Below are 102314 nucleotides of genomic sequence, written 5' to 3' on the forward strand. Positions count from 1 at the left end.
AGATGTGTATAAGAGACAGCCCCTATCCCCTTGCTCCAGCCGTACCTCTACCCGTCCACCTTCCGGCGTAAATTTAACCGCGTTTGAGAGTAAATTCCACACAATTTGCTGTAAGCGTGCGGCATCCCCCAGGGTATTTGGCAAGTTAGGTGGCAGCTTAGTTTGGATCTGAATTCGTTTAGCTTCTGCGGCTAATCGCACTGTTTCTAATGCGGCGGCAATCACTGTCACCAGATCGATCGGGCAGATATTTAATGTCATCTTGCCCCGTAAAATGCGGGACACATCTAACAGGTCATCAACCAATTGAGCTTGCAGTTTGGCATTGCGCTCGATCGTTTGTAAGGCTTGCCGAGTTGCCGGTTGATCAAACTGCCTGGTTTGCAGGAGTCTAGACCAACCCAAAATGGGATTCAGTGGCGATCGCAATTCGTGGGATAGAATGGCGAGAAACTCATCCTTAATCCGATTGGCAGCTTCCGCTTCAGTCCGAGCCGCTTGCTCCGCCGCCAAACTCCGCGCCAGTTCAGTTTGTGCCTGCCGTTGGGCGGTGACATCTCGGACAGTGACGATCGCCAGCATCATTTTGCCTTGCTTATCCCACACTGGGGTAGCACTGTAACTGCCAATAAAGGTTTTGCCGGTATCGCAACGATGAATCTGAACTTCGCAATTCGCTAAAGTCTCACCCTGTAATGCTCTTGCAATCGGCCATTGGTCAAGTGGTATCAGGTTGCCCTGCAAATCATGCGCGACGATTATGTCAGGGAACTCCTGTAAGTGTTTTTGCACCTCTTCAACGCTGTTGTAGCCATGCAACGCCAGAGCGGCGGGATTAAAGGTCAGGATATTGCCCTCGGGATCGGCAATCACCAATCCCTCAGACATATTATTAATCACCGCTTCCAGTTGTCCTAAACTCGTTTCAAGTTGATGCAGGACTTGTTCTCGCTCGGCTTCTATCCGCTTTTGCTCGGTCAGATCCAGAAAGAACGCGATAATTTCTTGCTGTTGGTCATAGGGCTGTTGCAGCAGTGCTGACCCAATCATGATGGGAATCCGACTTCCATCTTTGCGAAGATATTCCTTCTCAAACGGTGTGGCAATTCCCCTGGTTCTCAACTCCTCGATCGCCTGATCATCGAGGGGTAGGAACTCCGAGGGAGTCATATTTGTCCACTGAATTTGCCCGGATTCAAGGTCTGTCCGGCTATAGCCCACCATCCTCAGGAAATAATCATTGGCGTATTGAACTCCGCCCTGAAAATTGCCAAAGGCAACGCCAAACATATTGGATTCCACGAGGCGACGAAACCGCCGTTCGCTCTCTCGCAAATTTTGTTCTGCCCGTTTACGATCGCTGATATCCACCGTACAGCCAACGATGCGGATCACCTGTCCCTGGTCATCTCGAATCAAGCATCCTTGCTCCCAGACATCGACCCAATGCCCCTGTTCATGACGAATGCGGTACTCGGAATCATAAAAGGGATCAGAACTGGCAAATAATTCCACCACACGCGCTTGCAAACGAGCCATATCCTCCGGATGAACCCGTTCCTGCCACCAACTGGCACTTGCCGGTGCATCGTTACGGAATACTCCGATCAGGTCGTATAGCTTGTCTGAGCGATAAACGTCATTAGTCTGTAAATTCCAGTCAAAAATTAGCCCATTCACTGCCTGAGTCACTAACCGAAATCGAGATTCACTTCGCCGCAGTGCCTTTTCCGACTGCTTGCGTTTCGTCATATCTTGAATCACCATCACAAGGCGGCTGACCTCTCCTTCAGCATCATGAATCACATTCCCAGTGACTAGCACCCAAACAACTCTGCCGTCCTTGCGTAAATACCGTTTTTCCGCCTGGTAGATGCTGGTTGTCCCTTGCCGCAAATTCGCGAAATAATCTTGCTCCCGTTCCCGCTCCTCCGGATGGTTAATATCGTCTACGGTCAGCGTCAGCAATTCGGCTTCTGTGTAACCTGTAATTGCGCAAAGTGCTGCATTAACATGCAACCAGCGTCGAGTTTTCACATCGGCTTGTGCCATGCCCACACTCGTCACAGTGAACATGGCACGAAAATCGGCTTCACTTTTCTGCAAGGCAGCGGCTGCCTGATTGCGATCGTGCTCGATCCGCTTGCGATCGCTAATATCGCTGACTAAACTACAATATCCTTCTACCTCGCCGTGGGCGTTGATATGGGGAATGTAGTCTGCTTTGACATAGCGAGTTTCTCCTCCCTGATACGAAATTTGGCTCTCATAGCTGACGGGTTGACCTGACAACACCTGTTCCATATAGGGGAGCACTGCCTCATAGGCACTCTCGCCCAAGACATCTCGAACGTGCTGATGGGTCAATGTGGCGGCAGGCAAGCCAAGCCATGTTTCATAGGTCTGATTATTGAAGCGATAGTAATGCTGCTTGTCTACATAGGCGATCAGAACGGGCAAAGTATCGGTAATCAGCCGCAATCGATTTTTCTCTTCAAGTAGCGTTTTCTCGCCAGGGGAAGTTATTTGAGAACCAACGTTCTGACCAGTTGCAAACACACCACCAACTTGATCGATCCCGTCCCAGACCGGACTATAGTGCCAGGTATAGTAAGAGGTGGCAGGATTGCCCTCTCGATGACCAGGGAACGGTTGATGCTGACGTTGCAACGATCGCTGCGTGGAGAAAACCTGCTCTACGTCTGAAGCTAGTCTGTCCCACTCTGAATCATGATTTGTAGCCAGAGATGTCCCGACTGGCGCAACCATCTGATGTTCCCGTAAAACAGCGGAGTAAGCATCGTTATACATCAGGATGCGATCGTGCCCCCACACCAAGAACATTGGACAACTGGTATTCAACAGAATATTCAGGGCTGTCCTGAAACAGGGTGACCAGGATGCGATCGCACCCAGAGACGTGAGTGACCAATCCTGTGTTTGCATCAGCATCGCCATCTCACTATCGCCAAGAAAACGGTGTTCTGATGCAGGTTGATGCTGGGTCATTTTACTGTTTTTGCTTCCATAATGAAATATTTAGTTAAAAGTGCCTTGCTGCCCTGCTTAAGCTCCTCTGACGAAGCATGATGGAGTTGTTCAAGCAACGATCGCAGTTGCTTTAACGCCAGAGCCGAAGGCTGCATGTGCCCATTCTCCCAACGGTTAATGGTTTCATAGGCAACACCAAGCTCGGCAGCAAATTGTACCTGGGTCAGTTGCATAAGTTGCCGCAGTTCTCGCACCAGACAACTAATGGCAGGTTGCCTCAGGGCAATGGAGGCTTTAGCCGATTTGCCTACAGAAGAGGTCATATAGTTTGGCGACTATGATGTTCGTCATATTGCATCATCTGTCAAACCATAGAGAAACAGAATCTATCTTAGGGGAGAGTAATTTCTAACGAATTGCAACAACCGAATTGCAACAACACAGTTCTGAGTCGCGATCGCAGGTATCTCCCCTACCCTCCGGCGATTGACTCAATCCCCCAACCTGAGTCATTGACATTAAACCAATCGTTCGGTACAGTCAGAACAGATTGAATGCAACTGGTTTCTGGACAGATGAATTATGCTCCAGGGTTGGGGTGACACTAAATAATCCGATATTTCATGACTTATGCCACTAAATATGTTGATATGAATTCGGGCGGTAAATCACTAAATGTATTAACGAAACATTAGGAGTTAGTCACTATGTCTGACGTGGTTAGTCGCCCACCGTTGCCACCTTTTACGCTTGAAACGGCTACGGCAAAAGTCCAAGCGGCAGAAGCTGCCTGGAATACTCGTGATCCCGATCGGGTTGCTTTAGCCTATACCGAAGATTCGGAGTGGCGCAATCGTGCGGAATTTATTCAGGGACGGGCTGCGATCGTTGAATTTCTCCAACGTAAATGGGCAAAGGAACTCGATTACCGCTTAAAGAAAGAACTCTGGTGTTTTATGGATAATCGCATTGCGGTGCGGTTTGAATATGAGTGGCATGATGATTCTGGGTTCTGGTATCGCTCCTATGGCAACGAAAACTGGGAATTTGCCCCCAATGGGCTGATGATGCGCCGCTATGCCAGCATTAATGATTTGCCGATTCAGGAAGCAGACCGCCAGTTTCGTTGGGAACGCCACTCCAGTCATTAACCTCTGGCAAAGTGGAAGCTTGAACATAGGGAGCCCCTCAACCCAAGGGACTGATTGCGTTACGCCCTGAGTTGATGGACTAAAGCAACCCAGTCATCCATGAGATCGCTATCTATGGCTTCAAAGCCAACTTCCGTCAGAGCGTGGTCAATCTCCGGTTCATACTCTGTAGTAAAGCCAGAGGTAATCAGGAAGCCAGGTTGGTCAGTTGGTCGCAGGGCGGCTCGGTAGTCTTGAATGAGCAACAAATGGGCACGTCCTAAGATGTTGGCAACAATTAGATCAAAGCTGGCGGTGGGTTCCACAGTGGTGACTTGGTCAACCGTTGCCAAACCCATCCAGTGCCCCATTGTACTGCCCTGTCCCAAACTACCTTCTGCTACCGTCACCTGAGACTCGACCTGATTGCGGCTGACGGCATCTTGAGTCGCTTGAACCGCGATCGCATCATTATCGAGGGCTAACACCGTCGCGCCTAACTTGGCGATCGCCACACTTAAAATGCCAGAACCACAACCTAAATCGAGCGTATGCATCGTTGGAGCAACATATCGTTCCAATAATTGCAGAGCCAGTCGTGTGGCGGGATGTAGCCCACTACCAAACGACAACGTTGGCTGCAATCTGATCGGAATGTCGGTTGGGGCTGGGGCATACTTCGCATCCGGCGTGAGGATGACAAACGCTTGACCAATCCGATGGGCGCAGGGTTCAGGACGTTCTTCCGTAGGGTGATTTTCGGCAACCTCGATCGCTTGCAATTCGGTGATCATGCCAGTGCGTTGTAAAGGTGACAGCAACTGCTGAATCTCGTCTAGGCGGGATCTGGCTTGGCGATCGTGGGGCAAGTGGAAGCGCAGCGTTAACGGCCAGTCCGATGGTTCAGGATGGGAAGGGGGAGCGTTGTAGGCAGTGACCGTCACCTGACTGGTGTAATCCGTTGAGGAAAGTAATGACCTGACCCAGTCAACCGCTTCGTGGGTGGCATCAACGCTTAATTCTAGCCAGGACATAAGACTTCCTCTGACAACGACTGCGGTAGGGTACTGCTACTTGGTTATACCAAAAGTCGATCGCCAACGAGTGGTTGACGGAAAAATTAGAGATCCCGTTACCATAGAACCTAGATCAGGTTCAGCCACCTAACCATCATGCTTGAGCTTGCAGAATCCCTCACCCATTGTTTTTTGCGGAAATTTGTGCCCGCTCATCGCTTTCTGCGAATTCAGACCCATACGATCGGGCGGCAGCATGTCCATCAAACCCAGTTAGATAGTGTGGCGATTAAAGTTTTGAACTGGAATATTGCTAAGCAAAATCATCATCCCCGGTGGTTACGGGATTTTCATACGATTCTGCATCGCTATCAGCCCGACCTGATCTTTTTGCAAGAGGTGCGTTTAGGGCTAGATGCGGATCATGCGGTGGATCTGGCAGACATGAGTTGGAACTATGCTCCCAACTTTATCGATGCGCACCATCAAGCCTATTCCGGGGTGTTGACGGCAGCTAAAACTAATGCCAGTCACAGTCGGGCGATCGTCACAGAACACTATGAACCGATCGTGCAAACGCCCAAAGTTTCGCTAGTGACGGCATATCCGTTAGCGCATCACTCGGAAACCCTCTTAGCCATCAACAGTCATTTAATTAATTTTGTCAATTTAGCCACCTTTCATACTCAGTTACAGGATTTGGAGTTGACCTTATCTACCCATCAGGGTCCGATCATTTTTGCCGGAGATTTCAATATTTGGAGTGCCGCCCGATCGCAACTCCTTGAGCAAGCTGCCGCCCGACTGGGGCTACGACCTGTCACATTTACACCCGAGGATCATCGGCACATTAAACGGTTCCTCTGTTCACCCCCATTAGATTATATTCTCTATAAAGGATTAGTCGAACACCCTATGCAAGCTCAAGTGCTAGATCAGATAACGTCCTCTGACCACAAGCCTATGTTGGCAGAGTTTGCCGTCGGGAAGCGTCAGGAGCGGGGTAATGAAGCTCCATGACCAGTAATGGATTGGTGGTTATTTCCAGTATTTTAGTCACGGCGGTTCATACCTTAGGAGTGCTAACGGCGGCTCATGCGGTGATGCAAGTCCGATCGTCGCAAGGTGCGATCGCCTGGGGCATGTCGCTGATTACTTTTCCCTGGTTGGCACTCCCGTTATATTGGGTGTTTGGTCGTAATCACTTTCTGGGCTATCAAGAAGCCATGCGCCGGGTCTATATTCAACACCACGAGCGAATTCATGAGATTTACCGCCAGTTAAAGACCCATCAGGTTAGTTTGCCAGAACCGTTGACCTCCCTGGATCAGCTTGCCAGACTGTTTACGCCCCTTACCTTTACGGCTGGCAATACGGTGACCTTACTGATTGATGGACAACAGACCTATGCCGCTATGTTAGGCGCGATCGCGCAGGCGCAGCACTATATTCTGTTGCAATCCTATATTATCAACGACGATGAAACTGGACGTGATTTCCAGCAAGCCTTGATTGCACGAGCACAGCAGGGAGTGCGAATTTGTCTGCTGTATGATGAAATTGGCTCGAAGAATATTTCCCGATCGTATATTCAAGCTCTGCGCCAACAAGGTATTCAGGTTAGTGCCTTCCATACTACTAAAGGTAGGGGAAATCGCTTGCAAATTAATTTCCGCAACCATCGCAAAATTTTGGTTGTGGATGGTGAAACAGCGTTTGTCGGTGGATTAAATATTGGCAATGAATACCTGGGCAAAGACCCTAAACTCAGCCCCTGGCGCGATACCCATATACAGATATCTGGCCCGAGTGTTCAAGCCTTACAAAGCAGTTTTTTAGGCGATTGGTATTGGGCAACGGGTGAACTTCCAGAGGTGTTCTGGCAAGTGCAGCGCGACTTTGGTGGTCATGCCACTGCCCTAATCTTACCGACGGGGCCTGCCGATCCGTTCCCGACCTGTCAGCTATTTTTGATCAATGCGATTAACCTGGCACACTCTCGCCTCTGGATTGCCAGTCCCTACTTTGTTCCCGATGAGCCAGTCTTAGCGGCGTTAAAATTAGCCGTTATGCGCGGTGTGGATGTGCGGATTCTCTTACCTAATCGTCCCGATCATTTGTTTGTCTATCTCTGTTCCTTTGCCTATTACACTGAGTTGCAATCCGTTGGGATTCAGCTCTATCGCTACAAACAGGGGTTTATGCATCAGAAAATCATGTTGATTGATCAGGCGATCGCGGGAGTTGGGACAGTCAATTTAGATAATCGATCGTTTTTCCTCAACTTTGAAGTCATGGGATTTATCACTGAGGCTGACTTGATTCAGTCCATAGAAACGATGCTACAGGCTGATTTAACCGCATCCATCAAAGTGAATCTGGATGAATATTGCCGCCAACCGTTTTGGTTTCGCTTAGTGGTTAAAACCGCTCGCCTGTTGTCACCAATTCTGTAACTAACTGAATGCCGGACAACTCGAAATCACTTCCTGAATCACATCAAGAAAATTGTATAAGGTAGGAGAGCCGCTATCCTGTCGCCAAACCGCCGTGATGTGACGAACTAACGGTTTGCCTTGAATTGGCTTGTAGACTACCCCTTCACGATGAAGTACCTGTACATGATTGGGCAAAATTGCGACACCCACTCCGGCGGTGACTAGGCTAAGTAATGTGACAATTCCAGTGGCGCTAATGGTGTTCACAATTTTTGGGTCAAATCCTGCTTCTCTACATAAGGTAATAATTTGTTGATAGAACGGCAGGATGTCCAGTGGCGGTAAAATAATTGCTTCGTTTTTCAATGCCTGAAGCGGTACTTGGCATTGCTCTGCAAGGACGTGATCTGCGGGTAATACCAGTAAAAACTCTTCCTGAAACATTGGCAGCACATCCAGGTCTGCATCCCCCTCGCAGGGAACTTCCGAACGATGAAATACTATATCAAGTTGATGATTTTTGAGGAGTTGAATTTCCTGTAGCATGGTGACTTCACGTAACTCCAGCACCACATCTGGGAAGCGCTGCTGAAATCTTCTCAGCACTTGAGGGAGGATTGTGTTGGCAACAGAGTTATGAATCCCGACAGTCAAATGACCAGTCTGCCCCTGACTTGCTCGTTGAGCTTGAGCAATAGCCCATTCAAGCTGGGAGATCGCAAGCTGAGCTTCCCTAAAAAAAACCTTACCCGCTTCAGTCAGTTCTACGGGATGCTTGCTGCGATCGAACAACTTCACGTCAGGAGTTGTATGAGTCCTCAATGACCGCTCTAGGGCTTGAATTCTCTGGCTGAAGGGAGGCTGTTTAATCCCGATTTGCTTTGCCGCCTCACTGAAGTTGTTGTTAGTCTGCACCAGCAAGATGAAATAGCAGATTTGTCGCAGCTCAAACTGACTGAGGTACAGAAGATCCATCATTCTCTTTACTATATCTTGAAAAATATTTTACTATACTCTCTAATATTTTTTAAAATATATGCCTAGGAGCAGCTTACTGTTCTTAGAGGATGTTTTAAAAGTATCAAAACGATTGCACTAGCCCCCTAAATCCCCCTTTCTAGAATGCCATCAGGCTATATTCTGGGGGACTTTGAATCCGGTTCCCCCCAGAATTGGGGGGTTAGGGGGGCAGTTCAGGTAACGATTGTGACTTTTCAAACGCTCTCTTAAGTGCGAGAAGGAAGCTACCATACCTCTGATGACACAATCATGTCTAACCAATAGCCCCTTGAGACAAATTTATGAGCATCGTAGATCCTATCGTTTTCACATCTAGCCGCCTTAACCGTCCTGAACTTCCGGCAACCATCAAAACTCAGGAAAATTCGATCACGACTCAAACGATCGCCTATTGTCACACTGCCCTCGATCGCAGCCGCTTTTTTAGTCAACTCAAAGCAGGGCATGTTACTCCATCCCTCATGCAGTATGTCTTTCTGCAATATCATCACTGGCGCGATCGTTTGCATCAGTGGTTTGGTCTGTGCATTGTCAAAGCTGGAAGCTGTAGCGATTCAGATCAAAAAGCGGCTCTGCTATCCTTATCGGATCATATTTTCACCGATCTACAAGATGGGCATACTGAGATGTTTGTAGAGTTTTTGCATGATCTTGATTTAAGCGATGATGACATTGCTGCTGCTCAACGTAGTGGGGCAACCTCAGCTTACGAGCGCTCTTTTTTCGATGACTTTGGCAATGGCATAGATAATTTCTACGAAGCTCTAGCGGCATTGAGTGGACGAGAATTGTGCGTGTCGATCCGTAATGCCATCATTCTTCAGTCTTATTTTGATGTTCGCCACCTGAAGCACCCGACCTGGCTCAGTCTTCATGCCGAGTTAGAACTCAATCATTTCCAGGACTCCATTCGTCCTGTATTGCTTCACCATAACAATGCGCTCCAGATCACTCGGGTGGTTAACGCCATTGAGCAAGGCATCGATCGCCACGTTCAGTATTTTGAGGATCTGTTGCAGGAGTATGAATCTACTGGCAGTTCATCTTAGACTGGTGACCACTGTGAGCAAGTTTTTCAAAATCGTTGATTGATTGCTCCGATGCCATACCGCCCCAATTGTCAGTTCTGGGGATTGGTCTTTGATCGTGCGATAAACCACTCCACGCCGCCGCAGATTTTCCACATTAGCTGGCAGAATGGAAATTCCCACACCCCCAGCCACAAGGCTTAGAGCGGTTGAGATCCAAGCAGTTTCCTGTCTGACGTTTGGCTTAAATCCTGCTGCCATACAAAGCTGGTCAATCAAATCACGTAGACCATACAGTAAGTTGGCAGGTGGCAGAATAAATGATTCATGAGACAGGGCAGCAAGGGAAATGCTACCAGAATGCTTGGCAAACCGATGTTTTTCGGGCAACACCAACACCAATGGCTCTTGCAAAACTGTTTGAGTGGTTAAGACCCGATCCTGATCATTGTCTAGAGCCGACAAATTGTGTAAATGGAAGAAGCCTACATCTAGCTGTTGCTGTTTTAGCTTCTCAATCTGGTCATAGGAGGCCAGTTCTTGCAGCGCCAGTGTCACATCGGGATATTGGGCGTAGAACGATCGCAGAATGTCAGGAAGCTTGCTGTTGGCGATCGAGGTATTAATGCCGATCGTCAAATGTCCCCGTTCCCCGCGCTTGATTTGTTGGGCTGATTCAATGGCTTGTTGAGTATGGGCAAGAATGAAGCGGGCTTCTTTCAAAAACGCCTGTCCAGCCTCAGTTAAGGCAAGAGGACTCCGTTGGGATCGATTAAATAACTCAAATCCTAATTTCTTTTCTAAACGCTGAATTTGTTTACTTAAGAGTCCTTGATCCATGTGCAGATAAACAGCCGCCCGGGTAAAGCTGAGATGCTCAGCGACCGCGATCGCAAATTTCAACTGCCGAAAGTCCAAGTCATCCCATGCTCTCATGATTATTTCGTCATTTTATTTTGCAAAATATGCCGATAATAACATGATTATCTGTGCTTTGATGATCTTCACGGCCAGGAAGTCGCTGAGGCAATATGCAATGATGCCGACAATGAGTACAGTTAACCGGGTGGCAATCGTGGGGGGAACCCATGGCAATGAATTGATTGGCGTACAGTTGATCAAAAAGTTTAACCACCAGCCTGAACTGATTCAACGATCCAGTTTTTCGACTCAAACCCTACTGGGAAACCCTCAAGCGATCGCGGCAAGGGTGCGCTATATCGACCGAGATCTAAATCGCAGTTTTGAACGCGATCGTCTGCAAGACCCCACCTTGACGAGCTATGAGGATCAGCAAGCCAGACAGATTGATCAAAAAATTGGCATCTCTAGCGGTGCGCCTGTAGATGTGGTTGTAGATCTGCACAGCACAACCAGCAATATGGGCTTGACATTAATTATCGATCAGGAGGAAGGGTTCACATTGCAGTTGGCCGCCTATCTCCAGCAGATGAATTCCCTACTTAAGGTTTACAGTACGGCTCGTTCTGGAAGAAGGCAAGATTCGCTGCGATCGCTGGCCAAATTTGGTTTCTGCCTTGAGGTAGGTCCGATTGCCCAAAATGTTCTCAACGCAGAGTTGTTTCAGAAAACAGAAGGGTTAGTTTATACAGTTTTGGATTATTTAGAGCAGTACAACCGCAATCAAGTTTCGCTACTGAATCGCTCACTGACGCTCTATCGCTATCTGGAGGCGATCGACTATCCCAGAGATGCGCATGGAGATATCCAAGCCATGATTCATCCACAGCTTCAGTCTAAAGATTATCAACCGCTTTATCCAGGTGATTCTATGTTCTTAACTTTTGACGGAGAAACAATTGTCTATGAAGGTGCAGAAATTGTGTATCCCATATTTATCAATGAAGCTGCTTATTACGAGAAAGGTATTGCTATGTGCCTGACTCAGAAAGAAAAAATTATTTTGAACTGAATAATTGATCAGATAACTAGTGAATAAAACAAAGGGAGAACGCTCAGTAAATACTCAAAAAATCTTACTCTTATGAGAATCTGAGGATTCATAGAAAAAAATGAAGCATCTCTTTTGTAATGTAGCAATATCGGTCGTATTACTCACTCTGAATCAACCCAGCCTTGCTGCATCAACCGCGAATCAAGTTCAACAACTCTATGCTAACTACTTTGAGGGAACAGAGCGATGGGTATGTTTTCATCATCATGACACAAACCATGTTGTTGCATTTTATCAGTGGTCTAAACCAGAGCAAGGAGACAATAAGTTAACGCTAGTCGTTCATGCACAAGATCACTCGTTATTGGGTAGTTGTACGATTAGTGCGTTTGAACCGTTGCGAAATGCGGCATTTGAACTGGGAATTGTACCACCGCGAATTAAATTGATTCACTATGTCACCAATCGCATTGGTAATGTAGTTTCCGGGAGCCGAACGGTTTATCAGTGTACTGTCCCGGCTCAACAGCGCGATCATCGTACTGATGTCCAATATGATACGGCTTACGACCTTGGCAGCTTTCAGAACCTGTGCCGATAAAGGCTGAGAACTAGCATCATGGCTTGTCTGAAAGTTCATCTATTCGATCGTGGCTCACTCGGCTTGAACCGTCGTTTAGGAGTTAGTGGTGAGATGCAATTACTGATACTCCTTCTAATCTTGAGTTTGGCGATCGGGGGGATAGTTCCCAGCCCAGCCAGCGAATTCCCCCCGATTAGGGGACTTCCCCAGCCGACTGTCACTGACCTGTCACAGTTGCCACTACCGCCGGATACTGGATCGCCGAGTAGACCTGCCAGAGGTGGTGGCACGTACTAGACCTGCTTAATGATCAGCGCTAGTAGCGTGGCAATTAGCCGATCTCGCTCCAGGGGAAACCGTTCTTTGCCATAAAAGATTTCCTGTGCCAACACATACGACACCAGGGAACCAATGAAAATATGGGCAACGGCTTCGGCATCGGTAAAGCCTAACTCTGGGTGTTGCTGAAAAAACTCGGTCATTAACTGTCGTCCTTTTTGAATCACGGTGCGTCCGTACAATTTCGCCAGTTCAGGAAAGCGCACCGACTCCGCAATAATCAACCGCAACAACGCCACATACTCCTCATCCACAATGTGGTTGAGAAATCCTTCAGCGAACTGCCGCAGCAATAGTTTGGGTTCCCCGTGTAATTGATCAATGCTAAGAATTGCCTGAAACCGCCGAATCGTCATGCGCTCCATTAAGGCAGTAAACAACCCTTCTTTATCTTGAAAGTGGCTGTAGATCGTTTGTTTGGACACCCCCGCCTCCGCTGCGACCCGATCCATACTGGTGCCAGCGTAACCGGATTGCAAAAACACCTGGACTGCCCCCCGCAAGATTGCTTCTTGCTTCGGAGTGTATTGGGGAGTCGCACTAAAAGCCGCGATCGCAGATGCAGACGCATTTAATTCAGCCATGAGAGGGAAATCTCGCCGCAGATTCGTTAAATTTTACCAATCTGGTTTAAATCATACTAGACGGTCTAGTATGATTGGCGTAAGTTCATCATTTATGATGTTTCGTCAGAGGTCGGGGTGATGACACCATCAGTTTCTGCTCCAGACGTACCCGCAGCACAGACAAACCGGAAAGTTAATCCCCGGATTTTGTTCGGAGTGGTTGTAATAGCGGCTGTGGGGTATTGGGGGTGGCGGCAGGTCTTCCCACCTCCAGCCTCGACCGTGTTAACCGTCAGTGGTCGGATTGAGGCAGATGAAACTGACATTGGCGCGAAAACGGGGGGACGAATTGCCCAGATTTTAGTACGAGAGGGAGATCCGGTCAAAGCCGGTCAACTGGTGGCGGTGATTGAGGACGAGGAAGTTGACCAGCAATTGCAGGCCGCGATCGCCCATGTTAGTGCGGCTCGCCAGGAGGAAGCTCAGGCTCGGTTAGACATCAGTGTTGCCGAGAGTCGCATTCAAGAAGCGGAGGCGAATTTAGTTCAGTCCCAGGCAGATTCGCAAGGTCGAGTGCAGCAAGCGGAATCGACGGTAGCGGCCAGTCAAGCCCAGGTGGCTCAAGCCCAGGCTCAGGTGGTGCAGGCGGAGGCAGAGGTGAAACGAGCAGCAGCACAATTGAAATTAGCTCAGCTTGATCGCGATCGCTTTGCTGCCCTGGTGGCACAGGGGGCGATTAATCGACAACAGTTTGACCAGGCGCAAACCAATGCCGAAACGGCTGAAGCGAATCTCGATACGGCGCGGGCGACGCTGGCGGCTCAAGTCGCTGCCGTTCAAACTGCCAACCGTCAATTCCAGGCGGCTCAGGGCAGTTTAACCCAAACAGAATCAACCACCCTGAACCCGACCATTCGCAGCAACCAACTCGCTGCCTATCAACAACAAAAAGCCCAGGCGGAGGCTCGGTTAGCGGCGGCCCAGGCGAATGTGAAAGCGGCGATCGCCAATCAACAGCAGTTACAGAAACGGTTAGATTCCTTTCAAGTGACCAGTCCGATTACCGGAGTTGTGCAGGATCGCCCAATGGAGCCGGGAGCCGTGGTCACCAGTGGCAAGACCTTACTGACGATGATTAATCCCCAGGCGATTTACCTGCGGGCGTATATTCCCCAGGGAGATATTGGCAAGATTTATGTGGGTAAGTCGGCGCGGGTGTTTCTCGATGCCAATCCCCAGCAACCGTTACCCGCTAAAGTCAGCGCGATCGATCCGAAAGCGTCGTTTACGCCAGAAAACATTTACTTCCAGAAAGATCGGGTCCGGCAGGTGTTTGGTGTCAAGCTGGCGATCGAGCAAGATCACGCCTACGCCAAACCGGGAATGCCAGCCGATGCCGAAATTGATTTGAAGTAGCGGCTGAGAGCAGCAGGGGGCAGCATGACCACTCATTCCATTGCCGATTCCACTCCGAATAGAATGGCTGCGATCGCCACTGATCCGCCTCTGATTCAGGTGGAGAATTTACACAAACGCTACGGAAATTTGCTGGCAGTGCAAGGGATCGACTTTCAGGTGTATCCCGGTGAAGTGTTTGGGCTGATTGGGCCGGATGGTGCGGGGAAAACGACGACCTTTCATATCCTGGCAGGTATTATGGAAGCCTCCAGTGGGCAGGTAGATGTTTTGGGTAAACAACCCCGCCATGCCCGTCTAGATATTGGCTATTTAACCCAACAGTTTTCGCTCTATCTCGATCTCAGTATCGACGAGAATTTGCGCTACGTTGCCGGATTGCGCCGGGTGTCAGAGGCAGATTTTCAGGTGCGGCGGGACAAATATCTGAAGTTGATGAACTTAGATCAGATTGGCGATCGCTTAGCCGGTCAGCTTTCCGGTGGCATGAAGCAAAAGCTGGCATTGTGTTGTGCCTTGATTCCGCAACCCCAAATTTTATTACTTGATGAACCGACGACGGGAGTTGATCCGGTCTCCCGGCGGGAATTTTGGGATGTGCTGGCAACCTTAGCCAGTGAAGGCATGACGATCGTGGTTGCTACGCCCTATCTGGATGAAGCTGAGCGCTGTCATCGGATTGCCTTAATGTATGCCGGAAAAATTCATGAAATTGGAACCTTAGCTCAATTACGATCGCACCTGGGGCTACAACGATTAGAAGTTCGCACAGCAGACATTCCAGCCACAGAAGCGGCATTACTCCCACTAATTCAACCAGCGTCAACGGGAATTGCGGATGTCCAAACCTTTGGCGATCGCTTAGATGTGTTAGTTGCTCATCCCCAAGCGGCAGAAGAACAGGTGAGAACTGCGATCGCTCAACAATTAATTGATCTTACCAGTCTGCAAACGACGGCGGCAACTCTAGAGAATGTGTTTGTCACACGATTACGTCAACAAGGATCTGATCCGCCCTTTATCCCCTTACCCCGCAGCAAACCATCGTCACCTACCCCGTCTGCCACTGCCTCAAGCATTGCGATCGGAGCAGAGCATCTCCATAAAACCTTTGGCAGTTTTCGGGCGGTGAAAGCAGTCAATTTAGCGATTCACTATGGCGAAATTTATGGCTTGCTCGGAGCTAATGGTGCTGGAAAAACCACTACCATCAAGATGCTCTGTGGGCTGCTGCCTGCCTCTAGTGGCAAGATTTCCCTGGCTGGACAAAGCCATGATTTACGGGATCAGACGTTACGGCAGCGGATTGGCTACATGAGCCAGAAGTTTACCCTGTACGACGATCTAACGGTGGTGGAAAATCTGGAATTCTACTGTGGAGTGTATGATGTTCCCCGGCGCGATCGGCGGCAAAAGATTGACTGGGTATTGGAAACCTGCGGCTTAATCGGACAGGAGCAGATGTTAACGGGACGACTGCCAGGAGGCTGGAAGCAACGAGTCGCGTTTGGGGCATCTGTCATGCATGAACCCGAAATCTTGTTTTTGGATGAACCGACCTCTGGGGTTGATCCCTTAGCGCGGCGGCAGTTTTGGCGGTTAATTAATGATCTGGCTCGACAAGGAACGGCCGTCCTGGTCACCACTCATTACCTGGAGGAAGCGGAACAATGTAATCGGATGGGATTTATGGTGGCGGGAGAGGTCGTAATCCAAGGTTCGCCCAGTGAAATCAAAGCGGCTCAACCGGGACAATTGATTGAACTGCGGGTCGATCGCAATCAAGTAGCTTCTGATATCCTGAAAACTCACCTAGATCGTTGGCGGGTGGCGATTTTCGGCGATCGCTTGCATGTCGTTCTCGATCAACCCGATCAGGATATTCCCAATGTTGCAGCCATTCTGGCAAACGCTGGGATTCACCTGCAATCGCTACGTCCAGTCCCCTTCTCCCTGGAGGATGCCTTTATTAGTGTGGTACAGCGAACGGAGAGCGGCACGACTCATCTCGCGGTGTAAGCCATGAAACGAATTCTTTCGCAAGCAATTAAAGAATTGGCGCAATTTCGGCGCGATCGCCTGACTCTAGCGCTGGCATTAATTTTGCCCATGATGACTTTAATGATTTTTGGCTTTGCGATTCGGTTAGAAGCCAAGGATATTCCCCTCTTCGTGCAGGATTTGGATCAAAGTGCGTTAAGTCGGCAGTATCGCGATCGCCTATTTGCCACCAATCTGTTTACGCCCGTCACCTGGCAGGGCAATCCAGAGGTGGCTTTGGATCGCAGTATTGCCAGAGCCATAGTGGTGATTCCCCCCGACTTTAGCCGCCGGATTACCGCCAACAAACCGAGTGATCTTCAAGTCATTGTCGATGGCACTGATGCCAACAATGCCCGAGTGATTCGGAATAGCATTAAAGCCACGACCCAATTTTTTCTGCAATCTGAACACCTGGTTCCGACAACAGCCTCGATTTCGGCAGCGACCCGACTCTGGTTTAATCCCGGACGGCAGGAATCCCTGTACATTGTGCCAGGGGTCTATGGGGTAGTGTTATGGATTTTCCCCTCGTTACTCTCCGCGATCGCGATGGTACGGGAAAAGGAAAAAGGCACTATTTTGCAGGTTTATGCCTCCGATCTGAGTGCAGGTGAATTAATCTTAGGTAAATCGCTGGCCTATTTAGTGGTTGGCATTGGCATGGCAATCACCGTGATGGGATTAGGCAGTCTAATTTTTCATTTAGGCTTTGTGGGTGATCCCACTCCTCTCTTGCTGGGAACCCTATTGTATTTATGGTCAAGCGTGATGTTTGGCTTGATGCTGGGGGCACGAACGAATAATCAAAATTCAGCTGTTCAGGGAGTTTCGATCGTGGGTTTCCTCACGGCTCTTTTATTAAGTGGATTTATTTATCCTCTCAGTAACATTCCCTTTCCCCTTTCATTAGTTTCAAATATTGTGCCAGCCCGGTATTTTATTGAAATCAGTCGGGATGCCTTTGTCAGAGGCATTGGCTGGTCAGGAGTCTGGTCAAACTTAGTGATTATTCTATTGCTGGGAACGCTGCTATTTACAGTAGCTCGAAAAGCCCTACGTCGAATGCAGCTAGGAGATTAGATATGGTGCGACGATTGTTTGCAGGACGATTCTGGGCATTAGTTCGCAAAGAAATTCGGCAAATCTTTCGGAATAAGCAGTTAATTATCCTCTTGATCTTTCCACCGACGATTCAACTGCTCATCTATGGCTTTGCCCTGAACCCTGATGTTCACCATCTCAAACTTGGGGTTGTGGACTATGCTCAAACATCGGTCAGCCGATCGCTCGTAGCCGCCTTCACCGAAAATCAAATTTTTGATGCCCAGACCATCACCTTTGATGAAAAAATTCTGACCCAGCAAGTAGAAACCGGAAAACTGGCGGCTGGCTTAGTGATTCCTCCCAACTTTAGCCGAGCGATCGCCAATGGCGACTCTACGACCGTCCAGGTCTTCATTGATGGAGTGGATGCCAACACCGCCGGAATTGCCAATGGATATATCAATCAGATTGTGCAGCAATTTAGTCGGCAGCAATTACAACCAGATACCACTCCATTAGTTTCCACTCAAGTCATTTTCTTCTACAACCCTGGATTAACCAGCAGTTGGTTCTTTGTTCCCGGTGTCATGGGATTGGTCGTGACATTGATTGGCTCGATCGTGTCATCCATTACCGTTGTCAAAGAAAAAGATACTGGAACGCTAGAACAACTCCTAATGACTCCCGCCGCTGCCTGGGAAATTTTAGTGGCGAAAGTCGTGCCATTGTTCATTCTACTCATGGGGGATGTGCTACTGGCATTGACGATCGGGCGGGTAATCTTTTCTGTACCCTTTCGCGGCAGCTTTCTCTTATTTATGACATTGTCTGGGTTATATATTTTTGTTGGCATTGGGATTGGCATCTTACTCGCCACCCTATGTCAATCCCAACAGCAAGTTGTTTTAACCACCTTTTTCATCAACCTGCCGATGGTACAACTCTCTGGCGCAATCGCCCCGATCGAAACCATGCCCAAGTTCTTCCAATACCTGGCGATCGTCAACCCCCTGCGTCACTACATTGCCATCATTCGAGGCATCATCCTCAAAGATGTTGGGCTAGCAGCCCTATGGCCAAATGTCTTAGCCTTAGCCTGTTTCGCCATCATTCTACTCACCATTAGCATTAACCGCTTCCGTAGCCAGTTGAGTTAACGATGACTCCTTACGATCGCCTGATCACAGAGACTATCAGGAAAAGCACTGGCATAACCTGAAATCAAATCTGCAATGTCAAAATACTAAAGCGACGTGTGTGATTGAGGTAGGCGAAGCGTGGATGACAGAAACTGCCTTAGTTCTTGATTGGCACTTCAGCCGATTCTATACCAAATCGTTCATATTTAACGGGTTGAAGGAATCGCTGAAGGGTGGCTAGGAGCGAGTGGCTTTGGGGTTCTTGCAACCATAGCAATGGGAGTAGTGCCACAACTCGCAGCCCACTGGAAATGGCGAATAGTTGCATCATGCCATTTGCCCCGGCTAATTCAATCAGCCAACCGCCAAACATTGTTCCGACTGCCCCACAAACTCCCCCGATCGCTGCCGTGACGGCGAAGTATTTCGTCTGGTGCTGCATTGGAGCGATCGCTAATTGCAGGTTATTCATACACAGGTTGATCGCTGCCCATGTACCACCACTGAGCAAATGGAGCAGGGGAAACCAGAGCCAGATTGACATGGCAGTGTTGCCCGTTCCCAGCCAGAATAGCGGAATCAGAGCGACTAATGCGCCAACGAACAGGAGGATCGGACGATTCCCAATGCGATCGGCCAGTTTACCCCAGAGCATCAACATCAGGAGATTGGCTCCAGCATCTAAGCCGTTGTAGAGCGTCACCCAACTTAAGTTCAACGAGAGGTTATCCAGCAAATAGAGATTAAAGAATGGATTACTCAAATTGGCACCAAATGCCCATAACCCGCCGTATAAGAGAAACAATAGGAAATGCTGATTCTTTACAATGCTGGTGTGTGCCCTGTCCATCGCTGGGCTACTGACAGCCGCGATCGCACTGGTTGCTTCGTTGATTAAGGATTCACTAGAGATATTAATCTCAGGGGTGCTTGTAGCTAAAGTCTCGATCTCAACGATGTGGGCAACCTGAGGATTCACATCAACCATACAGGCTTGAAAACCCAGGCTAATGAAGCCAGCCACCACACCCACCAGTACCATGACACCGAAGCCCTGAATGGTTCCGCCTGCCCAGCGAGACACAATCAGCCCGAGTAAGGGAATTGCTACCAAACTGGTGAGACTGAAGGTGCTATTGCGGAAGCCAAAGTAGCGTCCGCGTAACTGGCGGGGAACCAATGCCGCTAACCAGGCAAGCCACGATGCACTGCCGATCGCACCTAAAACATGGGTAACTGATAGCACTGCCAGCGTCGCCATAATCATTTGCTGCGGATACAGAGGATGCCAGCTAAATCCAATAATAGCGATCGCTAAGGGCAACCAGAGAATCCGAGAAATGCCATAGACCCAGGCTCCATACCAACGGCGGCTCGTTGTGCGATCAGACCAATAGGCTCCCAGGGGTTGCAGCAGGTTAGCCATCATAGGAATGGATGCCAACATGCCGATTTGGAACGGAGTCGCATGGAGTTCCACCAGAAAATTACTCAGTAAGACACCGCCAGTAATGTTGGTAAAAATCGTGGCAAAGACACCATCTAAGGTCGAAGCTCGCAAACTCGATCGAATCTCAGCCTTAGCCAACTGAGTAGGTTGCGATCGGGGGATCGACAATTCCCACACCAGCGATGCTTCTGAAATTTCCTGGCTAGGAATAATCATTGTTTCTTCAGTTAAAGAATTTGTCACCCAGTTTTTCCTTAAAAGCCGCTATTTAAATTGGTTTAGGGAATGAAATCAGTCACTGCTAAAACAGTTCTCTGTAAGAGACAAACCACACGATCGGTATGATCACAACTTAGCAATTGAGTCGGGTTGGCTGAAACAATATGCTGTTTAGCATGCCCTAAACCAGGAGCAAAAGAAACATCATGATTTCTCCCTCAGGACATTTAATAAAGTTGTAATCACTAATGGTTTAACCTCTGACAATCTGTAACCCTGACCTGCCAAAAAAGAGCAACTTCTGCGGCTCTATGTTGCTTTGACTGGGTAGTGATTCTGTAGACGAAAAATTGACAACCTGAGGGCAGGCGTAGCGATCAATACAGGCGAGGGTCAATCAAACTTTACCTAATTGATGACGATCTATTCTGGCGAAATGGAGGAGTAACTGGTTACCTGTGCTAGCCACGAAGGTCTATTTTTCCTGGATTGTTTACCCATCGTTGATGATGGTGCTAAATAGGAATCTTGCCATATTTCTTAGCGACCTGGGTGAATGCCTCAACGCAGCGATCGATCTGCGATCGGGTATGGCTGGCGGATAGCTGCACTCGAATCCGCGCCTGTCCCTGGGGCACAACGGGATGGCTAAAGCCCACCACATAAATGCCTTGCTCGAATAAGTCCTGTGCCATGTCCTGGGCGGGTTTGGCATCATAGAGCATGATCGGTGTAATCGGATGGACTCCAGCTTTAATATCAAATCTCTGTTCACTCATACGCTGACGAAAATATTGGGTATTTGCCATTAAGCGATCGCGTAACTCGCTTGATTGCTCGATCATCTCCAGCACAGTGATACTGGTATAGGCAATCATCGGTGCTAAGGTATTGGAGAACAGATAAGGACGCGATCGTTGCCGCAGTAGATCGATAATCGCTTGATGTCCAGAGGTAAACCCACCGGAGGCTCCCCCTAAGGCTTTGCCCAACGTGCTGGTAATCACATCGACCCGCCCCATCACCTGACAATGTTCGATCGAGCCGCGTCCCATCGCTCCTAACACCCCTGTACCATGACTATCATCGACCATGACAAGGGCATCGTAGGTATCTGCTAGATCACAAATCTGTTCCAATTTTGCAATCTCGCCATCCATGCTAAACACGCCATCCGTGGCAATCAACCGGATTTTAGCCGCCTGGGTCGCTTGCAAACAGGCTTCCAACTCCCGCATATCGCTATGGGCATACCGATGCCGTTGGGCTTTACACAGCCGAATTCCATCAATAATGCTGGCATGATTCAGGGCATCACTGATCACCGCACATTCCCCATCCAATAGCGTCTCAAATATCCCCCCATTGGCATCAAAACAGGAGGTGTAGAGAATCGTAGCTTCAGTCCTTAAAAAGGTTGAAATTTTGGCTTCTAAGGCTTGATGAATGGTTTGAGTACCGCAAATAAAGCGTCCCGATGCCAGCCCAAAACCATACTTGGCTAATCCGGTCTGAGCCGCTGCTATCACGTCGGGATGATTGGCAAGTCCGAGGTAATTGTTGGCACAGAAGTTTAAGACCGAGCGATCGCCCTGAATCTGGACTTCTGCCCCCTGGGGTGTGGTCAAGACCCGCTCCGTTTTGATCACACCGGATTGACGAATCTCTTCTAACATTGATTGCACGATCGTTGTCGCTGTTTTATTCATGAACACAACACTCCTGCATCTTGTTTAGTGCCAGACAGTTGCGTCAGCATCTCCTTAACAATTGCCGCTAGATCATACTGATGCTGCCAACTCCAATCGGCTCGGGCTTTGGAATCATCAATCACCGAGGGCCAGGAATCGGCGATCGCCTGCCGAAAATCGGGAATATACTCACAGGTAAACTGCGGTAAATGGGTTTGAATTTCCTGCACCAGTTCCGCCACCGAAAAACTTACGGCTGTCAGGTTGTAGCTAGAGCGAATGGTAATGGCTGACGCATCGGCTTGCATAATGCCCACAATGGCACGAATCGCATCTGCGATATACATCATGGGCAACCGGGTGTCAGGACGGACAAAGCAGGTATACGTCCCTGTTTGCAACGCCGCATAGAACATCTCCACCGCGAAATCCGTAGTTCCACCTCCCGGAGGCGTACTGTAGCTGATGATCCCCGGTAAGCGCAAACTCCGAACATCCACCCCAAACTGGTGGGCATAGTAGTGACAGAGCAGTTCCCCAGTTACTTTGGTAATCCCGTACATGGTGGCTGGATCTTCGATCGTCACCTGGGGAGTATCCAGTTTGGGAGTATGGGGCCCAAACACCGCGATCGAGCTAGGAAAAAACACTTGCAGATCAAAGGATCTTGCCAATTCTAGAATGTTACGCAACCCATTGATATTCACCTCCCAACAACGATCGGGCTGTTGTTCTCCCGTAGCAGATAAGACTCCAGCCAGATGATAAATGGTGTGAATTTGATAATGTTTGATCAGGTGAACTAATTGGGCATGATCGGTGACATCAAGAATTTCATAGGGATACGCATTGTCATGTACTGGAGGGGCACGCCGACCACTGGCAATCACCTGCCTGGCTCCATACTGTTGCCGTAACGCTATCACCAGATCGCTACCTAGTTGTCCTTGCGCCCCAGTCACCAAAATTTGATTCATAGTTATCCCACCTAGCCCTGCTCAGGCGGCTACCGGATGCACCGCTAAATCATATAACGTATGCAGAAGGCGTTGAATTTCCTCGATCGTGTTGTAATGGGTACAGCCGATTCTCAACAGACCGCCACTTGCCTCTACACCGAGCCGTTGGGTCAGGTTCAGGGCATAGAAATTGCCATTCCAGGCAAAAATGCCGCGATCGCTCAATGCCTGGGCAAGGATTGCCGGACTGTAGCCAGCCAACCGCATCCCTACCGTCGGAGTGCGCCAACTGAACTGAGTTCGATCGGCGATGCCATAAAGGGTCAATCCGGGAATTTCCAGCAGATGGGGAATCAGGGCTTCCGACAGCGATCGCTCATAGTCTTGAATTGCTGCCATGACCGTCATGAGAGCCTGTCGCCGGTTGACTACCGTGGGAGCAATGCGCCGACCCAGTTCGGTTAAATAATCAATGCTGGCAATCACCCCAGCTAACCCCTCAAAGTTTTGCGTCCCCGTTTCCCACCGCCAGGGACTCTGATCCGGAGCAGGACGCGGTTTGTAGGGATGTAACCCGGTGAAATGCTCACGTTTCCCGTAAAGGATGCCTACATGCGGCCCAAAGAACTTGTAGGCGGAGCACACTAGAAAATCACAATCCAGCGATCGCACATTCATCAACCCGTGGGGAGCATAATGCACCGCATCCACAAATACCCAGGCTCCAACCGCATGAGCTAGCCGCACTACTTCAGCGACATTGTTAATCGTGCCAACGGCATTCGAGGCATAGCCGATCGCAACGAGCCGAGTTCGAGTGCTAATTAAGTTTGCCAATTCCGCCAGGTCGAGGGTGCAGTCCTCGGGATGAATCCCAACGGTGTGAACCACTACGCCCTGTTCCTGCAACGCTAACCAGGGGGCAACATTGGCATCGTGATCGAGGCTAGTGACAATAATTTCATCTCCTGTCTGTAATTGCCGTCCGATCGCGCGGCTAATCGCAAACGTTAAGGTAGTCATGTTTGCCCCAAATACCACCTCATCAGCATCACAGCCTAAAAAGTCTGCCACCACTGATCGTGCCTGTTCAACTAAGGCATCGGTGCGGGTACTGGTGATAAACGCTCCATGTAAATTGGCGTTAGCCGTAAGCAAATAATCCGCGATCGCATCAACCACCTGCCGAGGCACTTGCGTTCCACCCGGCCCATCCAAAAACACGACAGGTTGCCCATTGATTTTTTGCCGCAATGCCGGAAATTGGGCACGAATCCAACCCAGATCGAGCATAGTCATGGGGATCTCCTGTTAGGCAGTAGGTTCGTCAGGTGGAAACAGACCAGGGCAGGTAAGGACAAACACATCCCGGGTGGCTGGCTCAACCTCGATTGCGTTTACCGGTGAGGTGTAGTGGAAATATTGATCATCCCGAAATACCAGAAATTCACCGGGATGCAGCACCTTACTAAAGGCCGGTTGGGAATTCTCCTTGGTTTTGTAAAGGTGAGTTTCACCCCCCCCAATGCCATGACGATCGACGGAAAAGATGCCAACCACATCAACCCCATCCCGATGAATGCCTTCCGGGGCAGGATTTCCCAACTTTTGAGAGGAAGCTGTGGTGCGAATCTGATGCACACCAATTTCTAACGAAGTAGAACACAGTTGGCAGAACTGGAAAAACTCCCAAATTAAACGCTGAAAGTCTTCTAGCTGAACCAAGGCATCCTCTAGCTCATCATATTCCCGAGTCACATCGCCCAAGAGAGGATTATACTGTTTACTTTGAAACAACCGCCGATGGGGTAATTTGATTAAGCGATCGCCGACTACTTTAAAGTGAGACAATCGCCGAAAGCGGTAGCCCCCGTCCAGATAGGGATCGGCAGGGAGATTGGCAAAGGTAGGTACAAGCTGATTCACCTGAATTGCCGTCAACATTTCTAGAACATAACTGGCTAAACAGTTGGCGGTTGGCTTGATGAATTCCTGTGGTTGGGATAAGTTCAACATTTAATTTGACTTCCTTACTTACTTAAATCAGCAACAGCCGTTATAATTTAACAGGCGACTGATGAGACAGAGTTTAAGCAAAAAACTTGAGGTTAACCAGGGCAACGTAGCTCCTAATCTGAGGGCGAACAACTAGGAGAAGTTACATTATTAGCAGTGATCTACAATATTCCGATTGATAGATTTTCCAGAGTTTTATCAACCAAGTTAATCAACGAAATATCGTTAGATATCACGCTGGGAAAGAGGCTTGATTAGATTGACTCTTCTACTCCCAATTGTAATGACATTTTTTGGGGATTGTCGATCCCCGGATGTTTAAGTTTATGGAATCGTCGATCCCCAATGGGTATGACAGTTTTGTTACAACATGTTGCAGTATAGCGTGGCGATCGGGCGCTAAAAGTTCATCATAAGCAGATAACTAAAAGGACGAGTTTCACCTCAACTCGCCCCAACAGTCACCTGAATCTGCTGGCAAAGCGATTCAAGACTTTGCTATTTTGCGGCAGTAACTTCAATTTCCACTAACCAGCCTGGTCCCACTAATTGAGTCACCTGAGTCCGAGTCCGTACTGGAATGTCGGGCTGTTGGCGAGTGCCAAAAAACTCCCCATAGGCTTCCTGAAATGCACTGAAATCGGCTTTGCCATTTTGGGCAGGATCACCGACCAAATAGCCATGCACCTTAATCACATCTTTCATCGAGTAGCCTCGTTTTTTCAGGATGGCTTGAATGTTGGTCAAAATATTTCTGGTTTGGGTCTTCGTATCGCCATAGGCTGCCGGTGTACTGGGATCGGCATCGGGATTGATCACCGGAGGCACCATCCCACTGAGAAATAAGAATTCCTTGTTACCCGGTACAGCCACCGATTCCAGAAATTGGTTCACGTAAGGCGACTGCGGATCGAGCCGATAGCGCACGATCGAATTAGCCGCCTCAACTCGCCACATCGAAGCAACCAGTAGCGTCATCATGCCTAAAACTAGCAAAATGGGTTTAATTCGATGGATACTCTTCATAAGTATTGATTCCTGATCAGGTAAACGGGTCATCGCTACAGTTTTCCCTGAAACTACCGTCAGATAAATTCGGTGATTCATAGTGTTACAAAAATTCAGAGTTTAGCGCCTGAATTATTTTTCCCTTAGGAAAATATTGTTTTTTCCTCTACGGTTTGAGTGTAGTGGGTAAGCCACTATAATTGTTTTTTCTCCATTAAAAAGAGAATATTGAGTGCCCCTGTGATGTCAGGTTTGTTTCTTATCGGCAAAAATATGGGCATTCTATCAAGTAGCGATCGTTGTGTATCCACCCATTTGCTATGCCTGCTCTACCGCCGATTCAGGAACCAATTAAACAACAGAGCTTGCTCCAACGGTGGCGGCAGGGACTGCCTAAGCCTGATCATACGGTGATACAACCGCGTCAAAATTTAGTTGTGCGCCTGATCATTGCGGCAACGACGTTAACGGTTAGTCTATCGGCTTACTACAGTTATCAAGTCGTTCGGAATTTGTTGCTAGATAGCTTGAAAAAGAATGCTTTTTTAGAAGTGCAGCAAGGGGCAGAACGGATTGATACCTGGATTGCCAAATATAAGGCAGCGTTAGAATCCAGTGCCAACAACCCAACCTTTCGGACAATGAATTGGGCGACGATCGCTCCCTATTTATTAGCAGAACAACAACGGCTACCGGAGTTTACCTACTTTGGCATGATTACGGCGGATGGCTTCCTCTACACCACCCTGAAAGGGCAGCCCCAAGGAACCATTAATCTCCAAGACCGTAAACATTTTCAGGAGGCGATCGCAGGAAAGAGTAGCCTCTCTAACCCCCTGGTCGCTCGGGTTCCCCCGGGGGTGAGAGTCGTTGCCTATGCTGTGCCGGTATGGTCGGGAAAACCAACGCCAGAACAGCCTTTGGGAACCGTGATTGGGGCAATCAATGGGGTGATTAGTATCAACGAGGTGGTCAATGTTATCAGCAGCTTACAGTATGGCGAGGGTAGCTATGCCTTTGCCTTGAACTCTAAGGGAGAAGCGATCGTGCATCCCAACGCCTCTCTGATGTCCACCCTGGAAAAGCCTGCCCCCAGTTTTCTCACCTTCCCAGATAGCGATCTAACCACGATCGCCCAACGGATGGTCAGCGAGGAACAGGGAATCGAGCTAGTTTCTCTGGATGGTGTTCCCCAGTATGTCGCCTTTATTCCATTACGAGAGGCAAATTGGTCAGTGGCTTTAGTGATTCCGCAAGAGAATATTGAAGCCCAACTCCGCCCCTTAAACTTGATGGCATTAGTGGTAGCGGGGTTGACGATTACGATGATTGTTGTGTTGTGGCAGGTGCAAGCGTTCGAGCAGGCGCAACTGAAGAAATCAAAGGCAGCGGCGGATGCGGCCAAAAAGATCGCTGATTCTGCTAATGAGGCAAAGAGTGAGTTTCTTGCCAATATGAGCCACGAACTGCGAACTCCATTAAATGGCATTCTTGGCTATGCCCAAATCCTCAGTCGGGCAGAGACGTGGGGGGAAAAAGAACAGCGTGGTGTCAATATCATTTATCAGTGTGGGTCACACCTGTTAATGCTGATTAACGACATTTTGGATTTGTCAAAGATTGAAGCTCGCAAGATGGAACTTCAACCCAAAGGCTTCCATCTGCCATCTTTTCTTCAGGGCATTATTGAGATTAATCGGATTCGTGCCGAGCAAAAAGGGATTGAGTTCAATTATCAGCCCACAGTTCACTTGCCAGAAGGCATTCAAGCGGATGAAAAACGGTTACGTCAAGTCTTAATTAATTTAATTGGCAATGCGATTAAGTTTACCAAGCAGGGGAGTGTTACATTCCGAGTTGAGCAGGTTGAGCGATCGCTGCCCCCTGACCTGACCACGAATGCGATCGAACCCAGTGCTGGCAATCTCGATCGCGTTACGCATGAACAGTATGTCCGGTTGCGGTTTGAAGTCATCGACACGGGGGTAGGCATTAGTACGGAAGAGATAGATAAAATTTTCCTACCGTTTGAACAGGTTGGTAAGTATAAACATCGGGTAGAGGGCACTGGTTTAGGACTAGCCATTAGCCACAAAATTGTCAATTTGATGGGCAGCCAAATTCAAGTGCACAGCCAAGTTGATGTCGGCAGTACGTTTTTCTTTGAAGTAGATCTGGCGATCGCGGAAGAATGGCGGCAGGATGCAACCACTACCGATGGCAGGCGGATCATTGGCTACCAGGGCACTCGCAAAACGATTTTAGTTGTTGATGACAAGTGGGAAAATCGCTCAGTGCTAGTCAACCTTCTGGAACCTCTGGGATTTAAGCTTGTAGAAGCTGAAAATGGGCAAGAAGCCCTGGAGAAATTAGTTGGTTTAATCCCAGATTTAATCATTTCGGATGTGCTGATGCCAGTGATGAATGGCTATGAACTATTACAGCATTTACGCCAATCAGAAACCCTTAAGACCATTCGAGCGATCATTTCATCGGCATCGGTATCCGAGATGGATCGCCAGAAGAGTTTGGCAGCAGGTGGAGATGATTTTCTGACAAAACCTGTTCAGGCAGATGAATTGTTTCAGATATTAGAACAGCATCTTAATCTGGTTTGGAACTATGAAGTATCGGCAGTTAAAACGATCGCGGCACCGCATCTCAGTTCCCCAATGGCTAATATGACGACTCATGCTTCAGATCTAGTTCTACCACCCATTGAAACATTAGAAGCACTGCTGGTTTTAGCTCAGCAAGGTCGGCTGAAAAAGTTGATTGAGGAAGTCAAAGCGCTGGAGCGATCGCAGGCAGAGTACACCCCACTCATTCAACAGATCACTCAACTGGCTCAAAGTTTTCAAGCAGAGAAAATCGAGGAACTCTTAAAACAATATATTCAAAGCAAACCTGTATGACGGCTGTAATAACAATTTAGCGTGAGATAACTGGCATGATGAAAGATTCCCCGTTAATTCTAGTTGTTGATGATACCTTATCGAACTTGGAGCTGATTTCTGAGGCATTAAGCGATGCTGGATACGAAGTGGCGATCGCGCTGGATGGCGAGCGGGCATTGAAGCAAATTCCATATAGTTTGCCAGATTTGATTTTACTGGATTTAATGATGCCAGGAATTGATGGGTTTGAAACCTGCAAGCGGTTAAAGGAAAACCCTCAAAGTCGTGATATTCCAGTCATTTTCATGACCGCTTCCTCCGATACAGAGAATAAGGTGAAAGGCTTTAGTTTAGGGGCAGTTGATTATATTACTAAACCATTTCAGGAAGCTGAAGTGTTAGCCCGGGTGCAACTGCATTTACAACTCCGCTACCTGAATAAGAATTTGGAAGCAATGGTCGCTGCCAGAACGGCAGAACTCACTCGCGCCTTGACGGACTTACAAGAATCCCAATTACGTTTAGCCCAACAGGAAAAGATGTCTACCTTAGGGCAATTAGTGGCGGGAGTTGCCCATGAAATCAATAATCCAGTTGGGTTTATTAACGGAAACCTCAACCATGCTGAAACCTATGTCAAGGATCTCCTGTACTTGATTGATGTGTATCAGCATCACTGCCCCAATCCAGGCACTGAAGTGGAGACGGCGATCGATACGATTGATCTGGAGTATCTACGTGAGGATTTTCCCAAACTGTTGCTCTCAATGAAAGAAGGGGTGGAACGCATTTGTAAAATCAGTACCAGCTTACGCACCTTCTCTAGAGGGGACAACGATCACCCCATTCTATTTGACATTCATGAAGGAATTGATAGTACCCTGATGATCCTGAAGCATCGCCTTAAGGAAAATGAGCAGCGTCCGGCGATCGAGATCAAAAAAGACTACGGAACCCTACCAGCCATCCCTTGCTTTCCCGGACAACTGAATCAAGTCTTTATGAATTTCCTGGCAAACGCGATCGATGCCTTGGAAGAATCCAATCACGGTCGCAGCTTTGAGGAGATTCGCGCCCACCCTAACCGGATTCTGATTCAGACTAGGCTAACGGAAACCAACGATCAAGTTATCATTCGCATTCATGATAATGGGATTGGTATGTCTGAGGATGTGCAGAAGAAATTGTTTGATCATGTATTTACGACCAAGCCTGTAGGAGTGGGAACGGGGTTAGGACTCTCGATTACCCGCCAAATTGTTGTTGATAAGCATGGTGGTACATTGAAAGTTAACTCAGTCTTGGGGCAGGGATCAGAATTTATCATCAGTCTACCGATTCAAGCCTGTTCCATTCCTGATCGTCCCAAGTATGGTTTAACGACCAGCCAAGCATAGGAGGTGAAGCGCTTAATGGTCATCAAACATCGAACAGCATCAAGTTTAAATCGACTTTGCCATTAGTTTGATAGTCGTCATGGAAGCTTCTCATAAAAATGTAATTTTAATTGTTGATGATAATGCCGCTAATTTAGAAGTCCTCTCTCATTTCTTAGATGAAGCCGGATTTGAAGTAGCGATCGCGTTAGACGGTGAGCGTGCCCTGAAGCAGGTACAGTATTGTCTACCCGATTTAATTTTATTAGATGTGATTATGCCGGGAATTGATGGGTTTGCCACCTGCGAACGACTCAAAGCAAACCTGATTACCAGCGAAATTCCCATTATTTTTATGACAGCCTTATCAGAAACAGTGGATAAGGTACGTGGGCTAAATTTGGGAGCAGTCGATTACATTACTAAACCCTTCCAACAGGATGAAGTATTGGCGAGGGTACGGCTGCATCTAAAGCTACAACATTTAACTAAAACGCTGGAACAACAAAATCACTTTTTAAAACAGCAAACCCAGCAACTAGAACAATCACTTAACTTTGAAGCGTTATTAAAACGGATTACCGATAAAGTCCGAGATAGTTTGGATGAACAACAAATCTTGCAGACGGCGGTTGAAGAGTTGGTGCGGGGTCTGGGCATCTGTGCCTGTGATACAGCGTTGTTTAATTTGGCTCAGGATACCCTGACAGTAACCCATGAGGTGATCAAACATGGTGTGTCTTTACGGAGCGCCGTCACGCAACTGACTGCCTTTTCTGATACATTGCCCCAGCTTCTCCAGGGTCAACCCATCCAGTTTTGTGAGTTAACTCCCAAGTTAGTCAAACCTGACTGGCAACCCAACTCTATTTTAAATTGCCCCATCATTGATGACCAAAGTGTCTTAGGAGATTTGTGGTTAGCCCGATCGCCGGACACCGGATTTAGCGAACCAGAGATTCGTTTAGTCCAACAGGTTGCCAATCAATGTGCGATCGCGATTCGGCAAGCTCGGCTTTACCAGGCCAGTCAAACCCGCCTCGCAGCATTAGAGCATTTGAACCAATTAAAAGATGATTTTCTCAGTACCGTTTCGCATGAGTTGCGATCGCCTGTAACCAACATGAAAATGGCAATCCAAATGCTAGAGTTGGTGTTTAAGCAAATTCAGAATAACCTAGCCCAGGCAGATGAATTGCACCTGATTCCCCCCAAAGCGAACCAACGCATCTCGCAATATTTGCACATTTTGACTAATGAGTGCGATCGTGAGATTAGCCTGGTGAATGACTTACTAGATCTCCAACGGCTGGAGGCAGGTAAACAACCATTAGTGATTGAGCCAATTGATTTAACCTGTTGGCTGCCGAACTTGTTGAGTTCATTTCAGGAACGGGCTCAGGTGCGCCACCAATCCCTGGTTTTAGAAATACCGGATGCTTTGCCACCCATCTTAGCTGACCCTAACGCCTTAAAGCGAATTCTGGCAGAACTCTTACACAATGCCTGCAAATATACGCCACCGGAGGAACGGATTGTCATCCAGGTCAACGCTGAACCGGAGCGAATTCGCTGGCAAATCACGAATTATGGTACAGAAATTCCGGTTGACGAGTTACCCCATATTTTCAAAAAGTTCTATCGTGTGATTGGTACAGATCAATGGCAACAGGGGGGAACGGGTCTAGGGCTGGCGCTGGTGAAGAGACTGGTAGAACACATGGCAGGTAAGATTGAGGCGAGTAGTGGTCAAGGACAAACGACGTTCACACTGACGATTCCATCTGCGGTTCCGGTCTAGAAAGTGATTTTATCAGGGCAACGCCTTTAGATAAAAATTGCTGCCATCCTCGCAGCATCGATCGCCTCAAGGCTTTGCCGTTACAGACCGGGCTGGCAGTTGCTTTATCAGGCTTGTTATCCTACGAATGTGGTTTAAAGGTGGACTGAATGCAGAAAAGAAACGTTTATTCTCTCCTTTGCCTGCTAGGAGCGATCGTGGTCACGTTTGTTGGCAGCTATCCGCTAGCCGCAGATCCATTAACGGAGCCTTTTGTCTATGATCGTCAGCAACCTTTAGATATTCAAATTGCCGCTGTTCGCACAGACCAGAACCTCAAAATTTATGATTTAACCTATGCCAGTCCGGCGGGTGGACGGGTACCTGCCTATTTAGTGGCAAAAGCTGGAACCGGTTCGTTTGCCGGTGTTCTGATGTTGCATGGGGTTGAGGGATCTCGGGATACCAGCCTTAACTCTGCCAAAGAGCTTGCGCGTGCTGGAGCCGTTGTGCTGGCAGTGAGTGCGCCCTTTGCCCGTCCCGGTTATTCTGGCAGACCGGGTTCACCCCTAACCTTTACGGAGCGCGATCGGGAATATCAGATTCAAATCATCCAGGATTTACAACGGGGGGTTGATTTGTTGCTCGATCGGCCAGAGGTCGATCCACAGCGACTTGCCTTTGTAGGATATAGCTATGGTGGCTCAATGGGTGGGCTGTTAGCAGGTATTGAGCGCCGGATTAAAGCCTATGGATTGATGGTTGCCAGTAGTGGTTCCATTGCTTTTTGTACCGTCGGACAACGACGACATTGCAATTTAAATGATATTCCACCCGCCCGCAGGCAACCGTGGTTAAAAGCGATGCAGCCGATCGAACCGATTCGGTACATTGGTCACGCCGCTCCAGCTACCCTGTTATTTCTAAATGGACGGCATGATCAAGTGATTGAGTATGCCGATGCCTCAGCCTTTCAGCAAGCCGCCAGTCAGCCGAAACAAGTCAAGTGGTACGATGCGGGGCATGGTCTGCCTCCAGAAGCCATCCGCGATCTATATGTCTGGTTAGCTGAGCAAATCCAGCTTAATCTCCCCCAGTCCTAATATGAGCCATCTCATAGATGAAAGCTTGTCCAGGGTCTAGAGTGGAACTAGTTTAGCTTCCTGGCGTTATGACATCCCCTCACCTGAGTTCTGCCACCGAACCGACTGCTTCCCCGCGATCGCAGTCCTTGCATTTCCCGGCTTGGTGCCGTCCCACGGTTTCGCCTGAGCATGGAGTTTACATCGTTTTGCTCGTCGCGTTTTTCACAGGGGCAGCCGCCGCCCAACAATGGACTTGGGCAACCACCCTGGCGCTGATTTGTGCCTTCTGCGGATTTCAAGCCGAGCATCCCCTCGTGGTACAAATTCGCCAGCGTAAATCCTGGAAACCACGATTTTTACTGTGGGGTAGCGTCTATGGTGGGATGGCGGCAACGATCGCTCTATATCTCTACTGGCACACTGGCAGATGGTTCTCACCCCTGCTCGGAATTTATGCGAGTGCGATCGTTGCCCTGGGGATGGATAGTGTGTCTGTTTTCCAGCGCGAACAGAAAGCGATTGTCAACGAGTTGATCACATTTGCCGCCGTTTGTTTAGCGGCTCCCTTTGCCTATGTCGTCACAACGAATGATTTAACGCCCACAGCGATCGGCTTGTGGCTGCTCAATACCTTATTTTTCTCCAGTGCAATTTTCACTGTGAAACTGCGAAAACTGAAATCAGAGGAATCTCTAGAAGCCGCGATTCGACGATTAATAGTTTATCACCTGATTGCCAGTGTTCTGGTTGTGGGATTAGCTGGATTTGGTGTGGTATCGCTCTGGACAGCCCTACCCTTTAGCCTGGTGCTGGTCAAAGTTGGTTTAATTCTCTGGCAGCGCCAATGGTACTGCACCACCCGAATTCAATTCGTTGCCATGCTCGAAACCGGTTCGGCTTTAGCGTTTGGCAGCTTGACAGCCCTCTCGGTTCTACCGACTCACCTGGCTAATTACACTATGTAGCTCCGGGTGGCGCAACCACCAGGCAAGGGCTAATTGACTCAGGGCAAAAAATGCCGCTATTTGAACAAAGTGGAAGTAGTGTTCCGTCAGGAAAATTTTGACGGGTCGAAGACCTGCAAAATTCAGCCTCAATCAACAACCTGGGTTTTAGCGACCCGTCAATGATTAATTGACTGACCAGTAGACATCGGAGGAAGAAAGGGCAAGGTTAGGCCTATCTACATTACCACCCATCAGTTTTTGCGACACAACCAAAATTGCCGCTTACCGCGATTTTCACTTGGTTAAACCACACCACTCCCTACTCCCCACTCCCCATCTTCACTGTGGTTTATTCATCTGACAACGGCTGTAATTAAAATCCCCAACTCTCTGAAGAGCGGGGGACTAACATTGGCTGATCTTTAGAAGGTGAGAAAACATTAACTACATCCTGAAACAGATACCCGATAAGAGTTGCCAATGACAGGAACGCCGCCAACTTGCACATTAACCTGATAAGGATTGGCACTTGCCCGAGGGATACCAGCGATCGAAAAGGTTTGCCGTTCGGGTAACCCAGTTACCTGGTTATAGACAGTATCGGCAGTATCATCATTGTATTTCAGATTCATTTGCACGTTATAATCGCCACCATTAAGGGGCAGAATGTTAACAACATAACGGCGGAATGATTGAGTGTTCGGAATCAGGAAATCGGTATGCCAATTATCCCGTGTGATTCCTGTTCCGGGTGGCGAAACGGATTTTTCAACTACTGTTGTGTTTTCACCTACCACACGTAAAGGCGTACAGGTTTGAGCGCTGGCGGATTGAGCCGCTGCTGGTAGACTAGCTAACACAACCGTACCCACGATCGCTGTGCGACCGAACCAAGCCATCATGAGAGATTCCTCCTATTTAACGTTATTTAATCGACTCATCTGCCAATTCCGGCAGAATCATGGGAGTTAACAATGCAATTTATGCCCGCCGCCGAATCATCGATTCCCAAATGAAGATGGCAATCATCGCGCCAATCACTGCCACAATCACTCCAGGGATACTGAGACTGGCCGCCGTAAATTGTAGGGTTCCTGTCTGGATCAGGGTCATCACACTGCCACCAATCACCGCTCCGATAATGCCCAGGATGATGTCACTAATCCAGCCACCGCCCTGCGTACCAGGATAAATCATTTTAGCGATCGCTCCAGCCAGAAAACCTAAGATAATCCAGGCAAGAATATTCATCGTTGTATCCTCAAATGTGATTACAACTGAATCCTATCGCTGTTTTAGTTGTAAATCCTCAATCAAAAGTTGAGCTATGAAATCCAAAAATATCTTTCACTTGATTTTTTCAATGTCACTTTCATGTCACTTTCATCTCCACTGTTCTCAAAAGCTAGCTGACATGATTAATGAATTCTATTGTGTTTTATTACACATAAAACTTGAGTTGGAAGACCTCCCCTGGCTGAAAGATTTTAGCAACGTGACCTATCCTGTCCGCGATCGTGGCGGTTCATGAGCAGGCACAGCTAGTTCCTAGCACTGGTCTATATTTGCCATCCAGGCGGATTGAAGGCTAAATTCTAATGGCGTAGGATGGCTCAAGTACCAGGAAAACATTGTCGCTATTATGGCTCAGCTCTCGAAAGACCTGTATCGCTTTTTAATTGAAGAACCTCCGGCTGACCAAGTGACCCTCGCCGATGTGCTGCAACTGGCAGGGGAACGCACCTTTGGGTTTTTGTTTGTGTTGCTGGCGTTGCCCTCTGCCCTACCGGTTCCCGCCGCCGGATATTCTGTGCCCTTTGGCATTGTGATGTTACTGTTGGCGGTGCAGTTGATGGTAGGGGCAAAAACCCCCTGGTTGCCCGCCCGCATCATGCACCATCCGATCGCTCTAAGTCAGGTACAGGGATTTGTCAAGTCAGGAATTCCCTGGATGCAGCGAATTGAACAGTTGTCAAGACCACGCCTGACGATCGTTTGCACCAGTCGCACCGGACGGGCTGTGATTGGGTTGGCAATTACCCTGATGGCAATCTCCATGATGATTCCGATTCCGGGAACCAATACTCTGCCTGCGATCGGCATTTTCGTCACAGGTTTTGGGCTGTTGGATGATGATGGTGCGATTAGCCTGTCCGGGCTAGTGCTCTGCTTGATGGGAGCCACGCTGACCCTCTCGATTCTGTATGCCCTGGCAATGGGCGGTACTAGCCTGTACGATTGGCTCCAGCATACGGTCAAGGGAATGCTGGGGCGGTAAAGCAAGACTTACTGAATCGTCGGTTCTTCTACGGGACGAATAATGGTGGTGTCTGGGGTAACTTGCGGTCTAAAGATGGCTTGTAGCGCTTCTTCTAATGTAGGCGACATGACAATCCGATTCTCGTAAGCCACGATGACTCGGACTAGCGTTGGCAGGCTGTTTTGCGTCGCTTCCAGATAAAGTGGTTCAACATACAGCAGCGACTGCTCGATCGGGATGATCAGCAAGTTACCCTGAATTGCCCGTGAACCCTGGCGGTTCCAGAGCGAAATTTGTTGAGAAATCACCGGATCTTGATTGATTCGGGCTTCAATTTGCTCAGGCCCATAGACCAGGCGTTCTTTGGGAAAGGTGTAGAGTAACAACCTGCCGTAGTTCTCCCCATCCGATCGCGCGGCTAACCAGGCAATTAAGTTGGTGCGTTGGCGAGGGGTGTAGGGGAGCAGCAGAATAAATTCTTCAAACGGGACGGCAGGCAAACTGGTGATCAGGTAATACGGTTCAACCGGACGGGATTCGTTGCCATAGACTTCATTGGGAATCTGCCACTGGTCTTCCCGGTTATAAAATACCTGTGGGTCGATCATGTGATAGGTCATCAACCGCTCGGATTGTAGCTTGAAGAAATCTACGGGGTAGCGAATATGGCTCCGCAAGGTTACAGGCATGGCGGTTAACGGTTTGAATAAATTGGGAAACACCGTTGACCAGGTGGTAATTATCGGATCACTGGGATCGGCAACATAGAGATCAACCGAGCCGTGATAGGCATCCACCACCACCTTGACCGAATTCCGCATGTAGTTAACCCCTTCACTGCCTAAGTCGGAGTAGGGATAACGATCGCTGGTCGTATAGGCATCAATAATCCAGTACAGATAGTTTTGATCCTGCTGGTCGGCTCTGGGGACATCAGCAGTCACCAAGTAGGGATCGCTGTCGTAGTGGAGAAACGGGGCGATCGCCTGAATCCGATGTTTAATGTTCCGCCGGAATAATACTTTAGTATCGGGGAGAAAATCACGGGTAAATAAGATCTGCCAGTCCCGTAGATACAAGGCAAACAAGCCGCGCCGCCACCAGGAACCAAGATTAATCCCACCCTGCCCATCATAGACGTTGTAGGCATTATCGCTGCCACTGGGAAAATCCAATTCCCGGGTCAGGGTGCGGGTCATGACGTAGGTGTTGGCAATCTCGCCGTAATAGATCCGAGGTAAGCCGATCGGAATGCTGGCGCGAATCTCCGGGCTGGAAGTGGTCAAGGCTCCAGTTTCACCGCCGGTAATATCCTTAACAAAATATTCCGGGAGTCCCCCCGCTCCTACGGTATTCACCGGACTGAGGGTAAAGCCGTAGCCATGGGTATAGATTAAATGGCGGTTTACCCAGGTTTGGGCTTCCTGAGGTACAGCATTGTAATCCAGTTCGCGGGCGGCAATCAGCACCTGTCGTTGTTCTGTAGGAGTAGTGGGAGTAGCGGTGGGTTGATCGGGGGCAGTGGCAGGCTGGCGGGTCGGTACATTGGTTTGCAGTGTGTAGCGATCGATATCCGCATCTGGGAACCGATAGTACGGACGAATTTGCTGGAGTTGGCGATTCGTTTCCAACAGAGGACGCTGATCCCACAGGCGAATATTGCGAATGGTCAGTTCATTCTCGGTTAAGTCGGTTTCGGTCAGTTGCCCTTGAGGATCAAAATTTTGGGCATCGATCGCTTCCAGACCAAAGGCTTGTCGGGTTAAGGCAATCGTGCGTTCGATAAAGGGACGCTCCCGCGCCAGTTCATTCGGCTGCACAATCAAATACTGCACCACCTCAGGGACGATCACCCCAGCCATCACCAGGACACCAAATAACCCCAACCCGAGCCTGACCCAATGGCGATGGGGAGATTTCGCCTGCCAGAAGATCGTGCGCCACAGCAGGTAGCCCGCGATCGCGAACGCCAGGATGCTTAATCCGGTATAGGCTGGGAGTTGTGCCATCACATCGGTATAGCTGGCACCAAAGGCGACTCCTCGCGGGGAATAGAGTAATTCATACCGCCCCAGCCCATAGCTAAAGGCGATCGTTGCCATCAGAGCACTGCCCACCCCATATAAATGCCGTTGCTGGGCAGAGGAAAACCCCGGAAACTGTCCCTGGCTGAGACTATTCCCCGATAACAGATAGGTCAGCATCACCGCCGCAAAGCCGTACAAACTGAGTCCGAATAGCCACAGTTCCAGCAGTTCCCAGAGCGGTAGGGTAAAGATATAGAAGCCAATATCCTGCCCAAATAAGGGATCAGCCGTATTGAATGCCGTGGGATGCAGATATTGCAGGATGACGGCCCATTGTTTGGAGAATAACCACCCCAGCACCGTACTGAACATAATGGCGATCGTCGTCAACCAATATCGGGGATAAATCAACACAACGATCGCCGTTCCGATCCCACCCCCTAACCACCAAAGCTGATAACTTAATTGGCTGCCCAGTTGCCACAAATTCTTCAGGTTAAATCGAGCCACGAAGGGGGTAGAAAGCGTTGGGCCTGCCTGCCAATAATTCACAGCCAGATGACCGTAGTAAACCAACAGCGCTCCGATTAACAAACTCAGGGCGAGGGTAAGGGGTAATAGCGATCGCAACTTGAGTGCCGATGTGACGGCAATCGCCGAGGTAGGGGGTCGGGATAAAGGGACGCGATTGGGCGATCGGCGCTGTCGCTGCCGACTGTCATTCTGGGGTAGCTGCTGCTGATCAGGGGGTGGATCGGCATATTTCAAGCGCTGACTTAATACCAGATTGCCTAATAAGTAGAGTGCGCTTCCCCCAGTGACGAGACCAAATAGGATCAGGCGCACCTGAAATTTCAGCAGGAACACTGCCAGATAGTGAACTTCCTGAAACCAGAGAATTTCTGCTCCTAGTCGGGAGACTAAATCTAGTAATAATCCGATTCCCAGGAGGACAGTCAACAGTTGAAATAGACGGTTCCAGGTCACAGCCATTCCCCAGTAGTCCAGGTTTCCCTGTGAGCGAGATCAATTTGCTCTATCAGGGTTATTTCTATGCTATACGCTACGATCGCGAGTTTGTTATTCTTTCAGCCGACCTCAGGTTCATACCAGCTTTGTGATGTCCTGGATTTTGCCCTCATCCCTAACCCTTCTCCCTGGGGAGCTACCGTGTACACACATCTTTTCAACCACCTCAAGCTCCTGCATTTCGCCCCCCTATCCCCCCAATTTTGGGGGGAATTAAACCTTCAAAGTCCCTCAGAATTGGGGGATTTAGGGGGCTAAAAGGATGTAAACGAAGTCAGACTCGACTTGTGTGTACACCGTAGCCCCAGGGAGAAGGGATCTAGAATTCTTGTTTCTTCGCCCTGGGGGAGAGGGCTAGGGTGAGGGTAGGGCAAGGCACAGAATGGTTGTTAACCCAGATTTAGCAGACAGTGACAGCTTATTCAGTCGGATCAATCCGATTCACAAATGCTACTAATATCAGCATCGGCACGATCGGAATTAAACAAATCAACCATTGATTTAGCGTCAGAGGAGCCGTTCTAAATAGCGTATTCATCACGCTCCATTGACTAAACACCACCTGGAGTACGATCGCGCTCAAAATCCCAACTCCGATCGCGGGAGCCCTAAAAGCACTCTGACGACCCCGTAAGCGTTGGACGATCGCCGTTCCCAAATGACTCACACTCAACAAGTAAATCACTCGTCCGGCGACCAATGCTTGAATTGCCATCGTCCGAGCAACGGCTAAATCCCCCGTGGTGCGGCGTGCCCATTCAAACATGCCAAAGATTAAGATCCAGTTGAACACGGAAACGGCAGCAATCCGTTGAAACAGAGTGCCGGACAGTAACGGTTCGCGCGGATCGCGGGGAGGATGTGCCATAGTCTGTTCGGACTTCGGCTCAAACGCTAGGGGCACAGTCATGGCGACGGAGTTGACCATATTCAGCCACAACACCTGGAGGGATAGGATCGGCAAATCCCGCGCCAGTAGGGCACTGAGTAAAATCGTCATGGACTCGCCGCCATTCACCGGCAGAATAAAGGCGATCGCTTTCCGCAAGTTTTGATAAACGGTACGCCCTTCTTCGACCGCCGCTTCGATCGAGGTAAAATTATCGTCTGTTAACAGCATATCTGCGGCTTCCCGTGCCACGTCGGTACCCGCTTTACCCATCGCAATCCCGATATCCGCCTGTTTTAAGGCAGGGGCATCATTCACCCCATCCCCCGTCATCGCCACAATTTCGCCCTTGGACTGGAGGGCTTCCACTAACCGCAGCTTTTGCGCCGGAGCCACCCTGGCAAACACTGAGCCCGTTTCCACTGCCTGGGCGAGATCCGCATCGTTCATCTCTGCTAACTGCTGTCCAGTAAAGCCAACCACCTGCCCTTGCTGGTTGAGCCCAATCCGCTCCGCGATCGCGGTAGCCGTGGTCAGATGGTCGCCCGTAATCATCTTGACCTGAATGCCCGCCGACTCACAGGCATACACCGCATTGATTACCTCTGATCGGGGTGGATCAATCATGCCCTGCAAGCCTAAAAAGGTTAACTTCTGCTCCAGATCACTGTGATCGATCGCAGTTTGCTGGGTAGACACCGCTTTTTCGGCAAATGCCAGAACCCGTAATCCCTGTTCGGCAAGGTGTTCCGCTTCCCGATCGATCTGATCGCGATCGAGGGGGGTCAATAATCCTGAAGAATCCCGCATCACCTGACACCGCTTCAGCACCGCTTCCAGGGAACCTTTGACATAGATAATATTGTTGTCACTCCTCTGGTGCAGAGTTGCCATGTACTGAAACTGCGACTCAAAGGGAATGACATCTAAGCGGGGAAATCCTTGATGTAATTGAGCCTGGTCTAAGCCAGCTTTTTGTGCCGCAACAATTAAGGCTCCCTCAGTGGGATCACCGATCACTGTCCACTGCCCGTCTCGCCATTCCAGATGGGAATCATTACAGACCACCCCAGCGATTAAGCAATCCTGTAAAACCGATAGTTCTGGTGCATGGGGAGAGGCTGCCTGCCCAATCGCGATCGCATCACCCGAAGCCGATCTCATCTCACCGTCCGGATCATAGCCCACTCCACTGACCTCGTACAGTTGCCCTCCCGCATAAATTGCCTGTACCGTCATTTGGTTTTCGGTCAGCGTACCCGTTTTATCGGAACAAATGACGGTCGCCCCTCCTAAGGTTTCCACGGCTGGGAGTTTGCGGATAATAGCGTGTCGGCGAGCCATGCGATTCACCCCGATCGCTAGAGTGACCGTCACCACGGCTGGCAGTCCCTCCGGAATGGCACTGACCGCCAAGGCAACCGCCGCTTCAAACATTTCTGTCCACGATCGGCCCTGTCCCAACCCCACGAAGAACGTCAATGAAGCCAGGGACAGAATGATATACAGCAACGTCTGACTGAATTTGGCAAATTTGCGCGTCAGCGGTGTACTCAGACTATGGCTTTGATCAAGCGATTGCGAAATTTGTCCAACTTCGGTTTGATTTGCCGTTGCTACAACCACCCCGCTGCCCTGCCCAAAGGTGACAAAGCTCCCGGCATACGCCATATTGCTGCGTTCGGCTAACGGCGTATTAGCGGGTAACGGCTGGAGCGATTTCTCGACCGGAACCGATTCCCCCGTGAGTGCCGACTCATCCACTTGTAAGCCGCGCACCGTCAGCAATCGTAGATCTGCCGGAACCTTATCCCCTGAGGTCAGCAGAACCAGATCTCCCGGTACCAATTGCTGCGACGGAATCTGTTGTTTGCTGCCATCCCGGATCACGGTGGCTTCCGTGGTGACAGCCTTTGCCAGTGCCGCGATCGCCCCTTCTGCCTTTGATTCCTGCACAAACCCAATAATGGCGTTGATTAAAGTCACTCCCCAGATCACCGCCGCATTTGTCCAGGAACCCAGGAGGGCTTTAATCGCTCCAGCCACCAGCAGAATATACAACAATGCCTGGTTAAATTGCAGCAGAAACCGCAACCAAGCGGGCTTTCCAGGTTTAGCCGCTAGTTCATTTAAACCATACTGCTGCTGACGTTGGTTGACTTCTGCCAGGGTCAAGCCACGATCGGGATGACTTTGAATCTGCTCGATAACCTCCTGACCTGAAAGTTTGTAAAACAGTGTCGGTGGAGTGGATTTAGCGATCGTTTGCATAGCCCGAAAATTACTCATACAGCTTAATTGTTCCTCAGAGTATCAAGTCAAGGTCGGGAGGGCAGAAGGAAATCGGGGGGAAATCGGGGGGACAGGATGATCATGAGACTTGCTTGAGCCGATATCCCATGCCATGAACCGTTTCGATCAGGTCATCGGGGGCATGGGCAAGTTTCAACTTTTGGCGCAGGGTACGGATATGGGTTTTTACCGCTTCTTCGGTGGGAGTTTCTTCGGGCAACCAGAGTTTTTCGATAATAATCGGACGGCTCATCACCCGCCGACCACTGGAGATCAGCAATTCTAATAAGGCAAATTCCTTCGGCGTTAAACTGAGGGGCATCTCCTGATAGGTGGCTTCGTAGGTACTGGGATTCAAGCGTAATTCCCCCCAAACCAGCGTGGGATTCGCCGTAGGATTACCGCGACGTAAGAGAGCCCGCAGGCGAGCCATGAGTTCCTCAATATCAAAGGGTTTGACCATGTAATCATCAGCACCAGCATCTAAACCGATGATTTTGTCGGCGATCGTATCCCGAGCGGTCAACATCATGACGGGAATCGTGGCGTTGCGGGCACCCATCCCCCTCGCCCGTAACTGCTGACATAATTTGATGCCATCTACTTTAGGCAGGGTCAAATCCAACACAATCAAGTCATACTCGATCGTGTTGACCAAATTCCAGGCGGTTTCGCCATCCTCAGCCACATCCACGTCATACTGGCGGTTGGTCAATGCTTCCGTCAGCATATCGGCAATCCGCCCATCATCTTCAACAACCAAAACACGCATTGAGATTTTAGACTTCAGGTTTTAGATTGGACTTATCAACGGTACTGTGTCGCGATCGCGCCTGAATTTACTCTAATCCAAAATTCCTATGCTCGGATGGTAATGACTCTCAGCACTCTCAAGTGGTCATTGGAACGCAAATGGGTGACAGCCGTGTTCTGTTTGGCACTGTTGTTAATGATGTTAGTTAATTTTTTCTCTTACCAAAATGCGACTCAACTGATTGCCAGTCAGATCCGGGTGAAGCAAACCCATGCAGTGCTTACGGCATTGACCAATGTTTCAGAAACCCTGACCGATATTGAAACCCGGCGGTGGCGCTATTTTCTTCTGGGTGAACACACTGAACTGGCAAGTTATGATCAGGCAATGCAACGATTGACCACCAAGTTAGAACAGTTGCGCCAGCCGTTAGAGGATACTCCCACCCAGGAACAACGGTTAGATACGCTCGAAACCCTGATTCGTCAACGCCGCGATTTGTTTGAGCAGTTCGCTGAATATCGATCGCCGCTGACGGCAGAGCATCCTCTGGTGATGCAAACTAATCAAAATCAAACCGAAATCCGGCAAATGATTACTGAGTTGCAAACCGCAGAGGAACAGATTTTGCAACATCAGGTAGAACAGGCGCAGGTTAATTCTCAGGTGAGAATGGCGATCGAGAATCTGGGAACGGTATTAGCCTTCGTGGGTCTACTCGCGGTTTATGCTCTATTGTATCGCCAGATGTTTCAACGGCAACAACTGGAGCAGGCACAACAGAAACTCGCCCAAGAAAAGGAACTGGGAGAATTGAAACTTCAGTTTTTCTCGATGGTATCCCACGAATTCCGCACACCATTGAGTGTGATTGCGGGTTCATCGCAATTATTAAAAGAGCAATTGATAAATTTGGTTGAGCCAGCTAAACTGAAAAATTTGGTGCAAATTCAGGCATCGGCTCAATTAATGACTCAGTTACTCAATGATATTTTAACCCTGGCGAGGGCGGATGCTGGCAAGTTAGAGTGCAAACCTGAGTTGTTAGAAATGCAATTCTTCTGCTTAAATCTGATTGAAGATATCCAACTATTTAGCGAACATCCCCGCACCATTCAATTTGACAAGCATGGCTCTCGAACCTATGCCTACCTGGATGAACGATTACTCTACTCGATCCTGAGTAATTTATTGTCTAATGCCATCAAATACTCCCCTCCAGACAGCCCGGTTTACTTTACACTAACCTGTGAACCGGATCGAGTGATGGTCCAGGTCAAGGATCAGGGCATTGGTATTCCGGAGGAGGAGCAAGCCAGAATCTTTGAACCATTCTGCCGAGGGCGCAATGCGGGTCACGTAGCGGGCAGTGGTTTAGGCATGGCAGTGGTAAAAAAGTGTCTAGATTTACACCAGGGAGAACTGAGGGTCGAAAGTCAAGTCGGTGTGGGTACAACCTTTACCATTCAATTACCCCAGCCTCAGACCACTGGATTGTTTACCCATCGTTGATCATGGTGTTAAATTGGAATCTTGCTATATGTCTTAGCGACCTGGGTGAATGCCTCAACGCAGCGATCGATCTGCGATCGGGAGTAGTGTTGTCGATCGTCAATGATCAAGGTCATCTGCAACGCAGTCTCCTATCCTCTGCCGATGGGTAAGTTCTTCCGGGGGCGAATCGAGGACATCATCTAAATAAAGCATTCGCACCATAATAAACACCACAACGGTCAATGGTGTAGCCACCAGAATACCTAACATACCGAAGACAATTCCCATAGCTAATACAGTAAATAACCCCAGGGCAGGCGGCAAAGATACGACCTTCTGTTGCACGATCGGAGTTAATACATTGCCCTCAAGTTGTTGCACGATAAGATAGAACACAGCCACATAAACGGCTTGCATCGGCTCAACCGTAACAGCAATCAAAACCCCTGGAACGGCTGCCAGTAACGGCCCCAGAACGGGAATAAACTCCAATAAGGCTGCAATTACCCCTAACACCAGTGCCAATGGAATATTCAAAAGCCATAGCCCCAGACTGGTGACAATCCCGATAACAAGCATGGAGATAATGCGTCCTAGCAACCAGGCTCGCAAGCCATGCACCACATGATCAACGACTTCCCGTGCCCGCTCTCTGCCATTGCGAGGAATCAGGCTAATAATGCCACGGCGATACAGTTGTGGATCAAAGGCAACGAACAGTCCAATAAACAGCACAAACAGCACATTACCCAAAATCCCCAGGGTTAATGCAAAGGTATTCATGATCCGGGGCAGAAGATTGGCAGGATTGAATCGTTGCCCATTATCTCCCGGCAGAAGATCACCAAGACCATCCTGCCCCCATTGATTTTGCACGATCGTCTCTAGCTGTTCGATCCCGATCCCAATTTGGTCTACTAACTGTTCTGCCTGGGCAATAATTTCTGGTACCAGCAACCAACCGATACCAGCGAAAACAAGTAACAATAAGACGACAACCACTCCTAATGCCCACCGACTGGATAACGGTGTTTTACGGGCGATCGGTTTTGCCAATGTTCGCAACACCACGGCAACTAGCACTCCTAAAAAGGCTAGTAACAAAACATCAATCACTGCCCAGGAGAACAAAGCTACTAAAATAGATAGCCCGACAAGACCAATCACTAGCAGTACACGGCCTAGAAATGTTCGGTGAGTGCGTCGTCTCATCATAGAAGTTTTCCATTATTCCAACCCAAACAACCGTTGTACATGTTCATGACAGACACTTTTATATCCTAGTTTTACATACAAATGTGACTAAAAAGTGACATCTTTTTTGATGGCTATAGTGTTTGAATTATTATCGTTCTATCTACATCAATTGAAAGTTTTAATGGTTAAGTCTCTCGTTGTCTAGATAATTTTTGATCACTCTATTGATAGAGGAGTGAATATATCAACAGTCCGAAGAAGAGTAAAGTTAAATTAACTAATCTAAGGTAGTCAGATACAACACTATCCAATTACATGTTTCAAGGAGAACTCTATGACACTGTTTAATGTATTGACGAAGCATACAAGATTGCTGGGTACGGCTCTCGGTGGACTACTCCTTGGTCTACCCTTAAGCTCCGCTGCGATCGCAGTGCCCGTAGCTCAACTACCAAATCAGCCAATGGCTCCCGGGCAACAAATGGCTCCCGGGCAACAAATGGTTCCTGGACAACAGATGGTTCCCGGACAACAAATGGCTCCTGGACAACAAATGGCTCCTGGACAACAAATGGCTCCCAATCGAACAATTTCGCTTCCTGGCACTGGAGCATCGGTAGACCTTTCACAAATTCGAATCGCCAGTACTCCTCCAGCCCCCCAAAATCCTTGCCCCAACATCTACTATGAAGCTCCTTTCAATCAGTATGTTGTGGTTCCGCAAGTATGCAATCCCAATCTAATCACTCAACAACTAGATCAGATGGGAATGTTACAGGGTATTCGAGCTACAGGTGATGTCAATAGTCCGATCGCTCCCGGTGGCTCTGCCCTACCTTACACCTCTCCCAATCCAGCCTATTAAATCAGTGCTATCTGTCAATCTTGCACAATTAGCAGATTACGGTAAAGGCGTAGCATATCAGAGTAAATTCCTCCAGTTGGTTATCAACGGGTAGAGTTACTGCCTGATGTTACGCCTTAATCCCTTAGCCAATTTGTCTGTGTAATAGTTCTGCCTGTTCAGCTAGTTTTTCACCACCCGCTTCAGCCAACGCTCTCACATATTTCAATTTAAATTTCTCTAGAGCATCCAGCAATCTAGATTGAATTTCCTCGGGTGTATTGTGCTGATTAAACTCTTCTACGATCGCCTCACGTAGATTATGTTGTAAGCGGTGGGTGATCTCTTTACCTTCTGCATCTAATAACGTACCCGCTAGACTGTGATAAAGACCCTGCACTACAGAATTAGATAATTGCTGTACCGCCTGGGTAGAAGCCTGTCCCAGCCCTGGTAAATGATGTAACTGTGCATATCCTGGCATCTGCTCCAGGGTTCTGGCTACACTATGTTGTACCAGTTCTTCGACATCCGGCTGAATTCGTGGCAGAACGCGATGCAGGCTCACATCATAGAGGTGATTCGCGATCGCCATGACATCATCCTGAATCACAAGCTGTGTGGAAGCATCTCGATCGGGTGACGGGGCAACGGCGGACGACAACCAATTAAGTAACTCGCCTTGACGAATTGCATCCTGCATCTGGTTAACCATTTCTATTCCCGCTAGTCCAACTAAGTCAGCCCCAACGGTTACAACAATATCCCGTTGGGCTTCTACTCTCAGTGGTTCCAGATTCAACAAATCCACCTGATACAAACGGAGGGCAACTGGCAGTACCCGTAGCCAGCGCCAAAATGGTAGCAACAAAAACACATCATACCAGCGTCGCCAAGTGGCATCTACCCAGGTTAAATTGGGGCGACGTTGCCGGATCGAAAGGATGCGGATCAAACTATCTGCCAAAAAAATCAGGACAAATGGCAAATCAATTAGCCAAAAATAATCAACTATTACACCGAATTGATTGACTCTACGGTAGTAGTTCGCCTGGAGAAAGGGACGAACTTGGGTATCCCAGAATGCAAGCTCTGATTGCCACCTCTGCTGGTCTAAATAAGCAGCACTCCAAAATTGATCAAATGCATCACGGGCGGAGGGCTGACCTGTTCTGGTGCGTAGACGTTGCTGAATCGTCGCTAGAGCATACTCTCCATGCGGTGACACAAACGCTGGCTCCGTCATCAAGCGTTGGCTCAATCCTCTTAACGTTGCTAATGAACCTGCAATTTCAGGCGATCGCGCTTCATTCTGAGTGAGTTGTTCCTTCAGCCGATCGACCTGTGCCTGGTAATACTCGGTTTCCGGATGGGCAACGATGCCTTTCACTGGATCATAGATTTGCGTTATACCAGGTAGATATTGGCGATAGACCGGACGCAAATTTAAGTAAGTGAGGTTAAACAAGACGAGTCCCAAATTAATCAGGGCAATCAGCGCAATCACTCGTTCGAGGCGAGGATAACGGCGCTCAAAATCAGGTTTAAATTTAACCATGATCCTAATGAAGTAACAGCATGGGAAAGCTTGCCATGAGGGTAAGGTGACTTAATCCGAGCTATCAACATATCCCTCAGATTTTGATCATCAATCCTAACGTAGAATTAAGCATCAACCTCTGGGATTAATTGCGCGATCGTACTTCGTTGACGAATTGCCAGATCATTAACTCCTACATTCAGGTAGTTGAATTCCCTAACTTGCTTATGCTTGAGTGATGAAGCAATTCCTGTCGCTTTAGTTATAACCAGTGGCAGTGAGATACATCGATCAACGAATTAAAAGGCACGTATGCAAATCCTTTTGCAACTAATTGGTACTGGACTCGTTTTGCTTGCTTTAGCAGACATTTTTCTGACCGTCCTACATCCACGGGCTGAAAGTAGTGTCATGAGTATTCCTGTGGCGAGAGCGGTATGGGGCTGTTTTCGATCGCTGGCTTCAGGATTAGGCAAGCAACGCGATAGCTTCCTATCCTATGGCGGCCCAATCATCATCATCACCATTATTAGTGTATGGGTGCTGTTGCTTTTAGTCGGGTTTGCGCTGCTGATTTGGCCAGGGTTAGGTACTGCCATCTACGCTGAACAGGGAAAAACTCCTACAGACTTTATTACGGCTGTCTACTATGCTGGATTTGCTCTGACCACCTTAGGCACAGGAGATCTTACTCCCCAAACCACTAACTATCGATTACTCATCATTCTAAAAAGCATCTTGGGATTTTCAGTATTTACCTTAACACTTTCCTATGTTTTATCAGTTTATAGCAACCTCACCAGCCGCAACACATTTGCCCTGAGTTTGCATCATCGGGCTGCTAATACCGCCGATCCAGTTGAACTCTTAGCACGTTTGGCCGCAAACAACAGTATCAACACTTTAGATCAAGATATTTCAGAAATCGCTCAGAATTTGATTAGCCTCTTAGAGTCCAATAATTCCTATCCAGTCCTGCTGTTTTTTCGGTATCGCCGGACTTACTATGCCTTACCCCGCATTGCTTATCTGGCAATGGATACCGCTACTTTTATCAAAAGTGCGCTTGACCAACAACAATATCGCTCAATCATTAATTCTTCTGGCACAGCCGAACTATGGTGTGGTGGTTTACACTTATTGAAGGAACTATGTCATACGCTCTTACCAAAAGTTCGGACGCAACCCCAGGAAATCTATGAATCGATCTGGCGGGAACACTACTACCAGGCACTAGAGCGGTTAAAGGCAGAAGGCATCACCACGATCGCCGATCCAGAAGCGGGAGCCGATTCCTATATTGCTATGCGCCATGAATGGTCACCCTACCTGGCAAAGCTCATTAAATATATGGGCTATAAACCAGAGCAGATCTTGCAATCCAAACCTGGTTGTTTTTAGTCCAGCCTGATGTGATCGTCAAAGGGAAACAGCCAACGCTTGATGAATCAGCCAAAGCCCGAATAAATGTAACGGGTAAAACAGATAAAACCAGCGAGCTTTTTGCCCCCGGCGATGATTAGCAACCTCTAAGACAAAGGGCACGAAAATGGCAGGCAATTGGGCGATCGCGAAATTGGGATAGATCAACAGCAGTCCCAGGTGTAGTCCGATCCACCCAGCCCACCAGATCACACTCATCCGAAAATTATGAATTAAGGCGATCGCGACAATGCCATAGGCACCATATTCCAAATTCAGCAGTTGGGCGATCGCACTACCGATTAACCAAATGATCAATCGCCATTCGGGAAATATCCTAACCAACCGTAAACCCAATAACCCCAGCAACAACGTAAACAAAATATTCCAATGAGTCGCGAGAAATAACAGCCAAACGATCGGCTGAGATAGGATTCCCAGTATCAGTAGACGCAGGCAATATTGCCCAAAATGATGGGTATGTTTTTCGCCATCAACTAGCAGAAGAATGAAGAGGGGAAAGCTAAAGCGTCCAATAATGCGAAAAATGACAATGCCCGGAAAAAAAACGGCTCCAATATGATCTACGAGCATTAAAATCGCTGCCAACAGTTTAATTTTGTAGTTGTTCAGCATCATATAGGGATTCAAATTAATCAGATTTGACTGGTTAGGCGAAGATTTACAGCCGTTTTCAAATGAATGCACCACACTTGTCAATTCGGTCAGCCCCCTTTTCTGGTATGCCCGTAGGGCTTTAAGCCCCCTTTCTACGATGCCGTCAGGCTATATTCTGGGGGACTTTGGCTCCTGTTCCCCCCAAAATTGGGGGGCTAGGGGGGCGAAAACTGCTGTAAATCGATCAACTTGATAATGTTAATGATTAAACGTTTAAGTAGCAGGTTTAGTTGATCGGGCGCGATCGCTGACGCTGCTTATGACCAAACAAGGTTTCCAAACGGCGAATTAACCAATAGGCTGACCGATTGAAAGTATGTTCAGTTAGGGTGTCTTTTCCTCCCCAAATCGGGATTTTGGTACCTAAGCGAGTCAAGGTATCGTAAACAATGAACCGGGCAACTTTCGCCTGTTTACCTGCCGTTGAATAGATGACCTGACAGGCATAGCCCAGATTCCCAATCAAAGGAATTAGACCGACTAGAAAGGCAACCCAGGGAATTTCACACCCTGCGATCGCGGATTGAATCATGCGATAAATAGTATAGACCGAGCGAAAAATTGGCCCATCAATGAAGAAAAATAGCCCAAATGTCACTTCGTTAATTATTCCTTTTGCTAATAGTAAAGGAAGAACTGAAATTTCAAATAGTAATATAATAACTTTGATTGCCAGGTAAACGCTTAGATCAACCAGATAATGGCTACTACGCTCTTGCTGTAGGCGGTCAATTAAGAAATTTGCTTCTGCATCGGTGAGCTGCTGGCGCTCCTGCCAAACATTAATTCGGTTATGAATTGAATTTCTGACTACAGTTAACCGATATCGTTGAGAGGTTAGGGTTTTCCAGGCATGTTTGAGCAGGTTGAGGTAGGGGATACGGCGTAATCTCTGCCCCAATCTGAGCGGCAGTTTAATCACTAGAAACAGTAGCTTATGGGCTATTTTCTTTACAGCCCGGATTGCTTCTCTGCCATACCATGCCAGTAAATGACGAGTGTACCAATCTGCCTGTTGTTGACTGAGCTTGCCTGTTTTCAGTTGATACTGGATACTTTGCTCAACTCCTCTCATGGTTTTCCAGGCAGTTTGGTGTTGAGCTAAACGATCGGTATAGTTCTCGATCGCGGCATACTGTGGCTGTCCCAACCGTTCAACGATCGTGGCGCGATGCTCAGTAATATATCGTTTCAACTTAATAGTATCTACATCGTCAAATAAAGGATGCCGATGTTGGAAGGCTTTAGGAAGATAAAACGAAAATAAAGTGAGGATATTGAGGGGAAATAATGCTGGCACACCGGATTCTAAATCAATCCAAACAAACTGATATAAATGAATGTCCTGAGTTGCACTCGGTTCAACGTCGGTTAATAGAAAATTGTTGAGGGCAACTGGATTTCCTTTACCGGCCTGCCAGACTAACCCATCAAATCCCGAGGCAATCAAGTGTTGCTGGAGCGGACGCATGATCTGGTGAGTTAAGACTGGAAGTTCTCGCCTCCGGCGCTGGGTAAACGGTTGACAGAGCGCCACACTCCTACCAGAAACGAATTCTGCATCCAACTGATAGGCTTGAAATTTTGCATTCCAGTCAATTGCGATCGCGTCTGCTACTTTCAATTTGTCCCCAAACCAGCATGACACTAACTTTGCCAGAAGTTTACGGCGATAATAGGCACATTGGATCGCATCTTCATTCCAGATATAAGGATTGGGTACACCCCAAAATAGGTAATGTACCAGTTTAGTTAATCCATGACTTTGGAAAATTTTTCGGGCAATTGGCCGATCGGGAGCGGCGACGAAATAAACTTGTCCCGATCGTCCGGCACCGAGCAAGTTTTCTTTGGCAATCGTTTCTGTCTCCACAGTCGTTAGATTCTGGTACTTAATAAGGATATATTCTTACAATGAGTACCAAATGTGACGAAAAAGTGATGGTATTCTTGCCCAAGCTGTTAAGCAGCTACTATCGTTCGGATTGATCCTGTGTCGATCGATCAATTCTGTCAATCCGTTGTCCAATGGGGGTTAATACTCGCAAGGTGAAATAGTTGACGATACTCATTAAAACGGCTACTTCATATTGACCATAGCCAACTGCCGCTCCCAATGCCCCGATCGCCCAAACACTCGCAGCAGTCGCTGTCCCTCGAACATTCACCCCTTCTTTCAGGATCGCACCCCCCCCAATAAAGCCAATTCCCACCATCAGCCCTTGAATAATCCGGGCTTTAGCATTTTCATCGGTTTCCAGAAATCCCAATGCCGTTAACACATAGCCACAACTGGCGACCGCAACCAGGGGAAAGGTACGCAATCCCATACTCCGTGTATGTCGTTCTCGTTCCCAGGCGATCGGCAAGGTCAGCAAAAATGCGATTACGATCTTCAAAGCATTGGTGAGAAATTGATTGAAGTTGAAATTTAACCCTTCCATATAACTCACCGAGCCTTAGCCACTATTCATCGGAATGATCAGGTGATGGTCGATCGGGTTTGCCCATCCGATTTTCGATCGGTGTCAGGAGGCGGAGTGTCAGATAGTTTACTACACTGATCAAGATTGCTACCTCATACTGCGAATAGGCTACGGCGGCTCCCAATGCTCCTGTTGACCAAACACTGGCGGCGGTTGCCGTTCCCCGAACATTCACTCCTTCCTTTAAAATGGCACCCCCCCCAATAAAGCCAATCCCACTCATCAACCCCTGTAAAATGCGGGCTTGAGCATTGCTTTCATCGGGTTCAATAAAACCAAGAGCAATTAATACATAGCCACAACTGGCAATAGCTACTAGAGGAAAGGTTCGGAGTCCCATAATCCGCGTAGATTTTTCCCGTTCCCACGCGATCGGTAGGGTCAGTAAAAATGCCGCCGCAATTTTAAATACCGCAATTAGCAGTTGCCCCAGGCTAAATCGTAACCATTCCATAATTTGATCTCCTGGTGAAGGAGTTGCCTTACTATTGACAACTCCTTACCTGATGTCAATCTTTAGGCAGGAACACGTTCTTTTTGAGTGCGGTTCCAGTGACGATGTTGCGCGATCGCCGCAATAAACTGTTGGCTGACATCCTGAATTGCCCCCTGCCGGGTAGTAACCACACCGTTATCAGCAGAAATGCGCCCATCCTGATCGGCTAAGTCAGCCCCCACAATATCAGAAGCTTGCAGGAGTTCTACCCCTTCCCCGGTTGCCGCGATCGCCTTGCCATGCCGAAAGGCTTCATTGATAAAGTGAATCGCATCCCCCTGCTGCTTCAAGGTTTCCACACTTGGCTGACCACCCGGAACATAGATGGCATCAAACATGACGGACGCACTGGTTAAAAAGGTTTTATCTACCTCCAGTTCTTGACCGTCAGCACTTCGCAGCATCCCGGCAAATTTAGACACGATTTTGGCTCTAGCCCCTTGATTTTGCAAAGCTTGCTGCATCTCCATCACGTGAGCCTGGTTAAACCCATCAGCGACCAGAATCGCAACCTGCCGACTCTGAATCGAGTCCTTACGGGTATTTTCCATACTTAAGGCAGGAGAACTCTGACCGTGGTTCTGTACTGCTGCTGTCGTCGGTTCCGGTACACCAATGCCTTTGGCAACTCGTTTGGCAAATTCATGGTCAACATGATTGAAATGATCGACCATCCGTTGCCGAATCGCTTTGTCATTCACTTTTGCCAATTCAAAGTGAGCCGCCGAGACAATGTGATCCTTTTCGGCATCAGACATACTATTCCAGAATAGAGTTGCCTGACTGTAGTGCTCCTGGAAACTATCACTGCGTTTGCGAATCTTGTGCCCTTCGACCTTCTCGGCATAGTGGGTATAGGCTCGCAGGTTATCGGGATTTGCCATCGGACAACCACCTCCCCGCGAATTCGGCGAATAGTTCACGGCTCCTTTGTCGATCGTTTGCCGCATGTAGCCATCTCGCTGATTATTGTGCGCCGGACACACGGAACGATTAATCGGAATTTCGGCAAAGTTGGGACCGCCCAGACGGATCAGTTGGGTATCTGTGTAGGAGAATAATCGTCCTTGCAACAGCGGATCATTGGTAAAATCGATGCCGGGAACGACATGACCGGGATGGAAGGCAACCTGTTCCGTTTCCGCAAAAAAGTTATCCGGGTTGCGGTTCAGCACCATCTTACCTACGGGTCGCACAGGCACTAATTCTTCGGGAATAATTTTAGTCGGGTCGAGTAAATCGAAATCAAATTGCTGTTCATCTTCTTCTTCAACAATTTGTACCCCTAATTCAAATTCGGGATAATCGCCCATGTCGATCGCTTCCCACAAATCCCGGCGATTGTAGTCCGGATCTTTCCCGGCTAATTTCTGCACCTCATCCCAAACCAGGGCATGCATCCCCAGAATCGGCTTCCAGTGTAGTTTGACAAATCGAGCTTTCCCCTGTTCGTTAATCCACCGGAAGGTATGTACTCCAAAGCCCTCCATCATGCGGTAGCTACGGGGTAAGGCGCGATCGGACAACACCCACAGAATCATGTGCATCGATTCGGGCACAAGGGAAATAAAATCCCAGAAGTTATCATGGGCAGCGGAAGCCTGGGGCATTTCGTGGTGCGGTTCTGGTTTGATTGAATGCACCAGATCAGGAAACTTAATGCCATCTTGAATAAAAAATACGGGCATATTATTGCCGACCAGATCATACACTCCATCTTCGGTATAAAACTTGGTGGCAAACCCGCGCACATCCCGCACCGTATCCGCCGATCCCCGAAAGCCCACTACGGTCGAAAACCGCACAAATACTGGCGTTTTGACGGCGGGATCTTGGAGGAAACGGGCTTTGGTAAATTCCGCCATCGACTCATAAACCTGGAAGTAGCCATGCGCTCCTGATCCTCTAGCATGAACCACGCGCTCTGGAATCCGTTCATGGTCGAAGTGGGTCATCTTCTCCCGAAAATGAAAATCCTCCATCAGGGTTGGACCCCGTTCCCCGGCTTTAAGAGAATTATCGGTATCATCAATCCGAACACCCTGGTTAGTCGTCAAATGTTCACCCGATTCGCGGCGAAAGGTTTCCAATTGCTCGTCTTTGCGGTGTTCATTCATACCATTCTGTCCCGTCATAGTCTCTCATCCTCCGACAGGGTGCGATAGGGATGCATCCTGTGCTATTTCAAGGCTTGATGACAAATGTGACAGGAAAGTGACATGCTTTTTTCAACTAATAAACCAAGCTCAATGTAGCGATCGCTACCTTCATTACCTGATAACTTTAATCGAAAAATCACCCCCAGTGAAGACAGGAAAGGGAGCAGTCCTGTGGTTTAATTCATGCAGTCCTGCGGTCACGATATGCTGCGTCATGCCAAGTCCCGAATGGCGCTTAATGTCTGCTCCATCTGCTCAGGAGTATTGTAGACACCGGGAGTCAGGCGGGCATGGGAGGGGGAATAGGGCGTATCACTGGCGATGATCTGGCGTTGCTCTAACCGGCGTACCACCTCTCGCGGTCGTAGTCCCTGCACATCAAAACAAATAATTCCGGCAGACAGGGTTTGTGCCATTGGGGTATATAGAGTCACATGGGACATTTGTGCCAATCCCTGTTTCAATTGTTGGCTGAGGCTGTAGATACGATCGCGCACCTGAGTTTTGCCCAATTGTTGATGCCAGACAAAGGCCTGCTGCATTGCCCACAAATGTTCAAAGGGTTTGAAGCCACCCGGAGTCATGCGTCCGCCCCAACCGGCTCCCCGCGTAAAGGTGGGAATGGTGGGAGTAACGGCGGCTTGGTTTGCGGCTCTGCCCCAGAGAATGCCTGTACCTCGGGGAGCAAATAGCCATTTATGTGTACCTGCTGCGAAAAAATCACAGCCTAAATCGGCGATCGCGGTCGCTTCTACCCCCAAACCATGCACCCCATCCACAAACAGCAAAGCCCGATCGTCAGGATCTCGGTCTGCATTGATTTCTGCCAAGCGATCGGCAATTTGACGAATGGGCACTTTTAAGCCTGTACTGGAATGAACCCAGGTCGCAGTCACCAATCGGGTTTGAGGTCGGATGGCTTGCAGCAGCCTATCGACCATTTCAGCGTCAGATACCGTCTGAATAGTTTGGTAGAGCGGAATTTTTCGCATGGCTGCCCCCGTTCGTTGGGCTTTGTAGCGCAGAGATTCATGGGTTGAGTAATAGTCAAAATCGGTTGTCAACATTTCCTGGGTGGAGCGAATTTGCAATCCATTGATCACTAACGCTGTCCCCATTGTGGTGCTATCAGTCAATGCCACCTCCTGTGGACGCACCCCCAGATAGGTTGCGGCGGCCTGCCGAACTTCAGATTCCAGGCGGGAATTATTCGTTTCCAAATAAACGGCTGGGTTGTCATTCAGGGCTTGCTGATAACGGACGATCGCGTCCTGTACGGGCTGAGGATGGGAGGCAATCAGTAGTCCGGCTAGATGCACCAGGGCTGGATCAAGTTGAAACTGAGCGCGAACATAGCTCCATTGATCTGACGCATCTTGGGCTGAGGTGGGTCGTGTTTGTGGTTCGCTGGCGATCGCCGTGGAGCGTTCCGAGGTGGGTTCCGGTTCTGCTTCAGCCGCCCGATCGCGATCGCCATGCTCCTGACAGCCTGTAAGATGGGTCATGACTGTTGCCGTTGCCCCTAAGCCGATCGAGGTTAAAACATCTCTCCGTTTCCAGGTCATTTTCTTTCTTCCCACAGGGTCACTTACCCGTTCTGCGGCTACCAGTAGTAGAAACGCGATCGTTGCCAACTGCAAAGATTACATCAAGCGGCGCTATCTCCAAGATTGATGGTAAATGTGACCGGAAAGTGACACGCTGTGTGAGAGACACATTGCCAAGAAAAACTGAACAGAAGCGATCGCTTAAATCCATTACTTTTCTCTTCACTGATTGTTCCAAGTTCCTGGCATCGTTCTTGTACCTAGAGATGGTTATCCTAATAAACGGGAAACATTAGCATAGATTAATTAAGGTAGCGATGCAGATAGGCTCCGCGATCGCTATGCTGTCAATGCAAATAGAATTTCAGTCATCAACGGTTTAGGAGAGAATTAAATGCGTTATATCCTGACATGCGTTATGGTGATTTGCATTTTTCTATCTGGATGTGAATATGTGATTCCCCACACCAGCGATGCCCTTTCTCATAGCAAACAAGTTGAAGAACTGCACAAACAAACTCAACAACTGGAACGCCAAACCGAAGCCCTAGAACGATTATCTACCTCGATCGAACAACTGGCGAATCCTTAGATGGGTAAATATCAAATCGCCCCCAGGTTCCCAGGATGAGGGAATTCCAGGGGCTAATTGTCTTCCAACCAATCTGGTAGTCTGGCAAATCCGTTAAACTGCTGGAGGTTGTGCCTGTTCCTGGGCAACTGAGGGGGGCAACGCGATCGGATCATCATCCAGTGACAGCAAGAAGTTGACTAAATCCGTCTGATCCTGCGGCTGAAATCCGGCTGGCTGATCCACCCAATATTCGTGCCCTTGACCACTGACATTCGATCGCTGCAAATCCGCATTGGCTTGGTTCGCTGCTACCATCGGCTGACGCAGAGAGCGATCGAGCAACATGCGTAAACTCGCGGCGGCATCGGGTTTAATGCCCTGCATCAAGGTTCCCACCATACCAATCTGATCCGGTTTCGCGATCCTGTACCAACCATCCTCCTCTGGTTGCAACGCGGTATCACTGGCAGCAACGCCACCATCATGCAAATAAGGAGCATGTAAGTAAGCGCCAATCAGCTTCATGACTTTATAGCCACCCGCCGGATCACTTTGAGCATAGGCAAGTTTGATATCGGCTTCCGGGGTAATATCGGTTGGAACGGACAACACCTGAGGATCGGATGGTAACGGCACTGGCACATTCGGGGCATAGGTATCGGGTGGGACAAACTCCTCCGCAAACTTTTTGGAAGCAGGGGCACGAACGGGTTGGGTTTTGATCTCCCGTTGGGCAATTACCCGGTGATTGGTGAAATAACGTCCACTATGGCAGGTCGCACAGTTAGCATTATCAAAGATCTTGGCTCCCCGTTGCACAGAGGCAACATCTGTAATCGTGTCATTGGGAGGAGGAGCCAGGGTGTTTTGCCATGCCGACATGCCATTCAATTGTGCCGCCACCGGATGACCGGGAGTTGCTGCCATCAAGCCATTTTGCATAAACAGCGTTCCTTTGGGATACTCCGGCATTTTGATCGTCCAGTTAATGCCTGGAGCATCGGGAGTCGGATCAACTTGCTCAAAAAACTCAGAGGGACGCGCGGCTTCAGGTAGACGGTAGTGGGAACTGGGGGCATTCTGGAACATTGTGCCTAGATACAGGTCTTTATCAATGCCTAGCACCCCTGGAGCTGCATCTGCGGTCGTAGTGGGGTCAGCATTCAAGCCAAATACCGCATTATTGAGGGTGGTTAAGCCGTGAAACCAGCCGATCGAGGCTACCCCACTCCAGGCATAGGGAAACGCCTCATGGGTATAGGAAGAAGGCACTTTTGCCGTATTATTTTTCAAATCCCCATTGGAGACAAAATTGCCGGGAGGCCAGGAGAGCAATGCCTCATCCACCGCATCTTCCATCACCTGGCGATCGGGTAACTGAGCCAGTTCGCCTTCACTATTCCGATAGGTTTGCTCCCCGGATGGCATCTGATTGGGATTCACATCCGTTTGCCGGAATAGTGCCGCCGAATTCGATGCCATCGCCAGCAACATGCCCAGATTAATATCTGTATTAGTTGCCCCTTCCATGATCCGTCCCGTTTGCTCATTCACAGTTGTGTGACAGAGCGCACAGGTAATCCCGACCCGCAGTTTGCCGTGATCCAGGTGATTGACTAGCCCCAAGGGCACTAGGGAATCTTTAGCTACATCCAGACCTGTGTTAATCACCTTTCCGGCAGGAAAGGTACGATCGCCCAGTTTGACGGTTTCATCCAGGGTCACCTGAAGATTGGAGGTGGGTTGTCCTTTCAGTGCCAGGATCGACGTTGACAGTTTGCCTAGCCCTAACGGCCCATCCAGAATACCGATGACATCAGTAAATAAAACATCATTGCCAAACGTCTCTTGATAAAACGTGTTTCGTCCTAAATCAATCAGATCTTCAGTGACTTCAACGGCACCCTGTTCCGGCGACAGGCGTTCCTGTCCCGCTGCGGTCTGAAGTAACTGATTGGCTTCTGCCTGACTCACCACTTGACCGAGCACATCGTAGTCACCCACACTACGCGGGGCAGATTGGGTCAGGGGCGTGTAGGTTGCGCTTAAATCCGGGGGGCTACTCGGTAAGGCAAGTTCCATCTGGTAACCCAGAAATCCCGCCAGAGCAACGAGAGCAACGAGAATCATCGTAATGCGGAGTCGCATAAATGCCTCCTGAAGCAGGGTCTACACACAGAGTTTGATCACACCTGGTTGAATCAGGCATGATCACTCGCCTGAATTGCTCTCAACGCAATCTCAGTTATCTCTAGCTTCGATCGCGAAAGTGACGGGAAAGTGACATGAATTGTTACAATTACATGTAAAATTGCATATAAAAAATAATTAGCAAAGCCCAGTGACGATCGACTAGCGGCATCATGGTACGGGGCAATCATCATAGTTAGAACAATAGTCGGGGCAATATATCGCCTCAAACTTTAAGACTTTAGAAGGATGAACTGCACAGTGTAAATGGGGATTAGAGGAGTAAAAGCGGCAGTGCTTACAACGAACTTTAGTCGGATCCTGAACCTCTGTTTGCACAGTTTTTAGCTCAAGTAATCTTCTGAACAAGGCACTATAAATTAAGACAAATGCACCCAGTACAACCAAACTTAAAGATTCAGTTGAGAGAGTGCCATTGAGAGCCGGAGGGCTGAGTTCAGAAGCTGGGATCTCTGTTCCAGACGTAGTTGTTTCTACGGGGTGAGCCTGGGTCACTACTGTAGAGTGTAATGGTTCGCTGAGGGACTGCCGCATTGCGAGATCCTCCTGATTCGGACGCTCAAACTAGGGAGAAGGTGTTGCCGTTGGTGTCGGTGTTGCTGCTGGATCGGTAGGTTGAGTGGCATCGGGGGTGGGGGATACCGGAGTCGTCGTTGGGCCACAGGCACCGATTAAGAGGGCAACCCCAAGCACTGCGAATAAAGTAACTAAACTACGATTCATGGTTGATACATCCTCCAATGGATAATAATTTACGTGGGACGTTAAAGTCCTTCTGGTAAACGACGGCTCCTCCGTCTGCTGCTGGATTGGGGTCTCCATAACGCAGTGATCCCGCCTAAGAAATATAGGACTTGATCAGCCGCCCGATCGAGCCCTGTTTCAGAGCGACGACTGCGGAGGCTGCGTAAACCATGCAAATCAAGGAAACTAAATCCGACTTTAGAGAAGAAAGGCAAGACACAGAATAGTAGGGTATCGATATCTTGATTAACCCAACCAAAGCCAGACGGTCCAATAATCCAGGAGATCGGATAGCCAATCCAAAGCACAGTAAAGTAAATCGTTAATTTATCGTGCAAGTCGGCAAGTTCTCTCCCCTGGCTCTGGGATTTCGATCGCAGCGGGCCCCAAATGCCCCATAGGACAACCAGAAATGCCACTACGCCGCAGATATACCACAGGTAACGCACCCAATCTCGTTCAGAGAGGTCTGCAATTAACCCAGTGGCAATTACCACAACCTGTGTACTGATTAAAAAGCCAATTAATGTCCAGTCTTTTTTGATGAATTGCATGGCTGTCCAGGACAGTGCCAGCAACAACAGAGGGGTTGTCACAATCCAATCAACATACCGGGCATAATGGGCGATTTGTCCTGCCGCTTCAACTTTACCCTGGTCGATCGCCATTGCCATATAGGCTAAGCCCGACCAGATGGGAATAAATATGGCGACCAAGTACTCGTACTGTGGCACACCTTTGGGATCGCGGCTCAGCACCCAAAAATGCAATGCCCCGATCGCCATTCCTGCCACATATACCCAATGCAGAACCGCCTGCCAATCCATAGCAGACCTCCAACTATTCAGGTTTCTTCTCTACGCTGATGGATAAATGTGACAGGAAAATGACAAGTGTTTGAGTCGTCGTCACCTTTCTGTCACATTTATTGCTAAGGCTAGGAAGTAAGCGAATTGGGTTCATTCACCGTTTTAATATTTATGCTAAAGAACAAAATTCGCCGTAGACTTTGGCAGTGGTTCAGGACATCCTTGCTCACATTTATCGTTATTATTTCAGTCACTCTATTATTAGTTTTGTTTCTGCTGATCTTTCAAGTTCCTTCGTTTGAAATTGGCGGGGCAGGAATCTGGTTGATTCGCTGGTACAATCCTCCCCGTGTGCCGTTTTCAATTGCGTGGAATTTGCTGCCTTTATTGGCGATCGCGGCGATCAGTGGCTTGATTCGGGTTCTGCTCAGCGTTAAGCCGTTCTTGAGTCAAGACAAATCATGAGACTGGGACAGTGGTTAGGATTACTGGCGATCGTGGCAGCCGTTTATGTGATCTGGCAAATTCGGCAACTGATGCTCCTGATCTTTACGGCGATCGTGCTGGCTACGGCGATTAACCAATTAGTGCGGCTGTTGCAAAACACCGGCATGAAGCGAACTCCAGCGGCTCTCCTCAGTGTTGGCATTGTGCTGTCGCTGCTCTTGAGTGTGATTTGGTTGATTGTGCCCCCCTTTATTGCCCAGTTTCAAGATTTGATTGCCCTATTTCCGATCGGCTTAGAACGGATTGAACAGGGGATTAACTGGTTACGGGAGCGATCGGGCGAATGGCTACCGGAATTTCCGGGGATTGATGTGCTACTGCAACAATTACAGGTTCAACGAATGAATCTGTTGCAACGCGCCTTTGCCTTTTTCTCCAATTCCATTAGCGCTGTCTTAGAACTGCTGCTGGTATTGGTTCTAACATTAATGCTACTGATTAATCCCAAACCCTATCGGCAAACCTTTGTCCGCTGCTTTCCGGGCTTCTATCGCCGTCGTGCCAATCAAATTCTATCCCGTTGTGCTGAAGGACTGGGAAATTGGACGATCGGGGCGTTAATTGAAATGGTATTTATTGGTGCTTTGAGCGGCATTGGACTCTGGATCTTACAAGTGCCCCTGGTGCTTGCCCATGCGGTGCTGGCAGGCTTACTCAACTTCATTCCCAATATTGGACCAACCCTGAGTGTGGTCATACCCATGTCGATCGCCCTGTTGGATGCCCCCTGGAAAGCGATCGCGGTATTAATTCTCTACATTGCCATCCAAAATGTTGAAAGTTACTGGTTAACTCCTACCATCATGGCGAAGCAAGTCGCGTTGTTGCCAGCGATTACCCTGGTTTCCCAGATCTTTTTCGCCAGCTTCTTCGGGCCCCTGGGGTTAGTCATGGCAATTCCCTTGACTGTGGTTGTGAAAACCTGGATTACAGAATCAGTGTTCAAAGATATTCTTGACCAGTGGCGACAAACACCGCCTTGGAGAACCAGAAAACCACGTATCATAACCATCAGCAGGTCAAAATAGGCGCTTTTTATGGTGTTGCTCCTTCAGGTGATCATTTGTGTCGGGTTAGTCATCGTCATTGGAGCGCGACTGTCTCAAAGTGCTGATGTCCTGGCAGAAAAGACCGGATTAGGGCGTAACTGGGTCGGAGCGATTTTGTTAGCAGGCGCAACCTCCTTACCCGAATTAGCCACTGGAATCAGTGCCGTTGCCGTGTTTAACGCGCCTGATTTAGCGGTAGGAGGCGTGTTAGGGAGTTGCTTATTTAACCTGTTACTCCTGGCGATTTTAGATATTTTCACTGGCCCAGAACCGCTACTTTACCGAGCGGAGACGAGTCACGGATTGGCGGCAGGGTTAGGCTGTGTCATGCTGGGTGTTGCCGCCAGTGGCATGTTGTTGGCTCAGGCAAATACGCCGTTAACGATCGCCTGGTTTGGCTTACCCAGTCTCGTGCTGTTAGGTCTTTACCTCGTTAGTGCCCGCTTAATCGCCAAATTTGAACTCCGACGGCGACGAGAGGTATTGCAACAGGAAGCCGAAGTGTTTCAATACAACCACATCAAACCGAAACGGGCGTATTTGACCTTTGCTATGTTGTCTGCCGCGATCGTGGGGTTGGGAATCTGGCTGGCATCGTTGGGGGAACAGGTGGCGATCGTCACGGGGTTAGGACAAAGTTTTGTTGGAGCCTTGCTTCTGGCAGCCGCGACCTCATTACCGGAATTAGTTGCCTCTATAGCTGCCATCCGGTTGAATGCTGTGGATTTGGCTGTTTCTAATCTGTTTGGCTCCAATCTATTTAACCTGGCAATTCTCGCCATTTATGATCTGACCTATTTGCAAGGTAATCTACTCAGTCACATCAATCATTCGGTGCATGTGATGACGGCGATCGTTGCCATGATGATGACGGCAATCGCCTTAGTGGGTCTAATCTACCGGGCTGTTCAGCGATCGCGGCTCTATCTCACCTGGGATGGTGTCGGCTTAATTACGCTTTACCTGGGTGGCATGTATATGATTTACCGGGGCTAATCGCTGGGGCTGAGTGACAGTTCTGATCAATCTAGCTTGGTGCGATCGCCCCCCATCCCCAGAGCTACAATCACCATAGGAAATTAACTGCTGCCAGAGTTTAGCCGCTTAAGGGAGTCGCCTGTGCTAAGCAATATTCGGGATCGCTTTAGAGCGTTTAGAAAACAGGGCAAAGATCTGCTTCAGTCCCAGCAACTCCAGGCTGAACTGTTGGCAGAATCAACGGCGGATTCATCTTATTTGATTTTGATTATTAGTTCCTGTGCGATCGCGACCTTCGGGCTATTAGCCAATAGTACCGCCGTGATTATTGGAGCAATGGTGATTGCGCCCTTAATGTTGCCGATTCGCGGACTGGCTTTTGGTGCCCTGGAAGGGAATGTGTTGCTATTTCGCCGTGGTTTAGTGGCTGTCACATTGGGGACTGGGTTGGCAGTGGGGCTTGCCTGGATGCTGGGGACACTGGTCGGCATTACTAGCTTTGGTAGTGAAGTATTGGCACGATCGGAACCCACATTGCTCGATTTAGGTGTTGCTATTGCGGCGGGTGGCATTAGTGGCTATGCCAAAGTCCAACCCAAGATTTCCGGGAGTCTGGCTGGAACGGCGATCGCCGTAGCGCTGATGCCGCCGATTTGCGTGATTGGCTTGGGGTTATCGCAAAGCAATTGGCAACTCAGCCAGGGCGCTACGTTACTGTATCTGACCAATCTGCTGGGCATTACTCTCTCCTGTATGCTGACCTTTTTGATTACAGGGTATGCCTCTTTCCGCCATGCCCGCAAAGTCCTCGCCTGGATTTTCACCTTTACGGCAATTCTCCTGATTCCGTTAGGCATTAGCTTTGCCCGGTTGGTCAGACAGGCGCAACTGGCAACCAACCTGCGGCAAGCCCTGTTAAGCCGCACGATTACGTTCCAACGGTTAGACCTGATCAGTAGTAGCACGAACTGGTTAGCTAATCCCCCAGAGGTACGGTTAAATGTCCGGGCGAAGGAACCGATTACTCCTAAACAAGTGCTGCTGCTAGAACAATTCCTGCAACGGGAAATGGGTCAGCCTTTTACTCTAGTGTTCGTGGTCGGTCAGGTCGAGGAAATTCGGCGGGAAGAGGCTAACCTCGATTGAGGGATCGATCGACACCAGCAACAATCTCCCTTCAACCTATATTGCTACCTGATTGGGGTTAATTCACTGCCCTAAGCCTGATATATGCTGGGTTCGATATGCCCTAAGATAATCTCAATCAAGTCCTGATCCATTGTTTCAATTGCCCTAGCCAGTGAACCGTCCCAGTCCAACGACTCTCGACCCTTCCAGTGCTACGCAGTTCAAGCAGACTGGATGATCAGGTGGGTAAGGAGATCGAATTGACAGCTCACGCATTTTGGTTCTATAGCATCGCTTTATTTGGCATCATCCTGATTCGGTATTTTCTAGTTGCTGGAGGCGTATATTGGTTCTTTTATTCTCCTTTTAATTCAGCCTTAGAGCATCACTCCTTGCCAAATCGCCTACCCTCCTGGCGATCGATCCAGCATGATATTCAACTCTCCATCCTCGCATCGGCAGTATTTGCCCTCGCCGCCGCCTTCATCCTATCGGCATATCGTTTGGGTATCACCCGGCTATATAGCGACTTCCAGCAGTATGGACTGTGGTATTTAGGCGTGAGTTACCTGCTGATCTTAGTGCTTCAGGATGCCTACTTCTATTTCACCCATCGGCTATTTCACCACCCGCTCCTATTTTCCTGGTGGCATCAGGGGCATCATCGATCGCGCTATCCTACTCCGTGGACTTCCTTTGCCTTCGATCCCCTAGAAGCGATCGTGCATTCCCTATTCCTGGTGGGCATTGTGTTCGTTGTCCCCCTGCATTTCATCACCCTGATTGCCGTCATGACCACGATGACCATTTGGGCAGTTTTAAACCATTTGGGAATCGATCGCTTGCCTGCGAGTTTCCCGCACCATTGGTTAGGTCGCTGGTTTATTGGGCCTGCCCATCATTCCGTCCACCACCTCAAGTACACCGTTCACTATGGGTTGTACTTTACCTTCTGGGATAAATGGCTGGGGACGCAAGATGCCAACTATGAACAACGGCTGGCGCAACGGTAAGGCATGGCTGATCTTCAACCATTACATCATCAGCTTAAAGCAGCACACCGCCAATCCCACCATGAGGCAGAGATGGGGCAGGTTACTCAGCCAGGAACGTTGAGTAATCCGCAGTAACGGATAGGGACTAAAGACCAGCGCCGAGAGGAGCGTCACCCCCTGAAGAAATTGCGCCACATCGATACTCCAGGTCAGCGTCGGGATACCGACATCGCTATACCCCACGGTTCGCGCGAACACCACCAACACCTGACCCGCTTCCGTGATCGCCGCCGGAATGTAGTGTGCCAGATTCGCCGCCAGGGTAAACGGCAGATAGGCATAGATCACCGTCAGATAGTCGGGTTGCTCTGGATCAAGCCAACGAGCGATCGCATGAGTCATATAAATGACCCCAGCCGGGAGACTCAGGAGTGCCAGGGCGATCGGGAGGCTGGTCAGTAAATGGTCGGCATCAACGGGAATAGTATCCAACCCCAACCATGCCAGAATCGTGTGGGCATGATGCATAAACACGCCCCCAAACAACAGCAGCAACAGTGCCACTTCTGCCCAGAATCCCTGGTGATGATCCAACAGATCGGAAGCAGGGAAGCGCAAATTTAACTGTGCCGATCGATTAGGGCAGGTTTTCAAACAGGTCATACACAACATACAATCCCGGTTGTCCTGCAACTGCGCCGGATGGACATACAGGGGACAGCCGCCGCTTGCCTGTCCTTCATTCGGCAGGGCATCGGCAAAAGTGACCGGGGTCGCCTCACTGCCTTTGTAACACCCAAACGTCTGACACTGGCTACCACAAACCTGCTGGGTCGATCGCAGTTCCACCATCGCCAGTTTGGCAAACATGCCACTCATACCCCCGATCGGACACAAATAGCGACACCATAACCGCCGCTCATAAATCAGACTAAATATCACTGCGCCCGCCGCGATCGTTACCAGTAACCAGGCTGATAAGTAAGCATGATGCGGCAGATCCCAGAGTTGCTCCCATAGATAAATTGCCACAAAGCCAGCGAACAAAATCCAGGCTCCCCAGCGATTTAACCATTGCGTATTCCAGGTGAGTTGTTGGCGGGGAAACAACCAGAGCGACAGTCGCCGTAGCCATTCCCCAGTAATCATAAATGGACAAACCGCACACCAAAACCGACCGACAAAGGCAAATAGGAAGAGATACCCCGGCCACCACCATGACCAGAATAGATTCAGCGTCACGCTACTCTCCCGCGATTGCGGCCCCACAAACCCCAGGACAGTCACCGGCACAAAGATTGCCATCATCACCATCCAAATGCCACCGGGATACCAGCGACTCAGCAATACCCGCCGCAACCAGGGCACATGGGTCAACAGATCCAACCGAAAGGCATTTTTGGTGGATTGTACCGACCACAAAACTTGTTCTGGGATAATCGTGTGCCCTGGTGGAGTCATGATCACGGCTCGGTGCAAAATTTCTGCCAGTTCCGCCAGGTTGCCGGGATAGTCGTAGCTCAGGAGCCGACGCAGATCGGATTGATCCAATTGCAACACCGGACGATTTTGGGCATGACAAAACTGGGTTAAGAAGTAGTGGGCAAAGTCTGGGATATCCGCCTTGCGTTGGGTGAGGGGAAATAGCTTAATCGTGGTGGCGTTCGTTTCCGGTAGCGTCAATTTATGGGGCGATGCCAGAATCAACCGTACCCAGGATGCGATCGGCTGAGGATGAGCAGTGGCTAGATCCGTGGGGCTGGTCATGCCGTGGTTCGGCAGCATTAATCCCGTTTTCAGGTAGTGCGTTAACCGAGTCAGATCGCTCTGACTCAAAACCTGCACATTATCCAGAAGAAGCGTCCCACGCTCCAAGAGTTCCAAAATTCCCGATCGCTGCCCCACGCGACCAAACAACGCATCGGTATTCAGCCGCCCATCTGGACTGCGGGGGAGATCGGCACAATCCAATTCGGCAAAGGGTTGGGATGCCAGACTCGATCGCGCATGGATCAGTCCGGCTAGAAAGGTTTTACCTGTCCCCGCCTGTGCCTGCAAGACTACCGGATTGAGATCAGCCGCCACCTGCTCAATCTGCTCTGTGAGTTTTTGCGCCGCTTTACTACTGCCCAACACACGGGTGGTGTCAGGGATAGGTTGAATATAGGACTGTAATCCTTGAATCCGCACTTGCTCCCAGGCAATCCGAGCGGCATACTCCTGTAAATCCTCAGACAGAAGCGACTGAATCACCTGTTGAATGGCGGGATAAGTGGCAGTTAAGGCTTGAAACGTCGCCTGTGGCAAAAACCAGATCTCGCCCGGAGTCAATGCGATCGCACTGGTTTGATAGGTGCCTTCAGCCGGATTCGCTACCAACATGTAGCCAAACAGATCTCCCGCATGGCGCACACAAATCAGCATTTGACCAATCCGCGATCGCTGAAAGATCTCGATGGTGCCTGCCGTCAGCAAGTACAGCCCACTGGGAGTTTGTCCTTCCTGGTAAATCGGGGTGTGTGGCTCGACTCGAAATCGATAGAGTGATTCCGCGATCGCGTGCAATGCCTCGCTGGGAAGTTGTCCCCAAACTCGGTGAAACCTTAACCAGGTTCTACACTCATCCACAACGTTATCCGCCCCCAGTCCCGCACTAGCGACATCTGTGATCAGCGGCAATGGCTGGTCTGCAACAGTCGTGGGGGAGTAAGTGGGTAGAGCTGCTGTAGGGGACGTTCCAAAATTCATAGCACCAGTTACCGCTACGGCGTAATGATCGGACGGTTGCCCTAATTATCGCACCCTCCCCTTAGCACTGGCTTTGACTGGGTTGACTGTAGTTAAACTACAACACTTGATGAAAAATAGTTAAATAACTTCTTGGTTATCTAATTATATTTTATAATTTTTCCAGAGCTTATTATTGATAAGCTTGATCACCCTGTTAGCTGTACGGCTGAGCCGCTTGGCATCTCTCTTCCTATCAGCAGTATGGCTAACAGGTGGTACGGGTCGATCGCCGGAATTTTGCGATCGGGCAATCGACCGTTGGTTTGTCAGACCATCATCACCCATCATCGCTTCACCTGACAAACCCTGATTATTCTCCTCATTTAAGGAGGCATTATTATGACCATTGCAATTAAGCAACGTCCATCTCTTGATCTAGGCATCTGGGAACGATTCTGTACCTGGATTAGCAGTACCGAAAATCGCCTGTATATCGGTTGGTTTGGTGTCCTGATGATTCCCACCCTCCTGGTTGCCGCTATCGTCTTCATCCTGGCGTTTATTGCCGCTCCCGCCGTTGATATGGAAGGGATTCGGGAACCTGTATTGGGTTCGCTGTTAGATGGCAATAGCGTCATCACAGCCGCCGTCATTCCCACATCAGCCGCGATCGGGCTACACTTCTATCCCCTATGGGCAGCGGCATCTGTAGATGAGTGGCTCTATAACGGGGGGCCCTACCAACTGATTGTGCTGCACTTTTTGATTGGGATCTTTGCCTACCTGGGGCGACAGTGGGAACTGAGCTATCGCCTGGGCATGCGCCCCTGGATTGCGGTGGCGTTTTCGGCTCCGGTGGCGGCAGCTACAGCCGTGTTGCTAGTCTATCCGATCGGGCAAGGCAGTTTCTCAGAAGGCCTGCCTCTGGGCATTACAGGCACATTTCACTTCATGTTTGCCTTTCAAGCCGATCACAATATCATGATGCATCCGCTCCACATGATCGGAGTGGCAGGGGTATTTGGCGGTGCCTTATTGAGTGCTACCCACGGTTCCCTGGTGACTGCCAGCCTGATTCGGGAAACCTCTGACCTGGAATCCGCCAATGTCGGCTACCAGTTTGGACAGCAGGAAACGACCTATAACCTGATGGCAGGTCATGCAGGCTATTTAGGACGGTTACTGATTCCCTCTCTGGCATTCCGTAACAGCCGCACTGTCCACTTTTTGCTGGTGGCGCTGCCCACGATCGGGATCTGGTCGGCAGCGTTAGGAGTCGGTGTGATGGCATTTAACCTGAATGGGTTTAACTTCAATCAATCGATTCTAGACAGTCAGGGTCAGGTGATTCCTACCAATGCCGATCTCCTGAATCGGGCGACATTAGGCATTCAGGTGATGCATGCTCCCAATACGCACCACTTCCCAGAGGCGTTAGCTAGTGGGGAAGCAATTCCTGTCAGCATTGTAGCTCCAGCGATCGCAGTTGCCAGTTAGACCGATCTGAGGAGTCAGCCAAACTCACGCTTATTTCCTGATAGCCACAACAGACTGGATTTCTGACTGAGAGAAATCTGGTCTGTTAAAGATGTTTACTCGGCGATCGTTCTATGCCAAATTAGCAAGAATAGCAGTAGACATCTATTCCGAGTGCTTACCCTATGGCGATTGAAGAAGAACATCAGGACGTATTGCAAAATCTAGAGTTTGCCATCATCAACCTCTATCGGCAAACCCCTGACCTGATCGATGCCGAAGTGTTGACCGCGATCGAGGCGCTGATTCGTACCTATAGTGCAGAAGCCCAGGGGAAATCTGTGAGCAATCGACCCATTCGCGGACTGAGCCAAACCGTTGCAGAGGCAGTCAAACAGATGTGTGAGTTTCGCTTGGGGCGGTCGCATCCGGTTGACGCAGAAAGTGACTTAGGGGAGCTACCTCCACCCATTTCGGTAGATATCCTGGTCGCCTGCCTCAAACGCATTCAGTCTTCCATCAAGTTTTGGAGTAAACGCGAGGGGCGGCAGGGTTATTTGAACTATGTCCAGCAATTCATTAAATGATGAACAGGTTTAGAAATGCAAATCCATCAGAAAGTCAGGTACTTGCAACACCTGGAAGTAAACTAAAACTACAATCGTAATTGTATAGAGGGTAGAACCACCAAACCCAATCAAAATATCTTGTTTTAGATTTCGCTTTTCTTCAGTGAAGAACATATCCATCGCGCCAAACTGCATCATCAGAATGCCCAGTACATTGGATAGCCAATACCCGACGATCGTTCCTGGCAAAAACCAGTCAGGGTTGATCCAGCCCACTGCATAGCCAAACACCAGGGCGATCGGCAGATTAAAAAAGAGATCATTCCACCAGGACAGCGGCGATAGCATATAGCCAATCCCCACTATTGCCCCACCCCGTAGTTTTTTTAGCCAGTTTACCATCGCGATCGCAGAATAGTTACATTCAGTTAAGTAATTATCATTAAGTATGGCAGATAGCGGGGATAGAGGGATAGAGATGAATAATCGACAGGGGGATCAGGATGTCTGATTGTGGCTGTGAGATCAAAGCCAAGAATGCGGCGGAGCGTAGAACCTTACTCTGGTTGCTGGCGATCAACGGCATCATGTTTGCTGTTGAACTGATCGCGGGATTACTGGCAAACTCGACCGCCCTGCTGGCAGACTCCCTCGATATGCTGGCAGATGCTACAGTCTACGGCATTTCCTTAGCGGCAGTGGGTGGCTCAAAGCAGGGCAAAATTCGGGCCGCACTGATCAGCGGCAGCTTTCAAATCACTCTAGCGGGGTTAGTCCTGGTGGATGGGATCCGGCGATTTATTTTGGGTAGCGAGCCAGAGTCAGGGTGGATGATCGGGATTGGGGCGATCGCGCTCCTGGCAAATGTCGTCTGTCTGTTGCTGATCGCCAAACATCGTCAGGGTGAGGTTCACATGCGGGCAAGCTGGATCTTCTCCAGAAACGATGTGATCGCTAACCTGGGAGTTATTTGTGCCGGGGGCTTGGTGCAGCTATTTAACTCCCGCCTTCCTGACCTAATCATGGGGTTGCTGATTACCGGATTAGTGCTGCGAGGTGGGATTGAAATTATCCGAGATGCCCGGAAGGAGCCACTTGAGTCACATTAGGCGGTTCTGATCGATCGCGATCGGGTTGATGGCGAACTTGATCACCGTAGTACATCAGCGGAATCACCACCAGGGTAAGAATTGAAGAGGTTAACATCCCACCTAACAGCGCCCATGCCAACCCTGACCACACTGGATCATTCAGAATCGACAGCGTCCCTAACATGGTCGTCACACTGGTGAGCAAAATCGGACGAAAGCGCACCGCTCCCGCTTCTAGAATCGAGGCTTTTAAGCCAGCACCTTCCTTCAGTTTATCCCCAACAAATTCCAGTAACACGATCGCGTTACGCACCACAATCCCGGCTAGCGCAATCACCCCAATCATGGCTGTGGCACTGAAGTAGACCCCATTCACCGCAAAGGCAAGCAGAATCCCAATCAATGCCAGGGGAATACTACCCAGAATAATCAACGGTACTTTGAAACTGCGGAACTGCCCCACCAGAATCAGGTAAATCAGCAGCACTGCCACTAACATCGCCAAACCCAGATCCCGGAACACATCCAGGGTTAATTTCCACTCTCCATCCCATTGAATCCAGTACCCCTTAGGCAGAGGATGCTGGAAGAAATAAATCAATTGATCAATCACCGCATACACCGAGGAGCGATCGCCCATTTCTCCCATGACATAGGTGACAGGACGTTGATCTTTATGCAGAATTGGTTGATCAACGGTCGTTGGCTGGAATGTCACTAATTCGGTTAACGGCACCAGGGTTCCTTTTGCCGTCGGCAGTTGAATTCGAGCTAAATCATCAATACTCTGACGGTTGGCATCGGCAAAACGGATTTGAATTGCCACAGGAGCCAGTTCCCCCGGTACTTGTAACGTGGAAACCTGAGCACCCGCGATCGCCATGTTCAACGTCTGGGCAATGTCTTGCGTTGTCAGTCCCGCCTGGTTCACTTTATCGCGATCGACCATCAACCGCATCTGAGGCATTTGGTTTTTCACCGAATCGTCAATATCAACCACTTCGGAGGTATTGCCAAACACCTGCCGTACCTGTTTAGCAATCTGCCGCAACTGGTTGTAATCCGCTCCATACACCTCTGCTAGCATGGTCGAACGTACTGGTGGACCCGGGGGATCTTCTACCAACTTAACGATCGCATTATGTTGCTGGGCAATCTCTGTGAGTTGAGGACGCAACCGAAGAACAATGCCTTCCGACTGCACTGAACGGGCATCTTTGTTGGTTAAATGCACTCGAATATCCGCGAAATGTTCCCCAATTCGATCGGTCGCTCCCCGCAACATGCCATTAAAATCGATCGGGGCACCTAACCCCACATAGGTTTCAAAATTTGTCACCTCTGGATCTTGCCGTAATACCGCTTCCAGATCGCGAATCATGCGATCGGTGGTCGCCAATTCTGTTCCCAGGGGCACATCTAATTGCACCAGGAAAGTATCCTTATTGGCTTTCGGCAACATGCGAAACTTAACAGCTTGGGTCAGGGGCAGCAGGAAGGATGCCAGTAACAATCCCGTGATGCCGAACAACACAAACCGCCGCCGACTGGCAGAATCCAACAGAGGAGCCATGAGGCGATGATACCAGTGATAAATGCGGGTGGTTTCGATCGCGGGTACGCCCGTTTCACCATTAGCAGCATGAGATTTGGGATTAATCTTGATCAATCGCAGGGCTAAAAAAGGAGTAACGGTCAGGGCTAAGGTGGTGCTGACAATCATCGCCACAGGAACATTAAAAGGAATTGGCCCCATATAAGGCCCCATCATACCCGTGACAAACGCCATCGGAATGAACGCCAGAATCACGGTAATGGTAGAAAGAATGACCGGAGTGCCCAGTTCATTCACTGCCGCGATCGCGGCCTGGGTTTTCTCCTGCCAGTTCATTCCCGGCTTTTCCTCAAAGTAACGGTGGATATTTTCGGTGACCGCGATTGCATCATCCACTAAGGTTCCCAGTGCCAGAATCAAGGCAAACAGAGTAATTCGGTTAATCGTCTGTCCAGAAATCCAGCCTACCGCTAATGTCCCTGCCAGAGTCAAAGGAATCACAAACGCCACAATCATAGACTCACGCCAGCCCAAAAAAATCACCAGTAATCCTACAACGGTAGCAATAGCAATGCCTAAACTTTGATACAAATCGCCCACCGCTCTCGCTGCTGTCTGCCCATCATTCCGAGTCACTGCAATCGTTACGCCAGGAGGCAATTGTGGCTTCAGTGCTTCCACCCGCTGAAAAATCTGTTGCGCCACGGTAACGGCATTTGTCCCTTTTTGTTTGGCAATCCCGATCGTAATCGCCGGTTGCTCAACAAAGTCCCCAGTTGGACGGGCTTTCGAGTCGGGATAGGGGTTACTGACATCCCAATCCTGGCGATACTGAATCCGGGAGAGCGTAGTGCGATCGGCGAAATCATCTACCACCGTTGCCACATCCCGCAGATAGATCGGCGAAGTTGAACCCTGCCCAAACCCAACCATAATTTCGCCCACATCGGCGGCGGATTGAAACAGATTCCCCCCCTCAATAAACAGCCGATTTGCTCCCACAGAGACATCTCCGGCTGGCAGACGAACATTTTCCCCCTGAAGCCGTTGGGCAATTTGGGCGGGTGATAATTTGTAACTGGCCAGTTTATCCGGATCGAGATCGACTCGAATCGCCCGAGGTTGTCCGCCCGTGATCGTCAGGTTCGCGGTATTGGGAATGCTGCGTAAGTCTTCCAGTAAGCGTTCTCCTACTCGCCGCAGTTGATTATCACTGTAATTCTTACCTGTTACTGTCAGCGTGACGATCGGCACATCGTCGATAATTACAGGTTTGACCAGATAACGGGCACCCGGCGGTAATAAATCCTGGTAGCTATACAGATGATTTTGTAGTTTGAATAAAGAATCTTCCCAATTCTGCCCCACAAAAAACTGTACTGTAATCTTAGCTGCCGAATCTTGCGATGCCGAATAGATATGTTCCACTCCCGGCAACTCCCGTAGCTTTGCCTCGATCGGAGTCGTTAGAGTTTTCTCCACCACTTCAGCCGGGGCACCGGGATAGGGCAGATAGACCTCGGCGGCGGGGACGACAATCTGGGGATTCTCTTCTTTCGGAGTCAGCATCACTGCCCCCAATCCAAAAATCACCAGTGCCGCAATCACTAGAATAGTAAGTTGGGAGTTGATGAAATAGGCAGTAATCCGCCCGATCAGGCTGTAGTCTTGGGAGGAGTCGGTGGAGGAAGACATGGGGAACGAGAAATAGGATTAATTGATCTGAACTGGGACACCGTCTTTTAGGTCTGGAGAGGGTTTTAGTACCAGATGATCGCCATCCGTGAGTCCTGAAAAGACTTCAACCTTAGTACCGTGGACTTTACCTGTGGTAATGGGTTGGAAGGATGCTTGACCATTTGTAACTTTGTAGGCTCCAGTGATGCCGAATTGCTGCACGATCGCGGATTGTGGAATCATTAGCGTTGTGCGATCGCTTGTTCCCAGAGCGGTTACTGACTTGGCTAATTTCAGTCGTCCGAACATGCCTGGAAGCATGTCCGGGGTGCGATTTAAGCCAATTTTGACCGTGAAGTTGCGGCTAGTAGGATCGGCAGAGGGGATGATTTGACTGACAGTACCAGCGATCTCGCGATTTAAGGCATCCAAATGGATCGAAACCGACTCTCCCTGGCGCATTTGGGTAATCAGCGATTCGGGCACCTGGGTACTGAAGCGGAGGCGATCGCTACTTTCCAGTGTCACCAGGGGTTGTCCGGCTCCTGCCATTGCCCCCACTTCGGTATGTTTGCGAGTCACCACCCCATTTAACGGAGCTACGATCGTCCCATAGTGGAGATTGGCTGATGTTTGCGCCACCTGTGCCTGTGCCTGTTTGACCTGCGCCTGTGCCTGATTCATGGTCGCCTGCGATTGGGCAATGCCAGCCTGAATTTGTTGAATGCGAGCCTGAGTCATTTGCACCCGCATATTGGCTTTATCCAGTAATTGCTGGCTCACGGCCCCTTCTCCTTGCAGCATCAACATCCGCTTTTGTTCTAAGCGCGCATCTGCCAGTTCCGCTGCGGTTTCTAACAAGCGGGCACGGGCTTCCTGCATTCGGGCTTGAGCAGTCTGGTAATTGGACTGTGCCATATTCACCCCTGCTAATGCCTGACTCCCCTGCGCTTGAATATCTGCCACATCAATCACCGCAATCGTATCTCCGGCATTGATCCGATCACCCTCCTGTACCGTCAATTGCCGAATATGTCCCATGACTCGGCTACTCAACGTCACGGTTTCCATCGGCTCCACAGTTCCCGTTAGCACCCGATTCGTAGCAATATTGTGTGGACGGGCGATCGCCGTTTTGACTGGGATTGGTGTCGAGCCGGATGGGGCAGCCGATACCAGCTTAACGGACGATAACGGCTCATTTCTCGTTTGACTGAGCCACCAACCGCCACCCGCCGAAAGGAGCATTAACCCCACCATCAACCCAATCGTCCGAAAGAAGCGAAAGCGGGACGGGGACTCGGCTGAAGGATGGGGTAGCTTGTCCATGATCATGATGCCATCTCCTGTTGGTTAAACTGAATTACCACGTTGCAAGGGATACCCCATCTGTTGCCATGCCATTGTGCCACCCTTCAGGTTATAGACTTGGCGATAGCCCTGCGACACTAGCCACTGAGCCGCGATCGCGCTTCGATGGCCGGATAGACAGGTCAGGACGATCGCTCGATCCTTCGGAATAGCTTGCAGAATGCGATTTTGGCTGAATCGGTGTGCGCCTGGGATATGTCCCATCCAATATTCGATCCAGCCCCGCACATCAATGATCATCAATTGATTTTGTCGTGACTTGAGTTGGCTTGGAGTTAACGACACTGGATTTATTGTTGTTTGCTTCATTGATTTCGATTTTGATTTCATTAAATCTGTCCTGAATCGGAGGGTGTTTAGCCAATCAATCTTGCTAGGGAGAGCAGCGGATCATCATTACCGATTACCGATCTCCTTATCACATCAGACCTTACTCATCACTGAAAATGATTTAATAAATGGTCCTGCCATCCGGGGATCTTTGATCATGGCAGTGTAGTCTCCCACCCGAAATTGCAGCTTCCGGCTGACATAGGCCATGCTCAATCCCATCATGTTCAATCCTTTGGTTTTCCATTGTTGCCAGTGGTCGCGATCGGCGCGTAAGTCCCAATTTAAGGGTTGCCCAGTATACGCACCGGCGGACACCACTCGACCGTCTGCCACCGTTAGCACTCCAGTTGGAGTTGGGTCATTTTCAAACCCATAGCCAATCACAGAATTAAAATGAATTTTGGCAAGGGCATCCGCTAGTTCTGGTTCGGCATTCCATTGCTCACCAAACGCTTGCATCCATTCCGGTGAAAATAACTCTGCCATTGCTGTTCTCCAAATCTGTGAATCAATTAAAGTGTTTAGCCATCAAAACCTTGGGAATACCGTTATTGCCATGAGGAATTGGCGACAGTTAGCCATTCCTCAACCAACAACGGTGAAATAGACAAGCTGATAGTTTCCCCGCTCAGGGTAGGGAACGACAACTTCAGGGGAATTTCTGGTTGTAACTGGGGTAAGAGTGGCTGAAGATCGTATTGCCCGATATGAACCTCGGACTGGGCAGTATCGGCAAAGATTGCCCTGGAAACGTCTGCCGCCGTGAGCCTTGTCCCCAGGGAATTGGTTAAGGTCAACGGTTGAGAGCGATCGAGGGCAGCGACACCCGGAAACCCAACCAGCCTTAACTCAAAACTCGTTTGACCATTGGGACGAATCCGTTTAAATGCCACCGTTTGCCAGGGATTACCATGTTGATCTTTCAGGGTTTGGCGTGACTGATATACAACCTGCCCTGGAGCTTCCTCCAGGTTCCGAATCGCCGCCGTTGCCGGAGAAGGATTCAGGATACCCAACCCGAGCAGAATCGCTAAAACGATCGCGCCTAATAGCAACAACCACGAAAATATCTGGCGAATTTGACATGCTGTGAATCGGTTTCTGCCCATTATCCTTATCCCCTGGCTGGCATCAGATGAGTTCAGCCCTAACAATGCTGTCCTAGTCTAATACTACTATACAGTTATATAGTTGACAAGGTGATATTGCCTAACTCTGATCCCGGCCATTGGGACTCCCAGGAGGCTGGGCGATCGACCTACTCTTTGCGAGTGATTGTTTTAGGCTTGTCACTCCTGGTAAGATGCCTGGATGCTTTTAGAACGTTACTCTTCCACGCAATCAGGATGGTCATTAGACCAGCGAGATCCCCAGGTGATTCGATCGCTCCTGCCGATCTGGCAATGGCTGTATCAGCACTACTTCCGGGTTGAGACCAGTGGTTGGCAGCAGATCCCAGAGCAGGGACAGGTGCTGTTGATCGGCTCCCATAATGGAGGCTTGGCAGCGCCCGACATGTTCATGATGATGTATGACTGGTTTTGCCGCTTTGGTGTAGACCGTCCGGCTTACGGCTTAATGCATCCCCGCGTCTGGCAGGTGAGTCCCTGGCTGGCAGATCTCGCGGTTAAAGCGGGGGCACTTGTCGCTCATCCCAAAATGGCGATCGCGGCATTGCGGCAGGGTGCTAGTTTATTGATTTATCCCGGTGGTGCCGAGGATGCCTTTCGTCCCCACAGCCTCCGGCAGCAAATCCATTTTGCCGGACGAAAAGCATTCATCCGCATTGCCTTGCGCGAACAGGTGACGATCGTGCCCGTCATTTCCTACGGCGCACATGATACCTTGATTGTGCTGGCTGACCTTTACAAGCAGGTGAAACAACTGCATGAACGGGGCATGCCCTGGTTGTTTGGCATTGACCCCGTAGTATTTCCCATTTATTTAGGCTTGCCGTGGGGATTGGCGATCGGGCCGCTGCCGCATATTCCACCCCCCATCAAAATCTATACCCATGTGTGCCGACCGATCGTGTTTGAGCGTTACGGCAATCAAGCCGCGACCGATCGGCGCTATGTCGATGCCTGTTATGACTTAGTGTGTCGCCAGATGCAACAGGAGTTGGATGATTTAATCGATCGCGTTCATCCCGCTTAATCTAGATTCGGAAGGGGTGGGTGTTGTTCAAACTCCCTCGAATTGCATCAGTTGATCGGCTAAACCCACCCGGACAATCTACGGAATTATTCAGAGCGCGATCCCTGGATGGCACGTTCACCCTGCGATCGGTAGGCGAATCAGCAACTCGGTTCCCTGCCCGACTTCAGACTGCACCTCCAGGCTCCCGCCATGTTTTTCCACCACAATCTGGCGGGCGATCGCTAAGCCTAAGCCCGTCCCCTTGCCCACACCTTTGGTAGTAAACAGGTAATCAAACACCCTGGCTTTCACGGTCTCAGGCATTCCTGTCCCGTTATCACCGATGCGAATTTCAACGGCATTTGGGTCAGTCAGGGTGGTGTGAATCGTGATGGTCTGGGGATTGGCTTGCAATTCCGCAAAAGAGGACTGCTGCGCCATTTCATCAAACACATCGATCGCATTTGCCAGAATATTCATGAACACCTGGTTTAACTGTCCGGGAAAACACTGGATTTCCGGCAGATCACCGTAGTTCTGCATTACGGCGATCGCCGGACGATATTCATTCGCTTTAAGCCGATACTTCAAAATCAGCAGTGTGCTATTAATGCCATCATGCAGATTGGCACTGACCTTGTGTTCGGCATCGGCGCGGGAAAACGTCCGCAGGCTGGTGCTGATGGACTGGATGCGATCGGTGGCTCCGGTCATGGAGTCCAGCAATTTGGGCAGATCTGCCGTCAAAAATTCCAGATCAACGTCTTCGGCATGTTCCTGTACGGGAGCCGCTGCCTGGGGGTGATGTTGCTGGTAGAGGGCAAGCTGGTGCAGTAAATCCTCTACATAGTCTTTGGCATTATTGATGCTGCCATTGAGAAAGCCGATCGGGTTATTAATTTCATGGGCAACGCCAGCGACCAGATTCCCCAGGGATGCCATTTTTTCATTCTGCACAATCTGGAGTTGGGATTGTTCCAGTTGTTGGGCGTAGACCTGAGCCTGCTGATACAGACGAGCATTTTCCAGGGAGATCGCGGCCTGGGCACAAAGGAAGTTCAACAGTTCCACCCGATCGCGGGTAAACGCCCCTGCTGTGACCTGGTTCTCCAGGTATAAGATGGCGACCAGTTTGCTTTGATGCAGAATTGGGGTACACAGCATACTCTTGGGTTGCTGCTGCACCACATACGCATCCGTTGCCAGGGTAGGATGGGCAGCGGCTTCCACAATCACAACAGGTTGGAGATTCCGCCGAACGGTGTTGATTAAGCTATGGGGCAGTTCCTGACTCTCCGATAGGGCGACAGAAGTGACCTGAGCAGGGTGATCCAGGGTAGCGATCGCTTCCACAAACCACTGGTTCTGCCGAGGCATGAGTAATCCGCCTTTGTCGGCTCCTGCATTTTCCAATACCGTGTGCAGCAATGTGGCTAATAGTTTATCCAGTTGAATTTCACTGGACAGCGTTTGGGAGGCTTTCAGGACGGTTGCCAGGTCGAGAGTCGCTGAAATGCTGCTGCTACCCGAGGTGGAAGATTGAGTCGCAGGGGGCTGAATAGTCGATGAGGGGTCGGCGGCGAACACGGTTTCCGTTGGCGATAGAGCGATCGGCTGATGCTGCAAAACGGACAGAAGCAGGCTGGGATAACGCCGTTCTAAGTCCTGAACTTTGGCGGTTGCGCCCCAGCGAGCGTAGCCATAGTAGGCGTTGATCAGATAATCCTGAGCAATTTTTTCCTTGCCCCAGTTGAGGTAGAATTTAGCCGCGAGTTCGTTGGCGAGGGCTTCCTCCTGAAGATAGCCATTTGCTTTCGCCGTTGCGATCGCTGAGTCATAGTGTGCGATCGCGGTCGAATAGTCCTGAGTGATCCGAGCGGTTTCTGCCTTGACCAAGCAATACAGGTGCAGAAAATTGTCGGGACAGTTCTGTGCCCAGAGTTCAATCTGGTTTTGATAGGTTGTGATTTTCTGCCAGTAGTCTAACTGCTGCTCTTCGCTTGCCGTGGGATAAAGCGACACCAGAAGCAGAGTATAGATAAACAGGTGGTGGGCATAGGGGAGCAAGCCTTGAGGGGCGACATTAATAATTTCCGCATCTGCCTGTTTGCCATACTCCAGGGCTTCCTCCAGGCGATCGAAATAGAAAAGAACTTGCGTCTTGAGAATATTGAAAATACAAATGACCTGCCAGTTCTTATGGAGTTGACATTGCTCTAAGTACTCATTCTCAGAGTGATAGGGAATGGGTTCGAGCAGATTTTCCTGCTCCGGGTCACCCATGAAATCGGCAACGATCGCCAGTCCCCCAATCATTAAGTCGATCGCCCATTGATTTTTGTGTTTCTGACTGAACTTGAGAGATTCCGTAATCTCATCAAACAGCTGTTCCAGGGGAACGCTCTGATAGAAACGACAATACATGTTATGCCCGAACGCATAGGCGGCATACTGCAAGTTACTGGACTCTAAACCGACGCGATAGGATGCCAGATAATCTTCAGTTGCCACACTGAGGGGATGCGACCAATGCCGAAGCGAGCTGCCAATCATCAAATAAGCAACACTTTCAGCCGATTTGTTATTAAACCCTTGAATCAGTTGGAGGGTAATTTCCAGTAACTTATCTGTCTCCTGGTAATTATTCAAGGCATATCCGCGCAAGCCGCCAAACGCAGGGTAGATATAGCCAATTTCCGAAGTGTTGCCGTATTGCAGACATAAGTTAACGGCTTTGGCGCAGATGACCGACCACAAGCGCTGGTGCGATCGATAGGTTGGCGGCCCCATACTAATTAACAGCTTAATCGCCATTTTTTGTTCGGGTTGCGTCATCATCGGCAACTGGGCCAGCCACTCAAAGGAGCGATCGTGCAAAATTTCAGTAGAGACAGCGAGTTCCGCTTCCAGCGCCGCTTCTAAATTATCTTCGGGCAGATCGATGCCAATCAGGGCAAGCGCCTGACGACCCGCTTGAAGCGCCTCCGGGTATTTAGCCTGTAAGGTATATTGGACGATCGCCATGTTGTAGACATCGGCTTTTTCCAGGGGCGCTTTGGCGTTTTCCAGCGATCGAGCAATCCACCGTTCAGCCGCGTTCAAGTTCCCATTCAGGTATTCAACTTCGGCACGTCCTTTATACAACTCAAAGCTGAGGTGGTAATGGGTTTCAAAGCAGTTCTCAGGTAACAGATCGATCGCCACTTCAATGTAATTCAAAGCAGCGGCATAGGCCGTCGAAGCTTTTGCTTTACAGCCCGCTAAAAAGTTCAGTTGCGCCAGTTCTTCCCGCTTAGATGATTCGGTGATCGAAGTCCTGCCCATGTTGAAATGATTCACGATTTCAAACAGGCGTTCTTCTCGCTCACTGGTTGATAACTTTTCTAGCAGTAATGAGCCAATCCAAAGATGGGTGGCTTGCTTTTGTTCCTCGTCTATTAACGAATAGGCGGCTTGCTGGACGCGATCGTGCAGGAATTTGTAGGGAACGGTCACCCGATCGCCATCAACAACCGCATCGCTACTTTGAAAGAATTTGTAGGTTTCGGTAACTGGCAAAATCAACCCATCCTGCAACGCTTTCCACAGAGCCGTCGCTGTTTCCACCAGTGATTGCTGAGAGACGATCGACAGCGTTGCCAGATCGAACTGATTGCCAATACAGGCGGCTAACTTCAGTACCCGTTGTGTTGCGCTGGGGAGTTTCTGTAATTGCAATGCCATGAACTCCACCACATCATCGGTCAGAGACAGAACATTCACCTGGGCAATGTCACATTCCCAGTAGCCGAGATCATGGTTAAAGCGAATGTAGCCATCTTCATGTAAGGCTTTGAGGAACTGGGTGGTAAAAAAGGGATTCCCCTGGGTTTTGCGATCGACGAATTCCGTCAGAGGTTGGGCCAGTTCCCTGGAACAATTTAATGCATCGGCAATCAGATGATTGGTATCCTCAAACGCCAGGGGTGCCAGGGTCATCGTATTGACGATCGCCTGAACCTGCTTCAGTTCCTCAACCGTGAGGATAAAGGGATGGACGGGAGACACTTCATTGTCCCGGTAGGCTCCCAGCATCAACAGATAACCATTATCCTGCATCAACAGTTTGAGCAACTGGAGCGAGGCGGAGTCTGCCCACTGCAAATCATCCAAAAATAAGACCAATGGATGTTCTGCCGTTGTAAACACTTCAATGAACTTCTGGAACAGCAAGTTAAACCGATTCTGGGCTGCACCGCCAGATAGTTCCTGTGCGGTTGGCTGTTCACCGAGAATCTGCTCCAGTTCTGGAATCACCTCAATCAGAACCTGTCCGTTTTCACCCACGGCAGCTAGAATTTTGGCTTGCCATTGTGCCAATTGAGCATCCGATTCGGCAAGCAATTGCCCCATCAGATCTCGCAATGCCTGCACAAAAGCGGAGAGGGGAATATTGCGATTGAACTGGTCAAACTTGCCCTTAATGAAGTAGCCCCGTTGTCGCACGATCGGCTTATGCACTTCATTAATCACCGCCGTTTTGCCAATTCCAGAAAATCCAGCCACCAGCATCAGCTCTGAACTGCCACTGGCAACCCGGTCAAACGCCTCCAGTAACGCCTGCACCTCCGTTGCCCGACCATACAGCTTTTCGGGAATCAGGAAGCGATCGCTGATGTCGCGCTGTCCCAGTTCAAACGGGATAATCTCGCCCGTTTCTTTCCACTGAATCAAGCACTGATGCAAATCCTGTTTCAGTCCCAGAGCACTCTGATACCGATCTTCAGCATTTTTGGACATCAGTTTTGCCACGATCGCGGCGACTATTGGCGGTACAGCCGGATTCACCTGATCCACTGGGACAGGCATTTTAGCAATATGGCAATGAATCAGTTCTAAGGGATCCTCTGATATAAACGGTAGCGTCCCGCTCAGGAGTTGATACAACGTCACCCCTAACGCATAGAAATCAGTCCGATAATCCACACCCCGGTTCATCCGACCTGTTTGCTCTGGAGCCAGATAAGACAGCGTTCCTTCCAAAATATTAGGACTGTGAATATCCTGAGTTTCCTTCGGTAATAGCGTAGCAATACTAAAGTCGATCAACTTGACCTGTTTCGACTCCGGGTGAATCAGGATGTTGGCGGGTTTCACATCCTTATGCACCACGCGATGCTGACCCAGATCATGCAGAATATCTGCCACCTGAACGGCGATCGCCAGAATATCCGCCAATTCTAAGGGCTGCTGCTGTGTATACTTGCCTAACGCCATGCCACCCCAGTCTTCCATCACTAAGGCATAACCAGTGTCCAGGGGTTCCAGGCTCAGGGGTTGAACAATTCCAGGAATAGGAAGATTGCGAGCGATCGTGTATTGATTGCGAAACTGCACCAATTCTCCGAAGCTGGGATACTCGTGCCGCAATACTTTAATCACCACTGGACGTTGCTGGGCTATTTGTCCTGCTCGATAGACAGCAGTACGAGAACCCAAGTACAATTGCTCAACCAGCGTATAGCCAGGAATGGTAGGGAAGCGGTGAGAGGCAAGACCTTCTGGACGAGTCATAGAGCTGAATGACGGATTTTATGGTGATTCGAGTAAATTGTATTTAGGGTTCCCCAAGTTTTGAGCGATCGCACCATGAACACGTTTGTTCCTACGGATCCTCAGGTAACCATAGCCACACTGTCGTCGGAGGGCTGAATTAAGCAACTCCCCAAACAAGGCAGCAAAATCTAACTGAGAACACACTCTTGCTTCAAAGCATACTGTCCAATTGTGAAAAACTCGGGACAGTACGAAATATGACAGCCTATTCTACCCCTGTGAATTTACAGGGGGGCAAACCACCCGACCAAATTCCTCACTTCACAAAAGGTCAGGGAGAGGTCGTCGCATAGTTGAATTCAGAACCATTGCATCGCTTGATTGCTAAGGCGGAAAGCCTTGATAAATATATGTTTGAAGATAAATGGCTCAAGAAATAATACGCTAAGCTGGAAGGTAATACTGCCGATCGATTTCCAAGAGGTCTCGATATGAGACAACACCTATTAGTTTTAGGATTTAGCCTGCTCTTCATTGGCTCGGCCTCACCCACCTTAGCCCTCCAACCCGCCTCGGTTAGAGCCAACGATGATGTTGCCTGGTCAACCGTGGTGAACAATCCATTTGATGGGCCCATTGTTTACGACAGAAACTACAAAAATGATTTTGTGTTTGTGAGTAGTTGGTCCAGGCAAGGAATCGGTGTCACCTATACACGGGTTAATTCAGTCCTGGTGGGGTACGATTACAGCCCCGGTTTGGGCTATGGCTTTGGCTTCGATTATTTTCCCAGATACCGCCGTGGAGGCTTAGGGTTAGGGCTGCTCTTTGGGCAACGAACCCCTGTTTACCGGCGATATATCACCGACAATGTGCCTGATTCAATTAGTCTGGCAATTAACGGTAAGGTTTACACCTACGAAGAGGGACCTGTCTCTCCTGAACTGGCAGCCGCCCTTGCCAATGCTCCCCCCCAAAATGTCATGGTTCGATTGAGGTGGAAGGATGGCACGATCAGGGATACGGAGATCGGCAAAGATACCGTAAGGGCTTGGAAAACCATTTTTAGTTAACTAAGCCTGGGTCACTGGCTTACCCACCCGGAAAAGATGCCCACCCATTCCCTCAAAGTCGTGGAATAGCCGTTCCATCTTATTTCTTGTATATCTTTTTGGGCAAAGACAACGCATTGCATGACAGTGACCCTATGCTCCCTGCTTCCTCAGGGACACGCTAAAACAGCCACTTGATACGCTGTGTTAGTGCTGCCTGTAACCCGAGCATTAATTTGAAAAGGCTGGTTGCCTGTCGGTGTTCGGAAAGGCTGCTTGTAAAGAAAGAAACGCCTTGCCTGAATGGTGCGTTTCACGACGGTAGACGACGACCCGTTATTATATTTGAGATTGACTTCTGCTGTATAGCGATCGTTATTCTCAGGAATGAGTTTGCCAATGTAACTGCTGAAACTTGTACCGGTTGGTACAGCAAAATCAGTGTTGGCGTTAGAGTTGTTGCGGGCAATCACCTTGCGAATCATGGGACGGTTCGTGGTGACTTCTCTCAGATAGATGCAGTTTTTAGGAGCAGCAGGAAAGGTCTGGGCTTGCATGGGTTGATGCCAGACAACTGTTAAAATAGCAATGGATAGTGCCGTTGCAATTGGCAAAACTTTGTTCATAGATACTAATTTCGTACACAACAAATGCAGCAGTAGTTAGCAGAGCGGGTCATAGGCAATTCCCCTAAACTACAATGACTAGACCTCGGCACCGAAGTCTTCCCGGAGTTTTGTTTCCTGCTCAGTTGAAAGATTAGATTGGATCAACTCACCCCGTTCCTCAGGCGCAAAGGCCGCTTCCACTTTGTCGATCGTGACCTGCCCTGTCAGCAAAAATAAAGCTGAGGTTCCTTCTGTCACCTTGTCTTGCAAATCCTGAATGAATTCGTCATTAATCCCGTAGTCAGTAAACTTACCTGAAAGGGCACCTAAAGCCGCTCCCATTGCCATCCCCAATAGAGGCACAAAAAAGATCAGACCAAATAACATGCCCCAGAATGCCCCTCCTAGAGCACCAGCGCCAGCCGTATTAAATGCCTGATAGGTTTTAGGACGTTTCCGTCCTTGAGGCCAGGATACAACCGCCGCATCCAGGACTTGAACCACCTGTTGCTTTTGCAATTCCTCTAGCTTCGCTAACGCATTCTCCGCCCCATCTGCACTCTTAAATTTCCAAACGGTTAATGTTGACATACTGCCCTCCTAGCCTAATCTTGGTTGCTAGATAGTAATTGCAATGTTGATATTGTTCGCTTCGCTCAATTCATAGAGAGTTAATCCAGTGGAAATTAACTTTCATTAGCCCATCCAAACAACTGAGAAATTTACCTGGGTAAAGTAGAAGGGGTAAAGGACTTGGTCATGGCTCCAGTCCCCCCTCTGATTAAGCTGTCCTCACGTAAACCAATTGCCCCTGTCAGTCATCGGTCAAATTGGCACAGATCCTTCAATTGCTCACTGAGTAGCAGAATGATCTGTCTCACGCTCTAAATCCTCCGCCAAAAGTATAAAGCATTTATCCAAGAATGGGAATTGCATTTAAAAAATCATTTATGCTTCATTGCTAATCTGCTTGGATACAACTCTAGAAGACCGATCGAAAGCCATCAGGAATAGCGAATATTTACAAAGCTTCTTGACATCAACGGATTGATTTTGATAAATCTCATGTCATCTGGCTAAGAAAAACGCTGGTTCATTGTTCACATTCAGCATCCTTGTGTGATTTCTTCGATGCAGCCAGTCAGCCCTTGAACAAGGTGTTGTTACCGCTTCTAACTTAGATATTCTGGGTGGCTGGCTGAAGGGCAGTTTCGCTCATGCTACGTAATGTCTTAATGAGATTTGGGACAGGGTTTCCAGAACTGATGGTAACGGGTTAAGTCCATTTCCAGGAGAAATCATGACAGCAGAGAACAGGCGGCTCCAAGATGAGCGAGAGGGCAATGTTCCCTGGAAAAAATGGGGTCCCTATTTAAGTGAGCGGCAGTGGGGGACGGTACGGGAAGATTACAGTAGCAATGGCGATGCCTGGAACTATTTTCCCCACGACCATGCCCGATCGCGAGCCTATCGCTGGGGCGAAGATGGGTTAGGCGGTATCACCGATGACCACAACCTACTCTGCTTTGCACTGGCGCTATGGAATGGCAATGACCCGATTCTGAAAGAACGGTTGTTTGGACTGACCAATAGCGAAGGGAATCACGGGGAGGATGTCAAAGAGTATTACTTCTATCTGGATAGTACGCCGACGCACTCCTATATGAAGTATCTCTACAAGTATCCGCAGGCCGCGTTTCCCTACGATGATCTGGTCACGACGAATGGCAAGCGTAGCCGCTATGAATTGGAATATGAGTTGCTAGATACGGGTATATTTGATGACGATCGCTACTTTGATGTTCTGGTTGAATATGCTAAAGCTGATGCAGAAGATATTCTGATCCAAATCAGCGTTACCAACCGGGGAGCAGAAGCCGCCCCGATCCATGTATTGCCCACCCTATGGTTTCGCAACACCTGGTCGTGGAATGTCGCGGGTGCTAAACCTGTACTCACAAAGCTAGAGGGGACAGGGAATAGTGTTATTCATGCTCATATCACGGATACCCTGTTCCAAAAGCTGATTCAAGACTATTACTTCTACTGTGACGGGGTAACGCCACTGTTGTTCACAGAGAATGAGACAAATCATCAGCGCATCTTTGGCACACCTAATGCCAGCCCTTATACAAAAGATGGCATCAACAATTTCATTGTGCAGGGTCAGCCAGATGCGGTTAATTCAAGGTATGTCGGTACTAAGGTTTCGCCTCATTATCAGCTGATGGTGGGGGCGGGAGAGACAACAGTGATTCGTCTGCGTCTCACCAACCAAACTTCGGCTCAACTGGGAAACCCGTTTGGCACTGACTTCGACAAAATCTTGGCAATCCGACTCCAGGAAGCCGATGAATTCTATGCAACGGTCATTCCGCCAGCCGTTCTGACGGATAGCGATCGCGCCAATGTGATGCGGCAAGCGTTAGCCGGAATGATGTGGACAAAGCAATACTTCTACTATGACCTGGATCTCTGGCTGCGGGAACGGAATGTGAATCCCTGGACTCCCATAAAGCAGAGAGAACATGTGCGGAACAGTGATTGGTTCCACATGCACAATGACGACATTATTTCCATGCCTGACAAGTGGGAGTATCCCTGGTATGCGGCATGGGATTTAGCATTCCACATGATTCCGATTAGTTTAATTGATCCCGACTTTGCAAAGGATCAATTGATGCTAATGCTGCGGGAGGACTACCTGCACCCTAACGGGCAAATTCCAGCGTATGAATGGAACTTTGGGGATGTCAATCCGCCCGTTCATGCGTTTGCCACCTGGGAAATTTACGTCCGCGATCGCGAGCGCAATCATGGTGTCGGAGATATTAACTTCCTCAAATACGCCTTTTCCAAGCTGCTGATCAACTTTACCTGGTGGGTCAACCGCAAGGATGAAGGCGGCAACAACATCTTTCAGGGCGGCTTTTTGGGATTGGATAACATTGGAGTCTTCGATCGCAGTTCTCCTTTGCCAACGGGGGGGTACATCGATCAAGCCGATGGAACTGCCTGGATGGCGTTTTTCTGCCAGCGCATGTTCCAAATTGCGGTAGAACTGGCACTGCATGATTCACTCTATGAAGACCTGGCAATCAAATTTTTTGAGCATACGATGTGGATTGCCGGAGCCATGGATCGAATTGGCGAACATCAGGACGAACTGTGGGATGAAGCAGATGGCTTTTTCTACGATGTGTTACAGTTTCCCGATGGCGAAGCCACCCGCCTGAAGGTGCGATCGATGGTGGGGTTGTTGCCGCTGATGGCAGTGGCGGTCTTTCCCCGGGAAGCCTTTGACAAACTGACCCGCTTTAAGGCTGAAGCCCAGGAATTTATCATGCGGCATCCTGAACTGACTCATAACGTCCACTTACCCAGTCAGCCTGGAGAACGGGGGCGGTTGATGCTGTCTGTATTGAACGAAGATAAATTACGCCGAATTCTTGCCAGGATGCTGGATGAATCTGAGTTTTTAAGTGATTACGGTATTCGGGCTTTATCACGCTATCACCTGGAACACCCCTATATCTTTCATCACGCCGGACAGGAGTATAAAGTGGGATATGTCCCTGGGGATTCGACTTCAGGGATGTTTGGTGGCAACTCGAATTGGCGTGGTCCGATTTGGTTCCCAGTGAATCTGTTGTTACTGCGATCGATGCTGCAACTTTATACTTATTACGGTGATGCCTTTACCGTTGAATGTCCAACGGGTTCTGGTAACTACATGACATTGTTTGATGCCACCAAAGCAGTCACGGAGCGAATTGTTAGCATTTTCTTAAAGGACAAATCCGGTCGTCGTCCGGTCTATGGTGACACCGAGAAGTTTCAAACCGATCCACACTGGCAGGACTTGATTCTATTCTACGAATATTTTCATGGGGACAACGGCGCTGGCATTGGTGCCAGTCATCAAACCGGCTGGACAGGCTGCGTGGCTCGACTGATTCAGGGTTTGGGCTATTTTACCCCTGAAACCATTATGAATACTCTAACACCTGGAGAACTGGACAAGTACAAGGGATAGCTTTTAGCAGCCAGTCCTATTGCCCTACCCGCCACAATCGCATTAAATATTTTAGTGCAAAAGAAAAAATAGGGCGGTCAGAGCTTATACTAGCAATGCTCTATTCGCACGTTGGTTAACGGTCAACCTACTTCAGTCAACCAAGTCGCTTCAAATTGAATCACGGTTGGGCTGGAATGGTCATGAAATCCTGTTGTTTATAGTCAAGTTGAGTCACCCCTGCTCTTAGTACGACCTATGCATTGCTGTTATCTGACCTGGTTAAGATCAAACTTGCGCCATCACCCTCGATCGATTTACCAATGGTGCTTGGGCAGTTCATTCCCACTGGTGGGATTGCTGCTTGTGACCATGACTCAAGTTTCCTGCCAGAACCAGGATACTCAAGGAACGGCTCCATCAGCGATTCCAGTCAAATTGCAACAGTTGCAATCCGATCGAGTTGCTAATACCTCTGAGTTTGTCGGTATGTTGGAATCAGCCGAAAAGGTGGATTTAAGACCTGAAACTCAGGGGCGGATTACTGAAATGTTGGTACAACCGGGCGATCGCGTCACTCAGGGGGAGCCAATTCTCACTATCCAACTCGGTCAAACACTCCCGCAGCTAGAAGGGGCTCAGGCGGGGGTGGGAGTTGCCCAAGCCAACCAGAGAGCCACTGTCGAGCAGATGCGGGTTGCCGAGAAGAATTTAGAAGTTGCCCAGACTGAATTCGCCAGCGCCCGAGCCAGCCATACCTTGTCTAAAACCAATTTCGATCGAGCTACGTTTCTGCTCAGTCAGGGCGCGATCGGGCAATATGATTACGATCGGGCGAAAACTGAACTGGAGATTGCTGGTAACCGAGTGGATGCCGCTGAAAAAAGAGTTGCCGCCGCCCAGGCATCGGTGAATCAGGCAAAATCCGTTGTCGGGCAGGCGATTGCCAGTATTCAGCAGGCACAGGCACAGGTAGATGCGGCGGCGGTTAGTGTAGGGTTTAAGCAGGTGCTTGCTCCCATATCAGGGACAGTGGGCGAAGTGTTTGTGAAGGTCGGTGATACTGTTTCGACCACCCAAACCATCACAAATATTGTGCAGAATGATGCCCTGGACTTGCGCCTGTCTGTGCCATCCAATCGATTACCTCAACTCCGCCCAGGCTTAACGGTGGAACTGATTAATCCCACTTCCCGTAAACGGATTAGTACCGGTCAGATTAATTTCATTTCACCGTCCGTAGACTCAACGGCTCAGGTTGTGCTGGTGAAAGCCCGTTTTCCCAATCGCAATGGGGTGCTGAGAAATGGGCAGCAGGTGGAAGCTCGAATGATCTGGGAGCGGGGATCGGGAGTGCTGATTCCGACAAACGCGGTTTTGCAGGTAAGTGGCAAAAGCTTTGCCTATGTTGCTGAAACTGATGATTCTCAGGGGCAAGCGCGGCTGGTGGCACGTATGCGTCCCTTAACCCTGGGAGAGATCCAGGCACAGAGTTATGAGGTGATCACGGGCTTAAAACCAGGAGAAAACATCGTTGTTTCAGGGATCTTACGGCTGAGAGATGGTGTGCCAATTCAACCGGAATCTTAGGAGGGTGGAAGCATGATTTTTTCGATCGCCACTCCCTTCATCAAACGTCCGGTGCTTACTACCGTGTGTACGTTAATTATTCTGCTGCTGGGAGCTGTCTGTATCCCACTGTTACCGATTAATTACCTGCCCGATATTGCTCCGATTCAGATCCAGGTTTCTGCCCTTTATAGTGGTGCGGATGTCAACACGGTTGAAGACACAGTAACAAGTGTGTTGGAACGGCAAATTAACGGTGTGGAAGACATGCAATACATGACCTCCAATACCTTTGCTGGCAATAGTCAAATCTCCGTATTCTTTGGCTCCAGTACCGACAAAAATACCAACCAGGTCAATGTGCAAAATCGGGTGGCACAGGCTATCCCTCAACTCCCAACTGCCGTACAACAGTTGGGCATCACCACCCGAGCCGCCTCTAGCAGCATTTTACTGATTTACGGGGTCTATAGCGAAACCGATGACTACGATGATATTTTCATCAGCAATTATGTTGATCAAAATATCGTTGACGTGCTGAGACGGGTACCCGGTGTGGGAGACGTAATGACATTTGGGGATAAGCCCAATGCCATGCGCCTCTGGCTTGACCCTAATGCGCTGGCTAGCCGTAACCTGACCGCCCTTGACGTGGTGAATGCCCTGAGGTCGCAAAACGTTGTCGTGGGTGCTGGAGGAGTTGGACAACAGCCCGCCCCGGCTGATCAAAATTATGAACTCCCACTCCAAGTTCAAGGTCGCTTCCGGGATGCCAGGGAATTTAGTAATCTGGTCATCCAGCGCAGCCGGGATGGCGGTTTAATCCGATTGCGGGATGTGGGACGAGCCGAGTTGGGGGCAGAACGCTATGTTAGTAATGCCAAAGTGGATGGCAAGGTTGGGATCGGAGTAGCGATTTACCAGGCTCCGAATAGCAATGCGCTGGATATTGCCGATCGCATCGCCGAGGAAATGCAGGATATTGAAGCCAGTTTTCCGCCCGGACTAAAAACAAAACTGGTCTTTGATACCACCGAATTCGTGGAAGTTTCGATCCAGGAAGTTGTGATCACCCTATTGCAAGCCTTTTTACTGGTTGTATTGGTGATTTTCGTCTTCCTGCAAGACTGGCGTACCACGGTAATTCCACTCATTGCGATTCCAGTAGCACTGATTGGTGCAATGGCATTTGCGTTTCTATTTGGCTTCTCAATTAATAACCTGACGCTGTTTGGATTAATTTTAGCCACAGGGCTGGTCGTAGATGATGCGATAGTCATTGTCGAGTCCTGTACTGAAAAGATTCAAACTCAGGGAATGACAGCAAGACAGGCTGCTCTTGCCTCAATGGAAGAGTTGAGCGGAGCCACGATCGCCACCTCCTTAGTATTAATGGCTGTGTTTATCCCAGTGGCATTTTTTCCCGGCTCCACCGGTAAGCTTTATCAGCAATTTGCCCTAATTATTGCCTTTTCGATCGCCGTTTCTACCTTTAATGCGCTCACCTTTAGCCCCAGTATGGCGGGGCTGTTATTAGGACCTGCTAGACCTGTCAGGGGCCCCTTAGGCTGGTTCTTTAACCAGTTCAATCAAGGGTTTGCCTGGGTCAGCGATCGCTTTCTGCGACTGGTGGAATTCTTTATTCGGATTCGCTATATCATTCTCGGTTTATTTGTGGCGGGTCTGGTGGCAACTGTATATATGTTTATGGCTGTGCCGACTGCCTTTGTGCCGAATGAAGATCAGGGAGCGTTTCTAGGGATTGTGCAAGGTCCAGATGGTGTTTCGCTCAGTTATACCGATCGGGTGCTGGCTCAAGCAGAACAGCAAATGCGAGAGATTCCTGAAGTTGAATCGACCTTTACGGTCAGTGGGGCCGGATTTGATGGCAACGGGCCTAATCTGGGTTTGTTTTTTGCCAGACTCAAGCCCTGGAACGACCGCCCGAATCCGAATCAAACCGTCGATGGCATTCTCAGCACCTTAAACGGCAAATTTCGCACGATTACCGATGCGATTGTTCTGGCGCTAAATCCCTCTCCGATTCCTGGGTTTAGTGCTACAGGGGGAGTTGAGATGCAGTTGCAGGATCGCAGTGGTGGACAGCTTTCGATCGACGACTTTGCCCAGAATGCGCGTCAGATCATCGCTAAAGCCAATGAAATGCCTGCCACGGCGGGAAGTGTTTCCACCACCTTTACGACAGGAACACCGAGATTACGGCTGGAGATCGATCGCAATCAGGTTGAATCCCTCAACATTGACTTTCAGCAGGCCCTTGCCACGGTGGGAGCGACTCTTGGCTCTCAGTTCGTCAACGATTTCACATTAGGCAATCGCAACTATCGCGTGTTTGTTCAGGCTGATAGCGCTTACCGTAACTCCCCAGAGGACATCGGGAAACTTTATGTCCGCTCCAGGGATGGAGTTCTAGTCCCCCTCTCCCAAATTGCTACCATCAGTCGCACCACTGGGCCCCAGGTAATTGGGCGTTACAACGGCTATCGATCGATCAAACTGAGGGGAGCAGAAGCACCCGGATACAGCAGTGGGCAAGCGATTCAAGCAATGGATACGACATTTGAGGAAACGGCGTTGCCAGGAATCAGACGGGACTGGATTGGCATCGCCCGCGAACAACTGGCGGCTGGGAACTTGGGGGCGTTAATTTTTCTGTTTGGCATCATCATGGTGTTTCTCACCCTGTCTGCCCAGTATGAAAGTTATATCGATCCAATTATTATCCTGCTGACCGTACCGCTGGCCTTACTGGGCGCATTAGGCGCGATCGCTCTGCGTGGTTTGAGCAATGATGTTTATGTCAATGTGGCACTGGTGATGTTGATTGGACTTGCCAGTAAAAACGCTATTTTGATTGTGGAATTTGCCAATCAGGCTCGGGCAGAGGGGCTAAAGCTGACTGAAGCCGCCCTGAAAGCGTCTAAAGAACGATTCCGTCCGATCGTCATGACGGCAGCCTCCTCCCTGGTGGGGTTCTTTCCCCTGGTCATTGCCAGTGGGGCGGGGGCGGCGGCTCGATGGTCGTTGGGGACGGCATTGTTTGGCGGGCTATTGGTGGCGACTATTCTCAGTCTGCTGGTCGTACCTGTCCTTTACATTTTGATTAAGGGGTTAGCCGAACGGTTTCTCGACAAAGACTCCCGCCCTAAACCTCCGCCCACTGAACCGCAACCTGAACCTGAAGTCATTGAAGAAGCTGCCCTGACCAGTAGTGCTACCTTCTCAATGGAAGCGGAGTCGGCTCCTGAGTAAGAGGATGGCGATGAATGACAACGTAATCTGCCCATGCAGTAGAACGTTCAGCACCCAATGTCCGGGAGGCTACATGAATTACAAACGGTTGATTTTTGCCGGAGGAGTGACCATGGCGATCGGGATTGCTTTGGGCGTTATTCTCACCGCTTTGCTGCCAACTCCCTATTCAAGTGCCCTTTACCGCAAGCAGAAAGTTGTTTTTATCACGATGGGAACAGTCCTAGGATTACTCGTTGGCACCAGTCAGGAAGCCATTCGCCAACTGAAACAGAAACAAGACAACAATGAAGGGTGACTGATCAGGGTGATTTGAGCAGCCACGCTTCGGCAGCGGCTCGGGCATGTTGCAGGGATTCTCCAATCACAGGCGTGGCGGGGAAGATGTCGGCGGGTAGAATAGTATCGATCACACCTGTTTTGGTGAGCTGTTTGATCACCGCAGGGGCAACCCCTGTCAGCATCAGTTTACTATTGCGAGTACCCAGTTCACTGGCATAGCGTTTCAGCAGATTGAGAAAGGTGCTGCCCAGTTCATTCCGTCCTCGCAAGCCCATGATCACAACCGATCGCTCTGCTGTGGCGGGGGAGGGCAGGGCAGCTTGCAAAATGTCGGTACTGGCGTAGAAGACACTGCCGTAGATGTGCAAAATGGTGATGGCATGGGAGGGCAGATGAGTGGGAGCAGGCTGTTCCTGGAAGGATTGTCCGGCACTGGTCGGGAGGAGTTGCTTCACCTGCACATCCAGGGAGGAGCGGTAAACATACAGCAGGATCGATAGAACGATGCCCAGCAAGACGGCATGTTGAATTGGTAGTAGGAGAGTCGCGATAAAGGTTGCCAGCATCACCAGCCGGGGCACCCAACCGGTAAGCCAGACATCCTTCCATTTCTCAACTTTGAGCGCCTGAGCCCCGGCAACCACGAGTAATGCCGCGATCGCAGGCAGCGGAAACTGCTCCACAATGCCCCCAAACAGCAGCACCGCCAGGATCACCATTGGGCCCACCAGCACGATCGCCCAGCGGGATACAGCTCCGGCACTAATATTAATCGCAGTACCCGACACACTGCCGCCGAGGGGAATTCCTCGGAACAAGCCAGACCCAATATTGCACACACCCTGAGCCAGAAAATCCTGCCAGGCTTTGCCATACCGTCCATCGGTGTTGGGAATGGTTTTGCCGACCCCAGCTCCCTGAATTAACCCAATCAAAGCGACCGCGATCGCTCCCAGTAGCACCTGGGGAATCAAAGAAAAGTCGGGCAGGATAGGGACTGGCAGCGATCGGGGGACGGGGGCGATGTCTTTTACCAATTGGACAGCGGCGGGCTGCCACAGGGAGGTCAATGCCGTAATCATTAGCAGCGCCAACACCAGGTTAAATTGCCGCAGGGGAGTGCGGTTTAACACCAGGATCAGGACGATCGCGCCTAATCCAATGGCAGTCGTGACCAGATTGACTTGATTCAGGTGCAGTAGCAGATCGAGGGTCTGAGTGATCCGATTGCCAGCGTCGCTGTCGTATCCGGTCAACGTCCCCAGTTGTCCAAGCACGATCGCAACTGCAATCCCATTCATAAACCCAGTCAGGACAGCGTTAGAAACAAAGCGGAGAAAACCATCCGCGCGAAACAGCCCCAACAAGACCTGAAACAGCCCCACCAGTACCGTGAGCATTAACAGGGCAGGAATTTGCTGCTCCGGTCTAAACTCTGCCAGTACACCCGCCGTGACCACCGCCATTGCCCCCGTGGCATTAATAGTCATGAACTCCGACCCACTGAATAAAGCACCCAGAGGCGTTCCCACCATCAAGGCATGTAGCCCATAGACCGGGTTAATCCCCATCAGCAGGGCATTGGCCAGGGCATCGGGGATCATCGTCAACGTATTGGTCAGGGCGGCGCTGCCATCAGATCCCCAATTGGGAGAGGGTCTCAGTTGCTTCGATATTGAACGTGCCATAGGGTTCCCGGTTATGCCAGTTAGCCAGATCATTGTTTCCAGAGGAACAGTACACCCAATATCATCGAGATAGCCTAATTGATTAAATTACTTTCTGATTGATGAATGGGCTAGAGATTCATGGAGCGAAGGCAAGAACGCTCTATAAAGTGACACATTGATTTAGCGGCAGGTGCCTCGCCCCCATTGTTTGTCATAGCCAACAGACACCTGATCTCCGGGCTGGGCGGGGCGACTCGCAAGATGAATTAGGGTAACAGTAGCCGCATTATTTACCGAACCACGCCAGATAGCTTGCCCTTTATTGTTCTGTCGGTCAAAGCTGAGAAAGGTTTCGGCGATCTGCTGGTTGTTTGAGCGACGACGAAATACGATGCGAGAAAATCCGGCTTCGCGGGTAAAAAATGCGGTGTAGTTCATATCATTCGCGGGAATTGAGCCGTTGCAGTTCATCTGTAAACTGTCTTGGTTCGGCTCCTGGGCGACCTGATAAGCTGTTGTTGTTGAGACGAATGAATCAGCGATCGCTGGGTTGCTTTGACTCAGAAATAGCACTCCAAACGTAAATGCAAGGGGAAGGCTAAAAAGAATGCGGTACATAATGATTCTTTGAGTTGAATTAGGTTCAAGGACTTACCCGAGCGATCGCGGCTTCTCAAGTTTGGACTAATCATTGAAATCTATACAAGACGAGAGGGATAATCCACTATCCGATGCCGCACTACTCGATTAGGGCTTAGATCTACTCCAAGGGGCTTTGCGTTCCAGGTATTTCCCCTGATTCTGAATGGCGAGAGGAGATCACGCGAACGTACAAGATTAACGCCAGACCTGTAATGACAGCCGCGATCGCTAATCCCAGATTTAAAATTGCTGCACTGCCGTCCCAATCGACGACAATGCCCGTAAAGTTCACTGCCAAAATGACAATCACGACGCTCATCAAGATAACCTTTAACTCATCAAAGTCTTCGATTTTGAGCCAGCGTGGTAGACGCAAGGACGTATCGATAAATAGATGGTAAAGACCTAGCGCAATAATATACAGAGCCACACCCAAAAACAATAAATCAATGAGCTGAATGAAGCCCAGCGTGATATTCTTGATTGCCACACTCGTAAAGCTACGAGCATTAATTAAATCGATTATGAGATGGATTAATACAATCACACCATAAACCATAATCGAAAACGCTCCAACCAGAGCAGCTATCACTGCCAGATTGATCAGATAACGACTGCTTAAGAGAAGACGATTCATAAACGATTCATTTCAAGGTGAAGACAGTCCCTCCCTTCTTAAAAACTCAAGGAATTCAGGAAAATCGTGGTTTGCCGAGAAGGGCTTCCTCCGCTTTTAGGAGACTTGGCTCCAATCACATAGCCACTCTTGCCTCGCAGAAATGCCCGAAAGACAATCACCTCCGTATCACTCTGGTAGGTTAGCTCTCGACCCGGAACCTCTCCTTGAGTAACAGATTGATTGCGAACGAGTCTAAAGTTGGGCGATGTAACTACTTGATTGGCGATCGCAACCAGCATCAACTGTGGATTTTTGAGTTGCTCAGGCGTAAGTTCTTCGGCATAGCCTACGACATACCGGGAGCTGGCAGAATTGGCAGCTAAGGTTTGAAAGCTGACATTGCCAGATCGTGTGGGTAACACCACGGTTTCCTGGCTCAACGTTCCCGGCGGCAGCCAAAACGAAAAACCACCCGAGCGGAAAAAGATCGGTTGCCAGACCTGAGAATTCTGAGCCACGGGGATAGTGGGATCAGGTGGTTGTCGGCGGAGTTGATTTTCAACCGATAGCCGACCTTCTTCAAAAAAAGTTGTGAAGTTGTTTCGCTGGGCAAGTAGAATGGGCGATCGCACCATCTGTGCCATCTGTGCCTCCGGTTTTGTAGCCGCTGTTTCCACCAGGACAATCGGAACTAGCAAGACACCCAGCAAAATTGACAGTAGGGATTTTGGGGGATATAGCATTGGCATATTTGATACTCCACTCAATTAACCACCTGATGTGTTAGCTGGCTCAGGCTGGGCAAACGCATCTTTCTCTGACGCGATCGTCGCTTTCGCAGGCTGAGTTCCGGGCATGATTTCAAAGTCCGGAGTAAATTCCACCAACAGGCTCCGGAGTTGCTCAAAGGGCTTGGGATCTCCCTCTAGCTTGACTTTCCCTGCGCCAATCAGGGTCGGAAATGTGGTCAATCCTGCCATGACCAATTCCAGATCGCTGCGGTTGATCGTAAGGGTGAGATCGGGATTGTTCGCCTGAAAGCCTTTAATGTTCGTCAGCGTTGAATGACTCATTTCCACCACGAATTGCTCACCATTGTCGGGTGTGACTAAATTGATGGTGAACTGCATCCCGGCAGCTTTCTGGCTATCCAGCCGAATCGCAATGAAGTCGAGCAAGAGTTCCGTAGACATGGCGCGAACCGTGTCCGGAGTCACCGACTGAGCCGTGACACCACTGGGAAAACCATTCCGTAACTCAAAGGCGGCTGCCAGGAGACTATTACGAACACTGGGACTTTCTTTCTGATAGCCAATTTGCTCAAACACGTCTGCCAGCAGGTCTTTTGCGTCCTGATTCTGGGGTTCGGCGTAGACCAGCTTGTTCAGGATCTCCATCGCTTCCCGGTATTTACCCTGGTCATACAACTCCTTACCTTTGGTCAGAATCTTCGCTGCACCGCCCATCATCTCGACATAGAGCGGCGCTGACTCGTGGGGAGATAGTGGAATCAAGGTAGCCGGATTGGCATCCCAGTAACCCAGATAACGGTTAATGACGGCACGACTATTGTGCTCCTCAGAACCGTGGTAGCTGTGGGCAGCCCACTGTTGCTGCAAACTTTCTGGCAGCTTGTAGACATTGTGAATCTCATTGATGGTTACGCCCTGGTTCGCCTGATGCAGCACTTCGTTATGCAGATGAGCGTAAGCATCCCGCTGCACCCGCATCACCTCTTGAATCCGATCGTTGCCCCATCGAGGCCAGCTATGGGAGGCGAACATCACCTCGGCCTCCTGCCCAAACAGGTAGAGAGCTTCACTGATTTTCTTCGACCACTCCAGGGCATCTCGTACCAGCGCCCCTCGCAGTGTGTAAATGTTGTGAATCGTGCCGCAGATATTTTCCGCCGCCCAGAACGCTTTCCAGTCGGGGAAATAGGTGTTCATCTCAGCGGGCGCTTCGGTGCCGGGGGTGTTTTGAAACACCATCCTGACTCCATCGATCGTTAATTCTTCAATATCCTGATTGATGTACCGAGTAGGCTCAATCAGTCCGACTCTACCTGCGGCGGTGTTCTTCCCGATCGACTGATCGATATGACCAAATGGACTACGTGGCAATAACAAACCGTACTGGAAAAAGGCTCGACGAGTCATGGCAGTCCCGGAGTACACGTTCTCGGCGATCGCGTGTTCCATGAAGTCGATCGGAGCGAGGATTTGCACCTTGCCGCTTTTCACATCAGGCTCATCCACGACTCCACGCACCCCACCGAAGTGATCCACATGGGAGTGCGAATATACGACAGCAACGACAGGACGTTGACCGAGCTGTTGATTGACCAGTTCCAGGGCGGCCTTCGCGGTTTCCTTACAGGTCAACACGTCAAACAGAATCCAACCCGTGTCGCCCTTGATAATCGTCATGTTCGCCAGGTCAAATCCCCGCACCTGATAAATTTTGTCGGGCAGGACTTCATACAGCCCATACGCCATGTTGAGAATTGCCTGACGTTGAAGTGAGGGGTGAATGCTATCGAACACACTATCGAAGCCCCGTAACAAAAACTCATAGCTGCCCATATCCCAAGCAACATTACCCGCTTCCGCCATGATTTGTTTATAGGGTGGAGCCGCAATAAAGCCTTGTTTCACTTCGGCAAAATCACGCTCATCCTCAAACGGCAAGCGCTGGCGTAAATCGTTTTGTAGGGCGATCGTAAATGAAGATGGCAGCTTCCCCTTGGGGTCAAAATGCTCATCTATCATTGATTGAAAGTCTGAGGGAGTGGATGCTGAAATACTCATTTTTGAAATCCTCCACGATGATGTGCGGGATCAACTCTGGGAAAAACTATCTGCACCGAAGTTTGAACGAATAATGTAAGAAAGTGATATGAAAAGTCTGCACTAGTCAGTCAGAGCATCACATCATTGGAAGGCAAATATCCGTCGCCAGTCTCGCTGCATATCCACCACAATCCACCCTTCCTTGTCAGCTTCGATCAGTGCCTCCTTGAGGCTACTCATGGGTGACTGATCGTAAGCAAACTCATGATCGCCGTCCGTATGCCGCACGATCATTCCCAGGCTGTTTCCCTGTCTTGCCGTCGTCCATTGCAACATCTGTAAATCACCATCGGAATTACCAAAGGCTGCGATCGGCCGTTTGCCAATGTAGTGCTGAATTGCGGCAGGTTTACCTGCTTTGTCATTGAAAAAATAAAGTTCTGGCAATCGCAGAATTACAGGCTCGCCGTCACGAATTTCATATTGTGTTTTGTTGCTGCTGCCAATCACCTGTTCTGGCGGTACACCATAAATCAGTTCGGCGCAGGCTCGCATGAACTCTACTCCACCTCCCGAAACAATAAAGGTTTTGAAATCATGAGTTCGCAGGTAAGCGAGGAGTTCCACCATCGGCTGGTAGACCAACTCTGTGTAACGCCGTTTCAGGCTGGGATGTTGGGCTGTGGCGAGCCAGTCTTTCGCGATCGCGGCAAACTCATCGGTCGTCATCCCCGTGTGGGTCGCCATCACCAATTGCAGCAGTGCCGACTCACCTCCCGCCATTGCCGATTTCAAGTCCCCTTTCAGTACCGATGCAAATGGCTCCTGAGTCTGCCACTCTGGGTGTTGAGGAGCTAATTGCTGGACGCGATCGAAGACGAAGAATGCCTGCACATACAGCGGTTGCTCTACCCAAAGTGTCCCGTCATTGTCGAACACTGCAATGCGATCGCTGGGAGGCACAAAGGATGAGCAATTTGGTGTGGTCACTTTCGCCACAAAATCGAGGATTGCCTGTTTCGCAACTCCATCATTCCAGGAAGGGAGGGGATCAGTCATAGACAAGGAAGTGGGGAATGGGGAATGGGGAATCTGTCTCTTATACACATCT

Annotated in this window: 79 protein-coding genes; 35 read left to right on the forward strand and 44 right to left on the reverse strand. The window is 49.5% G+C overall.

Going from position 1 to position 102314, the window contains the following annotated elements:
• Together ACN4EK_RS14790 and ACN4EK_RS14795 are read right to left on the reverse strand one after the other, a co-directional pair.
• A partial coding sequence (locus tag ACN4EK_RS14790) for a PAS domain-containing protein (RefSeq protein ID WP_431658736.1) occupies nucleotides 1–3009 on the reverse strand: 3009 nt, incomplete at its 3' end.
• Nucleotides 3006–3314: a helix-turn-helix domain-containing protein gene (locus ACN4EK_RS14795; protein WP_431658737.1), complete on the reverse strand. Its 309-nt coding sequence runs from the start codon at nucleotides 3312–3314 to the stop codon at nucleotides 3006–3008. The genes ACN4EK_RS14795 and ACN4EK_RS14790, both read right to left, overlap by 4 nt.
• Nucleotides 3315–3698: 384 nt before the next feature.
• Here ACN4EK_RS14795 and ACN4EK_RS14800 point away from each other — a divergent pair, with 384 nt between their 5' ends.
• A complete protein-coding gene (locus ACN4EK_RS14800; RefSeq protein WP_431658738.1) occupies nucleotides 3699–4142 on the forward strand; it encodes a nuclear transport factor 2 family protein in 444 nt (147 codons plus the stop codon).
• A 59-nt stretch (nucleotides 4143–4201) separates the two neighbouring features.
• Here ACN4EK_RS14800 and ACN4EK_RS14805 read toward each other — a convergent pair whose 3' ends face one another.
• Nucleotides 4202–5155 carry a 50S ribosomal protein L11 methyltransferase gene (locus tag ACN4EK_RS14805; RefSeq protein WP_431658739.1) on the reverse strand — a complete coding sequence of 318 codons (954 nt, stop codon included), beginning with the start codon at nucleotides 5153–5155 and terminating at the stop codon, nucleotides 4202–4204.
• A gap of 138 nt (nucleotides 5156–5293) precedes the next feature.
• Between ACN4EK_RS14805 and ACN4EK_RS14810 the strand changes: the two genes are divergently transcribed.
• Together ACN4EK_RS14810 and cls are read left to right on the forward strand one after the other, a co-directional pair.
• Entirely contained in the window at nucleotides 5294–6157 is an 864-nt protein-coding gene (locus ACN4EK_RS14810) for an endonuclease/exonuclease/phosphatase family protein (protein ID WP_431658740.1), read from the forward strand.
• Nucleotides 6154–7593: a cardiolipin synthase gene (gene cls / locus ACN4EK_RS14815; protein WP_431658741.1), complete on the forward strand. Its 1440-nt coding sequence runs from the start codon at nucleotides 6154–6156 to the stop codon at nucleotides 7591–7593. Before ACN4EK_RS14810 ends, cls begins: the two co-directional genes overlap by 4 nt.
• Here the strand turns inward: cls and ACN4EK_RS14820 are convergent, their stop codons facing one another.
• Nucleotides 7594–8553, reverse strand: a complete 960-nt coding sequence (locus ACN4EK_RS14820; protein WP_431658742.1) for a LysR family transcriptional regulator — start codon at nucleotides 8551–8553, stop codon at nucleotides 7594–7596.
• A 323-nt stretch (nucleotides 8554–8876) separates the two neighbouring features.
• On the opposite strand from ACN4EK_RS14820, the gene ACN4EK_RS14825 reads away from it, so the two are divergent.
• Complete coding sequence (locus ACN4EK_RS14825) at nucleotides 8877–9644, forward strand: hypothetical protein (RefSeq protein WP_431658744.1); 768 nt, start codon at nucleotides 8877–8879, stop codon at nucleotides 9642–9644.
• Here the strand turns inward: ACN4EK_RS14825 and ACN4EK_RS14830 are convergent.
• Nucleotides 9636–10559, reverse strand: a complete 924-nt coding sequence (locus ACN4EK_RS14830; RefSeq protein WP_431658745.1) for a LysR family transcriptional regulator — start codon at nucleotides 10557–10559, stop codon at nucleotides 9636–9638. The two genes, ACN4EK_RS14825 and ACN4EK_RS14830, sit on opposite strands and share 9 nt — an antisense overlap.
• Before the next feature lie 112 nt (nucleotides 10560–10671).
• Here ACN4EK_RS14830 and ACN4EK_RS14835 point away from each other — a divergent pair, with 112 nt between their 5' ends.
• From ACN4EK_RS14835 to ACN4EK_RS14845, 3 genes are all read left to right on the forward strand, one after another.
• Nucleotides 10672–11556: an aspartoacylase gene (locus ACN4EK_RS14835; protein ID WP_431658746.1), complete on the forward strand. Its 885-nt coding sequence runs from the start codon at nucleotides 10672–10674 to the stop codon at nucleotides 11554–11556.
• Between the two features lie 100 nt (nucleotides 11557–11656).
• Complete coding sequence (locus ACN4EK_RS14840) at nucleotides 11657–12139, forward strand: hypothetical protein (RefSeq protein ID WP_431658747.1); 483 nt, start codon at nucleotides 11657–11659, stop codon at nucleotides 12137–12139.
• An 18-nt stretch (nucleotides 12140–12157) separates the two neighbouring features.
• Entirely contained in the window at nucleotides 12158–12418 is a 261-nt protein-coding gene (locus ACN4EK_RS14845) for a hypothetical protein (protein ID WP_431658748.1), read from the forward strand.
• Here ACN4EK_RS14845 and ACN4EK_RS14850 read toward each other — a convergent pair.
• Nucleotides 12415–13044, reverse strand: a complete 630-nt coding sequence (locus ACN4EK_RS14850) for a TetR/AcrR family transcriptional regulator (RefSeq protein ID WP_431658749.1) — start codon at nucleotides 13042–13044, stop codon at nucleotides 12415–12417. The two genes, ACN4EK_RS14845 and ACN4EK_RS14850, sit on opposite strands and share 4 nt — an antisense overlap.
• Before the next feature lie 120 nt (nucleotides 13045–13164).
• Between ACN4EK_RS14850 and ACN4EK_RS14855 the strand changes: the two genes are divergently transcribed.
• The 4 genes from ACN4EK_RS14855 to ACN4EK_RS14870 are packed head-to-tail and all read left to right on the forward strand — an operon-like array spanning nucleotide 13165 to nucleotide 18686.
• Nucleotides 13165–14442, forward strand: a complete 1278-nt coding sequence (locus ACN4EK_RS14855) for an HlyD family secretion protein (protein ID WP_431658750.1) — start codon at nucleotides 13165–13167, stop codon at nucleotides 14440–14442.
• 24 nt (nucleotides 14443–14466) lie between these two features.
• Nucleotides 14467–16461 carry an ATP-binding cassette domain-containing protein gene (locus tag ACN4EK_RS14860; protein WP_431658751.1) on the forward strand — a complete coding sequence of 665 codons (1995 nt, stop codon included), beginning with the start codon at nucleotides 14467–14469 and terminating at the stop codon, nucleotides 16459–16461.
• A 3-nt stretch (nucleotides 16462–16464) separates the two neighbouring features.
• Entirely contained in the window at nucleotides 16465–17565 is a 1101-nt protein-coding gene (locus ACN4EK_RS14865) for an ABC transporter permease (RefSeq protein ID WP_431658752.1), read from the forward strand.
• Between the two features lie 2 nt (nucleotides 17566–17567).
• Complete coding sequence (locus ACN4EK_RS14870) at nucleotides 17568–18686, forward strand: ABC transporter permease (protein ID WP_431658753.1); 1119 nt, start codon at nucleotides 17568–17570, stop codon at nucleotides 18684–18686.
• Between the two features lie 139 nt (nucleotides 18687–18825).
• Here the strand turns inward: ACN4EK_RS14870 and ACN4EK_RS14875 are convergent, their stop codons facing one another.
• From ACN4EK_RS14875 to ACN4EK_RS14900, 6 genes are all read right to left on the reverse strand, one after another.
• Nucleotides 18826–20361: an MFS transporter gene (locus ACN4EK_RS14875; protein ID WP_431658755.1), complete on the reverse strand. Its 1536-nt coding sequence runs from the start codon at nucleotides 20359–20361 to the stop codon at nucleotides 18826–18828.
• Nucleotides 20362–20852: 491 nt separating this feature from the next.
• Nucleotides 20853–22046 (reverse strand): glycine C-acetyltransferase, encoded by a 1194-nt coding sequence (locus ACN4EK_RS14880; protein WP_431658756.1) that lies wholly within the window; start codon nucleotides 22044–22046, stop codon nucleotides 20853–20855.
• The gene (locus tag ACN4EK_RS14885) at nucleotides 22043–23005 is read right to left on the reverse strand and encodes an NAD-dependent epimerase/dehydratase family protein (RefSeq protein ID WP_431658757.1); all 963 of its coding nucleotides are present in this window, start codon (nucleotides 23003–23005) and stop codon (nucleotides 22043–22045) included. The genes ACN4EK_RS14880 and ACN4EK_RS14885 overlap by 4 nt, the downstream gene beginning before the upstream one ends.
• Before the next feature lie 21 nt (nucleotides 23006–23026).
• Nucleotides 23027–24286 carry a cysteine desulfurase-like protein gene (locus ACN4EK_RS14890; RefSeq protein WP_431658758.1) on the reverse strand — a complete coding sequence of 420 codons (1260 nt, stop codon included), beginning with the start codon at nucleotides 24284–24286 and terminating at the stop codon, nucleotides 23027–23029.
• 12 nt (nucleotides 24287–24298) lie between these two features.
• A complete protein-coding gene (locus tag ACN4EK_RS14895) occupies nucleotides 24299–25003 on the reverse strand; it encodes a 2OG-Fe dioxygenase family protein (RefSeq protein WP_431658760.1) in 705 nt (234 codons plus the stop codon).
• Nucleotides 25004–25501: 498 nt separating this feature from the next.
• Nucleotides 25502–26029 carry a RidA family protein gene (locus tag ACN4EK_RS14900; protein ID WP_431658761.1) on the reverse strand — a complete coding sequence of 176 codons (528 nt, stop codon included), beginning with the start codon at nucleotides 26027–26029 and terminating at the stop codon, nucleotides 25502–25504.
• Between the two features lie 302 nt (nucleotides 26030–26331).
• Here ACN4EK_RS14900 and ACN4EK_RS14905 point away from each other — a divergent pair, with 302 nt between their 5' ends.
• The 5 genes from ACN4EK_RS14905 (at nucleotide 26332) to ACN4EK_RS14925 (ending at nucleotide 34114) form a co-directional block, all read left to right on the forward strand.
• Nucleotides 26332–28926, forward strand: coding sequence for a hybrid sensor histidine kinase/response regulator (locus tag ACN4EK_RS14905; protein ID WP_431658762.1), 2595 nt, complete (start codon nucleotides 26332–26334; stop codon nucleotides 28924–28926).
• A 35-nt stretch (nucleotides 28927–28961) separates the two neighbouring features.
• Nucleotides 28962–30305, forward strand: coding sequence for a hybrid sensor histidine kinase/response regulator (locus tag ACN4EK_RS14910; RefSeq protein WP_431658763.1), 1344 nt, complete (start codon nucleotides 28962–28964; stop codon nucleotides 30303–30305).
• 79 nt (nucleotides 30306–30384) lie between these two features.
• Entirely contained in the window at nucleotides 30385–32085 is a 1701-nt protein-coding gene (locus tag ACN4EK_RS14915) for a hybrid sensor histidine kinase/response regulator (protein ID WP_431658764.1), read from the forward strand.
• Between the two features lie 149 nt (nucleotides 32086–32234).
• Complete coding sequence (locus ACN4EK_RS14920; RefSeq protein ID WP_431658765.1) at nucleotides 32235–33167, forward strand: alpha/beta hydrolase; 933 nt, start codon at nucleotides 32235–32237, stop codon at nucleotides 33165–33167.
• 68 nt (nucleotides 33168–33235) lie between these two features.
• Nucleotides 33236–34114: a YwiC-like family protein gene (locus tag ACN4EK_RS14925; RefSeq protein WP_431658766.1), complete on the forward strand. Its 879-nt coding sequence runs from the start codon at nucleotides 33236–33238 to the stop codon at nucleotides 34112–34114.
• A 422-nt stretch (nucleotides 34115–34536) separates the two neighbouring features.
• Here the strand turns inward: ACN4EK_RS14925 and ACN4EK_RS14930 are convergent, their stop codons facing one another.
• Nucleotides 34537–34998 carry a hypothetical protein gene (locus ACN4EK_RS14930; RefSeq protein ID WP_431658768.1) on the reverse strand — a complete coding sequence of 154 codons (462 nt, stop codon included), beginning with the start codon at nucleotides 34996–34998 and terminating at the stop codon, nucleotides 34537–34539.
• 79 nt (nucleotides 34999–35077) lie between these two features.
• Nucleotides 35078–35347: a GlsB/YeaQ/YmgE family stress response membrane protein gene (locus tag ACN4EK_RS14935; RefSeq protein WP_431658769.1), complete on the reverse strand. Its 270-nt coding sequence runs from the start codon at nucleotides 35345–35347 to the stop codon at nucleotides 35078–35080.
• A gap of 391 nt (nucleotides 35348–35738) precedes the next feature.
• On the opposite strand from ACN4EK_RS14935, the gene ACN4EK_RS14940 reads away from it, so the two are divergent.
• The gene (locus ACN4EK_RS14940) at nucleotides 35739–36374 is read left to right on the forward strand and encodes an exopolysaccharide biosynthesis protein (protein WP_431658770.1); all 636 of its coding nucleotides are present in this window, start codon (nucleotides 35739–35741) and stop codon (nucleotides 36372–36374) included.
• A gap of 8 nt (nucleotides 36375–36382) precedes the next feature.
• On the opposite strand, the gene ACN4EK_RS14945 is transcribed toward ACN4EK_RS14940, so the two are convergent.
• The 3 genes from ACN4EK_RS14945 to ACN4EK_RS14955 all read right to left on the reverse strand — a co-directional run bounded on the left by ACN4EK_RS14945 (nucleotide 36383) and on the right by ACN4EK_RS14955 (nucleotide 43365).
• Nucleotides 36383–39370 (reverse strand): UPF0182 family protein, encoded by a 2988-nt coding sequence (locus ACN4EK_RS14945; protein WP_431658771.1) that lies wholly within the window; start codon nucleotides 39368–39370, stop codon nucleotides 36383–36385.
• A gap of 460 nt (nucleotides 39371–39830) precedes the next feature.
• Entirely contained in the window at nucleotides 39831–42590 is a 2760-nt protein-coding gene (locus ACN4EK_RS14950) for a cation-transporting P-type ATPase (protein ID WP_431658772.1), read from the reverse strand.
• A gap of 82 nt (nucleotides 42591–42672) precedes the next feature.
• Nucleotides 42673–43365, reverse strand: a complete 693-nt coding sequence (locus tag ACN4EK_RS14955) for a response regulator transcription factor (protein ID WP_431658773.1) — start codon at nucleotides 43363–43365, stop codon at nucleotides 42673–42675.
• A 102-nt stretch (nucleotides 43366–43467) separates the two neighbouring features.
• On the opposite strand from ACN4EK_RS14955, the gene ACN4EK_RS14960 reads away from it, so the two are divergent.
• On the forward strand, nucleotides 43468–44859 hold the full coding sequence (locus tag ACN4EK_RS14960; RefSeq protein ID WP_431658774.1) for a sensor histidine kinase: 1392 nt from the start codon (nucleotides 43468–43470) through the stop codon (nucleotides 44857–44859).
• A gap of 99 nt (nucleotides 44860–44958) precedes the next feature.
• Here the strand turns inward: ACN4EK_RS14960 and ACN4EK_RS14965 are convergent, their stop codons facing one another.
• Nucleotides 44959–46056, reverse strand: coding sequence for an AI-2E family transporter (locus tag ACN4EK_RS14965; protein ID WP_431658775.1), 1098 nt, complete (start codon nucleotides 46054–46056; stop codon nucleotides 44959–44961).
• 316 nt (nucleotides 46057–46372) lie between these two features.
• Here ACN4EK_RS14965 and ACN4EK_RS14970 point away from each other — a divergent pair, with 316 nt between their 5' ends.
• Nucleotides 46373–46903: a hypothetical protein gene (locus ACN4EK_RS14970; protein ID WP_431658777.1), complete on the forward strand. Its 531-nt coding sequence runs from the start codon at nucleotides 46373–46375 to the stop codon at nucleotides 46901–46903.
• Nucleotides 46904–47027: 124 nt separating this feature from the next.
• Here the strand turns inward: ACN4EK_RS14970 and ACN4EK_RS14975 are convergent, their stop codons facing one another.
• A complete protein-coding gene (locus tag ACN4EK_RS14975; protein WP_431658778.1) occupies nucleotides 47028–48440 on the reverse strand; it encodes a hypothetical protein in 1413 nt (470 codons plus the stop codon).
• A gap of 294 nt (nucleotides 48441–48734) precedes the next feature.
• On the opposite strand from ACN4EK_RS14975, the gene ACN4EK_RS14980 reads away from it, so the two are divergent.
• On the forward strand, nucleotides 48735–49823 hold the full coding sequence (locus ACN4EK_RS14980; RefSeq protein WP_431658779.1) for a potassium channel family protein: 1089 nt from the start codon (nucleotides 48735–48737) through the stop codon (nucleotides 49821–49823).
• Between the two features lie 18 nt (nucleotides 49824–49841).
• On the opposite strand, the gene ACN4EK_RS14985 is transcribed toward ACN4EK_RS14980, so the two are convergent.
• The 6 genes from ACN4EK_RS14985 to ACN4EK_RS15010 form a co-directional block, all read right to left on the reverse strand.
• On the reverse strand, nucleotides 49842–50483 hold the full coding sequence (locus tag ACN4EK_RS14985; protein ID WP_431658780.1) for a TraX family protein: 642 nt from the start codon (nucleotides 50481–50483) through the stop codon (nucleotides 49842–49844).
• A gap of 265 nt (nucleotides 50484–50748) precedes the next feature.
• Nucleotides 50749–52395, reverse strand: coding sequence for a hypothetical protein (locus tag ACN4EK_RS14990; RefSeq protein ID WP_431658781.1), 1647 nt, complete (start codon nucleotides 52393–52395; stop codon nucleotides 50749–50751).
• A gap of 100 nt (nucleotides 52396–52495) precedes the next feature.
• A complete protein-coding gene (locus ACN4EK_RS14995) occupies nucleotides 52496–52921 on the reverse strand; it encodes an MgtC/SapB family protein (protein ID WP_431658783.1) in 426 nt (141 codons plus the stop codon).
• 67 nt (nucleotides 52922–52988) lie between these two features.
• Complete coding sequence (locus ACN4EK_RS15000; protein ID WP_431658784.1) at nucleotides 52989–53462, reverse strand: MgtC/SapB family protein; 474 nt, start codon at nucleotides 53460–53462, stop codon at nucleotides 52989–52991.
• Between the two features lie 62 nt (nucleotides 53463–53524).
• Complete coding sequence (locus ACN4EK_RS15005) at nucleotides 53525–55639, reverse strand: catalase (protein WP_431658785.1); 2115 nt, start codon at nucleotides 55637–55639, stop codon at nucleotides 53525–53527.
• A 236-nt stretch (nucleotides 55640–55875) separates the two neighbouring features.
• Nucleotides 55876–57228, reverse strand: a complete 1353-nt coding sequence (locus ACN4EK_RS15010) for an aminotransferase class V-fold PLP-dependent enzyme (protein ID WP_431658786.1) — start codon at nucleotides 57226–57228, stop codon at nucleotides 55876–55878.
• Nucleotides 57229–57628: 400 nt separating this feature from the next.
• Here ACN4EK_RS15010 and ACN4EK_RS15015 point away from each other — a divergent pair, with 400 nt between their 5' ends.
• Complete coding sequence (locus ACN4EK_RS15015) at nucleotides 57629–57802, forward strand: hypothetical protein (protein ID WP_431658787.1); 174 nt, start codon at nucleotides 57629–57631, stop codon at nucleotides 57800–57802.
• Between the two features lie 93 nt (nucleotides 57803–57895).
• On the opposite strand, the gene ACN4EK_RS15020 is transcribed toward ACN4EK_RS15015, so the two are convergent.
• From ACN4EK_RS15020 to ACN4EK_RS15030, 3 genes are all read right to left on the reverse strand, one after another.
• Nucleotides 57896–59932 (reverse strand): hypothetical protein, encoded by a 2037-nt coding sequence (locus tag ACN4EK_RS15020; protein ID WP_431658788.1) that lies wholly within the window; start codon nucleotides 59930–59932, stop codon nucleotides 57896–57898.
• Nucleotides 59933–60559: 627 nt separating this feature from the next.
• On the reverse strand, nucleotides 60560–60718 hold the full coding sequence (locus ACN4EK_RS15025; protein WP_431658789.1) for a hypothetical protein: 159 nt from the start codon (nucleotides 60716–60718) through the stop codon (nucleotides 60560–60562).
• Between the two features lie 41 nt (nucleotides 60719–60759).
• The gene (locus ACN4EK_RS15030; protein ID WP_431658790.1) at nucleotides 60760–61566 is read right to left on the reverse strand and encodes a bacteriorhodopsin; all 807 of its coding nucleotides are present in this window, start codon (nucleotides 61564–61566) and stop codon (nucleotides 60760–60762) included.
• 153 nt (nucleotides 61567–61719) lie between these two features.
• On the opposite strand from ACN4EK_RS15030, the gene ACN4EK_RS15035 reads away from it, so the two are divergent.
• From ACN4EK_RS15035 to ACN4EK_RS15055, 5 genes are all read left to right on the forward strand, one after another.
• Nucleotides 61720–62013 (forward strand): hypothetical protein, encoded by a 294-nt coding sequence (locus ACN4EK_RS15035; protein ID WP_431658792.1) that lies wholly within the window; start codon nucleotides 61720–61722, stop codon nucleotides 62011–62013.
• Complete coding sequence (locus ACN4EK_RS15040; protein ID WP_431658794.1) at nucleotides 62010–63083, forward strand: AI-2E family transporter; 1074 nt, start codon at nucleotides 62010–62012, stop codon at nucleotides 63081–63083. Before ACN4EK_RS15035 ends, ACN4EK_RS15040 begins: the two co-directional genes overlap by 4 nt.
• 9 nt (nucleotides 63084–63092) lie before the next feature.
• A complete protein-coding gene (locus ACN4EK_RS15045; protein ID WP_431658795.1) occupies nucleotides 63093–64100 on the forward strand; it encodes a sodium:calcium antiporter in 1008 nt (335 codons plus the stop codon).
• Nucleotides 64101–64223: 123 nt separating this feature from the next.
• Nucleotides 64224–65228 (forward strand): DUF389 domain-containing protein, encoded by a 1005-nt coding sequence (locus tag ACN4EK_RS15050; RefSeq protein WP_431658796.1) that lies wholly within the window; start codon nucleotides 64224–64226, stop codon nucleotides 65226–65228.
• A gap of 242 nt (nucleotides 65229–65470) precedes the next feature.
• On the forward strand, nucleotides 65471–66223 hold the full coding sequence (locus ACN4EK_RS15055) for a sterol desaturase family protein (protein ID WP_431658797.1): 753 nt from the start codon (nucleotides 65471–65473) through the stop codon (nucleotides 66221–66223).
• Between the two features lie 21 nt (nucleotides 66224–66244).
• Here ACN4EK_RS15055 and ACN4EK_RS15060 read toward each other — a convergent pair whose 3' ends face one another.
• Nucleotides 66245–68953, reverse strand: a complete 2709-nt coding sequence (locus tag ACN4EK_RS15060; RefSeq protein WP_431658798.1) for a cyclic nucleotide-binding domain-containing protein — start codon at nucleotides 68951–68953, stop codon at nucleotides 66245–66247.
• 381 nt (nucleotides 68954–69334) lie between these two features.
• On the opposite strand from ACN4EK_RS15060, the gene psbA reads away from it, so the two are divergent.
• Both psbA and ACN4EK_RS15070 read left to right on the forward strand, forming a co-directional pair.
• Nucleotides 69335–70432 carry a photosystem II q(b) protein gene (gene psbA, locus ACN4EK_RS15065; RefSeq protein ID WP_431658799.1) on the forward strand — a complete coding sequence of 366 codons (1098 nt, stop codon included), beginning with the start codon at nucleotides 69335–69337 and terminating at the stop codon, nucleotides 70430–70432.
• A gap of 164 nt (nucleotides 70433–70596) precedes the next feature.
• On the forward strand, nucleotides 70597–70998 hold the full coding sequence (locus ACN4EK_RS15070) for a hypothetical protein (protein WP_431658800.1): 402 nt from the start codon (nucleotides 70597–70599) through the stop codon (nucleotides 70996–70998).
• Between the two features lie 9 nt (nucleotides 70999–71007).
• On the opposite strand, the gene ACN4EK_RS15075 is transcribed toward ACN4EK_RS15070, so the two are convergent.
• On the reverse strand, nucleotides 71008–71382 hold the full coding sequence (locus ACN4EK_RS15075; protein ID WP_431658801.1) for a hypothetical protein: 375 nt from the start codon (nucleotides 71380–71382) through the stop codon (nucleotides 71008–71010).
• Nucleotides 71383–71483: 101 nt separating this feature from the next.
• On the opposite strand from ACN4EK_RS15075, the gene ACN4EK_RS15080 reads away from it, so the two are divergent.
• Nucleotides 71484–72089 (forward strand): cation diffusion facilitator family transporter, encoded by a 606-nt coding sequence (locus tag ACN4EK_RS15080; RefSeq protein ID WP_431658803.1) that lies wholly within the window; start codon nucleotides 71484–71486, stop codon nucleotides 72087–72089.
• Here the strand turns inward: ACN4EK_RS15080 and ACN4EK_RS15085 are convergent.
• The 5 genes from ACN4EK_RS15085 to ACN4EK_RS15105 all read right to left on the reverse strand — a co-directional run bounded on the left by ACN4EK_RS15085 (nucleotide 72049) and on the right by ACN4EK_RS15105 (nucleotide 78116).
• Nucleotides 72049–75321 carry an efflux RND transporter permease subunit gene (locus ACN4EK_RS15085; RefSeq protein WP_431658805.1) on the reverse strand — a complete coding sequence of 1091 codons (3273 nt, stop codon included), beginning with the start codon at nucleotides 75319–75321 and terminating at the stop codon, nucleotides 72049–72051. The two genes, ACN4EK_RS15080 and ACN4EK_RS15085, sit on opposite strands and share 41 nt — an antisense overlap.
• Nucleotides 75322–75339: 18 nt before the next feature.
• A complete protein-coding gene (locus ACN4EK_RS15090; RefSeq protein ID WP_431658806.1) occupies nucleotides 75340–76638 on the reverse strand; it encodes an efflux RND transporter periplasmic adaptor subunit in 1299 nt (432 codons plus the stop codon).
• A gap of 18 nt (nucleotides 76639–76656) precedes the next feature.
• Entirely contained in the window at nucleotides 76657–76959 is a 303-nt protein-coding gene (locus ACN4EK_RS15095; RefSeq protein WP_431658807.1) for a rhodanese-like domain-containing protein, read from the reverse strand.
• Nucleotides 76960–77097: 138 nt separating this feature from the next.
• The gene (locus tag ACN4EK_RS15100; protein ID WP_431658808.1) at nucleotides 77098–77493 is read right to left on the reverse strand and encodes a hypothetical protein; all 396 of its coding nucleotides are present in this window, start codon (nucleotides 77491–77493) and stop codon (nucleotides 77098–77100) included.
• Nucleotides 77494–77555: 62 nt separating this feature from the next.
• Nucleotides 77556–78116, reverse strand: coding sequence for a DUF3122 domain-containing protein (locus ACN4EK_RS15105; protein WP_431658809.1), 561 nt, complete (start codon nucleotides 78114–78116; stop codon nucleotides 77556–77558).
• A gap of 202 nt (nucleotides 78117–78318) precedes the next feature.
• On the opposite strand from ACN4EK_RS15105, the gene ACN4EK_RS15110 reads away from it, so the two are divergent.
• Entirely contained in the window at nucleotides 78319–79164 is an 846-nt protein-coding gene (locus tag ACN4EK_RS15110) for a lysophospholipid acyltransferase family protein (RefSeq protein WP_431658810.1), read from the forward strand.
• Nucleotides 79165–79281: 117 nt separating this feature from the next.
• On the opposite strand, the gene ACN4EK_RS15115 is transcribed toward ACN4EK_RS15110, so the two are convergent.
• Nucleotides 79282–84699, reverse strand: a complete 5418-nt coding sequence (locus ACN4EK_RS15115; protein ID WP_431658811.1) for a trifunctional serine/threonine-protein kinase/ATP-binding protein/sensor histidine kinase — start codon at nucleotides 84697–84699, stop codon at nucleotides 79282–79284.
• Between the two features lie 473 nt (nucleotides 84700–85172).
• On the opposite strand from ACN4EK_RS15115, the gene ACN4EK_RS15120 reads away from it, so the two are divergent.
• Nucleotides 85173–85754 (forward strand): hypothetical protein, encoded by a 582-nt coding sequence (locus tag ACN4EK_RS15120; protein WP_431658812.1) that lies wholly within the window; start codon nucleotides 85173–85175, stop codon nucleotides 85752–85754.
• Between the two features lie 149 nt (nucleotides 85755–85903).
• On the opposite strand, the gene ACN4EK_RS15125 is transcribed toward ACN4EK_RS15120, so the two are convergent.
• Complete coding sequence (locus tag ACN4EK_RS15125; protein ID WP_431658813.1) at nucleotides 85904–86359, reverse strand: hypothetical protein; 456 nt, start codon at nucleotides 86357–86359, stop codon at nucleotides 85904–85906.
• A 78-nt stretch (nucleotides 86360–86437) separates the two neighbouring features.
• Nucleotides 86438–86932, reverse strand: a complete 495-nt coding sequence (locus ACN4EK_RS15130) for a DUF1269 domain-containing protein (RefSeq protein WP_431658814.1) — start codon at nucleotides 86930–86932, stop codon at nucleotides 86438–86440.
• Between the two features lie 709 nt (nucleotides 86933–87641).
• Between ACN4EK_RS15130 and ACN4EK_RS15135 the strand changes: the two genes are divergently transcribed.
• The 4 genes from ACN4EK_RS15135 (at nucleotide 87642) to ACN4EK_RS15150 (ending at nucleotide 95496) form a co-directional block, all read left to right on the forward strand.
• On the forward strand, nucleotides 87642–90377 hold the full coding sequence (locus tag ACN4EK_RS15135; RefSeq protein WP_431658816.1) for an MGH1-like glycoside hydrolase domain-containing protein: 2736 nt from the start codon (nucleotides 87642–87644) through the stop codon (nucleotides 90375–90377).
• A gap of 351 nt (nucleotides 90378–90728) precedes the next feature.
• Nucleotides 90729–91946, forward strand: coding sequence for an efflux RND transporter periplasmic adaptor subunit (locus ACN4EK_RS15140; RefSeq protein WP_431658817.1), 1218 nt, complete (start codon nucleotides 90729–90731; stop codon nucleotides 91944–91946).
• 12 nt (nucleotides 91947–91958) lie between these two features.
• On the forward strand, nucleotides 91959–95198 hold the full coding sequence (locus ACN4EK_RS15145; protein ID WP_431658819.1) for an efflux RND transporter permease subunit: 3240 nt from the start codon (nucleotides 91959–91961) through the stop codon (nucleotides 95196–95198).
• Between the two features lie 73 nt (nucleotides 95199–95271).
• On the forward strand, nucleotides 95272–95496 hold the full coding sequence (locus tag ACN4EK_RS15150) for a hypothetical protein (protein WP_431658820.1): 225 nt from the start codon (nucleotides 95272–95274) through the stop codon (nucleotides 95494–95496).
• Between the two features lie 4 nt (nucleotides 95497–95500).
• On the opposite strand, the gene ACN4EK_RS15155 is transcribed toward ACN4EK_RS15150, so the two are convergent.
• The 6 genes from ACN4EK_RS15155 to ACN4EK_RS15180 all read right to left on the reverse strand — a co-directional run.
• Nucleotides 95501–97168, reverse strand: coding sequence for a SulP family inorganic anion transporter (locus ACN4EK_RS15155; RefSeq protein ID WP_431658821.1), 1668 nt, complete (start codon nucleotides 97166–97168; stop codon nucleotides 95501–95503).
• A gap of 162 nt (nucleotides 97169–97330) precedes the next feature.
• Entirely contained in the window at nucleotides 97331–97768 is a 438-nt protein-coding gene (locus ACN4EK_RS15160; RefSeq protein ID WP_431658822.1) for a hypothetical protein, read from the reverse strand.
• A 142-nt stretch (nucleotides 97769–97910) separates the two neighbouring features.
• Nucleotides 97911–98429, reverse strand: coding sequence for a YqhA family protein (locus ACN4EK_RS15165; RefSeq protein WP_431658823.1), 519 nt, complete (start codon nucleotides 98427–98429; stop codon nucleotides 97911–97913).
• Between the two features lie 38 nt (nucleotides 98430–98467).
• Nucleotides 98468–99160, reverse strand: coding sequence for a hypothetical protein (locus tag ACN4EK_RS15170; RefSeq protein ID WP_431658824.1), 693 nt, complete (start codon nucleotides 99158–99160; stop codon nucleotides 98468–98470).
• Between the two features lie 18 nt (nucleotides 99161–99178).
• Nucleotides 99179–101221 carry an alkyl/aryl-sulfatase gene (locus tag ACN4EK_RS15175; RefSeq protein WP_431658826.1) on the reverse strand — a complete coding sequence of 681 codons (2043 nt, stop codon included), beginning with the start codon at nucleotides 101219–101221 and terminating at the stop codon, nucleotides 99179–99181.
• Between the two features lie 123 nt (nucleotides 101222–101344).
• A partial coding sequence (locus tag ACN4EK_RS15180; RefSeq protein ID WP_431658827.1) for an HAD family hydrolase occupies nucleotides 101345–102314 on the reverse strand: 970 nt, incomplete at its 5' end.

The organism is Pantanalinema rosaneae CENA516, assembly GCF_050753385.1.
In the GTDB taxonomy this organism is placed as follows: Bacteria; Cyanobacteriota; Cyanobacteriia; order Leptolyngbyales; family Leptolyngbyaceae; genus Pantanalinema; species Pantanalinema rosaneae.

What these genes read in the sequence shown, in the direction of transcription:
- psbA (WP_431658799.1), top strand. Translation starts at nt 69,335, where the DNA reads ATGACCATTGCAATTAAGCAACGTCCATCTCTTGATCTAGGCATCTGG.
- ACN4EK_RS15165 (WP_431658823.1), bottom strand. Translation starts at nt 98,429, where the DNA reads ATGAATCGTCTTCTCTTAAGCAGTCGTTATCTGATCAATCTGGCAGTG.
- ACN4EK_RS14800 (WP_431658738.1), top strand. Translation starts at nt 3,699, where the DNA reads ATGTCTGACGTGGTTAGTCGCCCACCGTTGCCACCTTTTACGCTTGAA.
- ACN4EK_RS15115 (WP_431658811.1), bottom strand. Translation starts at nt 84,699, where the DNA reads ATGACTCGTCCAGAAGGTCTTGCCTCTCACCGCTTCCCTACCATTCCT.
- ACN4EK_RS14805 (WP_431658739.1), bottom strand. Translation starts at nt 5,155, where the DNA reads ATGTCCTGGCTAGAATTAAGCGTTGATGCCACCCACGAAGCGGTTGAC.
- ACN4EK_RS14980 (WP_431658779.1), top strand. Translation starts at nt 48,735, where the DNA reads ATGCAAATCCTTTTGCAACTAATTGGTACTGGACTCGTTTTGCTTGCT.
- ACN4EK_RS14795 (WP_431658737.1), bottom strand. Translation starts at nt 3,314, where the DNA reads ATGACCTCTTCTGTAGGCAAATCGGCTAAAGCCTCCATTGCCCTGAGG.
- ACN4EK_RS14855 (WP_431658750.1), top strand. Translation starts at nt 13,165, where the DNA reads ATGACACCATCAGTTTCTGCTCCAGACGTACCCGCAGCACAGACAAAC.
- ACN4EK_RS14880 (WP_431658756.1), bottom strand. Translation starts at nt 22,046, where the DNA reads ATGAATAAAACAGCGACAACGATCGTGCAATCAATGTTAGAAGAGATT.
- ACN4EK_RS14915 (WP_431658764.1), top strand. Translation starts at nt 30,385, where the DNA reads ATGGAAGCTTCTCATAAAAATGTAATTTTAATTGTTGATGATAATGCC.
- ACN4EK_RS15015 (WP_431658787.1), top strand. Translation starts at nt 57,629, where the DNA reads ATGGTGATTTGCATTTTTCTATCTGGATGTGAATATGTGATTCCCCAC.
- ACN4EK_RS15025 (WP_431658789.1), bottom strand. Translation starts at nt 60,718, where the DNA reads ATGAATCGTAGTTTAGTTACTTTATTCGCAGTGCTTGGGGTTGCCCTC.
- ACN4EK_RS15140 (WP_431658817.1), top strand. Translation starts at nt 90,729, where the DNA reads ATGACTCAAGTTTCCTGCCAGAACCAGGATACTCAAGGAACGGCTCCA.
- ACN4EK_RS15100 (WP_431658808.1), bottom strand. Translation starts at nt 77,493, where the DNA reads ATGGCAGAGTTATTTTCACCGGAATGGATGCAAGCGTTTGGTGAGCAA.
- ACN4EK_RS15045 (WP_431658795.1), top strand. Translation starts at nt 63,093, where the DNA reads ATGGTGTTGCTCCTTCAGGTGATCATTTGTGTCGGGTTAGTCATCGTC.
- ACN4EK_RS14910 (WP_431658763.1), top strand. Translation starts at nt 28,962, where the DNA reads ATGATGAAAGATTCCCCGTTAATTCTAGTTGTTGATGATACCTTATCG.
- ACN4EK_RS14930 (WP_431658768.1), bottom strand. Translation starts at nt 34,998, where the DNA reads ATGATGGCTTGGTTCGGTCGCACAGCGATCGTGGGTACGGTTGTGTTA.
- ACN4EK_RS15040 (WP_431658794.1), top strand. Translation starts at nt 62,010, where the DNA reads ATGAGACTGGGACAGTGGTTAGGATTACTGGCGATCGTGGCAGCCGTT.
- ACN4EK_RS15020 (WP_431658788.1), bottom strand. Translation starts at nt 59,932, where the DNA reads ATGCGACTCCGCATTACGATGATTCTCGTTGCTCTCGTTGCTCTGGCG.
- ACN4EK_RS14840 (WP_431658747.1), top strand. Translation starts at nt 11,657, where the DNA reads ATGAAGCATCTCTTTTGTAATGTAGCAATATCGGTCGTATTACTCACT.
- ACN4EK_RS15005 (WP_431658785.1), bottom strand. Translation starts at nt 55,639, where the DNA reads ATGACGGGACAGAATGGTATGAATGAACACCGCAAAGACGAGCAATTG.
- ACN4EK_RS14860 (WP_431658751.1), top strand. Translation starts at nt 14,467, where the DNA reads ATGACCACTCATTCCATTGCCGATTCCACTCCGAATAGAATGGCTGCG.
- ACN4EK_RS15170 (WP_431658824.1), bottom strand. Translation starts at nt 99,160, where the DNA reads ATGCCAATGCTATATCCCCCAAAATCCCTACTGTCAATTTTGCTGGGT.
- ACN4EK_RS15145 (WP_431658819.1), top strand. Translation starts at nt 91,959, where the DNA reads ATGATTTTTTCGATCGCCACTCCCTTCATCAAACGTCCGGTGCTTACT.
- ACN4EK_RS15120 (WP_431658812.1), top strand. Translation starts at nt 85,173, where the DNA reads ATGAGACAACACCTATTAGTTTTAGGATTTAGCCTGCTCTTCATTGGC.
- ACN4EK_RS14895 (WP_431658760.1), bottom strand. Translation starts at nt 25,003, where the DNA reads ATGTTGAACTTATCCCAACCACAGGAATTCATCAAGCCAACCGCCAAC.
- ACN4EK_RS15085 (WP_431658805.1), bottom strand. Translation starts at nt 75,321, where the DNA reads ATGTCTTCCTCCACCGACTCCTCCCAAGACTACAGCCTGATCGGGCGG.
- ACN4EK_RS15150 (WP_431658820.1), top strand. Translation starts at nt 95,272, where the DNA reads ATGAATTACAAACGGTTGATTTTTGCCGGAGGAGTGACCATGGCGATC.
- ACN4EK_RS14950 (WP_431658772.1), bottom strand. Translation starts at nt 42,590, where the DNA reads ATGAGTAATTTTCGGGCTATGCAAACGATCGCTAAATCCACTCCACCG.
- ACN4EK_RS14975 (WP_431658778.1), bottom strand. Translation starts at nt 48,440, where the DNA reads ATGGTTAAATTTAAACCTGATTTTGAGCGCCGTTATCCTCGCCTCGAA.
- ACN4EK_RS14920 (WP_431658765.1), top strand. Translation starts at nt 32,235, where the DNA reads ATGCAGAAAAGAAACGTTTATTCTCTCCTTTGCCTGCTAGGAGCGATC.
- ACN4EK_RS15130 (WP_431658814.1), bottom strand. Translation starts at nt 86,932, where the DNA reads ATGTCAACATTAACCGTTTGGAAATTTAAGAGTGCAGATGGGGCGGAG.
- ACN4EK_RS14935 (WP_431658769.1), bottom strand. Translation starts at nt 35,347, where the DNA reads ATGAATATTCTTGCCTGGATTATCTTAGGTTTTCTGGCTGGAGCGATC.
- ACN4EK_RS14900 (WP_431658761.1), bottom strand. Translation starts at nt 26,029, where the DNA reads ATGAAGAGTATCCATCGAATTAAACCCATTTTGCTAGTTTTAGGCATG.
- cls (WP_431658741.1), top strand. Translation starts at nt 6,154, where the DNA reads ATGACCAGTAATGGATTGGTGGTTATTTCCAGTATTTTAGTCACGGCG.
- ACN4EK_RS14970 (WP_431658777.1), top strand. Translation starts at nt 46,373, where the DNA reads ATGACACTGTTTAATGTATTGACGAAGCATACAAGATTGCTGGGTACG.
- ACN4EK_RS14830 (WP_431658745.1), bottom strand. Translation starts at nt 10,559, where the DNA reads ATGAGAGCATGGGATGACTTGGACTTTCGGCAGTTGAAATTTGCGATC.
- ACN4EK_RS14940 (WP_431658770.1), top strand. Translation starts at nt 35,739, where the DNA reads ATGGCTCAGCTCTCGAAAGACCTGTATCGCTTTTTAATTGAAGAACCT.
- ACN4EK_RS15135 (WP_431658816.1), top strand. Translation starts at nt 87,642, where the DNA reads ATGACAGCAGAGAACAGGCGGCTCCAAGATGAGCGAGAGGGCAATGTT.
- ACN4EK_RS15090 (WP_431658806.1), bottom strand. Translation starts at nt 76,638, where the DNA reads ATGATCATGGACAAGCTACCCCATCCTTCAGCCGAGTCCCCGTCCCGC.
- ACN4EK_RS14885 (WP_431658757.1), bottom strand. Translation starts at nt 23,005, where the DNA reads ATGAATCAAATTTTGGTGACTGGGGCGCAAGGACAACTAGGTAGCGAT.
- ACN4EK_RS14955 (WP_431658773.1), bottom strand. Translation starts at nt 43,365, where the DNA reads ATGCGTGTTTTGGTTGTTGAAGATGATGGGCGGATTGCCGATATGCTG.
- ACN4EK_RS15125 (WP_431658813.1), bottom strand. Translation starts at nt 86,359, where the DNA reads ATGAACAAAGTTTTGCCAATTGCAACGGCACTATCCATTGCTATTTTA.
- ACN4EK_RS15070 (WP_431658800.1), top strand. Translation starts at nt 70,597, where the DNA reads ATGGCGATTGAAGAAGAACATCAGGACGTATTGCAAAATCTAGAGTTT.
- ACN4EK_RS14845 (WP_431658748.1), top strand. Translation starts at nt 12,158, where the DNA reads ATGGCTTGTCTGAAAGTTCATCTATTCGATCGTGGCTCACTCGGCTTG.
- ACN4EK_RS15035 (WP_431658792.1), top strand. Translation starts at nt 61,720, where the DNA reads ATGCTAAAGAACAAAATTCGCCGTAGACTTTGGCAGTGGTTCAGGACA.
- ACN4EK_RS14865 (WP_431658752.1), top strand. Translation starts at nt 16,465, where the DNA reads ATGAAACGAATTCTTTCGCAAGCAATTAAAGAATTGGCGCAATTTCGG.
- ACN4EK_RS14890 (WP_431658758.1), bottom strand. Translation starts at nt 24,286, where the DNA reads ATGACTATGCTCGATCTGGGTTGGATTCGTGCCCAATTTCCGGCATTG.
- ACN4EK_RS15155 (WP_431658821.1), bottom strand. Translation starts at nt 97,168, where the DNA reads ATGGCACGTTCAATATCGAAGCAACTGAGACCCTCTCCCAATTGGGGA.
- ACN4EK_RS15175 (WP_431658826.1), bottom strand. Translation starts at nt 101,221, where the DNA reads ATGAGTATTTCAGCATCCACTCCCTCAGACTTTCAATCAATGATAGAT.
- ACN4EK_RS14825 (WP_431658744.1), top strand. Translation starts at nt 8,877, where the DNA reads ATGAGCATCGTAGATCCTATCGTTTTCACATCTAGCCGCCTTAACCGT.
- ACN4EK_RS14905 (WP_431658762.1), top strand. Translation starts at nt 26,332, where the DNA reads ATGCCTGCTCTACCGCCGATTCAGGAACCAATTAAACAACAGAGCTTG.
- ACN4EK_RS14985 (WP_431658780.1), bottom strand. Translation starts at nt 50,483, where the DNA reads ATGATGCTGAACAACTACAAAATTAAACTGTTGGCAGCGATTTTAATG.
- ACN4EK_RS14810 (WP_431658740.1), top strand. Translation starts at nt 5,294, where the DNA reads ATGCTTGAGCTTGCAGAATCCCTCACCCATTGTTTTTTGCGGAAATTT.
- ACN4EK_RS15030 (WP_431658790.1), bottom strand. Translation starts at nt 61,566, where the DNA reads ATGGATTGGCAGGCGGTTCTGCATTGGGTATATGTGGCAGGAATGGCG.
- ACN4EK_RS14820 (WP_431658742.1), bottom strand. Translation starts at nt 8,553, where the DNA reads ATGATGGATCTTCTGTACCTCAGTCAGTTTGAGCTGCGACAAATCTGC.
- ACN4EK_RS15080 (WP_431658803.1), top strand. Translation starts at nt 71,484, where the DNA reads ATGTCTGATTGTGGCTGTGAGATCAAAGCCAAGAATGCGGCGGAGCGT.
- ACN4EK_RS15160 (WP_431658822.1), bottom strand. Translation starts at nt 97,768, where the DNA reads ATGTACCGCATTCTTTTTAGCCTTCCCCTTGCATTTACGTTTGGAGTG.
- ACN4EK_RS15110 (WP_431658810.1), top strand. Translation starts at nt 78,319, where the DNA reads ATGCTTTTAGAACGTTACTCTTCCACGCAATCAGGATGGTCATTAGAC.
- ACN4EK_RS14965 (WP_431658775.1), bottom strand. Translation starts at nt 46,056, where the DNA reads ATGATGAGACGACGCACTCACCGAACATTTCTAGGCCGTGTACTGCTA.
- ACN4EK_RS14925 (WP_431658766.1), top strand. Translation starts at nt 33,236, where the DNA reads ATGACATCCCCTCACCTGAGTTCTGCCACCGAACCGACTGCTTCCCCG.
- ACN4EK_RS15060 (WP_431658798.1), bottom strand. Translation starts at nt 68,953, where the DNA reads ATGAATTTTGGAACGTCCCCTACAGCAGCTCTACCCACTTACTCCCCC.
- ACN4EK_RS15075 (WP_431658801.1), bottom strand. Translation starts at nt 71,382, where the DNA reads ATGGTAAACTGGCTAAAAAAACTACGGGGTGGGGCAATAGTGGGGATT.
- ACN4EK_RS14960 (WP_431658774.1), top strand. Translation starts at nt 43,468, where the DNA reads ATGACTCTCAGCACTCTCAAGTGGTCATTGGAACGCAAATGGGTGACA.
- ACN4EK_RS14835 (WP_431658746.1), top strand. Translation starts at nt 10,672, where the DNA reads ATGAGTACAGTTAACCGGGTGGCAATCGTGGGGGGAACCCATGGCAAT.
- ACN4EK_RS15105 (WP_431658809.1), bottom strand. Translation starts at nt 78,116, where the DNA reads ATGGGCAGAAACCGATTCACAGCATGTCAAATTCGCCAGATATTTTCG.
- ACN4EK_RS14870 (WP_431658753.1), top strand. Translation starts at nt 17,568, where the DNA reads ATGGTGCGACGATTGTTTGCAGGACGATTCTGGGCATTAGTTCGCAAA.
- ACN4EK_RS15000 (WP_431658784.1), bottom strand. Translation starts at nt 53,462, where the DNA reads ATGGAATGGTTACGATTTAGCCTGGGGCAACTGCTAATTGCGGTATTT.
- ACN4EK_RS14850 (WP_431658749.1), bottom strand. Translation starts at nt 13,044, where the DNA reads ATGGCTGAATTAAATGCGTCTGCATCTGCGATCGCGGCTTTTAGTGCG.
- ACN4EK_RS15010 (WP_431658786.1), bottom strand. Translation starts at nt 57,228, where the DNA reads ATGACCTGGAAACGGAGAGATGTTTTAACCTCGATCGGCTTAGGGGCA.